Annotated in this window: 98 protein-coding genes (1 of these 98 running past the window's edge); 58 read left to right on the top strand and 40 right to left on the bottom strand. The window is 44.2% G+C overall.

The features are described from left to right. From PQG66_RS07120 to PQG66_RS07095, 6 genes are all read left to right on the top strand, one after another. Positions 1–222, top strand: the final stretch of a protein-coding gene (locus PQG66_RS07120) for a hypothetical protein (protein ID WP_272036753.1). It extends 1479 nt beyond the left edge of the window; 222 of the gene's 1701 nt are visible here — the last part of the coding sequence; the start codon falls outside the window, past its left edge; its stop codon occupies positions 220–222. A 178-nt stretch (positions 223–400) separates the two neighbouring features. Further along, positions 401–823: a cell wall hydrolase gene (locus tag PQG66_RS07115; RefSeq protein WP_272036751.1), complete on the top strand. Its 423-nt coding sequence runs from the start codon at positions 401–403 to the stop codon at positions 821–823. 35 nt (positions 824–858) lie between these two features. Then, a complete protein-coding gene (gene gerQ / locus PQG66_RS07110; protein ID WP_442955048.1) occupies positions 859–1374 on the top strand; it encodes a spore coat protein GerQ in 516 nt (171 codons plus the stop codon). A gap of 223 nt (positions 1375–1597) precedes the next feature. Next, the gene (locus PQG66_RS07105; protein ID WP_272036748.1) at positions 1598–3124 is read left to right on the top strand and encodes a sigma-70 family RNA polymerase sigma factor; all 1527 of its coding nucleotides are present in this window, start codon (positions 1598–1600) and stop codon (positions 3122–3124) included. A gap of 395 nt (positions 3125–3519) precedes the next feature. Further along, on the top strand, positions 3520–4812 hold the full coding sequence (locus PQG66_RS07100) for a hemolysin family protein (RefSeq protein WP_272036747.1): 1293 nt from the start codon (positions 3520–3522) through the stop codon (positions 4810–4812). Between the two features lie 212 nt (positions 4813–5024). Then, the gene (locus tag PQG66_RS07095) at positions 5025–5558 is read left to right on the top strand and encodes a hypothetical protein (RefSeq protein ID WP_272036745.1); all 534 of its coding nucleotides are present in this window, start codon (positions 5025–5027) and stop codon (positions 5556–5558) included. A 1-nt stretch (position 5559) separates the two neighbouring features. Here the strand turns inward: PQG66_RS07095 and PQG66_RS07090 are convergent, their stop codons facing one another. The 3 genes from PQG66_RS07090 to PQG66_RS07080 all read right to left on the bottom strand — a co-directional run bounded on the left by PQG66_RS07090 (position 5560) and on the right by PQG66_RS07080 (position 8542). Further along, complete coding sequence (locus tag PQG66_RS07090; RefSeq protein WP_272036743.1) at positions 5560–6501, bottom strand: hypothetical protein; 942 nt, start codon at positions 6499–6501, stop codon at positions 5560–5562. Further along, positions 6479–7069 (bottom strand): RNA polymerase sigma factor, encoded by a 591-nt coding sequence (locus PQG66_RS07085; RefSeq protein WP_272036741.1) that lies wholly within the window; start codon positions 7067–7069, stop codon positions 6479–6481. Before PQG66_RS07085 ends, PQG66_RS07090 begins: the two co-directional genes overlap by 23 nt. A gap of 240 nt (positions 7070–7309) precedes the next feature. Next, positions 7310–8542 carry an aminopeptidase gene (locus tag PQG66_RS07080; protein WP_272036739.1) on the bottom strand — a complete coding sequence of 411 codons (1233 nt, stop codon included), beginning with the start codon at positions 8540–8542 and terminating at the stop codon, positions 7310–7312. Positions 8543–8806: 264 nt separating this feature from the next. Between PQG66_RS07080 and PQG66_RS07075 the strand changes: the two genes are divergently transcribed. From PQG66_RS07075 to PQG66_RS07015, 13 genes are all read left to right on the top strand, one after another. Further along, positions 8807–9073: a hypothetical protein gene (locus PQG66_RS07075; RefSeq protein ID WP_442955047.1), complete on the top strand. Its 267-nt coding sequence runs from the start codon at positions 8807–8809 to the stop codon at positions 9071–9073. A 183-nt stretch (positions 9074–9256) separates the two neighbouring features. Further along, positions 9257–10066 (top strand): MBL fold metallo-hydrolase, encoded by an 810-nt coding sequence (locus PQG66_RS07070; protein WP_272036732.1) that lies wholly within the window; start codon positions 9257–9259, stop codon positions 10064–10066. A 207-nt stretch (positions 10067–10273) separates the two neighbouring features. Then, positions 10274–11284 (top strand): aldose 1-epimerase, encoded by a 1011-nt coding sequence (locus PQG66_RS07065; RefSeq protein WP_272036730.1) that lies wholly within the window; start codon positions 10274–10276, stop codon positions 11282–11284. A gap of 158 nt (positions 11285–11442) precedes the next feature. Next, positions 11443–12831 carry a class II fumarate hydratase gene (fumC, locus tag PQG66_RS07060; RefSeq protein WP_272036727.1) on the top strand — a complete coding sequence of 463 codons (1389 nt, stop codon included), beginning with the start codon at positions 11443–11445 and terminating at the stop codon, positions 12829–12831. A gap of 175 nt (positions 12832–13006) precedes the next feature. Further along, positions 13007–13519, top strand: coding sequence for a CHASE3 domain-containing protein (locus PQG66_RS07055; protein ID WP_272036725.1), 513 nt, complete (start codon positions 13007–13009; stop codon positions 13517–13519). Between the two features lie 12 nt (positions 13520–13531). Continuing rightward, the gene (locus PQG66_RS07050) at positions 13532–13909 is read left to right on the top strand and encodes a hypothetical protein (protein ID WP_272036723.1); all 378 of its coding nucleotides are present in this window, start codon (positions 13532–13534) and stop codon (positions 13907–13909) included. After that, on the top strand, positions 13867–15693 hold the full coding sequence (locus PQG66_RS07045) for an ATP-binding protein (protein WP_272036721.1): 1827 nt from the start codon (positions 13867–13869) through the stop codon (positions 15691–15693). The genes PQG66_RS07050 and PQG66_RS07045 overlap by 43 nt, the downstream gene beginning before the upstream one ends. Before the next feature lie 363 nt (positions 15694–16056). Further along, positions 16057–18381 (top strand): glycosyl hydrolase, encoded by a 2325-nt coding sequence (locus tag PQG66_RS07040; protein ID WP_442955046.1) that lies wholly within the window; start codon positions 16057–16059, stop codon positions 18379–18381. A 736-nt stretch (positions 18382–19117) separates the two neighbouring features. Continuing rightward, positions 19118–20200: a class II fructose-bisphosphatase gene (gene glpX / locus PQG66_RS07035; RefSeq protein ID WP_272036717.1), complete on the top strand. Its 1083-nt coding sequence runs from the start codon at positions 19118–19120 to the stop codon at positions 20198–20200. Positions 20201–20544: 344 nt separating this feature from the next. Continuing rightward, a complete protein-coding gene (locus tag PQG66_RS07030) occupies positions 20545–21621 on the top strand; it encodes a LacI family DNA-binding transcriptional regulator (protein ID WP_272036715.1) in 1077 nt (358 codons plus the stop codon). Between the two features lie 100 nt (positions 21622–21721). Continuing rightward, the gene (locus PQG66_RS07025; protein ID WP_272036714.1) at positions 21722–22894 is read left to right on the top strand and encodes a Gfo/Idh/MocA family protein; all 1173 of its coding nucleotides are present in this window, start codon (positions 21722–21724) and stop codon (positions 22892–22894) included. 111 nt (positions 22895–23005) lie between these two features. After that, on the top strand, positions 23006–23731 hold the full coding sequence (locus tag PQG66_RS07020) for a ThuA domain-containing protein (RefSeq protein ID WP_272036712.1): 726 nt from the start codon (positions 23006–23008) through the stop codon (positions 23729–23731). Positions 23732–23836: 105 nt separating this feature from the next. After that, complete coding sequence (locus PQG66_RS07015) at positions 23837–24943, top strand: Gfo/Idh/MocA family protein (protein ID WP_272036710.1); 1107 nt, start codon at positions 23837–23839, stop codon at positions 24941–24943. Between the two features lie 194 nt (positions 24944–25137). Here PQG66_RS07015 and PQG66_RS07010 read toward each other — a convergent pair whose 3' ends face one another. Both PQG66_RS07010 and PQG66_RS07005 read right to left on the bottom strand, forming a co-directional pair. Beyond that, positions 25138–25956: an SPL family radical SAM protein gene (locus PQG66_RS07010; protein WP_272036708.1), complete on the bottom strand. Its 819-nt coding sequence runs from the start codon at positions 25954–25956 to the stop codon at positions 25138–25140. Further along, on the bottom strand, positions 25953–26534 hold the full coding sequence (locus PQG66_RS07005) for a bifunctional transcriptional activator/DNA repair enzyme AdaA (protein WP_272036706.1): 582 nt from the start codon (positions 26532–26534) through the stop codon (positions 25953–25955). Before PQG66_RS07005 ends, PQG66_RS07010 begins: the two co-directional genes overlap by 4 nt. Before the next feature lie 204 nt (positions 26535–26738). Between PQG66_RS07005 and PQG66_RS07000 the strand changes: the two genes are divergently transcribed. From PQG66_RS07000 to PQG66_RS06985, 4 genes are all read left to right on the top strand, one after another. Beyond that, complete coding sequence (locus tag PQG66_RS07000) at positions 26739–27719, top strand: Gfo/Idh/MocA family protein (RefSeq protein WP_272036704.1); 981 nt, start codon at positions 26739–26741, stop codon at positions 27717–27719. Between the two features lie 35 nt (positions 27720–27754). After that, on the top strand, positions 27755–28495 hold the full coding sequence (locus tag PQG66_RS06995) for an SAM-dependent methyltransferase (protein ID WP_272036702.1): 741 nt from the start codon (positions 27755–27757) through the stop codon (positions 28493–28495). 24 nt (positions 28496–28519) lie between these two features. Then, positions 28520–29413, top strand: a complete 894-nt coding sequence (locus PQG66_RS06990; RefSeq protein WP_272036700.1) for an NAD-dependent epimerase/dehydratase family protein — start codon at positions 28520–28522, stop codon at positions 29411–29413. A 258-nt stretch (positions 29414–29671) separates the two neighbouring features. Then, positions 29672–30028: a hypothetical protein gene (locus tag PQG66_RS06985; RefSeq protein WP_272036698.1), complete on the top strand. Its 357-nt coding sequence runs from the start codon at positions 29672–29674 to the stop codon at positions 30026–30028. Between the two features lie 122 nt (positions 30029–30150). On the opposite strand, the gene PQG66_RS06980 is transcribed toward PQG66_RS06985, so the two are convergent. Beyond that, entirely contained in the window at positions 30151–30777 is a 627-nt protein-coding gene (locus PQG66_RS06980; RefSeq protein ID WP_272036696.1) for an FMN-dependent NADH-azoreductase, read from the bottom strand. A 376-nt stretch (positions 30778–31153) separates the two neighbouring features. Between PQG66_RS06980 and PQG66_RS06975 the strand changes: the two genes are divergently transcribed. The 6 genes from PQG66_RS06975 to PQG66_RS06950 all read left to right on the top strand — a co-directional run bounded on the left by PQG66_RS06975 (position 31154) and on the right by PQG66_RS06950 (position 37822). Next, the gene (locus PQG66_RS06975; RefSeq protein WP_272038097.1) at positions 31154–32092 is read left to right on the top strand and encodes a sugar-binding transcriptional regulator; all 939 of its coding nucleotides are present in this window, start codon (positions 31154–31156) and stop codon (positions 32090–32092) included. Between the two features lie 262 nt (positions 32093–32354). Further along, a complete protein-coding gene (deoC, locus tag PQG66_RS06970; protein WP_272038096.1) occupies positions 32355–33002 on the top strand; it encodes a deoxyribose-phosphate aldolase in 648 nt (215 codons plus the stop codon). Positions 33003–33220: 218 nt separating this feature from the next. Continuing rightward, positions 33221–34402 (top strand): NupC/NupG family nucleoside CNT transporter, encoded by a 1182-nt coding sequence (locus PQG66_RS06965; RefSeq protein ID WP_272036693.1) that lies wholly within the window; start codon positions 33221–33223, stop codon positions 34400–34402. A gap of 30 nt (positions 34403–34432) precedes the next feature. Continuing rightward, positions 34433–35611, top strand: coding sequence for a phosphopentomutase (gene deoB / locus PQG66_RS06960; protein ID WP_272036691.1), 1179 nt, complete (start codon positions 34433–34435; stop codon positions 35609–35611). A gap of 83 nt (positions 35612–35694) precedes the next feature. Next, positions 35695–36402, top strand: coding sequence for a purine-nucleoside phosphorylase (gene deoD, locus PQG66_RS06955; protein ID WP_272036689.1), 708 nt, complete (start codon positions 35695–35697; stop codon positions 36400–36402). 118 nt (positions 36403–36520) lie between these two features. Further along, positions 36521–37822: a pyrimidine-nucleoside phosphorylase gene (locus tag PQG66_RS06950; protein WP_272036686.1), complete on the top strand. Its 1302-nt coding sequence runs from the start codon at positions 36521–36523 to the stop codon at positions 37820–37822. Between the two features lie 130 nt (positions 37823–37952). Here PQG66_RS06950 and PQG66_RS06945 read toward each other — a convergent pair whose 3' ends face one another. Both PQG66_RS06945 and PQG66_RS06940 read right to left on the bottom strand, forming a co-directional pair. Beyond that, positions 37953–38954, bottom strand: coding sequence for a TIGR03943 family putative permease subunit (locus PQG66_RS06945; RefSeq protein ID WP_272036684.1), 1002 nt, complete (start codon positions 38952–38954; stop codon positions 37953–37955). Positions 38955–39064: 110 nt separating this feature from the next. Next, complete coding sequence (locus PQG66_RS06940) at positions 39065–40111, bottom strand: permease (protein ID WP_272036682.1); 1047 nt, start codon at positions 40109–40111, stop codon at positions 39065–39067. A 212-nt stretch (positions 40112–40323) separates the two neighbouring features. Here PQG66_RS06940 and PQG66_RS06935 point away from each other — a divergent pair, with 212 nt between their 5' ends. Continuing rightward, positions 40324–40830 carry a hypothetical protein gene (locus tag PQG66_RS06935; protein ID WP_272036681.1) on the top strand — a complete coding sequence of 169 codons (507 nt, stop codon included), beginning with the start codon at positions 40324–40326 and terminating at the stop codon, positions 40828–40830. A gap of 48 nt (positions 40831–40878) precedes the next feature. Beyond that, complete coding sequence (locus PQG66_RS06930) at positions 40879–41580, top strand: M50 family metallopeptidase (RefSeq protein ID WP_272036679.1); 702 nt, start codon at positions 40879–40881, stop codon at positions 41578–41580. A 122-nt stretch (positions 41581–41702) separates the two neighbouring features. Here the strand turns inward: PQG66_RS06930 and PQG66_RS06925 are convergent, their stop codons facing one another. The 5 genes from PQG66_RS06925 to PQG66_RS06905 form a co-directional block, all read right to left on the bottom strand. After that, positions 41703–42074, bottom strand: a complete 372-nt coding sequence (locus PQG66_RS06925) for a DUF4363 family protein (protein ID WP_272036677.1) — start codon at positions 42072–42074, stop codon at positions 41703–41705. A gap of 51 nt (positions 42075–42125) precedes the next feature. After that, a complete protein-coding gene (locus PQG66_RS06920) occupies positions 42126–42881 on the bottom strand; it encodes a DUF421 domain-containing protein (protein ID WP_272036675.1) in 756 nt (251 codons plus the stop codon). 92 nt (positions 42882–42973) lie between these two features. Then, positions 42974–43849, bottom strand: coding sequence for an SDR family oxidoreductase (locus tag PQG66_RS06915; protein ID WP_272036673.1), 876 nt, complete (start codon positions 43847–43849; stop codon positions 42974–42976). Beyond that, positions 43846–44913, bottom strand: coding sequence for a mannonate dehydratase (gene uxuA / locus PQG66_RS06910; RefSeq protein ID WP_272036671.1), 1068 nt, complete (start codon positions 44911–44913; stop codon positions 43846–43848). Before uxuA ends, PQG66_RS06915 begins: the two co-directional genes overlap by 4 nt. 66 nt (positions 44914–44979) lie before the next feature. Further along, positions 44980–45702 carry a GntR family transcriptional regulator gene (locus PQG66_RS06905; protein ID WP_442955084.1) on the bottom strand — a complete coding sequence of 241 codons (723 nt, stop codon included), beginning with the start codon at positions 45700–45702 and terminating at the stop codon, positions 44980–44982. Positions 45703–45928: 226 nt separating this feature from the next. On the opposite strand from PQG66_RS06905, the gene PQG66_RS06900 reads away from it, so the two are divergent. After that, the gene (locus PQG66_RS06900; RefSeq protein WP_272036668.1) at positions 45929–46234 is read left to right on the top strand and encodes an ArsR/SmtB family transcription factor; all 306 of its coding nucleotides are present in this window, start codon (positions 45929–45931) and stop codon (positions 46232–46234) included. Between the two features lie 109 nt (positions 46235–46343). Further along, a complete protein-coding gene (locus tag PQG66_RS06895) occupies positions 46344–47744 on the top strand; it encodes an aldehyde dehydrogenase (RefSeq protein ID WP_272036666.1) in 1401 nt (466 codons plus the stop codon). Between the two features lie 49 nt (positions 47745–47793). Here PQG66_RS06895 and PQG66_RS06890 read toward each other — a convergent pair whose 3' ends face one another. Further along, positions 47794–48705 carry an AraC family transcriptional regulator gene (locus PQG66_RS06890; protein ID WP_272036663.1) on the bottom strand — a complete coding sequence of 304 codons (912 nt, stop codon included), beginning with the start codon at positions 48703–48705 and terminating at the stop codon, positions 47794–47796. A gap of 211 nt (positions 48706–48916) precedes the next feature. Between PQG66_RS06890 and PQG66_RS06885 the strand changes: the two genes are divergently transcribed. From PQG66_RS06885 to PQG66_RS06850, 8 genes are all read left to right on the top strand, one after another. Further along, complete coding sequence (locus PQG66_RS06885) at positions 48917–51097, top strand: glycoside hydrolase family 52 protein (RefSeq protein ID WP_272036661.1); 2181 nt, start codon at positions 48917–48919, stop codon at positions 51095–51097. Then, on the top strand, positions 51094–53247 hold the full coding sequence (locus tag PQG66_RS06880; RefSeq protein WP_272036658.1) for an alpha-glucuronidase family glycosyl hydrolase: 2154 nt from the start codon (positions 51094–51096) through the stop codon (positions 53245–53247). Before PQG66_RS06885 ends, PQG66_RS06880 begins: the two co-directional genes overlap by 4 nt. An 88-nt stretch (positions 53248–53335) precedes the next feature. Continuing rightward, complete coding sequence (locus PQG66_RS06875) at positions 53336–54403, top strand: NAD(P)-dependent alcohol dehydrogenase (protein ID WP_272036656.1); 1068 nt, start codon at positions 53336–53338, stop codon at positions 54401–54403. A gap of 193 nt (positions 54404–54596) precedes the next feature. Continuing rightward, entirely contained in the window at positions 54597–54863 is a 267-nt protein-coding gene (locus PQG66_RS06870; protein ID WP_272036654.1) for an HPr family phosphocarrier protein, read from the top strand. 142 nt (positions 54864–55005) lie between these two features. Continuing rightward, positions 55006–55257 (top strand): type B 50S ribosomal protein L31, encoded by a 252-nt coding sequence (locus PQG66_RS06865; RefSeq protein WP_272036651.1) that lies wholly within the window; start codon positions 55006–55008, stop codon positions 55255–55257. Positions 55258–55429: 172 nt separating this feature from the next. Then, the gene (locus PQG66_RS06860) at positions 55430–55744 is read left to right on the top strand and encodes a Dabb family protein (RefSeq protein WP_272036649.1); all 315 of its coding nucleotides are present in this window, start codon (positions 55430–55432) and stop codon (positions 55742–55744) included. A gap of 116 nt (positions 55745–55860) precedes the next feature. After that, complete coding sequence (locus PQG66_RS06855) at positions 55861–56622, top strand: SDR family NAD(P)-dependent oxidoreductase (RefSeq protein WP_272036646.1); 762 nt, start codon at positions 55861–55863, stop codon at positions 56620–56622. Between the two features lie 311 nt (positions 56623–56933). Continuing rightward, entirely contained in the window at positions 56934–57689 is a 756-nt protein-coding gene (locus PQG66_RS06850; RefSeq protein WP_272036644.1) for an SDR family NAD(P)-dependent oxidoreductase, read from the top strand. A gap of 199 nt (positions 57690–57888) precedes the next feature. On the opposite strand, the gene PQG66_RS06845 is transcribed toward PQG66_RS06850, so the two are convergent. Next, positions 57889–59097, bottom strand: a complete 1209-nt coding sequence (locus PQG66_RS06845; protein ID WP_272036642.1) for a cytochrome P450 family protein — start codon at positions 59095–59097, stop codon at positions 57889–57891. Between the two features lie 186 nt (positions 59098–59283). On the opposite strand from PQG66_RS06845, the gene PQG66_RS06840 reads away from it, so the two are divergent. The 7 genes from PQG66_RS06840 (at position 59284) to PQG66_RS06810 (ending at position 71069) form a co-directional block, all read left to right on the top strand. Then, a complete protein-coding gene (locus tag PQG66_RS06840) occupies positions 59284–60261 on the top strand; it encodes an aldo/keto reductase (protein WP_272036641.1) in 978 nt (325 codons plus the stop codon). A 274-nt stretch (positions 60262–60535) separates the two neighbouring features. After that, a complete protein-coding gene (locus PQG66_RS06835) occupies positions 60536–61636 on the top strand; it encodes an ATP-binding protein (RefSeq protein WP_272036639.1) in 1101 nt (366 codons plus the stop codon). After that, positions 61624–64068 carry a DUF5682 family protein gene (locus PQG66_RS06830; RefSeq protein ID WP_272036633.1) on the top strand — a complete coding sequence of 815 codons (2445 nt, stop codon included), beginning with the start codon at positions 61624–61626 and terminating at the stop codon, positions 64066–64068. The genes PQG66_RS06835 and PQG66_RS06830 overlap by 13 nt, the downstream gene beginning before the upstream one ends. Then, positions 64053–65264 carry a VWA domain-containing protein gene (locus tag PQG66_RS06825; RefSeq protein ID WP_272036631.1) on the top strand — a complete coding sequence of 404 codons (1212 nt, stop codon included), beginning with the start codon at positions 64053–64055 and terminating at the stop codon, positions 65262–65264. The genes PQG66_RS06830 and PQG66_RS06825 overlap by 16 nt, the downstream gene beginning before the upstream one ends. 22 nt (positions 65265–65286) lie before the next feature. Continuing rightward, entirely contained in the window at positions 65287–68841 is a 3555-nt protein-coding gene (locus PQG66_RS06820) for a DUF4132 domain-containing protein (protein WP_272036628.1), read from the top strand. Between the two features lie 10 nt (positions 68842–68851). After that, a complete protein-coding gene (locus PQG66_RS06815; protein WP_272036626.1) occupies positions 68852–70798 on the top strand; it encodes an SWIM zinc finger family protein in 1947 nt (648 codons plus the stop codon). Next, positions 70785–71069: a hypothetical protein gene (locus PQG66_RS06810; RefSeq protein ID WP_272036624.1), complete on the top strand. Its 285-nt coding sequence runs from the start codon at positions 70785–70787 to the stop codon at positions 71067–71069. The genes PQG66_RS06815 and PQG66_RS06810 overlap by 14 nt, the downstream gene beginning before the upstream one ends. A 168-nt stretch (positions 71070–71237) precedes the next feature. Here PQG66_RS06810 and PQG66_RS06805 read toward each other — a convergent pair whose 3' ends face one another. Next, positions 71238–71597 (bottom strand): hypothetical protein, encoded by a 360-nt coding sequence (locus PQG66_RS06805; protein WP_272036622.1) that lies wholly within the window; start codon positions 71595–71597, stop codon positions 71238–71240. A 459-nt stretch (positions 71598–72056) separates the two neighbouring features. Here PQG66_RS06805 and PQG66_RS06800 point away from each other — a divergent pair, with 459 nt between their 5' ends. Beyond that, the gene (locus PQG66_RS06800; RefSeq protein WP_272036620.1) at positions 72057–74570 is read left to right on the top strand and encodes a WG repeat-containing protein; all 2514 of its coding nucleotides are present in this window, start codon (positions 72057–72059) and stop codon (positions 74568–74570) included. Positions 74571–75443: 873 nt separating this feature from the next. Here the strand turns inward: PQG66_RS06800 and PQG66_RS06795 are convergent. The 14 genes from PQG66_RS06795 to PQG66_RS06730 form a co-directional block, all read right to left on the bottom strand. Then, entirely contained in the window at positions 75444–76052 is a 609-nt protein-coding gene (locus PQG66_RS06795) for a hypothetical protein (RefSeq protein WP_272036618.1), read from the bottom strand. A 14-nt stretch (positions 76053–76066) separates the two neighbouring features. Then, complete coding sequence (locus PQG66_RS06790) at positions 76067–77029, bottom strand: nucleotidyltransferase domain-containing protein (protein WP_272036616.1); 963 nt, start codon at positions 77027–77029, stop codon at positions 76067–76069. Between the two features lie 425 nt (positions 77030–77454). Beyond that, positions 77455–78114, bottom strand: a complete 660-nt coding sequence (locus tag PQG66_RS06785) for a hypothetical protein (protein ID WP_272036614.1) — start codon at positions 78112–78114, stop codon at positions 77455–77457. 436 nt (positions 78115–78550) lie between these two features. After that, positions 78551–83020: a GH32 C-terminal domain-containing protein gene (locus tag PQG66_RS06780; protein ID WP_272036612.1), complete on the bottom strand. Its 4470-nt coding sequence runs from the start codon at positions 83018–83020 to the stop codon at positions 78551–78553. A 121-nt stretch (positions 83021–83141) separates the two neighbouring features. Further along, positions 83142–85421 (bottom strand): GH32 C-terminal domain-containing protein, encoded by a 2280-nt coding sequence (locus PQG66_RS06775; RefSeq protein WP_272036610.1) that lies wholly within the window; start codon positions 85419–85421, stop codon positions 83142–83144. Beyond that, on the bottom strand, positions 85418–87883 hold the full coding sequence (locus PQG66_RS06770; RefSeq protein WP_272036608.1) for a PfkB family carbohydrate kinase: 2466 nt from the start codon (positions 87881–87883) through the stop codon (positions 85418–85420). The genes PQG66_RS06775 and PQG66_RS06770 overlap by 4 nt, the downstream gene beginning before the upstream one ends. A gap of 27 nt (positions 87884–87910) precedes the next feature. Continuing rightward, the gene (locus tag PQG66_RS06765) at positions 87911–89524 is read right to left on the bottom strand and encodes an ABC transporter substrate-binding protein (RefSeq protein ID WP_272036606.1); all 1614 of its coding nucleotides are present in this window, start codon (positions 89522–89524) and stop codon (positions 87911–87913) included. Between the two features lie 105 nt (positions 89525–89629). Beyond that, complete coding sequence (locus PQG66_RS06760; RefSeq protein ID WP_272036604.1) at positions 89630–90526, bottom strand: carbohydrate ABC transporter permease; 897 nt, start codon at positions 90524–90526, stop codon at positions 89630–89632. 13 nt (positions 90527–90539) lie between these two features. Further along, positions 90540–91499, bottom strand: a complete 960-nt coding sequence (locus tag PQG66_RS06755) for an ABC transporter permease (RefSeq protein ID WP_272038094.1) — start codon at positions 91497–91499, stop codon at positions 90540–90542. A gap of 185 nt (positions 91500–91684) precedes the next feature. Beyond that, positions 91685–92653, bottom strand: a complete 969-nt coding sequence (locus PQG66_RS06750) for a LacI family DNA-binding transcriptional regulator (RefSeq protein WP_272036602.1) — start codon at positions 92651–92653, stop codon at positions 91685–91687. 259 nt (positions 92654–92912) lie between these two features. Beyond that, positions 92913–93338 (bottom strand): MarR family winged helix-turn-helix transcriptional regulator, encoded by a 426-nt coding sequence (locus PQG66_RS06745; RefSeq protein WP_272036599.1) that lies wholly within the window; start codon positions 93336–93338, stop codon positions 92913–92915. Between the two features lie 237 nt (positions 93339–93575). Continuing rightward, on the bottom strand, positions 93576–94307 hold the full coding sequence (locus tag PQG66_RS06740; protein WP_272036597.1) for an NADPH-dependent F420 reductase: 732 nt from the start codon (positions 94305–94307) through the stop codon (positions 93576–93578). Between the two features lie 161 nt (positions 94308–94468). Next, positions 94469–95209 carry an oxygen-insensitive NADPH nitroreductase gene (gene nfsA, locus PQG66_RS06735; protein WP_272036595.1) on the bottom strand — a complete coding sequence of 247 codons (741 nt, stop codon included), beginning with the start codon at positions 95207–95209 and terminating at the stop codon, positions 94469–94471. 21 nt (positions 95210–95230) lie between these two features. Further along, complete coding sequence (locus tag PQG66_RS06730) at positions 95231–96568, bottom strand: NtaA/DmoA family FMN-dependent monooxygenase (RefSeq protein ID WP_272036593.1); 1338 nt, start codon at positions 96566–96568, stop codon at positions 95231–95233. Positions 96569–96837: 269 nt separating this feature from the next. Here PQG66_RS06730 and PQG66_RS06725 point away from each other — a divergent pair, with 269 nt between their 5' ends. Continuing rightward, positions 96838–97197: a winged helix-turn-helix transcriptional regulator gene (locus PQG66_RS06725; protein ID WP_272036591.1), complete on the top strand. Its 360-nt coding sequence runs from the start codon at positions 96838–96840 to the stop codon at positions 97195–97197. Positions 97198–97286: 89 nt separating this feature from the next. On the opposite strand, the gene PQG66_RS06720 is transcribed toward PQG66_RS06725, so the two are convergent. From PQG66_RS06720 to PQG66_RS06690, 7 genes are all read right to left on the bottom strand, one after another. Then, on the bottom strand, positions 97287–97454 hold the full coding sequence (locus PQG66_RS06720; protein WP_272036589.1) for a hypothetical protein: 168 nt from the start codon (positions 97452–97454) through the stop codon (positions 97287–97289). Positions 97455–97708: 254 nt separating this feature from the next. After that, a complete protein-coding gene (locus PQG66_RS06715) occupies positions 97709–97921 on the bottom strand; it encodes a hypothetical protein (RefSeq protein WP_272036587.1) in 213 nt (70 codons plus the stop codon). 286 nt (positions 97922–98207) lie between these two features. After that, positions 98208–98714 (bottom strand): DUF1648 domain-containing protein, encoded by a 507-nt coding sequence (locus PQG66_RS06710; protein ID WP_272036585.1) that lies wholly within the window; start codon positions 98712–98714, stop codon positions 98208–98210. Between the two features lie 173 nt (positions 98715–98887). Further along, the gene (locus PQG66_RS06705) at positions 98888–99319 is read right to left on the bottom strand and encodes a DUF1801 domain-containing protein (RefSeq protein WP_272036583.1); all 432 of its coding nucleotides are present in this window, start codon (positions 99317–99319) and stop codon (positions 98888–98890) included. A 15-nt stretch (positions 99320–99334) separates the two neighbouring features. Next, a complete protein-coding gene (locus PQG66_RS06700) occupies positions 99335–99616 on the bottom strand; it encodes a phosphotransferase (protein ID WP_272036581.1) in 282 nt (93 codons plus the stop codon). A 304-nt stretch (positions 99617–99920) separates the two neighbouring features. Continuing rightward, a complete protein-coding gene (locus PQG66_RS06695; RefSeq protein ID WP_272036580.1) occupies positions 99921–101315 on the bottom strand; it encodes a sensor histidine kinase in 1395 nt (464 codons plus the stop codon). Beyond that, a complete protein-coding gene (locus PQG66_RS06690) occupies positions 101312–102028 on the bottom strand; it encodes a response regulator transcription factor (protein ID WP_272036579.1) in 717 nt (238 codons plus the stop codon). Before PQG66_RS06690 ends, PQG66_RS06695 begins: the two co-directional genes overlap by 4 nt. 192 nt (positions 102029–102220) lie before the next feature. Here PQG66_RS06690 and PQG66_RS06685 point away from each other — a divergent pair, with 192 nt between their 5' ends. Continuing rightward, entirely contained in the window at positions 102221–103702 is a 1482-nt protein-coding gene (locus PQG66_RS06685; protein WP_272036577.1) for an alpha/beta hydrolase family protein, read from the top strand. A gap of 805 nt (positions 103703–104507) precedes the next feature. Here the strand turns inward: PQG66_RS06685 and PQG66_RS06680 are convergent. Further along, positions 104508–105425: a sugar-binding transcriptional regulator gene (locus PQG66_RS06680; protein WP_272036574.1), complete on the bottom strand. Its 918-nt coding sequence runs from the start codon at positions 105423–105425 to the stop codon at positions 104508–104510. A 271-nt stretch (positions 105426–105696) separates the two neighbouring features. Between PQG66_RS06680 and PQG66_RS06675 the strand changes: the two genes are divergently transcribed. From PQG66_RS06675 to PQG66_RS06650, 6 genes are all read left to right on the top strand, one after another. Beyond that, on the top strand, positions 105697–106431 hold the full coding sequence (locus PQG66_RS06675; RefSeq protein ID WP_272036572.1) for an MBL fold metallo-hydrolase: 735 nt from the start codon (positions 105697–105699) through the stop codon (positions 106429–106431). An 18-nt stretch (positions 106432–106449) separates the two neighbouring features. Next, complete coding sequence (locus PQG66_RS06670; RefSeq protein ID WP_272036570.1) at positions 106450–107319, top strand: Cof-type HAD-IIB family hydrolase; 870 nt, start codon at positions 106450–106452, stop codon at positions 107317–107319. A gap of 83 nt (positions 107320–107402) precedes the next feature. Further along, positions 107403–108443 (top strand): ABC transporter substrate-binding protein, encoded by a 1041-nt coding sequence (locus PQG66_RS06665; RefSeq protein ID WP_272036568.1) that lies wholly within the window; start codon positions 107403–107405, stop codon positions 108441–108443. An 18-nt stretch (positions 108444–108461) separates the two neighbouring features. After that, entirely contained in the window at positions 108462–110237 is a 1776-nt protein-coding gene (locus tag PQG66_RS06660) for an ABC transporter permease (protein ID WP_272036566.1), read from the top strand. Next, positions 110234–111283: an ABC transporter ATP-binding protein gene (locus PQG66_RS06655; protein WP_272036564.1), complete on the top strand. Its 1050-nt coding sequence runs from the start codon at positions 110234–110236 to the stop codon at positions 111281–111283. Before PQG66_RS06660 ends, PQG66_RS06655 begins: the two co-directional genes overlap by 4 nt. A gap of 4 nt (positions 111284–111287) precedes the next feature. Further along, complete coding sequence (locus PQG66_RS06650) at positions 111288–112067, top strand: Cof-type HAD-IIB family hydrolase (protein ID WP_272036562.1); 780 nt, start codon at positions 111288–111290, stop codon at positions 112065–112067. Positions 112068–112721: 654 nt separating this feature from the next. On the opposite strand, the gene PQG66_RS06645 is transcribed toward PQG66_RS06650, so the two are convergent. Continuing rightward, positions 112722–113657, bottom strand: coding sequence for a copper amine oxidase N-terminal domain-containing protein (locus PQG66_RS06645; protein WP_272036559.1), 936 nt, complete (start codon positions 113655–113657; stop codon positions 112722–112724). Positions 113658–114054: 397 nt separating this feature from the next. Here PQG66_RS06645 and PQG66_RS06640 point away from each other — a divergent pair, with 397 nt between their 5' ends. Continuing rightward, complete coding sequence (locus tag PQG66_RS06640) at positions 114055–114234, top strand: H-type small acid-soluble spore protein (protein WP_272038093.1); 180 nt, start codon at positions 114055–114057, stop codon at positions 114232–114234. An 86-nt stretch (positions 114235–114320) separates the two neighbouring features. Here PQG66_RS06640 and PQG66_RS06635 read toward each other — a convergent pair whose 3' ends face one another. Beyond that, complete coding sequence (locus tag PQG66_RS06635) at positions 114321–114947, bottom strand: spore coat protein (RefSeq protein ID WP_272036557.1); 627 nt, start codon at positions 114945–114947, stop codon at positions 114321–114323. Positions 114948–115343 lie beyond the last annotated feature (396 nt).

Genomic DNA, 115343 nt, shown 5'->3' with positions numbered 1-115343 from the left:
GTGAGCCAGGAGATGGAGATTGCTGATCGTCTAGGTAAACCGCTACTCATTTCTGTGGAGATGAAGGAAAATTTCGAAGGTAAACATATTTCATTTCACGAATTAGGGGCACAGGAGATGGAGAGTCAGCTTAATAAACTGCCTGATTTGCTCTCTTCATACAAGGCATACAAAGGCAATCTGGTACATGCTTATGATTACTGGATTGAAGCCAAACCTTAACGTTATTTAGACGGTTAGACAAGTTCGACAGTTATCAGAAAAAGGTTCGGAAATCACCATGTGTGAGGTTCCGGGCTTTTTTTTTATGCAAAAAAATCTTGGAATTGTGTCACCGAATAGGCTCCTGCACAATACGATGTACGGTGATGAAGAGCAACAACAAGGGAGGGAGCAGGCGATGGGCGTAATTAGGGCCAACACGGAAGACGTCAGGCTGTTGGCTAGACTGATGAGGGCAGAAGCCGAGGGTGACGGACAGCAAGGGATGTTGCTGGTAGGCAATGTTGGTGTGAATCGTGTTCTTGCGGATTGTCTGGATTTTGGTGACATCCGGGATATCAATCGGATGGTCTTTCAGAATCCAGGGGGCTTTGAGGCCACGCAAAAGGGATACTTCTATCAGCGGGCGAGACAATCCGAGATTCGTTTGGCGCAACGTGTCATCAATGGGGAGCGTTTCTGGCCGGCGAGTAACTCGCTATGGTTTTTTAGACCTGCAGGAGATTGTCCAGCGACATGGTATAACCAGGCCAATACGGGACGTTTCAAAGCGCACTGTTTCTTTAGTCCGACAGGTGAAGACTGTCCAGAAGTCTATTAACCAATTTATCTTTTGATAACCAGGGAGGAATTAAAATGATTAATCAACCTTACCAACCAACTCAAACAATGGGTCAGCAAGCGAATACAGCATTGGGTCAACAAGCGAATTCTCAGGTCATGGGTACTTCTTATAAAATCGGAAATGGTATGCCTGCAATGTCACCAACCCCAGGAATGGTATCACCAAGCTCCACAAGTGTACCACCGCTCGTGTCCAGCGGTAGCCCAATGACACCAACGGGAACAGTGGTCTCCACAACAGCTCCACAATTTGAGCAGTCATACATCGAGAACATTCTGCGTTTGAATCTGGGTAAATTCGGTACATTTTACATGACATACGAAGGAAATAAAGAATGGAATGCTCGCATTTTCCAAGGAGTGATCGAAGCTGCTGGACGTGACCACATTATCATTAGTGACCCTAAAACCGGCAGAAGAATTATGCTGTTGATGGTGAATTTCGATTATGCAACATTTGATGAGCCATTGCTGTATCAATATCCGGGCGTTGTGGGCAACTTCCCACAAGCACCAAGCAGATTTTAATATATTCATTCATGAACTCCATTGACACCTAGGGTAAACATCGGCTGTCCTGATTGCAGTGATAATCTGCAACCAGGACGGCTTTTGCAATTTTATGTGGAAATAAAGTAACCTAATCAAGAGTTCACGGCACATACATATGAAAAGCAGAGTAGAGAGAGTTGTATCATTATAAAATAATAGATCGGTCAGTGAAGTAAGACGGATGAGAGGAGTCCCAGTATTGAAATCATGGATTGAAGGAGCATTGCATGGAGAGCCAGAAGCCTATGAGCAACTGGTGAACCAATTTTACGGAATGGCACTTGCTGTGGCTTATCAGCAGCTAAAGGATACCTATGGAGCAGAGGACGTTGTACAAGAGGCTTTTACCGAAGCTTTTGCCAATCTGGTCAAGTTGGACAAGCCGGAAGCTTTTCCAGGGTGGTTCAAAACGATTGTAGAGCGGCAATGTTACCGCTGGTTGAGACGCAAGAGGCATTCGGTGGTTCCCATAGAAGAAATAGAGACTGTATTCCGTGAAGAAGATCAGAGCCGTGATCCAGAAGCTCAGGCGATACAGAAAGAGCTGCAGCAGACGCTACGTAGTTCAATTGACCAATTACCATCATCAATGCAAATCGTGATTGATCTGTTTTATTTTCAAGGCTACTCGTTGAAAGAAATATCGGATTTCCTTGAGGTTAACGTGTCTGCGTTAAAGAAAAGACTGTTTGATGCTCGGGCAAAACTAAAACGTTCCTTGCCTGTTCGGAATCTGGCGACCATGTTCAAGGAACTTCACGAAGGAGGAGTAGGTATGTTGCATATTATGAATGGGGACCATGCGGCCAATCGTTTGCGTGAGAGCGGAATTCAAGGGGATATTCTAGTCTGGAGAGAATTGTATACGTATGGACCTGTTACCAGCGATATGGAAAAAAGCACAGCTCGTCAACATCGTGCAGCTGTACTGGAAGCCGAACTAGGCATACCGCAAAAGGAATATTTGCAGATTGAAGCATTAGAAAAGAAGCTTCGATCGTTGCAACAATACAAAGAGATTGTGCTTTGGTTTGAATATGACCTATATGACCAAACGATGTTATCTTACTTCCTGTACTATTTCAGTGGACAGGATCTGCAGAATATACGTCTGAATCTCCTTTGTATCGATTCGTATCCCGAAGTAGAGCATTTCAGAGGGCTAGGACAGCTCACTCCCAAGCAGATTGGAAGTTTGTCAGGAAGCTGGCATGTCATTGAAGAACAAGAACTACGCGCAGGTAAACAGTTCTGGGAAGCGTACACTTCATCTGATATTTGGCAGCATCAACAATACTTACAGTCCGGAACGAATGAGCTTCCATTTGCAAAAGCTGCATTTGAGGCTCATCTATCTCGATTGCCATCCGTAACCAATGGGCTAGGTAGCATTGAACAAGCTACATTGCAAGCAATCAGTGCTGGAGTGCAGCATCCACATGACCTGTTTCGTGAAGTAGGAGACAAATTGCATATTCTCGGGTTAGGTGATCTCGAATACTGGGCACATCTGAAGAGGATCGCAGAAGGGCCCTCTCCACTGATCCGAATGAGTGGAGCTTCAAGTTTTCCCAAGTATTCTCAGTATGATCAGGCTTTTCGGAATGCTGTTCTGTCCTTGACGGATCTGGGGGTTCGGGTGTTGAGGGATGAAGTGAACTGGAGAACGCTGAGAGAAGATGAATACTGGGTCGGTGGACTACATGTTAGAAAAGGTATCGTCTAAAATATGCATCTTATATAAATGAAAAATGAAATAGGTTATATAGATTGGGAACAAGGGTAAGGGAACTCGGTTAAGAATAGTCCTTTCTCTTGTTTTCTTTTATTTAGTAAATGTAATAAAAACAGCGTAATCGTTACTTTTGTAAACGATTTGTAGCGATTTGCTCGTTTAGGTGTCATAGGACACGGTTTGACTGTGTAGTTTAGAATTATATAATAAAAGAAGCATATCCTTGTTATTCGACTCAAACAGCAGGAGGTGGTAGCATTGGGAAGTTGAGATTACTTATGAACGGCAGAATAGCTAATATCCTACATTTTCGAAGGAGGTGGACCTATTTGCCGAACAATTCCGGCGAATAGGAAGAACAGTTGGGTGACCCCTTACCGAGCATTATGAGTTTGGTCTTAATTGGTTTACTGGTATTAATGAATGGTTTCTTTGTCTCAGCAGAATTTGCAATGGTGAAGGTTCGAAGCAGTCGAATTGAGGCTTTGGTAGAAGCAGGCAATCGAAATGCAAAATATGCATCTAACATTATACGTAATCTGGATGCTTACTTGTCCGCTTGTCAACTCGGCATTACTTTGGCTTCCCTGGGGCTTGGTTGGCTAGGAGAGCCTGTCATTGCACGACTGTTGGAGCCTGTATTTTCCGCTATTGGACTGGGTCCGGTATATGTACATGGCATTTCGATTGTCATTGCATTTGTTATTATTACAATTTTGCATATTGTTCTGGGAGAATTGGCGCCCAAAACGATGGCCATTCGCAAGTCGGAAACGATCACACTGTGGTCTGCGGCTCTGCTGACGTATTTTTACAAATTAATGTACCCGTTCATCTGGGTGCTGAACGGCATGGCTAATGGATTACTCAGACTATTTCGCATGGCGCCTGCCTCGGAGATCGACGATGCACACAGTGAAGATGAAATACGTATTCTTATGAAAGAAAGCAATAAGAGCGGTTTAATTGATAATACTGAATTAGCACTTGTTGATAATATATTTGATTTTACGGATACAACCGCCCGTGAAATTATGATTCCGCGGACGGAAATGATCTGTCTTAATGCCAATCAGTCCATGCTGGAAAATATGGAGATCGCAAGTGAAAGCATGCGAACCCGATATCCGGTATATAACGGAGATAAGGATCATATTATCGGCTTTATCCACATTAAGGACCTGATGCGATCTCAGCTAACGGATACCATATCTGTGATTCGTCCGATTTTGGCCGTGCCGGACACGACGCTGATTAGCGATCTACTGAAGCGCATGCAGCGCAGTAAAACACAGATTGCTATTCTTATCGACGAATACGGAGGAACTTCGGGTATGGTTACGCTTGAGGATATCATGGAAGAGATTGTTGGTGAAATTCAGGATGAATTCGACCAAGAGCGTCCAATGATTGAACAAGTGAATGAGATGGAATATTCGATTGATGGATTAATGTTAATCGAAGAAGTCAGTGAACGATTCGGCATCGAGATGGATCGAACGGATTACGATACGATCGGTGGATGGTTATATTCCAGAGTGGATGCGATTCCGCCTGAAGTGGGGCAAACCGTTGAACATAATGGATATCTGTTTGTGATTGAGGAGACGGAACAAAAGCGAATCTCGCGTGTACAAGTGGTGAAGCTTGAGATGCTGGTTGAAGAAGAAGGAGCGTAGTTCCTCTATTCCTCTACTAGCTTGGAATTCACTTAAGAGAACAGTGACCTATTCAGGGTCTAAGATTCGGGCAATTATACTGTTGGATTCATACGCAATTTTATTGGAAATATAAAGGACGCTTCCGATCGTGAATCGGAGCGTCCTGTTTTTTTGAAACCAGTCATCCGTTAAGTTCGTTTATTAGATGAATACAAAAAAATGGAGGAGGAATGATGATGACGAATGCCCGAAGATGGGACAAAAAAATAATTCGTACTCCACTCTTGAAAATAGCCGTTGTTCTTGTTTTGGCAACACCGATCCTTCTTGTCTTGCCTACAAGTTTGTCCGCAGCTGCAAGTCCAATTATGAACGTGACGTCTGGTGCCCGAACAGCTCCGCCGCCGCTCGAACCTCACAGGCACTCGCTTCAATCGAAGGCTGCCCAACCCGTACATATTTATCAGGCCACAAATTCGTTAACACGTGGAGAGGGTCTCCATGCGATTGTAAAAACAACAACAATGACTTATAAAGAGATGAAAAAGCTGTCTGTGAATTATCGTTTGGAGCGTTGGACAGGAACAGCCTGGGTAACCTTTATAGGCAGCTCCTCAACGGATACAAAAACAAATGTCCTTCGATCAAGTTCGGATTGGGAGGTCATTACTGGTTATTATTATCGTGTCGTTAGTATTCATACAGCTAATGATGGAACGACGTCCGGTCAGTCCATCCAAACTTCACCTAGCGTGTTGTTTTAATTTAATTTTGTTTTGCAGGAGAGTTCTGCTCCACAAAATCATTAGCAATAGCAATCATTTCTTCTTCAGTCACACTTCCAAACAGGCTCATACTTAGAGAACCCGTCACCCACTGAATGGAATTGAAAGGGGGACCAACATACACCAGCGCTTCACTATCATCGATGAGCTTCACAGTTTCACTTTTCTGTAGTGGCGTCTTCTCGATCGACTGTCCCGGCTTAACATATTCATAATCAAACTGTATAAGCTCTTCCGAATCGTTTTTGCCCTGGATGGAATATTTCACTCTCATCATATCGGACTCGTAAAAGTTGTCTGGATTTTCTGGATTATCCGTGTCCAGCATGAGTTCGTATTTTACCTTATTAAAACGAGCAGGGATGGCTTTGGATAAAATGAATTTCCCCAGAAATCCATCTCGAGCGATCTCTTCAGTGACAGCAACTGGACGATAAAAATGACTATCGAGTTCAAAAGCTGGAATGCCTGCCGCCTCATCAGTAATAACATGGCTAGACTCACGATCGGGTGGCGGAGGCGTTTTGGCGGTAGAAGGATCAGGACTAAGATCGACAGATCGCTCCTCAACCATGATGGATTTCATGCCATTGCCCCATTCTTTGATGGACTGAACAAGAGGGGATATCGCTTGTGTACCAGATGGCAGACTGAAAATAACAGCACCAATCGCTACGGAAGCAGCAACAACGGCCGAAAGCTTGAAAGTACGCATTCTTCGTTTATGGGCACCAAGTCTTTCAATCTCTTTCTGTACCTTTTGCCAGGATTGTTGCATAGATCTGGTAGGAGAGGCAGAAGGGGAGGAGGCAGCTTGCTCGAATGCTTCATCAAAAGCCTGCTCAAACGCCGCATCAAAATACTCATTGTATAGGCCTGAGTCCAAGTGTTCTTCAAGCTTATTTGGCTTGCCTCTGTTCAATACTTCCACCCCATTCTTTATGTAATTTCTTCTTGATACTGCCACGGGCTCGGAATAAACGCTGCTTCACAATGTCCTCTGTCGTATCTAAACATTCAGCGATTTCTCGATAGGATAAGCCTTCCTTCCAACGCATCTCAATCAACACGCGGTATTCGGGCTTCAACTGTGAAAGGTAGTGCTCAATAGACTCTTGCATCATCTGTGTCTCAACAATGCTTTCAACCGAGGCAGATGTTTGATTACGTGTCTCTATATCTGTAAAAACACTATCTGTATCCAGTTGGTTACGGTTATTTTTATTTTTTCGCAAATAATTAATTGCCGTATTGCGTGTGACAACTTTGAGCCAAGCTCTGAGTTTAACCTCATCTTCGAAGAGGGGTTTATTTTTAATGATTTTGATAAAAGCCTCTTGAATGATATCTTCAGCAGCTGCGCGTTCCTTGATAATATAGACGATCAGTCCATACACCATATTATAATATTCATAATATACCTCTTCCTGAAGTCCCGATCCTAATTGATGGAAATCTGAGGCGAGTAAAAGCTGGAGCCGATTGGCCATGGTGCTCTCCTTTCTGGTCAACAGTCCACAAACATTGGTATCATTACATTTTACAACAGAATATGGAAACCTTACAATGTCCGTTAGACCTGTTTAGCGTCCTGAAATGAGAGAGTTCAACTCCAGTCTAAAGTTTGCTGAAAAACAAAAAACAGGCGGTCTTGCAAACCATGGAATCCATAGCAGCAAAACCGTCTGTTCGTTGAGATATAGATAAAAAAACTTAATGTGTTGAATGATTTAGAACGCCCAGTTCCCATTCAGGAAGATTGGTTCTTCGGTACCATCCGAAGTTACACCATAGATGTTCATCTCGCCGGAACCAATCATGAAATCGACGTGGGTCAAACTGGAGTTCATCCCGTGTTCAATCAGTTCTTCCTTCGACATCGATTTGCCGCCTTCCAGACAGAAAGCATAGGCATTTCCGATCGCCAAGTGATTGGATGCATTTTCATCAAACAATGTATTGTAGAACAGAATGTTCGTGTCCGAAATCGGAGATTTGTGCGGCACAAGGGCAACCTCACCCAGATAATGTGAACCTTCATCCATTTCGATGAGATTTTTCAGCGCATCCAGTCCTTGTTCAGCTGTGTAATCAACAATGCGTCCGTTCTCGAAGGTGAGAGAGAAACCGTCAATCAGATTACCACCGTAACTGAGCGGTTTCGTGCTCCGAACTGTACCATTAACGCCTGTTTTAAGCGGTGCAGTAAATACTTCTTCAGTAGGCATATTCGCAATAAAGACATGTCCTTGCTCATTCACGCTGCCGCCAGATACCCAAATATGACCCTCTGGAAGCTCAATAGTCAAATCTGTATCTGGGGCGGTATAGTGAAGCTTTTTATATTTTTTGCTGTTCAGCAGGTCTGCACGTGAATCAAGGTTATGCAGGTGAGTTTTCCATTCTGCGACAGCGTCTTTTTCTCCAATCCGTACTGTTTTGAAAATAACATCCCATAGTCGATCTACTTGCTGTTCTTCAGGGAGATCAGGGAATACTTTTGCGGCCCACTCAGGGGAAGGAACGGCGACAATTGACCAACTGAATTTGTCTGCCATTTGATACGCGCGATATTTCTCCAGCGCTTTACCACGTACTTTCTGGCTAGTTACGATACGCTCCTGAGCAACACCGTTCAGCAAATCAGGATTTTCAGCGATGACATGCAGAACGGCCGCACCTTGCTCAACGAGTTCAGTCATCTCACCTGCAAACCATTTGGGCTCAATAGAGAACGCTTCATCTGGAGCCAAATCATAGTGAAGACGGGTAACCGTCTCGTCGCTCCAGTTGACTTTAACTAATTTCGCACCTGTATTGTATGCGGCTTTAACAATTAATCGTACAAAGTGAGCCGCCGTAATCGGCGCATTCACCACAAGGGTCTGACCAGGGTGTATATTGACCCCTACTTTGACAGCGAGTTCAGCATATTGCTGCAGGTTTGATTCAAAATTGTTCATGCTAAATTTACCTCCAATGTGATATAAATATCGTAGCTGGCTGTCTATATCGTCCTCTTTGAAGTATTATGAGGATTTGGCATAGGGCCTTCATATGAATAATGTATACGTTACTACGATATATATTGTACAATTAACCAATAATAATTACCAAACAGCTTTGCCAGAAATTTAGAGAAAAACCCCAATTTTTGATTTGGACCCTCTTAGGGAATGATTTTTGGAGAAAAGCTTTGAATGAAAGATTAAAAGGAGAGTATGAAAGTGAAAATCGAAATTATGCGAGCAGAGATGCATCGTGAGGATGAAAAAAGTTTCGTAGGAAGTACTGTATTCAAGGCAGACGGTAATAAGTCTGTATATGAAGTTACGTTCATGAGCAAGAACGGGAAGGATTGGGACTACAGTTTGCACTTCACCGAACAATCTGGTGACGAAGAAGAATTGCTCAAAATGGACGAGCTTTTGGAGAACGATGACGATCTTTACAATCAATTACTGGATGCGGCTCTGGATGCTTATCCGGCTTGATTATTGGCTAGATTTTTGTTCTATAGTATGAAATACGTGATTATACTAGACGGTGTATTCCCTGAAAAGGTAATGCGCCGTTTTATTTTATTTTTCTCATCCCGAATAGATGATTCAGAAAAGGGAAGTCTACGGAATGAACAAAACCAGAGAGACAATTCGCCTGATGGGAGGTAACCGTGAATGGCATTTGACAATCTGATTACATCAGGAATGACTAGCGTCGAGAATATTGCTCCTGATATTTTGAGCTTGCGTACCCTTTTTGTGAATGTTGTGTTCATTGGAGATCCGGGTAGCAGAAACTGGGTTCTTGTGGACACAGGTATGCCGAAATTCACCAATCATATTGTTGATGTGGCAACCGAGCGTTTTCAAGGTCCACCGTCTGCCATTATTTTAACTCATGGTCATTTTGATCATGTGGGGACGGTCATTGAACTGGAACAATTCTGGGGAGTACCCGTGTATGCACATCCATTTGAAATCCCATATCTGACGGGTTTGAAAAATTATCCCCCGGCAGACCCATCCGTAGGGGGAGGTCTCATGGCGCGTTTGTCATTTGCGTATCCTAACGAGGCGATTAATCTAGATGATCGGGTGTTCAGTCTACCCCAAGATCACTCTGTACCTGGTTTGACGGGATGGAGATGGTTACATACACCTGGTCATACGCCTGGGCATATCTCTCTATTTCGTGAATCAGATCGGCTGCTGGTTGCCGGTGATGCAATTGTCACAGTGAAGCAAGAGTCGCTCTGGAGTGTTCTGCTTCAGGACAAACAGCTACATGGCCCTCCTGCGTATTTTACAACGGACTGGCAAGCCGCTCATCGATCTGTGCACTATATCCGGACGCTCGACCCCAAGATGGCTGTAACGGGACATGGGCATGCGCTGAGCGGGGAGATGCTGCATGAATCGCTCAGAGCACTTGATCAGCATTTTGAAGAAGACGTAGTACCGGATCATGGGAAATACGTGGAATGAGATAAAGACGTTCACCTTCTCCTTATGAAGAAGTTGTTACTGAAGAGTTTTAAATTAAATCAAGACAGCCTTCATGCGAAGAGCTGTCTTTTTATTTTGTATTCTTGTTTAATTTGTTCTTGATCTCAGATTGTTATTTTATACGTAATCATGATATAGTCGAGCCGTATAATATATAACCTTAGTATGCAGGAGGTACATATAACGATGACACATCAGAATACAGCTTTTGAAGAACAATTTGGCGGCATTCCTGCGGTGTGGCTGCGCTATAGTTCATTCGAGGCAGCAGTGATTCCTAGCGTAGGTGCAAATTTGGTTGCTTTTCGGGATACAGAAAAAGGGTACAGCTACCTGAGAGAGCCAGATCAGGATCAGATGGATGAATTTCTGGCCGCTCCTGCTGTGTATGGTATTCCGATTCTATCACCGCCAAATCGCTATGAAGACGGTCGTTTCCCATGGAATGGCAAAGTCTATCAGCTTCCCATCAATGAACCTGCAACGGGAAACCACTTGCATGGATTTTTACATGATGTGGCGTGGACGGTAGAAGGATATGGATCGAATGAACTTGAGAGTTATGTCACACTCAGCCAAATTGTCGGAGAAGGCCATCCTTTTTACAAATACTTGCCGTTTAATTTTATTGTAACGCTTCGTTATTCGTTGAGTAGCCATGGTCTGCAACAACAGTTGATCGTAAATAATACGGGTTCAGAATATATGCCGAACCTGTTCGCTTTCCATACTGCGATCAAAGTTCCTTTTGCACCGGATAGCAAATCTTCGGATTATACGGCCAAAGTAACCATTGGTCAGCGCCGTGAATTAAACGAGCGTTCTCTGCCGACAGGACAATTTCAACCGCTTACACCGGAAGAAGAACAGCTCAAACAGCGCGGAGTTAATCCGTTTTTTGCAGCGATGGATAATCACTATACTGCTGAGCCACAGAATGGCCGTAATTTCATGGAACTGACCGATCATCGTACAGGAGACAAGCTGGTGTACGATGTAGGTACGTCTTATAAACATTGGATGATCTGGAACAATAATGCTTGCAATGAATTTTTCTGTCCAGAACCACAGATGAATCTGGTCAATGCTCCGAACGTGGAAGGGATATCTGCAGAGGAGAGTGGTCTTATTGGATTGCAGCCAGGGGAACTGTTTGAACAGACCAGCCGTCTCTATCCAATTGCAGCTCAAAAATAGAACGGAAGCAGTTTTAAATTCACGTACAATCAGTCTATTTTGCGTAACGCTTACAATTTTGTCGAAAAGGTGAAAACTTGCTCGTGAATCATGTATAATATGACGAGATACACAAGCTTTCTAGAGACCCAGATCACATTTTGGAGGAGGACAAGCAAGTGGAATACCGCATTGAGAGAGATACGTTAGGCGAGATGAAAGTACCAGCCGACAGGCTGTGGGGCGCTCAGACGCAGCGCAGTAAGGAGAATTTCCCGATTGGACGCGAGCATATGCCGATGGAAGTGGTTCGCGCTCTAGCCATTTTGAAGAAAAGTGCTGCGGCCAGTAACCATAAATTAGGAAAGTTATCAGCGGCGAAAGCAGATGCTATTGCTTATGCGGCAGATGAGATAATTGCAGGACGTATTGATGATCACTTCCCATTGGTTGTATGGCAGACGGGTAGTGGTACACAGTCCAACATGAACGTGAATGAAGTCATCGCAAATCTTGGTAATCAGCTGCTGGAGCAAAAAGGTAAGGAAGAGCGCCTTCATCCAAATGATGATGTAAATATGTCGCAAAGCTCTAACGACACATTCCCAACAGCGTTGCACGTCGCGGGTGTTCTTGCTGTGGAAGATCAGTTACTGCCTGCAATTGCGGTATTAAAAGCGACTTTCACTGAAAAAGCTGAAGCATTTAAGGATATCATCAAAATTGGACGTACTCACCTTCAGGATGCGACGCCGATTACGCTAGGTCAAGAGATCAGCGGATGGGAAGCCATGCTAGGGAAAAGTGAACGCATGATTCGTGAAAGTGTCCAGTACATGAAGGAGCTTGCCATTGGTGGTACGGCGGTAGGAACCGGAATCAACGCACATCCTGACTTTGGTGATCTCACAGCCAAGGAGATTGGTAAACATACAGGCAAAGATTTCGTATCTGCGCCGAATAAATTCCATGCACTGACCAGCCATGACGAAGTAGTTTATGCTCACGGTGCAGTAAAAGCGCTTGCAGCGGATTTGATGAAAATTGCCAACGACGTGCGCTGGCTTGCAAGTGGTCCACGCAGCGGTCTCGGTGAGATTCGTATCCCTGAGAACGAGCCAGGCAGCTCGATTATGCCAGGTAAAGTGAACCCAACACAGAGCGAAGCAATCACAATGGTTGTGACACAAGTCATGGGTAACGATGCAGCGATCGGGTTTGCGGCGAGTCAAGGTAACTTTGAGCTTAACGTATTCAAGCCAGTTATCATCTATAACTTCTTACAATCTGTACAGTTGCTTGCTGACTCAATCGTTGCGTTTAATGACAAGTGCGCAGTAGGCATTGAGCCGAATCTGGATCAGATCAAACATAATCTGGATAACTCGCTCATGTTGGTGACTGCTCTGAATCCTCATATCGGATATGAGAATGCAGCCAAAATTGCAAAGCTTGCACATAAAGAAGGTTTGTCTCTGAAGGAAGCCGCATTACAGACGGGACTTCTTACAGAGGAGCAATTCGATCAATATGTAGACCCAGCCAAAATGATTGCACCAAAGGCCTAACTTATTAATCATATCTTCTTAGGAAGAAAATACGAAGAAAGTCCCGAAAAAACGATCTGCGGAAGCAGGTCGTTTTTCTCATGGGACATAGATTTTGCTTGTCATAAGATACCTATGCGGATAAAATACATATGCAACTGATTTCATAGCTTGAATATATTTGGAGGGTTCCACGTTGTCTAAAACGAGAAGATTTACGATACGCTCCAAAATTGTTTTGGGCTATCTTGTAGTTGTACTCTTATTTGGCGTAGTGCTGGTGGTACTTTCAGCCCAAATTAATGTATTACAAAAAGAGAATGATTTTATCAGCCACCATGATCTAAACGTACATAATCTAACCAACGCCATTGAAAAAAACGTGCTAGATATGGAGACGGGACAGCGAGGATTCATGCTTACTGGGAAGGAGAGCTATCTTGAGCCTTATGATCAAGGACTATCCGAGTGGAAATCGAATTATGATCAGTTATACGCACTGATTAGTGATAATCCGGATCAGCAGCAGAGTTTACAAAATGTGAAATCCCATATCACCCGCTGGATTGACATTGCCGGCAAACGATCCATACAGATGAAACAAGAAGGGGATCAGGATAAGGCCATCTCATCTCTTGTTCGAACACGTATACGTTGCTTCAGATTGCCGCCTTTGGAGATATCGCTGATCGTTTGCTTCACCTCTTGAATAGTTCTCACGATGGTGCCGGACACAATCAATGCGGCAGCAATGGATAGCGCCGAGATTACACCCCATAGCGTATACATAATTGTGAGCAAAGTAGAGCTACGTTTCGCCAAAACCTGTACCCTTGCATCTGTTAGCATGGTCTCCGTGTTGCGGAAGGCGGCGAGCTGGGAACGAAGCAGATCCATTTCGATTTTCCCGGGATCTGTTGCAAAAAAAGCGAGCGACCTCGGACATGAGACAAATCAATTACTGGACGAAGTACAGGAACAAAACCGTGTGAAGGATCAACTCACGGGAATTGCCAAGGTTTTGCAGAACCCAATGAACCTTGATGAGTTGTCTCGTTGTTTCTTGAGCGAGTTAGCAGCTGGAGAGACAACCGTTTAGTGCGTGTTGCTGCTTATGCAGGGGAAGGAGAGAAGGAACGTTCTCTCGGGAAAATATCGATTGCACCCGGCGAAGGATTGGTCGGTCAGAGTGCAATGGAGCAGCGGGTCCTGCGTATGAATGATCTACCTCAGAATTACATCCGAATTTCTTCCGGGCTAGGGCATACTTCAGCGAGTTCACTGACGGTTGTGCCTATTCTCTTCGAGGGGAGAACAGTTGGTGTTATGGAACTCGCTTCAATGAAGCCTTTATCGGAGAAGGCACTGGAAGTCATCAAGGAATTAACTGTGATCTTTGGTGTGTCGCTTCATTCCACCGTTACCCGAATGGAGCTTCAGCATCTTTATGATGAATCACAGGCCATGAACGAAGAGTTACAAGCACAATCAGAGAAATTACAGCTGCAAGCGGAAGAGCTATATATCTTGAACGAACGTTTGGAGTCTCAGAAGGGCGCAGCGGAGAGCGCCGCGCAAGAGCTTGCGGTAGCCGCAGATCAGCTGCGAATCAGTTCGGGATACAAATCCGAATTTCTGGCGAACATGTCGCATGAACTGCGTACCCCTCTCAACAGCATGCTGATTCTGTCAGAAATTCTGGCTGAAAACAAGCATCATCATTTAAGTGCCGAAGAACAGAACTATGCAGCTGTCATCTATAGATCTGGTAAAGACTTGCTGAACCTGATTAACGATATTCTTGACCTGTCTAAGGTGGAGGCAGGGCAGATGGAAGTGGAATTTAGCGATGTTCATCTGAACACATTGCCCGAAATCATGAATCAGTACTTTTTGAAAACGGCGGAGCAGAAAAAAATAGACTTCCGTATTCAATTACAAAGCCCGCTTCCAGCTACGATTGAAACAGATGAGATGAGGTTGCATCAGATTCTTAGAAATCTGCTGTCGAACGCCTTCAAATTCACTAACGAGGGTGAAGTTGCGCTGACGATTTCTCAAATGCGCCTGGCAGACCCCGCTCATATGGGTCAGGAAACAGACGTCATTGCATTTTCCATTAGTGATACCGGGATTGGCATCGAAGAAGAAAAGTTGCTGCAGATTTTTGAGGCATTTAAACAGGCTGATGGTGCAACTGCGCGGAAATACGGCGGCACGGGACTGGGACTATCGATCTCTCAATCACTGGCTACATTGCTGGGCGGCTCAATCTCGGCAGCAAGTCGAGTAGGACAAGGTAGTGTGTTTACATTGTTTCTGCCCCTACGTCAAGAGGATGTTGCAATCCATCCTGAGCAAGGCTCCAGGTTATTCATTGATGAGGCACATAATACGGATTCAGTGAATGAGAATATTCCTTCAGCACCTCAAATGGAGATGGAAATGAAAGAGTTGGAACAGTGGCTAACACCTCTGGAGGAATCGCTACTTAAGGGACGACAGGTTCTTGTTGTGGATGATGATATTCGTAACGTTTATGCGCTAGCGAATGCACTGGAGCACTATGGGATGAATGTAATCTCTGCTCAGGATGGAACCGAATGTCTGCAGTTACTGGAGCAAGGAGGACTTAAGCCGGACATCATTCTGATGGATATCATGATGCCGGAGCTGGACGGGTATGAAACAACTCGCCACATTCGTAATCGTCTCGGCTTGAAGGAGATTCCGATCATTGCATTGACGGCAAAAGCGATGAAAGAAGATCGGGAGAAATGTATTGCCGCCGGAGCAACAGACTATCTCAGCAAACCGCTCAATATTAAAGATGTCATCTCCCGTATGAAATTATGGATGAATCACGAAAAGATGGGCATTTGATAATTTGATTTGGACCTATTTTCCGATGAGAGCATGATGATGTTGTCATAGGAGATAGGTTTTTTTATTTAAATTTTAGGTACAATTACAAGACTTAAAAAGTCATGATCTTCTTAAAAAAATCGTATTTCATACCATAAATTGAATCGTTTTCGAACATTTATGGAAAAATAGTACTCTTACTCGGATTAGATCATTACACCTTTTAGACGGGGATATTATTCACTCGGAATAACCATATATTTACAACATTTGAAACTCGTGATATGTTTGTTTTGAAAGCGTCATCATGATTAGAAATGTGCACATTTCGCTCTCATATTTCAGTTGGAAAGGGAGATGGAAATGAGGATCGGAATGAAAATGGATTGGAGAAGAAAGGTTCAACAAGTGTTTGTAGTCATGCTGATGAATACATTACTGATTGGAACGTTCGCAGTGCCCACATCTTTAACTGCTCATGCTGATGCACCACTGTTTACCATGGAGGGTGAGAATGCAGAATTAAGCTCGGAGTTGCAGGTCGTTACCCAAATTTACGGGCAGCCTAAGCCTGGTTATTCAGGCAGCGGTTTTGTCTGGATGCAAGGCTCAGGTACGATCACATTCGAAGTGACAGTCCCCGAAACGGGAATGTACAGCATCTCCACTCGTTATATGCAGGAGCTTAGCCCAGATGGCAGACTTCAATATTTAGCGGTTAACGGAGTGACCAAAGGTTCTTATATGCTTCCGTATACGACGACATGGTCCGACTATGATTTTGGTTTTCACAAACTAAATAAGGGAATCAACAAGATTCAGTTAAAAGCTGGCTGGGGGTATGCTTACTTTGATATGTTCACAGTTGATTATGCCGATCTTGACCCCCTTAATGTACAACCTGTGCTTACGGATTCTCAGGCCACACCAGAAACTCAAAAACTGATGAACTATTTAACGGAGGTATATGGAGAAAAAATTATTTCGGGTCAACAGGAGATTTATGGAGGAGGAAATGATGGAGATTCCGAGCTGGAGTTTGAGTGGATTCATGATTTGACAGGAAAATATCCGGCCATTCGCGGTTTTGATTTGATGAACTATAACCCGCTCTATGGCTGGGAGGATGGTACAACCGCTCGAATGATGGATTGGGTGAATAACCGCGGAGGCATTGCTACTGCATCTTGGCATATCAATGTGCCTCGTAACTTCAATACGTATCAGCTTGGTGACTTTGTGGATTGGAAAGAGGCGACCTACAAACCAACCGAAACGAATTTTGATACAGCGAAAGCCGTAATTCCGGGTACAAAAGAATATCAGTATGTGATGATGACGATTGCGGATCTTGCAGAGCAGCTCCAGATTTTACAGGACAACAACGTCCCAGTCATTTTCCGTCCTTACCATGAAGCCGAGGGGAACGGAGGATTGAATGGCGAGGGTGCATGGTTCTGGTGGGCTTCAGGTGGAGCAGATGTGTATAAAAAGTTGTGGGATATGCTCTATACCGAGCTGACCGAAACCTATGATCTGCATAATCTGATCTGGACGTACAATAGCTATGTGTATAGTACTTCGCCAGCCTGGTATCCGGGAGACGATCAGGTGGATCTGATAGGTTACGACAAATACAATACGATCTATAACCGTTACGATGGATTGTCGGGAGTGCCGAACGAGGATGCCATCACCTCCATTTTCTATCAGCTAGTGAACCTGACGAAGGGGAAAAAGATGGTCGCAATGACGGAGAACGATACGATTCCAAGTGTGAAGAATCTGACGGAGGAAAAGGCTGGCTGGCTCTACTTCTGTCCGTGGTACGGCGAACATCTGATGAGCGATGCATTTAATTATCCCGCCACGTTAAAAACACTCTATCAGAGCGATTATGTCATCACTCTGGATGAGTTACCGGATCTTAAGGTGAACCAGCCTAATCCCAATCCAAGTGCAGTCATCTCACCTGGAAGTGCAAATTTTGATAAGGAAGCAAATAGCGCACAGGATATCCCAATCTCACTCACCTTGAACGGACATCAACTTACAGGCATTTCGAATGGAGGAGTGAGTCTTGTATCAAATGAGCATTATACGGTGTCTGGAGCAACAGTAGTGCTAAAGAAAAACTACCTGACTACACTACCTTTGGGTCAAGTGAGTCTAACCTTTCATTTTAATGGTGGTAATGATGCCATACTTAAGTTGAATGTGGTGGATAGTTCAGTTGTTGTTGTACCACCTGACAGTAACTTAACGATCCAGGCTTATAACGGGAATACAAGTGCTTCGACTAATGGTATTGCCCCCAAGTTCAAGCTAATCAATTCCGGAAATACAGCTATTAACCTGAATGATGTGAAAGTGCGATATTATTATACGGTCAATGGAGAGGAAGCACAGACTTTCTGGTCAGACTGGGCGAGCATTGGAAGTGCTAACGTAACTAGTCAGTTCGTTAAGCTGACGACTCCTGTGAGTGGGGCTGACTATTATGTTGAGGTGGGATTCAAAAATAGTGCTGGCACATTGAATCCAGGTGAAAGTGCTGAGATTCAGGGACGCTTTTCCAAAAATAACTGGTCTAATTACAATCAGACGGATGATTATTCTTTTATGGCAACGGGCAATCAATATGCCAATCAGAACAAAGTTACTGGATATATAAACAATCAATTAGTATGGGGAATGGAACCTTAAACGGTACAAATAACAAGGCTGGGTTAAGTTCTTTTTGGACTGATTCAGCCTTTTTTTATATTTCAAGTTTAGAAACAGGTCTTAGGAAGAAAATTTTTTGAAAACGGGAAAGAGATTATATGTTAAAAGTTTTATATCAATGATTATTGAAAAGGAACTTAGTTACCATAAATAAAGTTATGTAAACTCATATTTTTCGATATCCTTTATAGACTGTATCTATGACTTTGTTAAAGTCTAAAGACCTGATTAATATTTAAAACTAACTCTTTTGAAATCATTGAGATACTGAATTTATACCTTAACCATGGATATTGAATTCCATTATATAGAAATTTAAGTTTGGAAGTTATACATCCGAAATCGTTATCGATTTTTAGAGAATAAAAGCTCTTTCCAGGGTCGGTTTTTGTTCAAAGCCAAGCTCAGGCCTAGGTTTATAATAACCAAACTGTGCAGCAAAATGGCACCATCCTCGGATCATGTAAACGAAGAGGACAGGATATTGATAATTGGAAAAAATATTAATGTTTGAACGAGAAAAAGGAAGTCATCCAAGCTCAAATGAAGAGTCTAAAACGATAGAAATCAGATTATTAATAAATAGTAAAATAAGTAAAAAAATCGAGTGAAGGCTGCTGCTAAGCCATTTTTAGATCAATTCGATATGGATTTGCGATAGATTTCAGCTGATCTTCACGTTATGCTGTGGAAAACCAGAAGGGAAGTGACAACCATGGAACGCGAACTGGCGTTGGAAATTGTCCGAGTAACAGAATTGGCAGCTTTGGCTTCAGCCCCTTGGATGGGAAGAGGCGACAAGAATAGTGCAGATGAAGCCGCTACACTGGCCATGCGTGCCATGTTCGATTCCGTGTCCATTCGAGGCACGGTCGTGATTGGGGAAGGTGAGATGGATGAAGCCCCAATGTTGTACATCGGCGAAGAAGTCGGAAATGCAGAAGGACCAGAGGTTGACGTTGCTGTTGATCCATTAGAAGGTACAGAGATTGTAGCCAAAGGACTGAACAATGCCTTGTCGGTCATAGCAGTGGCTGTAAAAGGAAATCTACTCCATGCTCCCGACATGTATATGGAGAAGCTGGCAGTCGGGCCAGCACTAGTAGGCAAAGTCAGCATCGAAGATCCGGTTGAGGTGACGCTGCAAAAGGCTGCTGCTGCTCTAAACAAAAATATATCTGATCTTACGGTGATGATTCTTGATCGCGTGCGGCATGAGAGTACCATCAAGGCTCTGCGTAACGTTGGCGTACGGATTAAATTCCTGAGTGATGGCGATGTTGCTGGAGCAATGGCTCCAGCCTTCCCGGAAGCAGGTATCGACCTGTATGTTGGCTCAGGCGGAGCACCGGAAGGTGTACTAGCGGCAGCAGCGCTGTCATGCCTCGGAGGCGAGATTCAAGGGCGTTTGATGCCTGCCAATGCAGATGAGTTCCAACGCTGCTTGCAGATGGGAATTGATAACCCTTACAAAGTGTTAACGATGGAGGACATGATCGGTACGGAGGATGTTATTTTCGCTGCAACGGGCGTTACGCCTGGTGAAATTCTGGGTGGTGTACGTTATCTTGCAGATGACCGGGCCGAGACCGATTCGATTGTCATGCGCGCCAAAACCAAAACCATTCGTTATATCCGTTCCCAGCATTTTCTACCAAACAAGGAAGTACTGCATAAGGTTCGCAAGCTCCAAGCGTCTTCTGAGCCATCGAATCCTGTTCGCAAATTGACTAAAGCGATGGAACAAGCCGAATTCATCCAGTCTGCCATAGAACCAATTGGAACAACGAATGCATGAGACACTTCTTTGTCAGCCAATCGGAAGACTACAACCAGAGCAAGACAACAATAGAATCAGAGCAAGGCAACAGCAGAATATTATAGTTCCGCAGTGGGACCTCGAATCGCAGTACTGCTGACGATAGAGCTTTAACTGGATACAACATATAATGAAAGAACATTCATAGGATGTTGTGTTATCAATCATCAGAATGAGGAAAAAAGGTGAATCCTGAATTCCTCATTCTTTTTGTTGTTTTAGGATTGACAACGGTTACATTGCGTGAGAAAATGTACGCGCGTACATAAAAGTGTTGGAAATGATTTTAACTTGTACAGTCCATCTGAAACGAGGTGAATCACATGGCTTCTCGCAGAGAAGTCGCTGAGCTTGCCGGCGTGTCCGAAGCGACAGTATCCAGAGTTCTGAATGGGGTTGGCCCGATCAGGGAAGAGACTCGCCGCAAGGTACTTGAAGCTTCCGAGCGGTTAGGCTATGTGCCCAGTGCGCTTGCCCGTAGCTTTGCCAGGAGCAAGAGTGGCAATCTTGGCGTTGTGCTGCCTTATGTTCCGAAAGCACATCTGTTCTCAGCCTACTTTTTCTCAGAAATGTTAAGCGGTATTGGAAGCAAAGCGAGAGACAACGGTCTTGATCTGTTAGTCATGTTCCAGACCGCAGGTGAGACCATGAATTATACCGATCTGTTTCGAAGACAGAAGATTGATGCCTGCATCATTCTTGGTGCAAGACATGACCAGGATGAGCTGGCAGCCATACAACAGCTGGATCGGGAAGGTCATCCGTTCTGTATCATGAATCAGCATTTTGCAGGCGAGTCATTCACAGAAGTGGATGCAGATCATGTGGAAGGAAGCAGACTTGCTATACGTCACCTTACGGATCAAGGATATCGCAACATCGCCTTTTTGAACGGACCAGACATCTATTCTAACAGTCAAGATCGGTTGGAGGGTGTACGAATGGGGCTACATGAGGCGGGAATGGAGCTGGAGCCAAGTCTGCTGTTTGAAGGGAATTATAGCAGGCGAAGCGGCATTGATGCGGCTAGCTCGATTGCGGAACGATTGCATGAGATTGATGCAGTCTTTGCAGCGAATGACCGGATGGCAATTGGGGTTATGCACGGTTTGAGAGAACGAGGTGTGCGGATCGAGGATTTCCCGGCTTTTGTCGGTTACGATGACTCCGATGCGGCCGAAATGGCGGTTCCAGCATTGAGCAGCGTCAGGGTTCCCTTTTTCGAAATGGGTGAGCTTGCTGTATCCAAACTGATTCAAGGTTCGCATGGTGCAGTGGATGCCAAAACTGCAGCTTCTGCAACCGACTATCATCCCAATGTAATCTTTGACTCACCAAGAACGCTTTTGCCGACGGAGTTGATTGTTCGAGCTTCTTCACAGCGTCAGGGTCGCATTTGAACTGATGTTGATGCTGAGATGTTAGATATATATCGAGTTAAACGTAACATAAAGGCCACAATAAAGGGTTAGCCACATTCTATTTAAGGAGGAAATGATCATGTCAAAACGTCTTCGTGTAGGAATGGTTGGATACAAATTTATGGGGAAGGCCCATAGCAACGCATACCGTAGTCTGCCAATGTTCTTCCCATCTGCTCCGCTTCAGCCCGAGATGTCCGTGATCTGCGGTCGTAATGAACAAGGTGTTCAGGCGGCGGCAAACCAGTTCGGATGGTCTGAGAGTGTGACAGATTGGCGAGAGCTGGTCAAACGGGATGACATCGATCTCATCGATATTAATGCTCCGAGTGATGCTCATAAAGAGATTGCGCTGGAGGCGGCTCGTCAAGGCAAGCATTTGTTCTGTGAAAAACCACTCGCCCTCTCGCTAGCTGATTCCCGTGAGATGCTTCAGGCTGCTGAAGAAGCTGGTATAACCCATATGGTTGGTTTCAACTATCGTTTCTCACCCGCAGTTCAACTTGCGAAGGATCTCATCGAGAGTGGGCGTCTAGGCAAAATCTATCATTTCCGTGCGTTTTTTCTTCAAGACTGGATTCTTGACCCGAACTTCCCGCTCGTATGGCGTCTGCAAAAAGAAGTCGCTGGCTCCGGCTCACATGGTGATCTCGGTGCACACTTAATTGACTTGGCTCGTTTCCTCGTTGGGGAGTTCCAGGAGGTAATCGGCATGAGCGAAACTTTTATCAAAGAACGCCCTCTTGCTTCCGAGATGACGGGTCTTAGTGCAAAAGGCAGTACGAGTGCAGATGCGCCGAAAGGCGAAGTGACCGTGGATGACGCTACGCTGTTCCTGGCACGCTTTGCCGGTGGGGCGCTGGGTAGTTTTGAAGCAACACGATTCGCAGCCGGACATCGCAGCACGAATTCTTTTGAGATTAACGGCAGCTTGGGTAGTGTGCGTTTTGATTTTGAGCGGATGAATGAACTGGAAGTGTATTTCACTACGGACGATGAAGATGTGCAGGGCTTCCGACGTGTGCTGGCTACCGATCCAGCGCATAAATATGCCGAAGCATGGTGGCCTGCTGGTCATACGATTGGCTTTGAACACACATTCACACATGAGATGTTGGAACTGGTTACCGCTATTTCTGAGGGGCGTCAACCATCGCCTAACTTCCATGACGGGGTAGCATGCCAAGCTGTATTGGAAGCCGTAGAACGCTCGGTATCCGAACGCCGCTGGGTATCCCTTGAAGAGATGTAATCGTGCAATATAGAGAACACAATAGTTTCTAAGTACAGTCAAAGATATCGTCAGCTATTCGGAGTCAAGGAAGGACCAAAATCAACGAATGGGAAAGTGAGTGAACTAGCGATGAGTAAAGCACTAATTGTATGGGGCGGCTGGGATGGACATGAACCGGAGCAGGTAGCAGCAATTTTTGAGCGTATTTTGAAGGAAGAGCAGTTCGAGGTCGAAGTCTCCAATACACTGGAGTCATACGCAGATGCAGAGAAGCTGTTGGGTCTGGATTTAATCGTGCCGCTATGGACGATGGGACAAATCGAACAGGAACTGGTGAATAACGTTTCGGCCGCTGTACAGAGCGGCGTAGGTCTTGCAGGTCTGCATGGCGGGATGTGTGACGCGTTCCGTAACAACGTAGACTGGCAGTTTATGACGGGCGGACAATGGGTGGCTCATCCAGGCAATGATGGTGTGGAATACATGGTAAATATCAAACGCGGCTCCAGTCCGCTCTTTGAACATATTGATGATTTTCAGGTGAAAAGTGAGCAGTACTACCTGCACGTTGACCCGGCTGTAGAAGTGCTGGCCACGACTCGTTTCCCCATTGTATCTGGTCCTCACGCTGCTAATGGGCCTGTCGATATGCCTGTAGCATGGACGAAACGCTGGGGGGCAGGACGTGTCTTTTACAACTCGCTGGGACACCATGCAGACATCGTGGATATGAAACCCGTGACTGAGATGATGCGCAGTGGTTTCCTCTGGACAGCTGCAGGTAAAGAACTGGCGAAGAGCCGCAAAACAGGAGTGACTGAGGTGTACACGGGGATGGCAGATAACCAAACCTAATTTTTACGGTGCATTTACGGTGAAGTAAGTTGTAAGTTCGTACTCATATATACGCATAAGAGAGCTTCAACCATATATTAGAGCCATGTCGAAGGGAGCAAGGGCATGAAAACAATGAAAGTTGGTATTATCGGCTGTGGAAAAATCAGCGGGATCTACATGGAGAACTGTCACCGTTTCGAGGTGCTTGAGCTTGTTGCTGTTGCCGACCTGGATCGGAAGCGTGCAGAGGAGCAGGCGGCGGCTTATAACGTACCTAACGTATACACCGTGGATGAAATGTTCGCCAATCCCGAGATTGAGCTGATCATTAACCTCACAATTCCTGCAGTACATGCAGAGGTATGTATCCGTGCGTTGGAGTCTGGCAAACACGTGTATGTCGAAAAACCACTTGCGGTTACACGAGAAGAAGGGCAGGCTGTTCTTGAGACGGCCAAGCGAAAAGGGCTCCTCGTAGGATGTGCACCTGAAACTTTCTTCGGCTCAGGCATCCAGACAGCATTGCAGCTCGTAGAGGATGGTATCATTGGTAAACCGGTTGCTGCAACCGCTTTTATGATGAGCCGAGGACATGAGTTCTGGCATCCCGATCCGGAGTTCTATTATGCGAGCGGCGGCGGACCAATGTTTGACATGGGACCTTATTATCTAACCGCACTTGTGCAGTTGCTAGGTCCAATTAAGTCCATTGCAGGAATGACGGGTAAAGCGATGAATGAACGAACAATTACGAGTGAGAAAAAGAGAGGCCAGATCATTCCCGTTGACATTCCAACCCATGTCACCGGTCTGCTGCAATTTGAACAGGGGGCCATCGGAACGCTGATTACAAGCTTTGATGTATTTGGCGGAAGTGCATTGCCACCGATTGAGATATACGGAACTCACGGCACGCTGCAAGTCCCTGATCCGAACACCTTCGGTGGGCCTGTGCGTTATCGTTTGATGGGTGAACGCGAGTGGACGGAAGCTCCGCTGCTTCCAGGATATCAGGAGAATACTCGTGGCATTGGCGTGGCAGATATAGCGTATGCGGTTCGCAGTGGTCGTGCACACCGAGCGAGTGGGGAATTGGCCTATCACGTACTTGAAGCGATGTGGGCATTCCATGACTCATCGGATGAGCAGACTTTTTACAAGATGAAGAGCTCATGTCAGCGTCCGGCAGCATTGCCAGTGAATCTGCCGCTCTACACGTTGGATCAGTAAAATCAAGTGCATGGAAGATCATTTTATAGTTATTAAGTTGAAAAATATTGAACAAACAGCCTCTCCTAACGAATTAGGATGAGGCTGTTTGTTGTAGACTGCAAGTTAGCTACAAAGGGTTGCTTGGCTGTTTGCTTGCTTGTTTGACGGGTCCATATCGATTGCCATTATGAATTCATGTTCTGTGTATAACATCAAGGTTCGAATCCGGCCTGACTAATATATATTTCATGCTCTTCAAAACAGTCCTGCATGCGTTTTACAATAGTTTTATACGCATCAGGCGCATACCAGTGCTCTAAACCAATCTCTTGATAACGTTGCTCCATCCCAAGTCTTCTCGTTCGCTTCCCTTGACTGCCATCGCCCATAAAATAATCATCAATGCATACCCGCTGAACAAGCGGTCTAAGCTTAGCAGCAAACTGTTCACTGCTAGGCAGCACGGGCGCAATGGCTACCTGTGTTGGAATACCGGCGTCTCGTAGCTGCTTAAGTGCATGCAAGCGACCTGCAATGGGCGGCGCAGAGGGGGTAAAGTGCTTCCTGATATCGTCTTGATCTGTCTCAACGGTCATGCTAACCCTTACACGTTCACCAAGCTTCTGTAGAACATCGATATCACGAGTAACAAGTGGGCTACGGGTCTGCAATAGTACAAAATCCGGCGGACACATCAGCATTGTTTCCAGCAACGAACGTGTTATTTGTTCCTGAGCTTCAACGGGTTGATAGGGATCAGTGCTGGATGACATGAAAATCGTTATCTTCCCTTTTTTACGGGCACGCTGCAATTCCTTGGCGAGAATGCCGGAGGCTTCTTTTTTCACATCAACCCAGCTTCCCCAGTCCTCCTTGCGAAACAAGGAAACAGGCATCTGCCTGACGTAGCAGTAAGAGCATCCGAAAGTACAACCCGTGTAAGGGTTGAGCGTGTGCGTATATCCATTAAGAAAACCTGTACCTTTGTTTAATAACGTTTTGGGGAGCTTATAAGCCACTTGTGTTGTCATGCGTTCTCATGCCTTTCCCTGTAATGTGCAGGAGTACACCGGGTGTGCTTACGAAAAACAGAAATGAAATAAGCCGGGTTCGATATGCCAACCTGACGCCCGATCTCGGCAACGGTCATCTGTGTATGGGTAAGAAGTGTTTGTGCTTTGTTGATCCGTTTGGTCTGGATATATTGAACCGGGGTTTGACCCGTAATACGTTTGAACACCCGATGCAGATGGTATGGGCTCCCGTGACTTGCAGTAGCAAGTACCTCCAGCGTCAATGGTTCGGTGTAATGCTTCTCAATATACTCGGTGACACTGTAAATCCACTCCTGATCCGGCACTCGTTCTCCTGTTGGCTTGCAACGCTTACACGGTCTGAAATGCTGTGCCAAGGCTTGATCCACATTCTGAAAAATGAGAACATTATCGTAGTTGGGTGGTCTGGATTTACACGAAGGCCGGCAAAAAATACCTGTGGTCTGTACCGCATAAAAAAACGTCCCATCGTACGTATTATCATTATGAATAATCGCATTCCAGTAATCAGCAGGAATAACGTTGTGCAAAAGATTTTGCTCAGCACGTTTCATAGATTCACCTCTCTTTCAATTATACTCTCGAAAGGTGAGAAATCACGAATTTTAGAATTGAATCGCAAGATATCAACATCTTAACTGCTCAAACTTCATTCCAGCCGAAATATACGATACAATGTATAGGGATAGACATGAACGGGCATTCGCCCAAATTAACAACATTACAACATCAGACATAGACGAAAGAGGTAGATAGACATGGTTCGATTCGGTGTAGTAGGTACGAACTGGATTACGGAAAGACTGCTGGAATCTGCGGTTCAAGTGCAAGGTTTTCAACTAACAGCGGTATATTCCCGGACAGAAGAAAAGGCTAATGCATTTGCAGACCGGTATGATGCAGCCTACCGTTTTACGGATTTGGAAGAGATGGCGGCAAGTGATGCGCTGGACGCGGTATACATTGCTACCCCCAATACGCTGCACGCACAGCAGGCAGAGCTTTTCCTGAGAAACGGCAAGCATGTATTGTGCGAAAAACCTCTCGCAGCTAACGCGGCAGAAGTACACAGCATGATTGAGACGGCGCGGAAGCATGATGTGCTACTGATGGAAGCGATGAAGTCAACGCTTGTACCCGTGTTCAAAAGTGTAGAGCAGCACCTATCCAAAATCGGTCCAATTCGCAAGTACATAGCGGGTTATTCGCAATATTCCTCGCGCTACGACAAATATAAGGAAGGCATTGTTCTGAACGCATTCAAGCCAGAACTAGCAAATGGAGCCTTGATGGATCTGGGGGTGTACTGTTTATATCCACTCATTACGCTATTTGGGGCACCTAAGCAAGTTCAGTCCCAAGCCCTGATGCTGGAATCCGGTGTGGATGGACAGGGATCTGTTTTACTGAATTATGACGGGATGGATGCCGTTGTCACGTATTCCAAAATTGCTAACTCTCATGTACCTAGTGAAATTATGGGGGAGCGAGGAAGTATTATCATTGATAAGATTGGTTCACCGGAACACGCAGAGATTCGATACAACGATGGGACGGTAGAACCTCTGACAGTGGAGCAACCGTATCCGGCGATGTATTATGAGGTTGAGGAGTTCGTGAGTCTGGTTCAACAAGGAAAAAGAGAATCTACGATGAACTCGCATGAACGCTCCTATCAAACCATGCTGGTGATGGATCAGATCAGGAAGCAAATTGGTCTTGTTTTTCCCAACGATTAAAAACAAGTTGTTCTACTAGGGAGGAAGCAAAAGAGATGAGCCGAGAAGAGAAGAGACAAGAAGAGCAGAGGATCGTGAGCGATCATCAGAATAGTCTGGAACTGGAACAAATCATTTTTGTCGGAAGAACGTTTGAGGAATACATTCGTATGTTTGATCTGACCACGGATGAGCTTGCTGGCAAGGCAATCCTGGATTGTCCTGGAGGTGCGTGTTCGTTCAGTAGTCAGGCTCGAAAGCATGGGGCTCATCCTATGGCAGCAGATATTGTATATCAGTATGGTATCCAAGAGCTTAAGACCAAGGGGCTACAGGATATTGAACATACGATGAAACAAATGCAGACAGTCCAAGATAAGTATGTCTGGGATCAATTTGGATCGATTCAAGGGTTAAAGGAAGAACGATTGCTAGCGATTACGGATTTTGTAGCGGATATGAAATCTCATCCTGAATGCTATGTGAATACCGTATTACCTGAATTATGTTTTAATGATGACCAATTTGATCTCACTTTGTCCGCACATTTCCTGTTCACCTATGCTGATCGGTTGAATTTTGAATTTCATGTTCAGACGGTCTCGGAGATGCTTCGTGTGACAAGACATGAAGTTCGTATTTTTCCGACAGTGGATCTTTCAGGCAAACGTTATAACGACATGGATGAACTGAAGATGTTTTTGGAAAAGATGGGATGTAAGGTCTCTGAAATTCAAACGTCTTATGAATTCCAGCGTAATGCCCATACGATGCTTCGGATAATCAAGCCGTCATAATAAATTCAGATTGGAGGGAACAGGATGAAAAAGGTGCTTATCCTTGGAGGTACACGTTTTTTCGGGAAACGACTTGTGGATCATTTGTTATGGGAAGGCAAATCGGAAATTACGATAGCAACACGAGGACAGACGGAAGTTGATTTCGGGACAGAAGTCAAACGAATTCGACTGGATCGTGAAGATCCGCAGTCCCTTTCAGAAGTTGCACATTCGGATCAGTGGGATATTGTATACGATAATATCTGTTACTCACCGAATGAGGCGAAGGCAGCCTGTGAAGCATTCGCGGGACAGACCCAGCGTTATGTATTAACATCTACGCTGTCCGTGTACGGGGAACCAAGACCTGGATTCAAGGAGACAGATTTTGATCCGTACACTTACCCGCTGCAGTATGGTAACAAGGAAGATTTCACATACGGTGAGGGTAAAAAGCTTGCAGAAGCTGTTTTTTTCCAAACGGCCTCCTTCCCGGTGGCAGCGATGCGGATTCCAATTGTACTAGGAATGGATGATTATACAAGAAGACTTCATTTTCATATCAAACATGTGCAGCAGGGGAAGCCGATCGGCATGCCAAATCCTGAAGCGGAGATTGGATTTATTCATTCCACTGAGGCTGCAAGATTCCTTGCTTGGCTTGGACACGTGTCTTTAACTGGACCCGTCAATGCTTCTTCTAAGGGTTCGATAACACTTAAGGCCATGATGAACTTGATCGAAACGGTGACGGGAATGCAGTCTCAGATTTTGAGACAGACGGTGGAAGAGAGTATGTCCCCCTTTGGTGTAGAACAATCATGGACCATGGATACATCCAAAGCGGAGCAGGCAGGATATACATTTGAAGCTCTTATGGATTGGTTCCCAGGCCTTGTGCGAGAGATTGCCCTCGCTTTACAGTCCGAGCGATAAACAGCTTAAATATTGAAAAACAGGATGAACCATAGAGATGTTCTTTGAGGTCATCCTGTTTTTTGCTGTGTACCCTTGATAGAATCAGCGTATTGATAGAGAGGCTCAGGCTGTGAAGACGAATTTCTAATATATGAAATTCGTCAAAATTTGACATAAAAAAGTGAGATATTTTCCTTTTCCTCGACAACTATTGCAATACATGAAATACCGAGTATAATACTCGGTAAATAGAGTGAAAAGGGGATGCAATAGACGATGAAAACATATGCTGAATTGAACTCTCTTCTTGTTGACGATTATCTGGATCTCCTGAATATTGCAAAACACCTTGGTGATGATGAATGGAAAGACGCTATTCTGCAAGCACTGAAAGAAGAAGTTGATGCCAACCATCACATGGATTCGACTGAAGTCCGGCAGGACCTCTGGAATCAATTCGAAGACATTAACGAGCAGATGCATGAGCTATTGCTGCAATTGAAACAAGTTGATGAACCTGAGGAAAAAGAACAGATTATTGAGATGATCTGGGGACTGAAAATTGACCGCCATGCGATTACTCGTAAACTTGAGACAATGAGCCGTGCAAGTACTGGAACACATCAGTGCTAGGTTAAATATAGGATGTACCCAATTTACAATACAGTAAGACCCGCATCTACCTTGAGAGATTAGTCTCCAGATCATGATGCGGGTTTTGTTATTTTCGCTATTTCTTCAATAGGATTTTATGCTTAGAACTGCTTAGCGAAACGCTGTGCATCTTCAATGCCTTTTTGTTTGATCTCTTCTGCACGATCCTTAAACTGGTTATGTCCTTCTACAAAGATGCCATCCAGCTTGGGTACACCCAAAAATGACATGATTATACTTAAATAGCGGTGTCCGGATTCCATCTCAGCTGCAGGGCCTTCGGAGTAGATTCCACCACGCGCTTGAATATGCAATGCTTTTTTGTTCGTCAGAAGTCCTACTGGTCCTTGTTCTGTGTAACGAAATGTTTTGCCAACTACACAGATTGAGTCGATATATGCTTTCAGTACAGGTGGAAATGAGAAATTCCAAAGGGGTGTAACGAATACATACTTGTCTGCTTGGGCGAACTGATCAGATAGTTCATTGAGACGTTGAACTTTGGACTGTTCTTCCGAGGTGAGGTCACCACCGCTTTGCAGCTTGCCCCAGCCACTGAATACATCTGCATCGATATGCGGTATGTTGGAGCGGTATAGATCAAGATGGATAATTTCGTCTGAACTATGACTTTCCTTGTATGCATCAATAAAAGCTTTGCCAGCAGCCATACTGTACGAGGTTTGGTGGTCATGTGGGTGGGCAGTAATGTAAAGTAACGTTGACATCTTTTGGTATCCTCACTTTCAAGTTTGGGTGATTTGGATCATCTTACCAATGTGAAATGTAATACTAACAATCGCCTTCGGGACAGCTCCAGTGACTGGGGTAGTATGAGAAATAAACGGTTATTTTATTCAGAAGTATGGCAAACAGGGTGAAGGTAACTCTAATCGGCCGAGAAGGTTGTGGCCGTATGTATTCGAATAATTGGCAAAATATATAATGGGGAACGTCACTATATATATGTATAATAAGAAGATAAGCCTTATTAAGGTGCGAACGACCTACGTATAAGTGATGAAGCGTTCAGCAAGCTGTTACGAGTACGTGAAGTTTCATTTACTAACGATAATATGATGAGTGAGATGAATGCACATGGGGATGGATCTGGAGAAACAACGATTAAGCATTGAAGCGGCAAAATTGTATTATCAATCCGATTACAGCCAGCAGGATATCGCCTCAAGATTGGGTGTATCTCGCCCGACTGTATCCAGGCTTCTTCAATATGCCAAAGATCGTGGATATGTACGTATTGAAATCATGGACCCGCTGGAGGATATTGATATCATTGCAGGGGACCTCAAAGCGAAATATAATCTTGAAACAGCATTAGTATGTTTTTCACCACTGAAAAGCGATGAGGAGATCCAGAAGCACATTAGCAAAAGAGCGGCAGATTATATACAGGACACCGTGCAAGACGCAGACATAATCGGAGTGACATGGGGAACGACCATGTATGCGGTTGCACGTCAGCTGAGGCCCAAACAGGTTAGGGGCGTAGAAGTAGTACAGCTTAAGGGAGGCGTAAGCCACTCTCATGTGAACACCTACGCTGCCGACATTGTACATCTGTTTGCGGAAGCGTTTCACACCGTTCCACGATATTTGCCGCTTCCCGTGATCTTCGATAATATTGAAGTGAAAAAAATGGTAGAGGCAGATCGCCACATTGGACGAATTGTCGAGCTGGGAAGACAGGCAAACATCGCCATTTTTACCGTTGGAACCGTGCAGGAAGATGCACTTTTGTTCAAGCTGGGGTATTTTAATGAGCAGGAACAGCAGTTGCTAATGGAGTCTGGTGCAGGTGATATTTGTTCACGCTTTTTTGATGCTGAAGGACATCTGATCAGTCAGGAGATTAACAACAGAACAGTCGGCATTGACTTGGCAGAATTGAGAAATAAGGAAAAATCTATTCTCGTCGCCGGCGGCAAACGTAAAATTAAAGCTATTCATGCTGCCCTGAAAGGCCAGTACGCCAACACTCTTGTAACAGATCAGTACACAGCTCAAGCTTTGCTTCGTATGTAAGGATATAATGCCCGTTATATTCATCTCTAAGAATAATAAGCATTTCGACATTGACAACATCTGCCAAGTTATTAGGTGGATGTTTTGTTATGTTAAGCAGAAAATAAACAGGTAGCACTTCACCCCGTGTGATTAGTTTATCATTTTACATATGAACAAAAGTTCAAGTTGATTTTTACATATGTTCATGATAGTGTAGGGGTATCAAGTTCATAGTTCAGAAAAGGGAGAGATTCAATTGACTACATCACAACTAGCAAAAATGATCGATCATACATTGCTTCGTGCAGACGCAACCCGTAATGAGATTACGAAACTGATTGAAGAAGCGAAACAGTATCAATTCGCATCAGTATGTGTTAATCCAGGCTGGGTGTCTTACGCTTCAGAGCAACTCCAAGGCACGGGCGTTGACATTTGCACAGTGATCGGTTTCCCGCTGGGAGCATCAACTTCCGAAGTAAAGGCATTTGAAACGAAAGATGCGATTGCTAAAGGCGCAACCGAAGTGGATATGGTAATTAACATCAGCGCATTGAAAGACGGCAATGATGACGTCGTTGAACAAGACATTCGTGCTGTTGTTGAAGCAGCAGCAGGTACACTGGTGAAAGTAATTATTGAGACTTGTCTGTTGACAGATGAGGAAAAAGTACGTGCCTGTCAAGCGGCTGTCAGAGCCGGTGCTGATTTTGTTAAAACATCGACAGGGTTCTCTACAGGTGGGGCGACACCGGAAGATATCGCATTAATGCGCCGTACAGTTGGTCCAGATGTCGGTGTCAAAGCTTCCGGCGGCGTTCGCAGCCTCGAAGATATGCAGAAAATGATCGAAGCAGGTGCTACTCGAATTGGAGCGAGCTCCGGTGTGAAAATTATGCAAGGCGGTCAGTCTACGTCTTCTTACTAAGACACCAAGAGTCGTTTGTCCTGAACCTTGTTTTAAAAAAAAATGACAAGGTTCAGGAAATTTTTATCAAAATAATAGACGAAAAGATGTTTTCTATGGTTTGTAAGCGCTTAATAAAATTTCTGAAATTATAATTGTCGAAATTGTCTAAAATAACATTTAGTAACCCTTTGAGTGTTTACACAACGGGATTAACTATCTTTCAAAGGAGAAATCACATGAAATATCTTATTGCCATTTTGGGCTTAATCGTTGTTTTTGGACTGGCGTACATTGCCAGTAACGGGAAGAAACAGATTCGATATCGACCGCTTGCGGTAATGATTGTTTTACAAATTGTTCTTGCCTATTTCTTGCTGAATACGGTGGCTGGAACGTACCTTGTTTCTAAATTCTCGAGTGCGTTTAACGCATTGCTGGCTTATGCCAATGAAGGTATTGGTTTTGTTTTCGGGGGATTATTGAACATAGAAGGCGGCGCGCCGTTTTTCCTGAGTGTACTGATGCCGATCGTGGTCATTTCTGCCTTGATTGGGATATTGCAGTATATCCGAATTTTGCCTTTTGTTATAAGATATATTGGTCTGGTACTAAGTAAAATCAATGGAATGGGCAAGTTGGAGTCTTATAACGCGGTTGCTTCGGCTATTCTGGGCCAATCCGAAGTGTTTATCTCGGTGAAAAAGCAAATTGGATTACTGCCAAAGCATCGACTTTACACCCTTTGTGCCTCAGCTATGTCCACAGTATCCATGTCCATCGTGGGTGCATATATGACAATGATTGATCCGAAATATGTCGTTACAGCGTTGGTGCTTAACCTTTTCGGCGGTTTTATCATTGCTTCCATTGTGAACCCGTATCGGGTGACGGCGGAAGAAGATATATTGGAAGTGCAGGAAGATGAGAAACAATCGTTTTTCGAAATGCTGGGTGAATACATTATGGACGGTTTCAAGGTCGCTATTATCGTGGCAGCGATGTTGATTGGTTTTGTTGCCTTGATTGCCTTGGTTAACGGCATTTTCAGTTCATTGATTGGTATTTCATTTCAGCAACTGCTTGGGTATGTGTTTGCACCTTTTGCTTTTATTATGGGTGTCCCTTGGCAAGAAGCGATTCAAGCGGGAAGTATTATGGCTACCAAAATGGTATCCAACGAATTCGTAGCGATGCTGGATCTGAGCCAACAAACCGAGTTGACTGCCAGAACAACAGGGATCGTATCGGTCTTCCTCGTATCCTTCGCCAACTTCTCTTCCATCGGTATTATTGCCGGTGCGGTAAAAGGACTTCATGAGAAACAAGGGAACGTAGTTGCCCGCTTCGGTCTGAAGTTGCTTTACGGTGCATCGCTTGTCAGCGTACTGTCAGCGATCATTACTGGACTGTTCTTGTAAGCTGGATTATTGGAAGGAGTGCTGTGAGTTATGTCAACATTCAAAAGAGTACATCTAATCGTAATGGATTCTGTGGGAATTGGTGAAGCGCCAGATGCAGCAGAATTCGATGATTTTGACGTGGATACGTTAGGTCATATTGCACGTGAACGAGGAGGTCTGAAGATGCCGAATATGGCGAGTCTTGGACTATCCAATATTAAAGAAATTCAAGGGATTCCCGTTGCGGATAAACCTAAGGCATATTACACCAAAATGCAGGAGGCCTCCCGGGGCAAAGACACGATGACAGGTCACTGGGAGATCATGGGTCTGTACATCGATACACCTTTCCGTGTATTCGAGAACGGCTTTCCAGATGAGCTGATTCATCGCATCGAGGAGAAGACAGGCCGTAAGGTGATCGGGAATAAACCAGCCAGCGGCACGGAGATTTTGGATGAGCTGGGTGCGGAACATGTGGAAACAGGCGCGCTGATCGTATACACTTCAGCCGACTCGGTGCTGCAAATTGCAGCGCATGAAGATGTTGTTCCTTTGAAAGAACTATATGAGATCTGTGAATTCTGCCGTGAAATTACACTTGAAGATCCATACATGCTGGGTCGCATTATTGCCCGTCCTTTCGTAGGTGAAGCGGGGAACTGGAAACGTACAGCGAATCGTCATGACTATGCACTCAAACCATTTGGTCGTACAGTGATGAATGAACTAAAAGATGGCGGACTGGATGTTATTGCCTTGGGAAAAATCTCCGACATTTATGACGGTGAGGGTGTAACGAAAGCGGTACGTACCGTTTCTAATATGGATGGTATGGACAAGTTGTCTGAAACATTGGATGAAGAGTTCACTGGACTCAGCTTCCTGAACCTGGTTGATTTTGATGCACTGTACGGACACCGCCGTGATCCGCAAGGATATGCGCAAGCTCTTGAAGATTATGATGCACGTCTACCCGAGATTTTTGCGAAAATGACAAACGATGACCTGCTGCTGATTACAGCTGACCATGGTAACGATCCAACATACCGTGGTACAGATCACACACGTGAATATGTACCACTGCTTGCGTACTCTCCTCGTTTTGAAGAGGGTAAACAGTTGGATCTTCGCAGTACTTTTGCTGACATTGGTGCAACGGTAGCCGATAATTTTGGTGTGAAATTGCCAGAGTATGGGAAAAGCTTCTTGAGTGAACTGAAATAGAGAAACGGTTGCGTCACATCAGGAATACACCACGGTATTCTCAACATCGATAAATAAGATCACATATATTCGGAGGAGATTAAATGAGCACACATATCGGAGCAAAACCAGGAGATATTGCAGAAACAATCCTTTTACCAGGAGATCCACTGCGTGCGAAGTATATCGCTGATACGTATCTGGATGACGTTGTATGTTATAACGAGGTTCGTGGCATGCTTGGATTCACAGGCACATATCAAGGTCACCGGATTTCGGTCCAAGGTTCAGGTATGGGGATTCCTTCCTTTGCTATCTATGCGAATGAGCTTATTAGTGAATACGGCGTGAAAAACCTGATCCGTGTAGGTACGTGCGGCGGAATGCAGGAGCATGTTCATGTGCGTGATATCATTCTTGCTCAAGCGGCTTGTACGGATTCCAGTATGAACAAACATGTTTTTGGCGGATACGATTTTTCACCAATTGCTACATTCTCGCTATTGAAGGAAGCTTATGACCGTGCAACAGCAAAAGGCATGAAAATCCATGTAGGTAACGTGTTCAGTTCGGATACATTCTATCGCGACGATCGCTCCATTACTGAAAAATTGATGAAACATGGTGTTCTTGGCGTGGAGATGGAGACGACTGCACTGTATACTATTGCTGCCAAGTTCGGTGTGAATGCATTGACGATCTTGACTGTAAGTGATCACCTGCTCACAGGCGAAGAAACTTCTGCTGAAGAGCGCCAGAAGACATTCAACGACATGATGGTTGTGGCGTTGGATACAGCAATTACTTTGTAAACATCGAATTTGATACTGAAGCACGGAGTGGAGGAACCGGATAAGAAGATCCGGAACCGGAACGTTAATGCGAAACGCGTGTTCTATATAATCGATTTTACACAAGGGAGAGATCATCATGAGAATGGTAGATATTATTGAGAAAAAGCGTGACAGAAAAGAACTGACAACAGAGGAAATCGATTTTGTCGTCCAAGGCTATACAAAAGGAGATATTCCAGATTATCAGGTTAGCGCATGGGCAATGGCTGTATTTTTTAACGATATGACAGATAAAGAGCGTGCAGACTTGACCATGTCGATGGTAAACTCGGGTGAAACCATTGATCTGTCTGCGATTGAAGGCGTCAAAGTAGATAAACACTCCACTGGTGGCGTAGGTGACACGACAACTCTAGTGCTGGCACCGCTCGTGGCTGCGCTTGATGTACCTGTAGCGAAGATGTCTGGTCGTGGTTTGGGTCACACAGGGGGCACAACGGACAAGCTGGAATCCGTTGCGGGATTCCACGTGGAGCTTGAAAAAGAAGAATTTATTCGTCTCGTGAACGAACACAAAGTAGCGGTTATTGGTCAAAGTGGGAATCTCACGCCTGCTGACAAAAAGCTGTATGCTCTGCGTGACGTAACGGCAACCGTGAACTCGATTCCACTGATTGCAAGTTCCATCATGAGTAAGAAAATTGCAGCCGGTGCAGATGCCATTGTACTGGATGTAAAAACAGGCGCAGGCGCGTTCATGAAAACAACCGAAGATGCTAAAGAATTGGCACATGCTATGGTTAGCATAGGTAACAATGTGGGCCGTAAGACGATGGCGGTCATCTCCGACATGTCCCAGCCACTAGGTTTTGCTATCGGTAATGCTCTGGAAGTCAAAGAAGCGATTCTGACGCTACAAGGTAAAGGTCCGAAAGATCTGGAAGAGCTGTGTCTGGCACTCGGACGTCAGATGGTATTCCTTGCAGGCAAAGCAGATTCACTGGAGCAGGCTGAACAAAAGCTCAGAGAAGTCATTCAGAATGGTAAAGCTCTGGAGAAGTTCAAACATTTCTTGGCGAACCAAGGCGGGGACGCTTCCGTAGTGGATCATCCAGAACGTTTGCCACAGGCTCAATACCTGATTGAAGTGCCTGCAGATCGCGACGGGTATGTTGCAGGAATCGTTGCAGACGAGATCGGAACAGCTGCTATGCTTCTCGGTGCTGGACGCGCAACCAAAGAATCTGAGATTGATCTGGCCGTGGGACTCATGCTGAACAAAAAAGTGGGCGATCCTGTAAAAGCGGGCGAATCTTTGGTAACAATTCACGCTAATCGTGAAGATGTGGCTGATGTTATTGCGAAAATCAAGGAAAACATTACGATTGCAGATCAAGCTAATGCACCTGTATTGGTTCATGATATCGTAACAGAATAAAATAATCATATCATCACGTTTAGGACGGAGCAGAACTTTTCTGCCCGTCCTTTTTTGTGTATTCATTATCGTATCCATAAGGTAGCAGGAGGGGGATGATATCTCCTAGGATTCTAAAACTTTCTAAGGATTATCTCTGCTTACTCATAATCGCATCATATGCCTTAACCGAGTCTGCGTTGGTGTAGATGTAAGGGGTGGCTGGTTGATCAATCGCTGTCACTTGCGCTGCCTGAATCTCCATCGTATCTCGACCATCAACTTGAGCGGAGCCAATCGTTCCGGTAACCTGAACCCAGCTATCTTTCTTTAAATTGTTAGCATCGGGGATGTGTATCATCACACCAAAGGGAGCTGCGTCTGCTGGACAACACATGACGAGAAAACGCCCGAGTGCAAAATGAGAATCATGTTTCATACCTTCATCTCGGTATACAAAGCCGGTTAGTGTAATCTTTTTACCAGAGAACTGGCGCTGAAACATATCCAGGGTACCGAGTGTCTCAGAAAATATCTCTTGATGTACTTCAATGACAGGCTGTTCATATAATTTTTCTGCCAGTTCCGCGAATTCGCGGCTGTATTCATCTGGCGGAACAAACTTCACGCTAGCAGGTGTATCTGAAAGGTTCACATCTTGTGGTACTGTAATGTCTTGTACATCTAAGCGAGGGGTGGAATTTGGCAAAGGCTCTTTACGCCTTATTTCAGGTGGAGCATACGTTAAAGACATGCCTTTCTGACTCGCCATAGAACTGCCTAAGGCTTGATCGGGCAGAAGAAATCCCAGAATTAAAGGCAAAGCAATGAGGCCATAAATCAGCGTGCTTCGTATGATTCCCGAAGGAGGGGGATGTTCACAACCACAATCGAATTCATTTCGACCAAATAAAGCATGACAGGCCATAACGATCGCAATAAATATGAAAGGGATAACACAACCGAGTAATAGCTTCTGCATCGTGGGAGCTAAATAATAATGCAATGAGTTCGTTGATTGGAGGTGCATAATATAGACAGCCATACTGCCAATCCAAGTTGCTCGGATCAGGGTATGGAAACGAATCGAAGCTGAATTTGAGAAGAAATTTTTAGTCGCCGTGCGATATGTTGGACTTGTTGTGTGACTCATGATCCTCACTTCACTCCTTTCTCTTAAGCAATTTAATGAGTGGATGAAATTACGGGTATAAAGTAGTTAATGATATGAATGATTCATGGGATTAATATATTTTGGATCTATTATCCTAAAAAGTTCACAAGCCATGACCCCGCAAATACGAAGAATACGATGGCCAGGCATACTCCGATGACGAAGCGGGTGCGGAAGGTAGAGAGCAGCATCAATGTGCTCTTGAGATCCAACATCGGTCCGAGTACAAGGAAGGAAATCAGTGGACCTAAAGCAAACGTATGGGAGAAAGCGGAAGCAACAAAAGCATCTGAGGTGGAACATAAAGACAATACATAAGCAAAGCCCATCATAAAAACATAAGACGCTACAGGACCGTTACCCAGTGAAATCAAGTCACTTCGGCTGACAAAGGTCTGGATACAAGCTGTAATCAAGGCACCAATCACCAGATATTTACTCATATCCACAAACTCGTCTCCAGCATGAATGAAAAAGCTACGCCAGCTCTTGGGATGTGTGTGATGATGCTGATGAGCATCTGTAGTTTGTTGGGACGGAGAAGAAGCCATCCTGAAACCAGGGTGTGTCTTTACTTCGACTGCCGCAACGTTGGGTATGCGCAGAGGATTATGTTTAACGAACAAATACACTAGCCCTCCAACAGCAGCTGCTACAGCAAAAGCCAATCCCATGCGAGCAACAGTGATCTCTGGATGATTAGGAAAAGCCAGCAACGTTGCAGTAAACACAATCGGGTTCACGACAGGTCCGCTTAATATGAATGTCACTGCAATGTACGCGGGCATGCCTTTATGCATAAGACGCCGCACAACGGGGATCATTCCGCATTCACAGATCGGAAAGATCAATCCGAGCAATCCGGCCACGAGTACACCGCCAACAGGATGTTTAGGAGTGAGTCTACGTACCATCTCTTCGGATACGAACCACTGCATAAGAGAGGACAACAGAACACCCATTAACAAAAAGGGGGCCGCTTCCAGAAAAATGCTGACAAATACCGTTTTTATATTCTGTAGCGCTTCGCTATTCCAGATCTTGTTCAGATCAGGGGCCAATGCAATGGTTACCGGAACCAGAAACGCAAACGGAACGATGAAGGTTAGGAGCTTCAGACTAGCTGCCATTCTCATGAATAAAGACCTCCGTTATTACAACATTGCTAAAATATATGCTTGTACTTGTCACAACATACATCGATCTGCTTCCTTCATCTTATTTGATGCTTGGTACTGAAAAAGGTACAATATAACAACGTGCCAATGAACGAACACGAAGATCCGTTTGTCTCTTGCAATGCAGAGAGTACAGGACTGTGTTCTTTTGTTGAAGGAGAATATCGGATATGCAGATCTGGAGGAACATGATGAACGTACATGAAGAATTTGAGGAGCAGGAACTGTTGTTGAGTGAACAGCCTGCTCATCTGTGGAGAAGGCGAAAACAGGAACTCCTGCACTGGACAGAACGGGATAAACGAACTGTGTTGCCCAAACGGACTGCGATATGGAATGGGATAGAGGTCGATGTAGAACTGGTTCGCACACTGAGCCTGCTGGAGGAAGCAGGGGTGGAGACCGAGTTTTCCTGTGCTGGTGTTAGTCCGCTGGATGAACCTGTCGATCATTCACTATATGCATATGTAACACTGATCCAGAGCCGAGCAGCCGAGCAGTTTGTACGCTATGCACTTCTGCGAATGCGAAATCGATTACTGGTTACATTGGAGACAGGGCGTGGACGATATGATCTGTCTTCATTTTTCATTGGACATAATCGGAGTTTCTGTTGGTGGATCGAGCAGTGTGCTTCAGACTTTAAAAGCGGAACGAAGCAGGGAAACCTGACGTAGTACATGGGATAGGCTCTTATATTGAAGGTAAGGAGGTCTGACCGTAGTATGAATAAGTGGCTCAAAACGATACTTTTTCTCATGGCCTCTGTATTCCTGACCCGATTTATCCCGTTCTCGTCTTTGTTTCGTAATCTGGATACAATGATTCATGAATTCGCTCATGCTCTAATGACGCTAGTTTTATCGGGGAAGGTGTTGCGAATCGAATTGTATGCAGACCATAGCGGTGTAACATATTCGTCTATGCTGACATCGGGGAGAGCGATATTTGTTTCACTGGCAGGTTACATTGGTGCATCACTTTTTGCATGGTTGTTATTTTATCTGTACCGTAAAGGCCAGCACATGTGGGGATTGGGAATAATGACAGCTGTGGCCCTCGTGTCTCTGTTATTGTATGTCAGAGGGGAATTCGGCATGTTGTGGTTGACCGGATTTATCGCCTTGAATGTCGTTATTATGATTTTTGGAGTCAAAATCGCAAAGTATTACTATCTGCTACTGGCCTTTATTACACTCGAAGAGTCGGTCCTCAGTGCGTTATATGTCGGCTGGATGTCTTGGACTCGTCCATCTCAGGCTGGAGACGCTGCCAATCTGGCACAACAGACATTTCTGCCTTCTCTATTCTGGGGCACGTTGTTTGCTTTGTTTGCCTTATGGTGTGCAAAGGGAGCTCTCACTCTTTTCTTCCGCAAAGAGGGTACGGCAAGAGCGCCGAAATCTCGTAGTTTAAACAGAGCATAGAATGATGGAAATAGTTTGTCGGACGAATAAAAAGCACTTTCTTTCTCCAAAAGAAGGTGCTTTTTTATATGTTATATTTATCCCTTTGCAGCAGTGTGAACTACATCAACTACTACATCAAACTAATTTCCAAGATTGTCCCATAACGCATAAAAGTAATATATTTCCTCCAAGATCGCCTGATCATCTTTGGCTGCAATGCCACCTTTCATCCGTGCAAGTGCGCCCAAAATGTCATAGATACTTTCTCGCTCCACGCTGAATTGTATACGATTGACGATCCGATCCCAAGCGTGCATCGCATAATCCACCTGAGCTTTGGCTTGAGTCCACTGTTTTTCTTGTACCTGCTTCTCCAGCAAGTGTACTGATTCAAGTAATCGATCGTGTTTGCCAAGAGGTTTTTTGAGCATCGGGCCGCTAACCATGATCGAAATGAACAGTAGCAGCATGAGGATCGGGATCGCATAGAGCAGCCATGTCTTCTTTTTCATTTGCTAACCTCCCGGCACAGGTCTGGAGAATGTTCTGATCAACGAAGAGCATTATTTATGAACCTTATTTTGATCTGTTACGGACTTATCAGTTACATGATCTTTGTACAAATCAATATATAACTTGTCGTTTGGTAAAATAGCAGCAAATGCAATGTCCTGAATCGACAGGTTTTGTTTCTTCAATTGCTCTGTTAACCATCGATTGTCCTTATTCCGCTCTGCTAGTTTTTCTTTCATCAGGACACCGTCAATAATAAGCTCGGTCATGAGCTTCTGAGTGGGCGGGTGCATATGCATATCACTTGCGGTTACAGGCTGATTCTCTGGTTTTAGCGCAATGGAGAGGGTACCATCGGGTTCCAGAATGCCGTAGTCGACCGTTGTTATATCGAATACATCTTTTTGCCGCAGCATCATCGTGAGTTCGTCGAATTTCACTCTCATTTTATTCAGATTTTGCTCCAGAATTTTGCCGTTCTGAATAACCAGCGTGGGATTGGAATCCATAATGAGGGAGAAGGCTGGGCTTTTCAGCGTAATGTATTGAAATAGGATCGTGATTAAGGTGAAGATGGTAAGTGCCACAAAATGAATCCATGCTTTGGACGACAAATTCGTTGCAAACGTACCGGCTATGGAACCGATGGTAATACCGTTAATATAATCGAAATAGGTCAGGTTGCCCATTTGTTGCTTTCCTAAGACCCGTGTATAGATAATCAAAGTAAGAAAAGCGATTATTGCTCGAACAGCAACGACCGTAGTTTCCTCCATCATGTACAGATCACCATCCTCTACATCCACAATCCTTGCCCATTAAATACGAACTTATTCTTCATTGGTTGAATGTAAAAAACCGAACCCCGTGATCAGATCACAAGGTTCGGTTGGTGAGTCTACACGCCGGAATAAGCCATGAATCCGCCATCAACAGGCACAACGATACCCGTCACGAAGCTCGACTGTTTTTCATCTGCAAGCCACATTAACGTACCGAGTAGATCCTCCGGTTTACCAAAACGACGCATGGGTGTATGCGCAATAATTTTGCTGGAACGCTCTGTAGGTGAGCCGTCTGAATTCAGGAGCAAGTTGCGGTTCTGTTCGGTCAAGAAGAAGCCTGGCGCAATTGCATTGACCCGAATTCCGGATTCCGCAAGATGAACGGCGAGCCACTGTGTAAAATTGTTTATTGCTGCCTTGGCAGCACTATACGCAGGCACTTTTGTCATAGGAGATGGGGCACTCATAGACGATATATTGATAACGGTAGCAGGTGCATCACGCTCAATCATATGTTTGGCAAATATTTGAGTAGGGATGAGGGACCCGATAAAATTCAGATCCATCACCTGCCGAAATCCCTCGACGCTAACATCAAAAAAAGTGGTCACTTCGGGATTGTCGAGATCTTCCAATCTGAAAATTTCATTCGTTGTATTGGCACTAGCATGATTACCGCCTGCACCATTAATTAATAAGTCACATGGACCAAGCTCTTCACGGACGATATCGGCCGCAGTTTGTACACTTTCTGCTTGGGTGACGTCACAGGCAACGGCAATGGCTCGGCCGCCTGCTTGTTCAATTGCAGACGCAACCTCCTGACCTTTAGATGCCGTCCGGTTCAAAATAGCTACCTTAGCGCCATGTCTTGCGAGTTCTACGGCCATCGAGCGGCATAAGACACCTGCACCTCCGGTGATAACAGCCGTTTTGCCTTCAAGGCGAGTAGTTCGCTCCAGATTAAGGTTCACGTTGTGATCGCTCATGCTTTAGCCCTCCTTTGCAATGAATCCCACACACCCCAGAGATACATAATTCCAAGAGCTCGATCATACAGCCCATATCCTGGTCTGCATTGTTCACCCCATAGATGTCGGCCATGGTCGGGTCTTGCGTAACCTTCAAAACCAATATCATGATAGGCTTCGACAACACCCGCGATATCCACACTACCGTCTTGACTACGGTGAGAGGTCTCAATAAAGTCACCATTATCATAGACCTTCACATTACGAATGTGCGCAAATGGAATTCGATCTTTGAACTCGTGAATCATACCAATGATATCATTGTCGGGATTCGCTCCTAGAGACCCACTGCACAAGGTTACACTGTTCGCCGGACTATCATACAGATTCAGGTATCTGCGAAGATTATCTTGACTGATAATGATCTTAGGTAAACCAAATATCGGCCATGGTGGATCATCGGGATGGATCGCCATTCGAATGCCAAGACGCTCCGCAGCAGGGATGATTTCTTGTAAGAAGTAACGTGCATTCTCCCACATGTCTTCTTCGGTCACATCTTTATAGGCTTCGAATAAGCCTGACAGATATTGCAACCGCTCTGGTTCCCAACCTGGCATTGTGAGGTCCGTATTTTCGGTGATTTTGCGAACCAACTCGAGCGGTTCAATGTTATGCAATCTGCTACTCTCATAGAAGAGGGCTGTTGATCCATCTTCCATTTCTTTGTGCATATCGGTACGTAACCAGTCAAAGATCGGCATGAAGTTATAACAGATTACTTTCACGCCTACCTGAGCGAGCTTTTCCATTGTTCGAATGTAATTGGTAATGTATTTGTCCCGTGAAGGTAATCCGAGCTTGATGTCTTCATGGATGTTTACGCTCTCTACGACATCCAGGTGAAGCCCTGCTTTGTCCGCAGCTGCCTTTACAGCAAGTATTTTTTCCATAGGCCACTCTTCACCTGCAGGAACATCGTGCAGCGCCCATACAATACCTTCAACTCCAGGGATTTGCCGGATATGATCCAGTGACACTGTATCGTTGCCTTCACCAAACCAGCGAAAAACCATCTTCATTCCATTCACCTCATCATGATTAGTGGAAGCAGCATAGCTTGTGATGTAGAAGCATTAGAACGTAACTTATTGAAAATAAGAAGGATATGTACTCCGCAGAACAGCCAAGTCCGTTACGGTTTGGCGAAGATGCTCCTGCATCAGATGTTCTGCTTTCTCTGCATTTTGCTGCTGAATCGCCTGGACCATTGATCTGTGCTGCTCAATCAGGTGATCCCAATGATGATTCGAAGAGAGGCGAAGCATCCGGCTTCGATTCAAATGCACACTCATCTGTTCAATCACAGTCCAGGTTTTGCTCTTATTACAGCCTGCAAATAGAGTGCTATGGAACTCCTCATCCAATTGAAACATACGCCCATCATCCGGTTCGTGCTGACATTGCTGTTGTTGCGTTAAATTTTGTTCGAGAGTGGTGAACTGTTCAGCTGGAAAGTGTGAGCATGCCAAACGAATGACGGCCCGTTCAAGTTGCTCACGCATAAATCGAGCTTCTTCAACCAGATCAACTTGAATGAGGGAGACATACGTCCCACGCTGCGGATACACTTCCAGCAGACCTTCCTGAGCCAATCTGACAAAACTCTCACGCACAGGAGTCCGGCTAACCTGAAAATCCAGAGCGATTTCTTTCTCCGATATGGCTGTGCCTGGAGGTAGCTTGAGACTCAAAATCTGTTGCTTCAGCGTGTCATAGACCAAATCACGTACCGAGTAGGATTGCTTAATTAGCGCAGAGTGAGGACTTGACGGTGGTGATAAGCCGGCTTTGGATGATAATTTAGGAATATGATCCACAACTTCAACCCCTTCATTGCCATACTACCATACAAGTATGTCAGTGTGGAAGCGTTTTATTTTTATAATTATCTTAAGATGAAAGAGTTGGGTTAGGTGAATATGACTTGCGGAGGAATTCAAAAAGATGTAAAATCCACTTATTAGGTTCGTATGTTTAAACGAATTGAAATTATTGAGAACAATGGACTAAACGAAAGACAATTGAGGTGTAGTTATGAGTCATAAGGCACTAAGCATTTTTCAGGATTGTATTCCACTCTTTCAGGTGCTGAGCGACAACCATCGTCAATCTATTTTGCTGATGCTCAGTGAAAAAGGCAAAATGACAGTGAATGAAATTACGGAGCAATCCACGCTGTCTCGTCCCGCAATATCCCACCATCTGAAGCTGCTACTTGAAAAAGGTCTGATTTCAGTGGAACAGAAGGGCACACAGCGTTACTATTCTGCTTCACTCCGCGCTTCAGTCGATTTGTTGAAAGAACTTGTCGCTGCGTTGGAAGAAGAATGTCTGAAATAATTGGTGTGAATATCCATCTACTAAAAACAACAACATGCCCAGGCATGTGTTTTATTGGTTCGTCAGTTTAAACGTTTCATCAATAACGAGAAAAGGGAGCACGGCCTCTATGACCACGTTTCAGGAACTTACCACAGAAGATGTGCATGTTATTCTTGAGAAACAACGGACATTTTATCGAACAGGGATTACCCGTTCAGCAGATACGAGAATCGAACGTCTAACCCGTTTAAAGGAAGCCATACAGAGATATGAACCTAAGCTGACCCAAGCACTGTATCAAGATTTAGGGAAAAGTGAATTCGAATCCTACACGACAGAGATCGGATTTATGATGGACAGCATCAAACACACTATTCGCAAAATTAAAAAATGGGTAAAACCTGTCAAAGTCAAGACACAAGCAGCACTTCTGGGCTCCAAAAGTTATATCCTCCCTGAGCCTTATGGAACGGTGTTAATTATTGGCCCATTTAATTATCCATTTCAACTCCTCATTGAACCTCTTGTCGGCGCAATTGCGGCAGGTAATACGGCGGTGCTCAAAGCTTCAGAAAACACTCCAGCCGTATCGGCTGTTGTCCGGGAGCTGATTGGTGAAGTATTCGAGCCAGAATACGTACAAGTGGTTGAAGGGGCAAAAGACACAACGACAGCACTTATTCATGCACCCTTCGACTATATCTTTTTTACAGGTAGTGTACCCGTAGGTAAGATCGTGATGGAGGCCGCGGCCAAAAATCTCGTTCCTGTTACGTTAGAACTTGGAGGGAAAAGTCCTGTCATCGTCGATGAGCAGGCTGATATCCAAGTCGCTGCTGAACGTATTATGTGGGGCAAATTGCTTAACACAGGGCAGACTTGTATTGCACCTGATTACTTGCTCGTACATGAGCGTGTGAAACAGCCTTTGATTGAAGCTATGAAAACAGCTATTGTGGCCTTCTTCGGAACAGACATTCAAAATAATAAGGATTATGGGCGTATCGTGAACAAATCACACTTTAAACGTTTGACTACACTCATCGAGCGAGATCAGGATAAGTTGATCTTTGGAGGAGCCTCCGATGAGAAGGATCGTTATATTGAGCCTACATTAATCGATGCTGAGTCGTGGAATGCAGCTACGATGGAAGATGAGATTTTTGGGCCCATTTTACCGATTATCAGCTATAGTGACTTGGATGAAGCAATTGGAGAAATCATTAAACGTCCTAAGCCGCTTGCTCTGTATTTATTCACCTCCGATTCAACCGTTCAGGACAAAGTGTTAAATGAAGTTTCTTTTGGCGGAGGATGCATTAACGATACGATTACTCATGTGGCTAATTCGCGATTGCCATTTGGAGGCGTAGGCCATTCTGGAATTGGTTCGTACCACGGACGGTATAGCTTCGAGACCTTTTCCCATATGAAAAGTATTTTGAAAAAGAGCACTAAAGTTAATCCGCCCATCTTATATCCTCCTTATAATAATAAGCTGAAGCTGATCAAACGTTTGCTGAAATGATGAACATACATTCAACATTCAATAACTAAAAACAGCCTGTCACTGGAGTTTAATCCAGGGCAGGCTGTTCCTGTCTGTATTGCGAAGGGGACTTGCCGGACCATCGCTTGAATTGACGGCTGAAATGAGCGATATCTTTATACCCGAGCATTACCGCTATATTTTGCACAGAAAGCTGCGGATTGCCCAGTAGAACTTTGGCCTCATGCAGCACCATTTGGGATAGGAATGTACGAGGCGACTGGCCAAACACCTGCTTGAATACCCGATTGCAATGGGAAGGACTGATACCCAGCTCTGCGGCGATGTCATCAATACCATAGTGACTGCCCGTTTCATCTCCTTGTTTGAATTGCTGGCTCATTAGCCCTTGCAGACGGTTCCGAATCTGATGCGCCAGTTCCATTCGCTCGTAACCATTGGTGAACGTCTGTGCTGCTTCCTGAGAGACAGTCTCCCACAGATGACCAAATAGCTCAAATACAGCCGATTGCAGCTGCATACGTTGGACCATCGCATTGGGTGATTGATCTGGTGCAGAGGACATCAGCTTATGTAGCACCGGTTCAATCTGCTGAGTAACCAGACTGTCCGCACTGAATAACACTTGTTTGATTCGAGCCAGAAGGGAGAGAAACAGCTGATCATCAATATCAAAATGCATACAGAAATAGGTGAAGTCTTTTCCGTTCCGGCTTTGACTGGAATGCACGCTTCCCGGAGGGATCAACAGCAGTTCACCGGCGTTCTGAACATATAAAGTACCGTTGATCGTCATATACTGCACACCCTCTGTGACGTAATTAAGCTCATACTGAGGATGCTCATGCGCCGGATAGTCCCAATCGGTTCCGACACTGCGCAGATGGATGGCGAACAGATTGACAGTCGTTTGCACATCGGGGTAAAAAATTTCATGCACACTTTCTCCTAGATTGGGAGGTAAGTAGGTGGAAGACATATGATTTCCTCCTTACGTTAGTTCATGTTATGTGTATGTAGAGAAGAGATCCTTTACAATTTAAGATTGTAACCGCTTTATATTTTATCATGTTTCAGCTTGATTTGGGTAAATATCCGATTGATTTGTTCATGGTCTGGACGGGCAGTGCATGATAGGATGAGGCTAATGAAAACGCATGCATATCTTATTCCGAGAGGGGCTATGAAGATTGAGCACATCCAGATCTATTTTTTATAACGCGCATCACGCGCCAATTGGTGCATTTGCCAGTTTCACGCTAGGTTATAAAGGGGCTAAAGGCGGACTGGGTCTCGAACTTGGCAAGCCAGCTGACCAGAACGTATATATTGGATTACAGGCTCGTGATGAAGAGCATTATCAGGCGTTGCCTTTTTATGAGGCAAGTGAGGATGAGAGCAGCCGTTATGATGTGGAGAAGCTGGGCAACGAAAATCAGGCGGACGGTGCAGGGGCCCAGCCGCTAATCTCGGCTTTTCGGGATGAAGACATTACTCGGGAGTTCACCTCAAGTACAGATACGTGGACAGCAGGGGATCTTGAATTCCGCATCTATTCACCTGTACGTCCAGTTCCGCACCCGAAGAGTTCTGACCGTGAAGCGCTTATGGATGCCCTCGTGCCTGCTGTATTGGTTGAAATGACGATAGACAACAGTCAAGGTGAGAAAACACGCAATGCTTACTTTGGTTATCAAGGTAGCGATCCGTATTCTGCAATGCGTTTGATCGGCGGACCAGAGGGTGGAACGTTGACAGGGGTTGGACAAGGCCGGTTGACAGCTATCGTGTCCAAAAACGAGGGACTGTGGCCTGCGCGTGGATTTACGCTTGAGAAGATTCTGGAGGAAAAACATCGGGATAATCTGGCCTTTGGCTTGGGGGCTACCTCTGTATTGCTGATGGAAGTGCCGGCTGGTGAGAAACGCACATTCCAATTCGCTGTATGTTTCTACCGCGGTGGGATTGTAACCACTGGAATGGATACGACGTATTGGTACACACGCTACTTTGCTGATATTTTAGAGGCGGGTGAGTATGCGTTGAATCGCTTTGATGCCCTGACTGCTTCATGTGCTGAAGTTGATCAACGTCTTGGAACGGCAGCATTGAGTGAGGATCAGTCCTTTATGCTTGCCCATTCTATTCATAGCTACTATGCGAGTACTCAGTTGCTGGATGCAGATGGAGAACCGCTCTGGATTGTGAATGAAGGGGAATACCGGATGATGAATACGCTGGACCTGACTGCAGACCAGTTGTACTTTGAGCTTGCCCTCAATCCTTGGACGGTACGTAACGAGCTGGAGTGGTTCGTGAAGCGTTACAGCTATACAGATCAGGTTCGTTTCCCGGGAGAAGAGAAGTTATATCCTGGCGGAATTACGTTTACGCATGATATCGGCATTGCCAATGTATTCTCTCGTCCGGGTCACTCTGCATATGAACTGGTCGGTATCGACGATTGCTTCTCCCAGATGAGTCATGAAGAGCTGGTGAACTGGCTCTGCTGCGCAACAGTATACATTGAGCAGACGCAGGATCGGGAGTTTGTCCAAGCGATGCTGCCGGTTATTCAGGAATGCTTCCAAAGTATGCTTAACCGCGACCATCCTGAAGAGGATCAACGTAACGGTTTGATGGGCCTGGATAGCAGCCGTACACAGGGCGGGGCAGAGATTACTACGTATGATAGTCTGGACGTATCCCTCGGGCAGTCGCGTAATAATATTTACCCTGCTGGTAAATGCTGGGCCGTGTATGTTGCACTGGAGAAACTGTTTGCTGCCGAGAAGCTGTTAGAACTGTCTCATCAGGCAGGAAAACAAGCCGATCGCTGTGCAGCAAGTGTTGCCGCTCAGTTGACCGATGGAGGATACATTCCAGCAGTTATTGCGGAAAATAATGATTCACGTATCATTCCAGCGATTGAAGGTCTGGTATTCCCTTATTTTACAGGTTGCGTAGCGGCACTTGATCTGAATGGTCGATTCGGATCTTATATCAAGGCGCTGTACACGCATCTTCAAACTGTACTTGTTCCTGGAACATGCCTGTTTGAAGATGGAGGCTGGAAGCTGTCTTCCACAAGCAACAATTCCTGGTTGAGTAAGATTTACTTGTCCCAATTTATTACCCGTGAGATTCTGGGTGTGGAGTGGGATGAGACTGGAAAAGCAGCAGACGCAGCTCACGTGAAGTGGCTGCTTCATCCGGAGGAATCCTATTGGTGCTGGAGTGACCAGATTTTATCCGGTGTTGCAGTGGGCAGCAAGTATTATCCACGCGGCGTAACGTCAATCCTGTGGCTGCTTGAAGGTAAAGGTAATGCTCTTACAGAGATCTATGCCAAAAAGGAGGTTGTGCAATGAGTCAGACGACCATTCACTCCAGTCTGTCCGGTCCCCAGTATGATGCTTGGTTAGGTTATCATGCTGCATTACCAGGAACGAACGGGGCTACAAGAACGGCAGCTCCTCTCTGGAGCAGGCTGATTGATGTACAGGAACATCATCCAATCATTGACACTGCACTTACTGAGCTCAAGCTGGGGCTTCGCAAGTTATACGGGGAAGAGCCTGTACTCTGCAATGCAGAGGAACAGAATGCTGAGCAGAAGGAACGTAATCCTGCCATTCGACTCGGCACTTGGGCCGGGAGCGAATCTGTGGTCAATGCGTTCACAGACGCGGAACGTTCTGCTGTGCACGGTGAGGGTTACCTTATTCGTGAAGATGAGTCTCTCCATGAGCTGGTGATTGGTTCTGAAACACCGCAAGGTATTCTGTATGCTGTGTTTCACTTACTTCGTGAACTGACGTTAAATCCAGGGGTTACGAGTGGTAAGGCCGATTCCACATTAAATGTGGAGAAAAGGCCAATTGCATTTCAAGAGCAGCCTGTAAACCAGCTGCGCATGATTAATCAGTGGGATAATGTGGATGGCAGTATCGAGCGGGGATATGCCGGGCGTTCTATTTTTTATGAAAATGGCGAGTTCTCACAAGATTTAGGACGGATTCGAGATTATGCCCGATTACTAGCTTCAACCGGTATTAATGCGATATCTATAAACAACGTTAATGTGCACAAGCAAGAGAGTCTGTTTCTGACAGAACGTTACCTGGGAGACGTTGCGAAGGTAGCCGCTGAGTTCAGAGCTTACGGTATTCGCTTGTTTCTTAGTGCCAATTATGCGAGTCCAATCGAAGTTGGTGGTCTGCCAACCGCTGATCCACTGGATCAACAGGTGCGAGAGTGGTGGAACATTCAAACGGCGAAGGTATACGCTGCGATTCCGGATTTTGGTGGATACCTGATTAAGGCTGATTCTGAAAATCGTCCTGGGCCGTTCACATATAACCGAGATCATGCAGATGGCGCGAACATGTTAGCTGAAGCACTCCGTCCGTTTGGCGGGCTGGTAATCTGGCGCTGTTTCGTTTACAACTGTAAACAAGACTGGCGAGATCGATCTACAGACAGGGCTCGTGCGGCGTATGATCACTTTAAACCGCTGGATGGACGATTTGCGGACAATGTTATTTTGCAGATCAAAAATGGGCCGATGGATTTTCAGGTCAGAGAAGCGGTATCACCTCTATTTGGAGCGATGGAGAAGACGAATCAAGTCATTGAGTTCCAGATTACACAGGAATACACGGGGCAGCAGCGACATCTGGCTTATCTTGTGCCCCAGTGGAAAGACGTTTTGGATTTCGAGACCTACGCTAAGGGTAAGGGTTCAGAGATCAAACGTATTGCAGATGGTTCGCTCTATCAGCGTCCTTATAGCGGGTTCGCTGCTGTATCCAACATTGGTGCGGATGCGAGTTGGACGGGACATCCTTTGGCTCAAGCGAATCTGTACGGATATGGCAGACTGGGGTGGAATCCCGAACTTTCAGCGGAAGACATTGCGGAAGAGTGGGTAAGATTAACGTTTGGACATGATGAACAAGTTGTTCAGCGGATTACGGGTATGCTGCTATCTTCCTTGGATATCTACGAAAACTATACTGCACCTCTGGGTGTGGGTTGGATGGTGAACCCGGATCATCACTACGGACCTAATGTAGATGGGTATGAGTATTCCAAATGGGGAACGTATCACTTTGCCGACTGTCATGGAATTGGGGTTGATCGGACGGTGAAGAGTGGTACAGGGTATACTTCCCAATATCATCCTGAAAATGAGGCTAAATACGAATCATTGGAGACTTGTCCCGATGAATTAATTCTCTTTTTCCATCATGTTCCGTATACGCATGTGTTGCACTCTGGTAAAACGGTCATTCAGCACATTTACGATACTCACTTCGAAGGTGCCGCACAAGCCGAAGCTCTAGCCGAGACATGGAGAGAGCTGGAGGGAAAAGTAGATCCAGTTATCTTTGATAAGGTTGCTGCTCTGCAAGAAGGACAGGCCGAACATGCGAAGGAATGGCGGGATATGATTAATACGTATTTTTATCGCAAGAGCGGAATTGCGGATGAACAGGCACGAAAGATCTATTCATAATGTATAAGCATACGGCTAACGCACAGTGTACTAAACGTTTTCTTTAAACCAGGATACAGCAGTGACATGCATAAGGGGGAGAATACGTATGAGTCAACATCGATTACCTGAGATGATGAAGGCTGCTGTTATGACAGAGCCAGGACATATTGTAATTGAGGAACAACCTGTTCCTCGACCTTCAGCCAATGAAGTACTGATCAAGGTGATGGCTGTGGGCGTCTGCGGATCGGATGTACACTATTTCGAACATGGGCGGATTGGTAGATTTGTTGTAGAGAAGCCGATCATTCTTGGTCATGAATGTGCAGGTGTTGTTGTAGCGGTCGGAGAAGACGTCACACGTTTGAAATCTGGAGATCGGGTAGCCATTGAACCTGGAGTAACATGCGGTCATTGTGCAGCTTGTAAGACAGGGCGCTACAATCTGTGCCCGGATGTGCAGTTTCTAGCAACACCTCCGGTGGACGGCGCTTTTGTGCAGTACATGGTTATGCGTGAAGATATGGTATTTCCGATTCCGGATCATCTGACGTATGAAGAAGCAGCCATGAATGAACCTTTCTCTGTTGGCATTCATGCAGCGAGGCGCAGTAAACTGGCCCCAGGCTCTACACTGGCTATTATGGGCATGGGACCTGTTGGACTGATGGCTGTTGCGGCTGCGAAATCTTTCGGTGTTCAGACGATTATCGTTACGGACCTGGAAGAGGTTCGTCTTGAAGCCGCGAGACGGATGGGGGCAACACATACTATAAATGTACGTCATGAAGATGCACTTGCTCTCATTCGAGAGATTACGGGTGGGACCGGTGTGGATACAGCATGGGAGACAGCAGGTAATCCCCAAGCACTGCAATCAGCCCTTTACTCTCTACGTAGGGGTGGTACACTTGCCATTGTGGGATTGCCTGCACAGGACGAGATTGCCATTAACATCCCGTTTATTGCGGACAATGAAGTGGATATCTATGGCATCTTCCGTTATGCCAACACGTATCCTGCGGGGATTACCTTCTTAAGCTCAGGTCAACATGACGTGATGTCTCTGATTACAGATCGATATCCACTCGAAGAGACACAGCAAGCAATGGAGCGAGCGCTGCATAACAAGAGTGGAAGTCTGAAAGTGATGGTTTACCCGAACGGTATGTAAAATAAATCGAAAGGAGTCCTGTACACGAATGTGTATAGGGCTCTTTTTCGATAGTAAGATTCCCTTTTTTTCTTTTTCCGCATGAAAACATGGACAACTTGCCGGCACATGGTATAATTCATGTTGATTTTAATATATAAATGTAAACACGTGGTTACAGGTGTTCATAATTTAGCGAAAGGAACTGAAGGTTGTGAGAACACATGAATTTATGATTCACGCGGATTTCCATCGGGATGAGCTGTTGTCGGTATCCTCTCAAGCGTCACGTTTTGCCTCGGAGATTTCCTTGTCTTATACGGAGTCTGATCACGAGCATCGTGTAGATGTGAAGAGCTTACTTGGTATGGCGCTGCTGCCGCTTCGAAATGGTAGTATTGTCCGATTACAGACCAAAGGAAGGGACGAATTAGAGGCGTTGGAGTACATGCTACATGTACTGGAGAAAGGCCCAGCCTAAAAACCGATTACATGCCGAATCGCATGGATTATAAATTTTCTGTCTTTTCATCAATTCTTGCTGGTACTTCGTGCAAAAAAAGAGTATAATAAAATTTAGTGTTATTCTGGGAGTACCCAAATTAAAGGAGTGTAAATAGATTATGGCAAAAGTTGACATCCATCCAAAGACACAGCTCGTTATTTTCTACGATGCAAGTGCTGACTTCAAATTCCTGGCTTCTTCCACGAAGTCCTCGAACGAAACTATGGAATGGGAAGACGGTAACACATATCCTGTGATCCGTGTAGATACTAGCTCTGCATCCCACCCGTTCTTCACTGGTAAACAAAGAAACGTGGATATCGGTGGACGTGTTGACAAGTTCAACCGCAAATACAACCTCAAAAACTAGTTCTTCTATAGTTGAGACTAAACCCCTGGAATATGATTCCGGGGTTTTTTTGTTTTTCTAATATAAGTAGCGTATGTTGTATTCGAGAAGATTAAAACCAAATATTGCGCTTTCAATGCATTCGGTTGTAAACTAGAGAGCAGAGTCTAAACGTAGTGGGGAGGAAACCAAGATGAACAGAATTACACATATGGTAACATTTACACTTTATGCGGGTAAGGATAATACAGAAGCCGAAGCTTTTTTGCAAGAAAGCAAGGAAGCGCTCGCGACCATTCCAGGCGTAGAGAATTTTCAGGTGTTACGTCAGGTGAGTATCAAGAATGAGTTCGATTATTGCTTCTCAATGGAGTTTGCTGATCAGGCTGCATACGATGCTTACAATGATCATCCGGTGCACCGTCAATATGTAACGGAACGTTGGGAGAAAGAAGTCAGCCGTTTCCAGGAGATTGATCTTATGCAATACAGCAGTGATGAAAGATAAAAGATGAATGCAGGAATACACATCATTATATTTATAAATAGATGAATCAAATGACTTGTTATCTCGAAATCGTTTTCTCATAGGAGCAATACTATTTGGAGGAGGTCATTTCGTTCATGCAACTGGATCTATCGGGAAAAACTGCACTCGTTACGGGGGCAACTGGACAATTGGGAAGAGTCATGGCTCGTACACTTGCCGCGTGCGGTGCTAATCTTGCGTTGCATTACATAAACAATGAAAAGAAGGCCGAAGAACTAAAGGATGAAATTGAAACGCTAGGTCGTCAGGCGGTTATTGTACAAGGTGATATTACAAAACAGGATACAGCATTTCAGATTCGCGATGAGATTCAGCATAAGCTGGGCGGCGTTGATATTGTTGTGGCTAATGCGGTCATTCAATACGAATGGACAACTGTGCTGGATCAGGATCCAGCAGATTACCTAAGTCAATTTGAATCTTGTGTGATGCAGAGTGTGTTTCTTGCTAAAGCTTTTATCCCTTACATGCAACACATGAGATCAGGTCGTTTCATTGGAATCAATACGGAATGTGCGATGCAAAATTTTGCTCACCAGTCGGCTTATACTGCGGGTAAACGCGGCATGGACGGTCTATACCGTGTACTAGCCAAAGAAGTTGGCGAATATCAGATTACGGTCAATCAGGTAGCGCCTGGTTGGACGATCAGTGAAAGAGATCGCGGCAATGAACCTGCACAGGATGAAGCCTATACCCGTACTGTACCGTTGAAACGTAGAGGAGAAGATCAGGAGATTGCGAATGCTGTTGCTTTCTTGGCTTCAGATCTGTCCTCATTTATTACCGGGGCGTATATACCTGTAAGCGGTGGCAATGTCATGCCTGCAATCTAAAGCAGACTTTAGGTCAGGGAGCCATACAATTTGTGCAAACAAGAGGAGCAAACAAAATACGTTTTTCAATATAAATCCGTTTACCTCTCATAAGAGGTGGGCGGATTTATATATTTTGGTTTTTTACAGATTACATGTTGAGATGTGTGACTGAGTTTAATAGATTATAATTTGTTTTTAAATCGAATGTTCATTAGAATAGATAAGGTCAGGAAGGATAAGTGTCCTTGCTGACATACATAGTTCATGCTCTTGAAGTTAAGCGGAATGAATTGTTACCATCACAAATGACACTTTTGGAGGAGATCATCATGAGTCACACAGGAAAAGTAGCCATCATTACAGGAGCAGGAAGTGGATTAGGTCAGGCCGCAGCGCTAAAGCTGGCTGAGCAGGGCGCTTCTATCGTTGTAGTTGATCTTGTGGAAGAGACAGGACTAGAAACAGTCAAGAAGATTGAGCAACTTGGAAGCAAGGCTATTTTTGTGCAAGCGGATGTAAGTAAAGCTGACCAAGTAGAGAACTATGTGAAGAAAACGGTCGAAGAATTCGGACGTATTGATATGTTTTTCAACAACGCGGGGATTGCTGGACCAGGAATCAAACTAATTGAACATACGATTGAGCAATTTGATCAAATCATTGACATTAATCTCAGAAGTGTGTTTTACGGACTGAAATATGTTATTACAGAAATGCTCAAAACAGGTGGCGGCTCCATTCTCAACACGGCTTCAACTGCAGGTATTGTTGGTGTTTCCGCGGTTGCTCCTTATGCGGCGACCAAACACGGTGTTGTGGGCCTAACACGTACAGCGGCAATTGAATATGGTAAGGATAACATTCGCGTTAATGCCATTGCTCCAGGAACGATTGAGACGCCAATGGTCGTTCAATTCGGGAAAGACAATCCAGAGGTTTTCAAGGCTACGGTGGACAGCATACCATCTGGACGTCTGGGCAAACCCGAAGAGATCGCCAATCTGGTATCCTTCCTGCTCGGAGATGATGCGCCTTACATTAACGGAGCGGTATATCCAATTGATGGTGCTGTTACTGCTCAATAAGACATAGATCTACGTATTTTAAAAAAGTAAAGCATGACCAAAGAGGAACTGTCAGAGAAATTTCGCTGCAGTTCCTTTTTGATTTGTCTACATGTTTGCCGGGCAGGGTACAAACGAGAGAAAACGATCCACTAGAATGGTTTGTTTGTAAGGCTCGTTGAGCAGCGCTTCAATAAAAACTCAACGATGACGAAGCCGTTTATTTCAGTTGAACCGGGATTTCTTTAACACCACGAACGATAAGGCCTGGTCTCCATTCCAGTGTATCGATATCCTTTTGCAGCCTCAGGTTTGGAAACCGCTTCAACAGTGTACTCACAGCAATCTCACCTTCGAGACGGGCCAGCGGGGCACCCAAGCAGAGATGAATGCCTTTACCAAAAGCCAAGTGTGAACTTTTTTCGCGTCTGATGTCGAACACATCCGGGTCGCTGAATTGCTCTTCATCTCGATTCGCTGAGTCCAGCGCAACAATCACGAGTTCACCCTTAGCAATCTGATGTCCGCGAAATTCAATATCCTCTGAAGCCCAGCGTGATGTGCTGAATTCAACGGGACCGTTGTAACGCAGCATTTCTTCAATCGCTTGATGGATCAGCTCAGGCTGCTGAATTAACAAATCTCGTTGTTCCGGATGCTCTAGCAGCGCCAGAATCCCGTTACCGATCAGATTTACAGTCGTTTCATGTCCAGCAATAATAAGAAGTGCAACAACACTGAGTAATTCTTTTTCGGTCAACTGCTCTCCGGATTCTTCGGCAATGACGAGTTGGCTGATTAGATCCTGTCCTGGCTCTTTGCGTACTTTGGCGAACCAGTCTGTCAGATACTCGGTGAACTCCCGTTGATGCTGATGGAACAATTCTGGACTCTCTGCAGTCGATGCATCAATAACTGTGTTCGACCACATGCGGAATTTGTCACGATCCTCCCCTGGTACACCCAGAATTTCACTGATAACAATAATAGGTAGCGGGAAGGCAAAATCATCAATGAGATTCATCGTCTCCTGCGAAGGCAGGTTGTCCAGAAGATCATCTGCAATCCTCTGTACATGATCTCTCATATCAGCGACAAGTTTCGGCGTAAAAGCCTTTTGTACCAAACCTCGCAAACGGCGATGATCTGGCGGATCGGAGAACAGCATGTTATTGGTAAAAATACTTGTGTTTTCTGGTCCATATCGTTTAATAATGTCTTTGCTAAAGCGGGAATCTTTTAAAATCTGAACAGCATCTTCATATCTTGAAATGATCCAGCCAAACTCTCCTTGAGGGAACATGACTTTGAAGACAGGGTCACTTTTTCTTAATTTTTCATATACCGGATAAGGATTTTGAGTAAAGGATGCTGTGAAAAAATTAGAGCTTGAGATATGGTTAGACTCATTAGGTTCATTCTGATTCAAATGTGTAATCTCCTCTCTTATGGCTGAAGGACTCCTCACCTTATATTTATTCCATACATTAGGAGGTAAAACCTTGTTTCATCAAATAAAAATACAATTATTGCAGGGATTTCATGGCAGAATCCAGAAAACAAGGTAATGACTCAAGAATGCGTTTACAAAAATGTTAAAGAGGTGAGTAGAGACATGTCTTATAGGCAGCTGCCCTTGCACCACCATCAGATTCCAGCAAGTCCTATTGTGCTCGGTTGTATGCGTTTTGGAGGAGCGTGGGATGGACAACCCATTACCGAAGATTTGGTGGTTGAAGGACGTCAAGCAGTGGAGGCTGCATTGGAGATCGGAATTAATCACTTTGATCTTGCGGACATCTATACACGTGGTAAGGCGGAACATGTATTTGGGCGAATATTATCTGAAAACCAATGTCTGCGAGAGCAGATTATTATTCAATCGAAATGTGGCATTCGGCTGGTAGGAGATGATGACGGCCCACAGCGCTACGATACATCAGGAGCACATATTATGGAGAGCGTTGACGGAATTTTATCCCGGCTCGGTACGGATTACTTGGATATCCTGCTGTTGCATCGTCCTGACCCTCTTGCCCACCCTCAGGAGATCGGAGAAGCACTGGCTAAACTTCATCAGTCGGGTAAAGTAAGACATTTTGGCGTATCCAATATGGGCTCTGAACAGATCCGCTTGTTACAGATGTATAGTCGTGTGCCATTCATCGTGAATCAACTTGAGATGAGTTTGGATAAAATCGGGTTTGTGGAAGCGGGTGTAACCGTGAACCGCGCTCAGGCAAAAGAGAATGTTTTTCCATATGGTACGATGGAGTACTGCCAGGCAGAGCATATCCAGCTACAAGCTTGGGGGCCTCTCGCTCAGGGAAGGTTTACAGGTAGAGTCGTGGACGGACAACGGCCGGAAATTGAACCCACAGCAGAACTCGTAGCCCGCATTGCTAGAGAACGAGGTGTCACGTCGGAAGCCGTAGTACTTGCTTGGCTCATGAAACACCCAGCAGGCATTCAACCAGTGATTGGATCGATTCGTCCCGAACGTATTCTGGCTTGTCGTGATGCATCGCAGGTGGAACTGACACGATATGAATGGTACGAACTGTATTCCTCTTCGTGCGGACGAAGAATGTAGTATTCTAAACCAAGTAACGGATGAAGCACGGGTGGCTACGGACTTGTGCTTTTTTTCATTTGCTTCAGCTGTGATGAAACGGGACGCTGGTGATCGTAAACATTGTTCATATTTATACCATGTAATGAGCCCTTAGACATAGACTAAAGTGCGGATAAGAAGGACGTTTCAACCATTTTTGCTCGTTTTCAGGCTTGACGGCTCATTGCTATGATAAAATACAAAAAAATAAGAACATACGATCTGTTTGATATGAGAGGAGACATCTTGAATCATGGAGATGCTTAAACCCCCAGCCGAGACATTATACGAGAGAGAGTTACGGGCATTACAACAGGAAGATCAAGGCCATCGTCCGCCTAACTGGTTATTATCCCCAGCTTATGTGCGGGATTTTATTATTGGCCGAGACCAGCCGGCTACGCTGGATGGAGAGAAGATCACCATCACACGTAAATTCTATGGAAATGATGTGTTAATTGAGCGTGCAGTCGTTACCCTCGCAGGAAATCGTGGCCTGATGCTTGTTGGTGAGCCTGGTACAGCCAAAACAATGCTAAGTGAGCTCCTCACGGCTGCCATCTCCGGTACGAGTCTAAATACGATTCAGGGTACTGCTGGTACAACGGAGGATATGATTAAGTATTCGTGGAATTACGCGATGCTGCTGGACAAAGGACCCTCGGAAGCAGCACTTGTGCCTTCACCGCTATACAATGGCATGAAAAAGGGCATTCTTACGCGATTTGAGGAGATTACACGTTGTCCAGCCGAAGCGCAGGACAGCTTGATCAGTATTTTGAGCGATAAAGTGATGAGCATCCCAGAACTTGATGGAGGTGTGCTTTTTGCCAAACCGGGCTTCAATGTCATTGCTACCGCCAACATTCGGGATAAAGGTGTAAACGAGATGAGTGGAGCACTCAAACGGCGTTTTAATTTTGAAACGATCAAACCGATCCAGAATGTGAAGATGGAAGCCAAAATTATTGAATCGCAGGCGAAAAACCTGTTATTACATAGTGGAATTGATACCGAAATTCAAACGGATGTGGTGGAGCTGCTGGCGACTACGTTCATGGAACTGCGTACGGGGATGTCGCGTGAAGGTTATAAACTGGATACGCCGCAAGCGTCCATGAGTACTGCAGAAGCAGTGTCCGTATACGTTCAAAGTGCGATGACATCGTATTATTACGAAGGAAAATCCATTGCAATGGATCGACTGGTTCAAAATATGCTGGGAACAATTGCGAAGGAAAATGACAAGGATCTGAGTATCCTCAAAAGCTACTTTTCCAAAATTGTGAAGGCCCGCTCCGCGGAAGAGGAAATCTGGAAAAATTATTATGAGGCAAGAAAATGGATCGGTTAGACCACATACAGCCAGCAGACGCTGTCAGTCTATTGGATGTAACGGATATGAGTCAACTTCGAGCGATCTTTGAATCACGTGTATACAATCTGGATCAACGAACGGTTTATTTCCCGATACGACATCATAGCCCGGCCTGTTCTCATCATCTGCTGCGTGTCATTAGGGAGTACAAGCCTGATCTCATTCTGATTGAAGGTCCTGAGAGCGGCAATTCGCTTATACCTGTACTCACGGATGAAAAGACCCTACCGCCAGTCAGCCTCTATTATACCTATGAAGATGAATATGGCAGAGAGGCTTGTTATTATCCAATGCTTCGGTATTCACCCGAATATGTAGCATTAAAAGAAGCTCATCGGCTGGGTATCCCGGCACAGTTCATCGACTTGGATTATCGCCATGTATCTAGACGTGCCGGAAGCTCTGCGGAACAGGAACAGAAAGAAATCTCCATTCAGGATGAAACGTTACTTGCCGGCTCGGCGTTTATTAGCCGATTATGTCAGAAAACAAACTGCCGGAGTTTCGATGAATTGTGGGAAAAGGTATTTGAAATTGGTGGTCTGGAGAAGACGACCTCCGAATTTGTGCAGGATGTTTTCATGTATTGTACATTATCCAGAATGTGTTACACCCAAGAACGCCTTATTGCAAGTGGTGACTTGTTAAGGGAAGCACATATGGCTAGGCGGATTAAAGAAGCTGAAGAGCAGTATCAACGTGTACTTGTAATTACGGGGGGCTTCCATACTTATGGTTTAGTGACTTCAACAGGCCAAGAAGTGGAACAAGAGAAAGAAAAGTCAACTCCGCAGGTTAAAGCAGATTCAGGAGAAGCTCAACAACAGATGTATCCGATGGTATATACGTTTGCGGAAGCTGATCGCCTGAACGGTTATGCTAGCGGTATGCCTTATGTGAATTTTTACGATCAAATCTGGGATCAACTTGTTCATTCTGCAAAATCTCCTTACCGAGTAACTACACTGAACGTGATCTCCAGACTCATGCGTAAACTGCGGGACCGAGAAGAACATGTATCTACAAGTGACGCAATTGAAGCGTACAGGTTGATCCAGGGTCTGGCCGAGCTTCGCGGCAAGCAAGAAGGTGGAGTCTACGAGCTAATGGACGCCGCACTTTCTTCATTGGTGAAAGGTGAGCTTACAATTGCCACCGACAAGCCGCTGCAAGAACTGCAGCTTCTGTTGACGGGGGATGCCATTGGGAGCGTCGCACCCCATGCTTTTCATATTCCGATCGTAGAAGATTTTAAATCTCGCTGTACAGCATTCAAGCTCCAGATCCGCACAACGGGTCAGCATAAAAAGGTGCTTGACCTGTATGCGAAACCAGAACACCGCTTGATTAGTCAGCTCTTTCAATGTATCTCCTACCTGGTTCCCGAGTTCGCCAAACGTCAGGCAGGCCCGGATTGGATTGCACAGCGGGATATGAATCTGGTTCGTGAAACGTGGGAGTATATGTATTCCTCAAGGATTGAAGCGAGGCTCATCGAAAATTCTCTCTATGGCGGTACGCTTGCAACAGCAGCTACTCGCAAAATGGAAGAGCAGATGCAAGATATCCCTGATCATCATAGCGGTGATCTTGCTCAGCTAATGCTTCAGGCCCTGTTAATGGGTCTCCAGGAGACCGCTTTGCATTTGTATGCCAAGGTACGGGCTGCCCTGCGGACAGATGGTCATTTTTTGTCTTTATGCAACAGCCTAACGATTCTGAACCGGATTCATCAGCACCGTCGATTGCTAGGATTATCAGACGATCCATACCTCCCTGAACTTGTGTCGGAAGCGTACAGTAATGCGGTGGACAAACTGCAGCAGCTTTCGAGGACCCATGCGGATGAACATGAAGGGATTGTTCAGGGGTTAAAATTGCTTGCGATGTTGGCCGAATCATCTGAGGAACGATTCCAGAATACATCGTTTCGAACGCATCTGAATGAGCTCTTATCTGATCCAAAGCTTCCTGCGCAGCTTGAAGGGGTCTGTATTGCTATTGCTTCAGGCCTTGGAGATCGACGACGCGAGGAGATTGTGGAGCGCGCTCGTGGATACATTCGAGGGGGGCCTGTGCAGATGCGGCAAACGGCTCTATTTCTCCAGGGTGTATTTACGGTAGCACGAGATGCTTTCTTATATGAAGATCAACTGTTGTTTGAGCTAAACGGGTTAATTGAGCAATTATCCTATGACGATTTTATTGCAATGGTCCCAGAATTACGTCTGGCGTTCACGTATTTTACACCGATGGAAACGAATCTGATTGCTGAGCGTGTGGCGAAGCTGCATCACGTAAATTCGAATGAAATGTTGATCCCTGCGTTAGATGAGCAGCTACTTGTGCAGTACAAAACGCAGGATGAGGCGCTTCGAAAGGAGTTTGCTGCATGGAAGTTAATATGAATGAAGCCCGTCGTGATCAGCGTGATCAGAACGAAAGGTTGACAGGCGTTACCACTACGGAAGAACGAAGTGCTATTGAAACGTTGAACCGATGGCGTCTGATTCTTGGCGAATCTGCCGAGGCAGGTCTATATGAGTCAGGCCGATATTCATCGGACGAATTTCAATATAGGGAACTAGACGAGATTCTCGGTTATCTGTATAACCGTGAGTACGGTGAAGAGCAAGGTTATCGTAAAAAAGGCGGACGTGGTTCATCGGATCTAACCGTTCCGAATTGGTTACACAAGGTCAGAGATCTTTTTCCCAAATCAACGGTTGAAATTTTAGAGAAACAAGCACTGGATCGCTATGGCCTGACGGAACTGTTAACCGACAAAAAGCTGCTAGAGTCGCTTGAACCCAATATGAATCTTCTGAAAAATATTATGCAATTCAAAGGGCGCATGAAAGGGGACGTACTGCGAAGTGCCAAGGATATCGTACGAACCATCGTCGAGGATCTGCGCAAAAAGCTGGAGTCTCATGCTCGGGCGAGCATCATGGGAAAACGGAGTCGATATGCAACCAGTTCGGTGCGCTCCCTGCGCAACTTGAATTTTAAACGGACGATTACCCGGAATTTGAAAAATTACGATAAACAAAAACGAAGGTTTGTCATCGATCGTCTTTATTTTGACGGGAATGTACAGCAGTACAACAAGTGGAACATCATTATCGGTGTGGATGAGAGCGGCAGTATGATGGATTCGGTAATTTACAGTTCTGTCATGGCGAGTATTTTTTATCGTTTGAATGCGCTCCGCACAAAATTGTTTATTTTCGATACCCAGGTTGTGGATCTGAGTGATCGTTTGGAAGATCCTGTAGATGTGCTGATGAATGTGCAGCTCGGTGGGGGGACCCATATTGCTAAAGCACTCCGTTATGGCGAGACACTGATTGAGAATCCCGGAAAAACGATCTACATCTTGGTGAGTGATCTTGAGGAAGGATATCCGATCAATCAAATGTATCAAGCCTGTAAGGATATTATCGATGCTGGATGTAAGCTGCTTGTGCTCACAGCCCTCGATTTCAATGGAGATTCCGTATACAACAAACATGCCGCACAGACGCTGGCCAATATGGGGGCACATGTAGCCGCTATTACACCAAACGAGCTTGCTGAATGGATTGGCGATATTATTACTTGAGTTCATAGAGGAGGAATAAATTATGCTTACCGCAGACCGTGCAGTAGAGAGTTTGGTTGAAAAGTTCGCTACGATCTGTTCAGATGATTACTCACTCACGACGGATCGCAGTTCCGAGATTATTGATTATGTCATGGGTACAACGGATAAGTTCCCTGAAATGATGGGAAAAACAAGTCATTATGTATATCGGACAGTAGATGCACTAGAGAAGCTGCGCAAGAAGGACGATGGAGATATTTTCTTTCGAGCTGGAGCTGTTGCAATGCATCTGGAATCCAGTTACTTCCGTAGAAGCCCTTGGGGTGTGAGTGCGTTTGTAACATGTCTTGGCGAGGATTCGGAGGCTTACGGATTAAACGGAAAAAGTAAGGAAGCTGACCGAATGGGAAGCTTGTTAACTCGATTGAAGAAAATGAAACAATATTCGGGTGAAGAAGAGATTCTTAATGAGCTAAGACGCCGCGTGAAACGCGCACAATGGCTCTTTGATACCAAAAAGGCAGACGGTCACGGGGATTATAGAGACGTGCTCAATGCGCTGATGCTTGTTCATTTGTGTATGCAGCCTGATGGTGAGTTTGAGAATAAGGACGAGATTAAGGAAATCAGCCTCAAGCTCCCTGAACTGTTCCAGCATGTAATGGCTAATGATGCGGCGAAGCTCCAGAAAGAACTATATGCCTTGATTGAACCTTTGATTACAGGCAATGTACAAGGTAAACAAAATAGTTCAACGCAACTGCTGGAAGAAGAGTTCCTGAAGGAAAAACGCAATGAACTGATTGCTAAACACTATCCTGAGATTACCTATTCTCCGAAACATTATATTTCAAACGCCGTATTCCATCAGTCCTTAGTGCTGATCTGCAGTGCTACATTGTATCTGACGAATATTAGCGGAGGCAAGCAACGTTTCCTTGAGAATCTTAACGAAGTTGGCAACATACTTCTCGAAGTCGTTCAACATCTGCATGAATTGTATCCGTTGGAAGTTCGTAAGTCTCTGTTGAGTATGAATTCACGCTCAAGAAATGAAGATGATCTGCTAGCCGGGCTAGTGTCACTGGATGAGCCATATCAGTTAATCGAAACGATGCAGCTTGAACTAAACTCCTACCGGGTATCGTGGAACACGATCAAAGCAGCCATTGCCAGTCAGCCTGAGCAGTCTAAGCGAGCGTATGAGATTGTCAAAGCACCTTTTCTGAAGTTATGTCTTCACAAGATCATGCTCGATCAAGGGATCACTACATTTGAACCCGAAAACACGTTAGAAGAGGCCGTATTCCGTGTGTTGCGTCACCCGTTAGAAGGTGGAAGACAGGGACTTGTCATTGCGAGATATTTGAATGGGGAGTACACACTTGAAGAGTATTGGGAAGATAAGGACAGCAGAGGCTTGTTTAATCAAATCAATCGGGATCGAAAGCGGATTAACAATCTAATTAGTATCAGTTTCCTGCCTCTTGATTCAGAGCCGATGCGTCGCTTCGCGATTCTGCTTACTTATCCGGAATGGACGATCGATATTGTGTCAGACATGTATCATTCTTATGCATTTAGTGGTGAGCAGATCTTGAATGCATACGGTGATGATCCTGAGGTCAAACGGGAACAATTGCTAACCAGTCTGATCTCGCTGAATGGCATGATGGACTATATGTATCTATCGATGCCACAAGATGAGTATCGGCGTATTTTGCAGCAGAACCTGGAATATGCATTGAAGCAGTACAAAAAACTGCCAACGGATACTCGTATTTTAACGCTGGAGTTGGCATTTGAGCAGCGAGAGACACTGCCTAAGAAGCAATTGTTGGTAGCGATCCAGGCAGGTTTACAGGATACTTCCAAAAGAGCTAACAGTGTTGCCTTAGCGGAGTTCAACCGGCTTCCAGATGAAGAATTGTATATGATGATCTACCGTGCCGAGAAAAAGGCAGCGATTAAAGAAATGGCACTGACTGCGATTCGCAGTCTCGATAATAGTAAGGAATTATATACTGAACTCTTGCAGAATGAGAAATCCGAGGATTGGAAAAACCTGATTCAGATTTTGCTCGATACAGCTGACCTAAGTCCTGAGCACGCACACGCAGCCCTTGCTGAACTGGCCGATGCCAAGAAGAAGTCTCGTATCAGCTGGTTACCTCTCAAGGAACTCCCTGCCTTGATTCGATCAGCGGACGGTCAGCCTTTGGATGATCGGATCAAACAATATGTATTACTGCAATCCATTGATCATGGGTCTGGCCCGAATGAACGTTTAAACGAATTAAGAGAATATGTGAGCGAAGATTCGCTGATCCGTTTCGCGAAAGAACTGCTGCAACTATGGCTTCAGGATGGTGCACCTGCGAAGGAGAAGTGGGTGATGTATGTTGCCGCACTCTTCGGGGACCTTCAGGTTGTTCATATTCTGACTCCACAGATCAAAGAATGGACCGAGAACAGTCGAGGTGCCATCGCAGCAGAAGCCGTGAAGGTACTGGCATACTTGAAGGAACCTGCTGCACTTATGGCCATCGACAAAATTAAACGCAGCGTGAAGAATCGTCAGGTGAAAGGTGCTGCAGAAGAAGCTTTGCAGCTTGCTGCAGAGAACATGGGGCTGACGTCAGAACAGCTTGAGGATCGACTCGTCACATCCCTTGGTTTTGATGAAAAAGGCACACTACAGCTTAGTTATGGTGAACGCTCCTTCCAGGTTAAAGTGAATGCAGATTTGCAGGTTGTTGTCGTGAATGAAGAAACAGGTAAAACGGTCAAAAGTCTGCCTGCTCCGGCACAAAAGGATGATCCTGAGCTTGCTGCAGAATCCAAAGCACGTTTCACTCAGTTGAAGAAAGATCTCAAAACGATGGTTACGATTCAGAAACAACGTCTGGAAGAATCGCTGTCCAAACAGCGTCTATGGACTGCTGAGGAATGGACATCCCTATTTGTGGATAATGTGATCATGCAGAAATTCGCTGTTGGATTAATCTGGGGAATATATGAGCGTGGTGAGTTGATCAGCACATTCCGATATATGGAAGATGGTACGTTTAATACGGTGGACGAGGATGAAATGGAGTTGCCATCCGGAGCTAAGATTGGTTTGGTGCATCCGCTTGAACTTGATCAGGCGACTCTTGAGGGCTGGACTACTCAGCTTGAAGATTATGAGGTTAACCAGCCGTTTGAGCAATTGAAGCGCCAAATCCACTTGATCGAAGATGAAGATCAGACCAAAACAGAATATGACCGTCTTCCAGAAGATGAGTTCTCACCAACTTCTCTTCCGAAAGCGCTAGAGAAATACGGATGGATCAAAGGTCCTGCGCAGGACGCTGGGTGGTTCCATGAGTTTTACAAAGAGTATGGTGAACTGGTTGCCGAGCTTCGATTCAGCGGTACAAGTATTACGTATTACGAAGGGATGGAAGATGTGACGCTGGAATCCTTACATTTCTTCAAACCAAACGGCAAGCAATATTATTACTCGGATAACAAATCCATCCCACTTGGCAAGATTCAGGGCCGAGTATTCAGTGAAACGATCTATGATATTTTGAGAGCAACGGGGCGCTGATGCCGTGGGTATGAACGAGGTTAATGAATTTAAGCAGAAATTCAGGCATTTTTCCAAGCGATGTACAGAGGATTATCTCATTCGTTATGCCAATAAGGGATTATATAAAAGAGCGCTCAAAGAGCTCGATCAAGGTGTGATTGTTCAGTATATCTGGGATGAAGCATCTGTGAGTTGCCAACTAAGTGAGGGTACGGAATGTACCCTCTATACCACGCTGGATGAATGGCAGTGTTCTTGCCCATCGGACAACATCTGCAAGCATGTACTGATTGCCATTCTCTATGACCAGCGACAGCAATCCATTGAAAGTGATGTTAATCCTGCTCTTCATGATATCACTGATCCTGAACATGCTAATGATGTAGCTATCTCTCTAGATATTCCTGCGTCTTCGTTACCGCCTAAGAATGAAGATGCATCGGCTGTTGTCTATGTAACGTCTGAGGATTGCGAAGGGGATAAAGTTGACGAGGAGAAACATCTTCCTCAGGATAGAGAGTCCATTCATGAGGCTACAGAGTCAACTCATACTCGCTATACTCATTCTGGCTATGGACGGAACCATCGTCCGCTTGAAGAAGATGTACGTTTTCGCTGGATGCTGGAAGCGGATCTTACGCCAATCATTAAATCTTATACTTCAACGATGATTGAAGAAGTTGTTTTCCGGTTGCGCTATCCGGAAAAGATTCATATTACGGAGGACACGCTTCTAACTGTTCATCTGAAAAGTCAGGATACTGAGGTATCCTTCACGGAAGAACCTAATCTAAGCAAAGCTTTATGCAAGTTAAAGCAGACTGCCGGAAAAATGGCCAAGCTTGAAACGTTGCTGCGGTATCGAATGTTGCATGGTTTGGACGACATGGAAGCTTTAGGTGTACGTGCGTACGAGCCGAAATTCTCGCTACAAACCGTGCGCGAATGTCGTGCACTCTTGGCAGGAATGCTCAAGACAGGGCTTGCCAGACTGCCACAATCCTATAGCGCGCAGCTGGAAACGCTGGCGATTGCTGCACATGGCGGTAACCTTCCAGATATTGAACGTAGTTTGCGCGGGATACAGGGAGAGCTGGAGCTTTTTTTCAAGCGGCATGTGCGTTTCTCTATGCAGACAATGCTGGATCGGATCAGTAAGCTCTATCTTGCATTAGAGGTGCTTGTTCAAGGCGAAGTAACTGGTAGACAGCAGAGTCAGTTGATTGGTAGTTTTCGAAGCAAGTATTTTACCGTTCCATCTCTTCATCTCTACGGGCTGGGTGCCGATTCGTGGGAAACCCGATCAGGCTACCGCGGTATCACGTATTATTTCTATTGCTTCGATGATGGAGAAATCTATACGTACAGTGATGTGCGTGCGATCTACTATGAAGATCAAGAGTTCTCGTTTGCAGAGCATTATGCCGCGTTTACGCCATGGCTGCCAAGTCTGACGTTTAATCAATTTACGGGAGAAGAGGTTTTGTTTCGGTCGGTCAAAGTGAATGAAGAGCGACGTATATCATCTAGCGATGGAGCGAAACTGACCATTCTGCCGCGGACGAATGTGACTGAGATTAATTTTGGAACGTATCAGATGGATATATCGTCCGCACTTCAGCAGCAGCTCGATGTCTTAGGCTTATTCGCAGAACCGAAAGAACGGTTGGCTTTAATTGAAGTAGCCCGAATTGTAGAACATTCCTATAATAAGCAAACGCAGGATCTGATTCTTACAGTTGAAAATACAGAGGGGCAGCAGTTGCCCCTTACACTTCCTTACTCATCCGATTGGCAGTCTATGATCAACAGACTGGAGTCGGGATGGGGTACTCAGAAGCTTGAGCAGTTCTATGCGTTTGTCCGAGTAGAAGCGAAACGCTTCAGTCCGATCAGCTTCTTGAAAGGTGAAGCACTGCTCAGTTTGAAGCTGGATTCCGGTAGTGGAAGGATGGGACGACTTGGAAGAAAATAATGCATTAATCCAACAGTTATCAGCATGGTCAGAGGAAATGATGCTTCGGGGCGTCTCTCAGTTCACCATTCGTGATGTTCAACTGCTGGAGCAGCTCATCCGTGATGCACAACGATTGCAGATGCATTTCCTGCACGAATTAATCAGTAGTGTGCTGGAGGCGGGACGACGCGTTGCGCTTGGGGAAGGACAAGATCATGAGGAACGACTACTGGATCAGTATTGCCGCCTGGCTCAATATGTACAGATCAGTGTGAAAACACAGGGTTAAACAAGCGGGGTATTACTCCTAACTGTAGTCTTAAAATGAAGTTTAGCCCTGATTATCAGAATGAGATGAAGCAATAAGTATACTTTTCATACTAAAAAGCTGAAGTCAGAATGTGCTTTCTTTCTATTTCAAGAAATGTAAATGTATAATGAAATGAATGTAGCGGCCCTAGTTGGCCGCTGTTTTCATTCCATCCATCTTGACTGCTTGATAGTACGTGTCATTATCTTGTACTGAAATATACTCGGTTGTGTCGATATTTTTTACTTTAAATAATCTGGTCCCTTTTTTGTACTTGTTGGAGAAGAGATTCGGTAATTCATCACTTTCATCTGTAGAATGTTTTTTAATTATTCCTATTTCGATCTCCACTTCAGTTTCACTAACCTTTTCATTGGTCACTTTGTAAACGCCATGATCCCACGTTACAACATCGAATGCCCAACTTTGAAGTTCATTATGACCCGAGTTTGAGCAGGCCACAAGGAATAACATGAAAGTCAGTATAAGAGTAAATCCTCTTTTCACAAAAAATTCCTCCATTATAACATTTATAACATTGGATATTGAGATTTCTCACTCGTACAAGATAAGACAAAACTGAACTAGCTGGTGAACTTGTCAGATGGGCAAGTAGGCGATACATATGGCGATACATATGGTTATAGATTTGTGTATATCATTTACTGACGAGAATCTATACAAATTTCAATTGATTATACCCACTTTTACAAAAGGGACGGGACAGTCTTATGTAAAAATCGTTTGATAACATATCCATAATATTACAGAAAGTGTGATTAAGTGTCCATTAAAATGGATGCGTTCATTAGAGATAATTGAGTTCTCTCATACTCTATATAGGATTCCTCAGAGGTTAACCATCTAAGTGACTCTTGTAGAGCAGTATAGGAAGCATTTTCGTGTCATATCTCTAGTTATGAAGCATACCATTAGGCGAATGCGGTCATAAGGGAGGAAGCGGAGATGTCGATGAGTGAACCGCTATTACTACAAATTGTGAATCAACATATTCCGGTGGGTGCAACGGTTATTACCATTGATAAGCCGGTTCAACATCCGGCTGTGTATGCGGCTGATCTTACAGGCGATGGCATGCCTGAGATTGCAGCAGTTTACCAGTTAAATAGTGAGCTGTATCTGCTTATTTTAAAATTTGTACAAGGGTATTGGATCAAGATGGCTCTGACAAAAGGGATGGGTTATGGTGTTACTCTGTTAACAGCATCGCCAGTAACTTCAACGGCAAGAAATAATCTTATTGTGGGCTGGCAGATTGGAGCGATTTGGTCCAAACTTGCAGTGTATGAATGGACAGAATCCGGGCTCACGGATATTGCTCCAGATGATTTGTATTACAGTTATGCCGACATTATTGATATACCTGGTACACAAGGACGAGATGGCAAAGTCGAGATTGCACTATGGATACATGATACCGGGGAAGCCTATCGGGTGGAGATTATTCGGTGGCAGCAAGGACAGTGGGTTCCAGCCACGGATGTATACCATGCTTACTATCCTAAGGTGGTAAAATACTACGAACAATTAACTAAGCATTATCCCGACTATGTATTTTACTGGTATTACCTTGCGGATGCTCAATATCATGCCGGGTTTTACCCAGCAGCGCTCACTTCGGTTCAGAAAGCGCTGAGCTTTCCAGAAGCGTATCCTTCGAGAGAGAAGTTGCTTGAACTGGAGAAAAAGATAAAGCAGGCACTGCCTGCAACTACCAGGGGTCATGTCAGAGTCACGACATGGTTATATCCAATCTCCGTTCGAACAACAAGCGGGATTCGCTGGGGTTATATGGATGCACAAGGACATATCCGTCTAGAGCCGGTCCTGGAGGAGGCACAGGCGTTTCAGCCGAATGGATTGGCGGTCGTTGTGAAGAACGGCCGGGCTGGTGTCATTAATCTTCAAGGACAGTACGTGGTTCAACCTGTGTACGATTCCATTAATTCTTTTTCCGAAGAGCGGGCGATGGCCATTAATTCTCAAGGGTTTAACATGATTAACGAGCAAGGCACAGTTCTGACCAAACGAGCTTACCCATTTATTGCAGATATGCATGAGGGTAGAGCATTATTTTACGATGATAACCCCAATCCAACCAATGGTTCATCAAGTCTCTATGGTTATCTGGATGCCTCGGGAAATGAAGTGATCCGAGCACAATTCGTGTCGGCTTATGATTTTCAGCATGGTAAAGCCGTTGTACAGATTAAAGATCAGGAATATGCTCTCATTGACCGGAACGGAAATCGACTTGCAACGTATCCATTTGCCTATGTAGGGCCGCTAGGGGATGGTTTGCTGGCTTTTCAAAAAGAATCCTCAGGCAAATATGGATACATTGATGAACGGGGCAATATTCGTATTCAGCCGAAGTTTACTTATGCACTCCCTTTTAACGGTGGGCAGGCTATTGTTAATACGTCAGATGATTATAGATCAAACTACGGTGTCATCGATATGCAGGGATCGTTTGTAATTCAACCCATCTATAACGACATTCGCGAGCTTGGCGAGCATAGGTATGCACTTGGAAAAGAAATTGATCCCCAGCAGCCATATATTGGATCGATGTATGCAATTGCTGAAATGAATGGCAGGATATTAACGGACTTTATGTATCGGAATGTAGAAAATTACAAACACGGTCTTGCTTCTGCTTCAGATGGTATTCAGACCTATCTGCTGGATTTGAGCGGTAGACCTGCTCCAGGATATCCACGTGTGACAGGGGCAGGATCCATGGAAGTAGTGGCTCCTGATCTGATTAGAGTATTTGTAGATCAACGTTTATCCTATGTGAACCGGGCTGGACAGATCATCTGGCAGCAAAATACAATCGTACCTCTGCATCCGCCTTACCTGGTACGTGAGGAGAAATACAAGCCTAACCGAGACTATCTGGTCTATTATCCCCAAGTTGGAGGATTAGCCAATCCGGCAGAGCAGGATACGTTGAATGCTAGGCTCAAGGAACTTTCCCAGGTTAAACCGATCCCCCCGGATCAGCAGCTGGATTATACGTATACGGGGGATTTTGATATTACGTTCTATCAGCAACAACTGCTTCAACTGCAATTGACTGGTTATAACTATCCAGCTGGTGCAGCGCACGGTATGCCAACGATGATCTATGCCATTATTAATCTGTCGAATGGCCAGTTGTATGAGCTGAAGGATTTGTTCAAGCCCAACAGTAACTATGTGAGGGTGTTAAGCCAGATTGTAGGGGAGCAGATCAAAAATGATCCGCAGTATTCTTATGTTTTCCCAGATACGTACACGGGCATAAGTGCGAACCAGCCCTTTTTTGTGACAGCTGATGCACTGCATCTTTATTTCAATCCTTACGATATTGCACCCTATGCTGCAGGATTTCCGACATTTACAATTCCGTTTAGCCAGATTATAGATATCATTAATACAGAAGGGTCTTTCTGGAGAGCATTTCATATGTAAATGTAACTAGGGAAAGACGAAACACATATAGAGGCCATATGTGCAGTATGGCTTCTATATTTGGGATTTGGAGGGGGAAGAGCACCATAAAAATGTAAAGTAAAACAATTGTCGTTGAATTAGAATGGATCAATGAGTAGTAGATATTAAGAGATATGAATTTGTTTTAGGAAGAGGATTGTTAAAAAAATCACAAAGTGTTGTTGGAGAAAGTCAGTCAGAAGAAACGATTTGAGTTAAATATAGATCGAAGATATGATTTATTAATGTAAATATTAATTGCACCAATATGACAAAATGGGTTCACAGATAAGATATCGTTTCTAAAAGTCGTGATATTATTGAATGAGATCTGATATGTTCAAATTTTAAAGTTTGAGTTTAAGTCACAAATCGTCTGGGAATGATGACATTAAATAAGAAATGCAATGAATTAGAGTGTATTAGCGATTTAATAAACAAACTGCATAGAGAAAAAGATAAAAAGAGATAAACGAGAAAACATGAAATCAAAGAACGAACATGTGTAAATAGGTTTAGAACCTCAGTTAAGCTTCGTAATCTTTACGACTGTTTCACAAAACTCGTATTTTGTACATATGTATATGTCTCCAAAAAGTTCCTATTCATTACTACATATTATTTGAATGGAAAAATGTTCTTATCCCTCGACATTTGTTTGCTTCAATAATAAAAAATACGACCAGCACAGTGGTCGCATATAACTCGGTTATAGTGTCTAACGATTGGGGTGCAGTTTTATTTGTCGGCTGCTACCTTGGTTTTATTGAATTATCGTTCCCCTTCAATAGAAGCACATAGTATATCTCACTAGTTTTCATACATATAATCAAAGTATGATCACCGTAACTTTTATATTTTCGAATTTTTTTTATCTACTCTTCTAAACTCCATTTTTCCTGTTGTCTTTCTACCAGTAAAATAATGCCCCTTCAAAAGGGGTTGTTCATCATCGTTTAAACTAATCCTTAACTTTGCTGTTCCATCATGATTTGGGTTAGTATCTCTATTCTCATCTGCGTCATTATAATATGTGTAACACAGATACTTACGGCCAGCCTCATCAATCCATATATCGCTTGTATAACTACTACTGAAGCTTTTATCTGTCTCAAGCGTTACCTTGATTCTGTCAAATTCATGTCTTATTTCCATACTCGTACGTATGGGCTCTACCTTTTCTCCTGTTTCTTTATCAATGTAGTCTGATTGAATTGTCCCTTCCCACCTTCCTCCGATGTAAGGTACTGTGCACAACCAGGGATGGAATAAATGTGGGAATTTCATCCATATTATTCGTTTAAACAACAGAGCCTCTATTAATAACGAAAAGCCCGCAGCACTTGCAGCCGAAGCAATTATAAAGAAGTTGTAAGGTGGACCTTTAAACAAAACAATTGTTAAGAATATCAATATACCCAAAATAATCCATATCCTCCAATATACCCTCGAGTTATACATATATCAAGATCCCCCTACTCATACTCATAAAAAATTGTGAGAGCATTGATGAATGATCTCATTTTTTCTTCAATATCGGAATTGGGACACAATAGTTTTATGCCATTTGCTTCTTTAAATGTATTTAGTGTACACCAACGGCTATTCAAGTAATCTATTAACTTAGAGAACATAAACACTTTACGATAATCTTTGTACTCCAAATAATACTCGTTTGGTACATTCCATAATAAGGATTCTAAAGCAAATGAACTAACTCCGTTCGCAGAAGAAATCCCATTTTCTTTCATCAGATAACGCATTTTTTTCATGATACGGACCATTTTTTTATAATAATGATTTGTCGAAACGTTCTTTTCTTTACCATTCTTGATGTGTTGCTCTGGATAATTTATGACTTGTTCTCCAGAATCTGCAGATATAACAATACCACCGATATAATTAGTGGGATCATCGCGATAATCTAAGCTGAAATCTTTATATCTACGACATGGTACTGCATCTGCATCTTTCCTATAAGAATTGCCATTGATTTTTATTGATTTATTCTCTCTACTTACATCGGTTCCGAATGTGTTTGTTAGCGCAATCTCAATCTCATCTTTAAAAGATTGAGGGCGAGGTTGAGCAGTTACAAATCTATAGTTCGCGTCATTGACACCCTGCCGATAATTAGTAATAAATATGTCCTCTTCCACAACTGCTATATCTACATCACTTTGAGTACGGACATTTGTGTTATTTGCATAGGAACCTTGCAAAAATATTTTTATCCTTCTATTGCTTGAAGTGGATTCTAATACTTGGTAATACGAATATGTATCAGCATACATCGGTTCTAAGCTTAAACTCTTTTCTTGAAATCCTAATGGCTTTATTGAATTAACTACCATGTTAATTGCATTCTTACATTGTTGATCCTCTGTATTACTGAGTGGTTGAGAAAAATTATTGAGCATGGTCTCGGTAAACTTCATGTGATAGCCTCCATAAATCCTCTTTTTAGGAACAAACGTTTGCTTAGATTATACATCTTATATTTCATTTAGACAATTGAGGCTTCAATTATTAGTAATGTTTATACGCCTAAAAAAACTGTATTCTCTGAATACGGTATAGAGTGGTAAATGCGCCAACCGTTGCTACGGTTTAAGCTGCCAAAGCTCGCTGGTCGTATATTCGAGAAGCTGCGCCAGAAATATTATATTGTGCATAGACATTAGTAAGAAAAAAGCATTCCCCCGACTGTTATTCTGGATAATAAATGCATCACCCTGTATCAAATGAAAAGCTCGTTTTATTCATGTATTATGACTAACCTGCATAAAACGAGCTACTTTTTTCAAAATGTACAATCGGCTGAACAGCCGTAGCCCGATTGCAAGTACGACAATACAGATAATTATTCCAAATTAATATATCCCGTACCTTTTAAGTCAGTATGATTAGTAGCCTTGCCTTTGTGCATTAAAGTACAACCACTGTTAATCGTACCCGAAATCAATTCTACATCTCCAGTGATAACTGCATTCGATTGACCAGAGAGACTTAAATAAACTCTCTTCGCATCTCCAATTACCGATAGAGAGGATTGCCCCGAGATATTAGCTTCTATAAATTGAGTATGGACAGCTGTAATCCATGATTGTCCCGAAATATTTCCTACTATGGCTGTTCCATTTGCTACCATCAGCGTGGATTGCCCACTTAAAGCGCTTTGAATATGGTTTACTTTTTTCACAAATACAACTGATCCTTGACCGGAAGAAGAAATATTTACGTAATCACAAGGTAGCTCAAGTAGGACTTTAGCTTGACCACTCAACCTTATTGTATCAACATTTAACCCTTGAGGTAGATTGAGATGGACCATGCCGTGAGGCTCATTACCATAGTTAATATTTATACCATTATCATCTTTGCGATGGACATTAAAACTGTGTTCAGACAAGTCGTATACACATTCTTCTTTAAAGGGTGCTACTTCACGATACGACAGTCCCCCAGCAGTTTGAGCTTGGCGAACAATAATTGTTCCAGAAACACTACTGTTAATGATCAATTTATTCACACTCCTGTTCTTAAACATTTTTAATTGTAGTACGACGCTAGCCTTTCAATTCTTTATCGTTTATTCCTGATCTTATTTGTCCCTACGATGATTAGGCACGATTACCGATACGAAGTAAAGACCAACTACTGGATATATTATACTTTAAAACATTTCATCATAGTTCTGAATTTTCAATAAAGTTAAATTGGAAGATATATTCCTCGCAATCATCGGTAAAAAGGAGGCGAACTAAATGGAGATGGAGACGGTAAAAAAACCACTTTTTTAACGATATGAGCGTTTACTTGGACGACCTCAGCAGTTAGTTCCGCTCTCTACATCCCTGACCTAAAGTCTAGTGATAAAACCAAAATTGAGCAGCTGCCTGATGGCAAGCTGCTCATGATAAACTACTCTTAATAACTACACCCTTTTATTAAAAAAATCATTGTGTGATCTTAACAGGCACATTAAAATCATCAACATTTATATGTCCAAAACCACCTGTCGATTCATCTACGACCTTAATATATAGCTCTTCCCCTATATATTCTGAAGCATCCCAGATTTTCCTTTGATATTCTTCATAGTTAGTTGCTGTTTCTTTAAATAACATTTTGCCGTCAGATACTCGAACAAGCGCTACATAAAGCTTGTCAATATCACGACCTCCACTGACTAGAAAGTTGATTTTACCATTCCCACCAAGAACAAAGTTCTCCGTTTTCAGCATACCCGTCAAGATATCACCACCGGCTGCCTCATTAAATCCCCATAAGTGATACCTGCCTGGGGTTTTTTGTGATGGATTGAAATAGATTGTATCCCAGAAAAACTTAGTATCGGTTACATGGGCATCCTGGAAAGCATCTCCTTCTGTGATCCAGCCTGTCAAATCACCTGTAGCAAAGTCATGGTTAGGCAGATCTGTAATATCGGTATACACGGAGTTGTCCCAGTTGTCTGGTACATCCACCGGAGCAGCCGGCTCCCCAGTTAAGGCGTTCATATTCCATACTTCCATGGATTTGATCGTGATATTCTTATCAGCCCATAACTGCAACCCCAACGAGTCATATCGTCCAACATAAACACGAGTTGTAAGCTTTTTCTTGTAATTGGCAAATGCTTCTACAACCGAACGGTCAAGGAAAATATGAAGTTTCAAATTCTCTCCGTCCAGATCGACATATCCACCTTGAATGCCATCCACACGTACATCCGGATCTATGCTGCTCTTTGTCCGATCTACATTAAAAGTCCCATTAGATTTGTTGTAGTAAATCAGTGTTTCTTCCTGGCCATTTTCAGATCTTCGTACCTTAAGCCCGAATTTTTGAGCATCTTCAGGCTCAATTTCCATGATAATTTCTAGCATGTCGCCTTTTACATTCTCAATCAATTGATTAGCGGCATCCATATTTTTGTCTGAAAAGTTAACGACCTTTTCTCCCCGAAGACTTTGCAATTCCTGAATTGGCTCAATAAGCAAGTCATCGTGCTCATCCAGGCTTAGCGAAACCGGCAATGCCAGATTATGTGCCCATCCAGCCTGATATTCTGCTTGCGGTGTTCTCACATTTTGAACCATGGAGTAAATCACGGTTCTTCCATCAGGTGTAACCATACCACTTTCGGCTGTTAAATAGCCATCGCCGACATCCATTTTAGAGGGAGACTCCTGATCAGGGATAAACTTGAAGTTTTCTCGATCCCAAGTGCCAATCCAGTAGAATACCTCTACATCTCTTTGAACATCGTTTGCAGGTGCAACGTGCTCAGGTTTTTCATGAGGATTAATCATGAATATATGTTTTTGCTTGCCCGTACTATCCTTACCTACCGGCAGTAATACCGGTAATTCCCATACCGTGCCCAGCTCCGGATAGAGGCTTCTGTCACTAACGTATAAAGGTCCCTTATACTCCCAGTTGTACATATCGTCGGACACATACACTAAAGCAGTACCGCTGCTGAAGTCTTCTAGACCGGAGGTCACTAACTGATACCACTTATCTACCTCTTCGTCGTACCATACAAATGGATCCCGAAACTCATTGTGGATGCCATTTCCATTCTGCTCTGTAACTGGTACGGGATGCTTTGCCCATTGTTCCAGATTGGGGTCGGACAAATCAACAGGCGTTGCCAGGCCTGTTCTTTGGTTCGGTGACAAGGAGTCATTGCCAGCGGTATAAAAAAGAACTGGATTGCCGTCTCGATCATACGATGCACTACCTGACCATGCGCCATCCGGATCAAGTGTACCCGCTTCGGGAGCAAGAGCTGGCCTTACATTTTCCCAATGTACCATATCGTCACTCACCCAATGCCCCCAGTGAATCTGATGCCAGTATGGACCTTGCGGGTTGTGTTGATAAAATAAATGGTATTTTCCGTTATAGTAAATTGGTGCATGCGCTTCATTCATCCAGTTTTGCGGAGGCATCGCATGATACTGTGGGCGATGCTGATCACCGTCAAACACACTTGGGTCCTCGTCAATATCACCATTTGGAATTTCCGGGATCAAATTGCTATGAAGAGTCTTAACACTCTCATATTCAGCAAGAATCTCTTGTTGGGAAAGAGCTTTATTTTGCAGTTTCACCTCATCAATAAGTCCGGAAAACATGTTATAAGAAAACAGTCCTGCCAGCTCTACGGGTTTATTATTCTTACCGATGATCAAACTTTCTGACGATGGTGTAATCGGAAGGTTGACAGGGGTAGTTTGGGAAGCAACCTCCTCACCGTTCAGGTACAGCTTTATCTTTCCATCCTTTTTGTCGAACGTGGTTGCTACATAATTCCACTTGAATTTCTCGAGTGGATGATCTTTGACCCATACCTGAATCCACTGGCCACCTATTCCGAGCTGCATGGACCATGAACCATGTCGGTACATGCCTAGGGCAAAACCTTCCGCTTTGTCTTGGTTGGACTGGTTTACAATGGCGGACAGCTTGTTTCCGTCTCCCCATTCGTAACTGCGTGGTGCTACCCAAGCTTCAATTGTTAATGCATCGCCTACTGAAACGACATCCTTTGCGTCAACCTCGATTTCATTTGAATAACCATCAAACAATAGAGCACTGCCCTTAACTCCACGCGGAGTCCATCTCGGATCCTTGGAGGACAAATATCTGGCATCGTTAAATACATAGCGCACCTCATGCTCAAGGTTGGTCACTTCCTCACGCGCCTTGATTCCTGAGCCCTCATCAAAGTTCATGTAGAAAATGACGCCCTTAGCACGAGCTTGGAAAGCATCGACGGCTATACTCGCTTCACTAGATTGATCTACAACCTTGATATAGAGCTTTTTATTATAATACTCATGCGCTTTCCAAGAAACTTTCTCGTTATTGTTCAAATTACCTGTTTTCATGAGTAATGCATCATTGCTTGCATCATAGAGTCCGACGTAAGCGTCTTCAGAGCTGCCTTCGATATTCAAAATAGTGAATGTAATGGTTCCCGTGCCCTGCAGCGTAAATGGATTGGAGGTAATGTTACCCTGTTCTTCCACAGATGACTTGGCATAGAAATCCCCTTCCTTGCCAGTGAGCGCTTCGTCAGTCACTTGAAAAGCATCGCCTTCCACACTCCAACCTTCCAAATTTCCAGTTTCAAAACTGGGATTCTCAATTTCGGTCGGCATAATGTTCTCTGCCATGACACCTTCTGTAGGTACAATTTCGTGAAAGGTGTGAAAGGCATCCGCGAATATGACTCCCCAATCGGATTGCCCATTATCGACGATCTCCACATACAGATCTTTGCCTATATACTTAGAGAGATCGGCTTTATATTGTTCCATATTCGCAAGCCTCAGTCCCTGGGCCGGATCAGGAAACCCGGATTCGTTGAATTCGGTGTTTCCGTACCTGGCTATTAAATCCCCTGTGTCCGCATCGATCACGCTCACGTATACTTGATCCGGATGCTTACCTCCGCCCATTCTGAAGGTAATCCAGCCTGTTCCACCCAGCTCAAATGTGCTGGAACGAAGCTTACCTGTCGCAGTCTCGTTATACTTCAAACCATTTAAATGATACGTGTCTTCCTGATTATACGGGATTTGTTCCGTCCAATAGGTTGTTTCGTCGGATATGCTATCCGGACCAAATGCTTCGCCTTCTACAATCGTCCAACCTGTTAAGTTCCCGGTTTCAAAACCGGGATTTTGAATCTGATAGCGCTCGAAGTCAGGCTTGATATCTTGGGCTGGAATACCTTCTGCCGGCTCTGCTTCATGGTACATAAAGAAAGCATCCGCAAATACCACTCCCCAGTCTGCGGTTGCCTGATCGACAATCTCCACATACAAATTCTTGCCCAAATGTTCGGATAGATCCGCCTTATACTGCTCCATATTAGCAAGTCTCATGCCCTGGTCAGGATCTGGGAAGCCCATATCGGCGAAAGCACTGTTACCGTATCTGGCAATAACTTGCCCTGTGTCAGCTTCCACGATATTCACATATATCTTGTTGGAATTTTCACCTCCGCCAAGCTTGAAGCTGATCCAGCCACTTCCGCTTAGTTCAAAGGTACTGGAACGAAGTACACCGGTCTCCGCTTCGTCCACTCTCCAACCATTTAAATGGTACTCACCTTCCTGGTTATACGGTATTTGTTCTGCCCACCATGTGGTTTCATTGGATACGCTGTTTGCACCGAAAGCATTTCCTTTGACTATGGTCCACCCTGCCATATCTCCAGTCTCAAAACCAGGATTTTCAATTTGGTAAACCGAATCCGTAACTGATATGTTCACGTCTTTTTTTGTGGAGAGTGCTTGTTCTGCTTCTTCTGCTGCAAAAGATATTTCAGGAGCAATAAGCTGGAGAAGAAGTGTCCATATAACGAATCGAATGGTCCACTTTGTCCTTGTATTGTTATTTCTCATATAAGAGCCTCCTATATCATTTGGAATCTCTATAACATTCGACAGCTCCTCTTATAACAAGGATGAATAGCCATAATGTAAGAAAGGAGTACAAAGGAAATACTTCACAAAAGCACTCGTTTTACCAAATCGAATTCATCTCCCATATGTCCAGCGATTTAACGAACAGTTCTCCATCTCCCCAGATTTCAAGGCCCACAGCATCCTTACGACTCGGATACACCCGGGTCGTCAGACTCTTTAAGCCGTTGGCATAAGCTTCAACCATCGAGCGGTCCAAATAAATGTGTAGTTTCAAATTCTCCTCCAGAAGGTCCAGCTTACCACCCTGAACTCCGTTACATTTTTCCCCTGGATGAATTGTGGTTTTTGTACGATCTACAGCAAATATAAACTCATTTTTATCATAAAATAGCAGCGTTTCTTCTTCTCCATCCGGTGTACGGCGGATCTTAATTCCGAATTTTTTGGCACTCCTCGGTTCCATTTCCAATTGAATTTCAAGCATGTCGCCTTGAACACCTTGAAGGAAATCATTTGCTTCAGTCAGTGATTTATCATTAAACGAAATTAACTTCGCACCCCGCAATAGTCGAAGCTCCTCAATCGGCTCGATTCCAAGCCGTCCGTCATCCCGCAAATATACGCTTAAAGGTAAGCCGCCATTATGAGCCCATCCCGATTTAAATTCCAAGTCGGACGTTCGATCACCCTGAGCTATTGTGAATATGATCTTCCTTCCTGTCTTCGGATCAACCATTCCGCTCGGACCCGTGAAATGGAAGTCACCCACATCAATCAACTGAGGCTCCTCTTGGTCGGGAGTGAACGATAAATTTTGCTTGTTAAACTGACCGATCCAATAGAACACCTCGACATCGGCTCCTTGTCCTACAGGACTCACGAGCAGGAGGTGTTTGTTCTCCCCTTGCTTGTTACTACCGAGTGGAAGAAGCACAGGAAGCTCCCAGATCGGACCAAGATAAGGAAACTTCTGAATGTCTGCTTTAAATAATGGCCCTTTGTACGTCCAATTCAACATATCATGTGAGACAAAGGCCAGGGCTGCTCCACCTTCGCCTTCCATTCCCGACCCCACCAAAGCAAACCAGTGGTTGTCTTCCTGCCATACGTACGGATCCCGGAAATCACCGAATGCACCCATGCCTTCTTTTTGCACAATTAACGGCTCCGGATGTTTAACCCAATGAACCAGATCCGGTTCCCTATCCTGAAGATAAGTGCTTCGTGCAAGTGCTACACTCTGATTCGGCGAAGCGCTATCATTTCCCGCCGTAAAAAATAAGACAGGCAGACCGTCTGCATCATATGCTGCACTCCCCGACCAAATCCCGTCCGGGGCGAGTGGATCTTTTTCAGGGGCAAGGGCCACAGGAAGATCCCGCCAATGAACGAGATCCTTACTAACCCAATGTCCCCAGTGAATCTGATGAAAATATGGCCCAAGGGGGTTATGCTGATAGAATAAGTGATATTGCCCGGCAAAATAGATCGGTGCATGAGGCTCATTCATCCAATGAGCTGGTGGACTGACATGGTACTGCGGTCTATGTCGATCCGATAGCAGCGGTGTCCGATCTAGTTTGATTTCTTCATACGATAATTCAGGGTGTTCTCCTCCATGGCTGGTATTCAACACATCTCGATAAGATTTCGCCACTTCTTCCTCGCTTAATGCCCGGTTATAGATGTTGAGTTCGTCAAGGATACCGCTAAACATGTGAAGGCTGAATCTCTCAGCCAACAGGCTGCTGTGATTATTCTTACCAATGAGCAGTTCCGTGTCCATCGCTTGGGCTATACGGGAACCACAAGGAATTTCTGTAGAAGCGATTTCACTGCCGTTTAAATATAGCTTCATCTTTCCTTGGTTCCCATCAAATACAGCATTCACGTAAGACCACTCGTTCTTGGGCAACTCATAACCGTCCGGTGACCAAACTTCCTTCCAACATCCTCCTTCAAGACCGACTTGAAAGGACCAGGAGCCGTGACGATACATCCCGAGTAGAAAACCTTGGTTACGATCTTTATTGTGGTGATTCACAATGGCAGCCAGCTTACCATCAGAGCCCCATTCATAAGAGCGTGGCGCTACCCAAACTCCTAAACTGAGAGCCCCTCCACTTTCTAAATTTCCATATGAAGATTCACCTTTGAAGGAATGGGAAATATAAGTCGAGTATCCATCGAAAAGGAGCCCTTTTCCCCTCACTCCTTGTCTCCATTGGGGATCACGGGATTCAGAAAACTCCGCTTGTCGAAGAACATACTCGATCTCATCGTTTGCTTGCGAAACGCTCTCTAGAGTATTAATCCCTGAACCTTCATCGAAGGCCCAGGACATCAATAAACCTTGATTATCAGATGTTTTGCTCATACGTCCCTCCTCCCTGATACCTGCTCTTTAAGCTGCTCTCGAAGGTGAATGGATTGGAGAGTAACTATATGAAGAGAGTCTAGTATCACTTGTCCTGATTTTACATGAATTGAAATCGTATCCATCGAAGCATCCGGGAAAATCTGGTCGGTTAATACAACCAGGCCTTCGTTCCCGTATACTTCAATCGCGTTTCGATCCAGCCAAAAATGCAGCTTAATCTTTCCATTCTCCGGTTTCATGCTGGCACCATGCTTGATTGGAAATGCGGAGTGGAAGTCAGTCAGGCCCGACTTCGAGCGGTCGATAAATAACCATTGGCGTACAGGATCATATCCAATAATCGTTTCATTTCCCCCGGCGGATTTCATAACGATATGAACCTCGCCACTAGACCCCATACCCATGTCCGCTATTATCTCCATTAAATCATGGCTAGTCTTTTGGCTGAACGGCGTCTCCGGTGTAATTTTAAGATCAGACCAGTTCAAGGAATCATTTCGTAACTGCTCTATTTCCCGGACAGGCATTTGGATTAAAACCACGCCTTCATCCCTGCTGGTCAAAGACAACGCTCGAGGAAGAGTCATGGACCCTCGCCAGGAATCGGTCGGTGTGTCGTTGGCATATTTCCAATTACTCATCCAGCCGATCATTACTCGTCGTCCGTCTTGTTCCGGTATATCTGACCAGGTAACCCCTGCATAATTGTCCCGACCATAATCTAACCACAGAATATGATCAGCTGAATTGTCATTGATGAATGTATACCCATCAAATTCTCCAATAAAGTATTGGGTGCGTGAACCTTCCGGACATGCAGGATTGTCTCCAATGCTTATGATAAGCACCCATTTGGTGTGCCCGGTGTCATCGATTTGTAATTCAAATAGATCTGGGCACTCCCATACCCCATCGTGCGAGCCTTCTTCATGTCCGAATTCCCCTGTCAGTGACCATTCAAGCAAATTCTCCGAGCAGTAGAAGCGAACATGGTCTCCCGCAACAATAGCCATAACCCACCGCTCACTTTCGGCATGCCAGAACACTTTAGGGTCGCGAAAATCAATCAGATCAGGTTCAGCGAGAACCGGATTCTCTGCATACTTATGCCAAGTACGGCCTTTATCGCTACTGTATGCCAAGCTTTGCCTCTGCCTGGGCTGCCCACTTTCTGGATTTGTGTCTGCATGCGTAAAAATGGCTACTAATCCGTGAGAACCGTTGAAGAGACCGCTACTATTATTCCAATCCACGACACAGCAACCAGAAAAAATAGCTCCATGTTCATCTGGGAATAATGCGATAGGTTCATGTTGCCAGTGAATCAGATCTTGGCTTATGGCATGCCCCCAATGCATCGGTCCCCAATGATTACTGTAGGGGTGGTATTGATAAAATAGATGATACTCTCCTTCGTAATAAACTAATCCGTTCGGGTCATTTAACCAGTGGGAAGGAGGCGAAAAATGAAATCCGGGTCTCCAACTATCATGATTGAGCTGTTTAGATTCCACCATTTTATTTATCTCATTTGTCGTCGGCATTGATTGAAGAGCTCCCTTCCGTGTGGTTACTAATGCCCCACCGGCATTAGCAAATATCAAAGTGCTGTAGATTTGGTCCTGTGTTATCTGACTTAATGGCATTTCACTTTCGAGTAACTTAAATAGCAAACAACCCATAAAAGCATCACCAGCACCTGTTGTGTCGACGGCTTGCACTGAGAAACCTGGTATATATCCTTCGTGTGCAGGCAGTCTGTAGTAGCAACCTTTTTCGGCTAAGGTGACGACAATGACGGTGATACCAAATTGCTGCTGCAGTTCTAAAGCTCCTTTTTCAATGTTAGTTGTACCCGTAATAAAAGAAAGTTCTTCTTCCGATATCTTCAGGATGTCCGTATATTTCATTCCCCAAAGGATATTTTGTTTTGCTTCCTCTTTAGTCTCCCATAGCGAGAACCGAATGTTCGGATCGTAAGAAAGCAATGCGCCAGCCTCTTTGGCCTTCACCACAGCAGTTCTTGTTGCAGTACGTGCAGGCTCATGGGTCATCGACAAGGATCCAAAATGCAATAATCTACAATGTTCAACTTGCTTTAGAGGGACATCTTGCAAGCTCAAAAACGTATCCGCTCCTGGCTTCCGGTAGAAACTGAACGATCGGTCTCCTTTTTCATCTAAATGAACAAATGCAAGCGTTGTATTGGCTTGGCTAGTAAAGGACAGTCCTGATACGTCCACTCCCTTGTTCAGTAAAGTTTCATGCAGTAGCGAGCCGAAACGATCCTCTCCCACCTTGCTAATGAATGCCGTTTTAACTCCCAATTCAGATAACGCCACGGCTACGTTAGCGGGGGCTCCTCCAGGATTGCATTCAAACTGTTCGTTGCCTCCTGCTGAAGGTTCAGCAGGAGTAAAGTCTATCAATACTTCTCCAATGGCAATGACATCAAGCACAGTTCTCTCCACCCATCGTATGATAATCTACTTATTTAAATTTGCATTATAACGATCGAGCCCATTTTGATAGATTTCCATCAGTTCGTTCAGGCCCATTTTCTCCAGCGTTTTCACATATCTGTCCCACTGTTCTTCCACGCCGCCATCAACAATGAATTTACCGCGTTGAGTGTTCACATATTTTATGAGTTCCGATTCAATCCGATTGATTTTGTCTAGCTCGTCAGGTTCAAAGAAGATGCTAGGGTAGTTTTCCTTTTCCATGTAAGGATCGTAATAGGTTTCTAAATCTTTAGCACGCTGCTGGGCACGAGGTTCCATATCCACCACTTTTCCGAAGTCATCAATGGTTATGATACCGGGTCCTCCTGTGCCTGGAGCCACTTTTTGACGATATTCTCCTGCAGAGATTCCTTCAGGTAGCGGCAAGTTTACCAATTTTCCATTCTCGTCCTTTTTAAACACTACATCCAGTGGTCCCCAGTGAATTTGTGCTGCCATATAGGGTTCATACTGCTGATCGATCCATCGCATCGTAATCTCAGGATTTTGGTTTTCTTTTGTAATTACGAATGCACCACGACCGGGACCACCGCCATTGCTCCGCCCGATCGTTTGTGCACCATCAGGTCCTTTTAATGGTGACAGCAACGCATAATCCTGACCTCGTTCTGTTCCCACAACCTCTTCCTTCTCCCACCAGATGTAGGAACCGAGCGTTTCCTCCGTTGTTTTCCCCTTGGCCAGATACTGCGCCGCGTCCTGAGTGAAGGACTCAGGGTCAATCAGGCCCTGCTTATACCATTTTTCATTGAAGTATTTAAGCGCTTCCTTGTATTCTGGCTGAGTTGCTGTAAAAATGACTTTACCATCCCGTACAACACGGTGCTCCAGGTTATCCGGAAGTCCAAACGCTCCGAAAATTCCCGCTATATCCATGCACCACTGCATATGCATAAAACTTAAAGGAATCTCATCGGCTTTACCGTTTCCGTTTGGATCCTGGCTCTTAAAAGCAACCAGTGCTTCCGTGTATTCATCCAAAGTCTGTGGCATATCCAATCCTAATTTATCGAGCCATTTTTTATTGATTACGTGGAAGAAGGGATTGGTCCCCAGATTATTCTCTTCCCAAGAAGGTAACCCGTAAATATGTCCATCCGGTGCTGTGATTGCAGACCTGATATCAGGCCGATTTTCTAAAAGCGCTTTCAGATTAGGTGCATATTGATTTATTAAATCTTCCAACGGAATGATGGTTCCATCTTTACCGTAATTAATTAGTTCATAATCCGTAAATCCCGCCCCGTAAAATGCATCCGGTAAATTTCCACTGGCCAGTAACAAATTCTTTTTCTCTGTAAAGTCGGTATCAGGGATATTCTCCCATTCGATCTTCACGTTGGTTTGCTCTTCGAGCCGTTTGAAGATCTCCATTTGCGAATACTCCGGTGCCAGTGCGGCTTTTGGAGATATCATTTTCAAAGAAATTTCTTCTTCAACAATCGGAAGTCCCGTTTTGTTAAAAGAGATAGCCTGATTGGAATGATTGGTGCTGCCATTGTTTCCTGAGCATCCGCTTATGACAATGGCACCAGATATGATTAAAATCCCCGCACCTTTAAATACTAATTTCATCGTATGAACCTCCCTAAGAACTTTTCTCTCATCAAGTACATCTAGAACATGACTTTATCTGAACTTTGCCGTACATCCCTCCTCTCAAGTATTGTTAATTTCAACCTAACCTTTGATTGAACCGATCATTACACCTTTGACAAAGTACTTTTGTAAGAAAGGATATAAAATGAGCAGCGGCAAGCTCGATACAATGATGGCACCATATTTAATAAGCTCCGTCACACGCATCTTGGCTGCGTAAGATTCAACATCCATCATCATGCCGGAATTCACTTGATTCTGTACAAGGATATTGCGCAGCACCAATTGAAGTGGATACTTGCTCTCGTCGTTCATGTAGATCAATGCATCGAAGAAACCGTTCCAGAATCCAACCACATGATATAGCACCATGACGGCAATGATGGATTTTGACAAGGGCAATACGATACTCCAGAAAAATCGGGTGTTGGAACAACCATCAATTGACGCAGCTTCCCAAAGTTCATCAGGGATAGACGATTGGAAAAATGTTCTTACGATGATGACGTTAAACACACTGCCGGCACCAGGAATAACCAGAGCCCAGATGGTGTTCAACATATGGAGATCTTTAATCAATAGATACGTAGGAATAAGTCCACCGCTAAAGAACATGGTAATCATTAAAAACCACATGATTGCGGATTTCCCAGCCAGGTTTTTTCGAGCTAAAGGGTAGGCAGCAAATACAGTTACAGCTACGCCGATTAATGTTCCTAGCCCGGCATACAAAATGGAATTAGCATACCCAATCCAGATTGTTGAGTCACTAAAAATTCGCTCATATCCATCCAATGTAAAACCTTTTGAAAAAAGCCACACATCTCCAGAGTAAATATGATTCGGATCACTGAAAGAGGCAATCAACACAAAGTACAACGGAAATAAAACGAGTAGCATAACCACACTCAACATGAAGAGGTTGATCACATCAAACCAAACATCTCCACGACTTTTTCTTTTTAATAAATGATTCATTGCATACTCTCCTTTACCAAAGGCTGGTTTCCGTCAATCTTTTGGCAATTCGGTTGACGGTGACAATCAGGATAATATTGATGACGGAATTAAACAGCCCGACTGCCGTTGAGAAACTGTATTGTGCCTTCTGAATCCCCATCTCATAAACATAGGTTGGGAGGATATTAGAAGTAGCGTAGTTTAAATCATTTTGCATGAGGAATGCTTTCTCAAAACCGATACTCATTATGTTACCTAAGGCTAATATCAGTAAGATAACAATCGTCGGTAGAATACTTGGAATATCTACATACCAAACTCGTTTCCATTTACTTGCTCCATCCATTATGGCTGCCTCATGCAGTTCTGGATTCACTCCCGCTAGTGCTGCGAGATAAATAATCGTTGAGAACCCAGTCTCCTGCCATATTCCAGACAGAATGTACAATGGACGAAACCAGCCTTCGTCAGCCATGAACAGAACAGGGTCACCTCCAAACCAAGTGATAAGATGGTTAACGATCCCACTGTTTGGCGACAAGAAAACATGAAGCATCCCAACAAGCACGACGGTAGAAATAAAGTGCGGGGCATAAATAACAGTCTGGATAAATTTCTTGTAGCGTTTGCCTAACATCTGATTCAGCATTATTGCGATGATGATCGGGACTGGGAAACCGAATAGGAGCGACAGAAAACTGAGTGTTAACGTATTAGTCATAATTGACCAGAAGTTATAGGAATCAAAGGAATCAAAGAAATCAATGAAATGCTTGAGTCCTACCCATTCACTTCCCCAGATTCCCTGGCTTGGCGAGAAATCTTTAAATGCAATTTGTACACCGTACATTGGGTAGTACTTGAAAACGAGATATATGAGTATAATGGGTAGCAAAAATAGATACAGCTCATAGTCGCGTTTAACCCGAGTCCATAATGGATGTGTAGATTTAAATGTGGGTTTATAGCTTGTAGAGTCTTTTGGATTCACCCGTGTATTCCCCTCTTCGTTGTAGAATTGTAGTCCATTGAAACGTTTCCAAATTAATTGAAACGTTTCCACTTTTGTCTGAAAAAAGCCCCCTTTCAGTTCTTCCGTCCACTCATAGAGAACAGATAGTGTTTATATTTCTTAGATCGTTAGCAAAAATAAAAGCTAACGATCAGTATTCTGCGTTAAGTCGTTTCACCTTGTCTAAATTGTACAGGTAGATGATATACATCCTTTTCGAGCGCCGCACCTTCGAATTTTTGATATAAGAGCCTAATCGTTGTACGTGCCATCTCTTCTACAGGTTGCCTGATGGTCGACAATATGGGATGGAAATAAGGGTGGTCCTGAATTCCATCATATCCAATGACTTTAACATCCTCTGGCACACGAATACCCTGTCTGCTTGCCCTATCGATATAATTAGCAGCTAAAAGATCCGTTATGGCAAAGATACCGTCCACATTATGATGTGTATTGAAAAACTCGTTAAAAAAGCTGTTATCGTCAATAATGGGATCTGGCTTTTCGTATACCACATAGTCAACGTTCATTTTTTTAGCTTCATCAACAAACCCTTTTCTTCGATTCATCGTTTCACTAAAGACAGAAGTAACGCTTCCAATAAAAGCGGGCCTTGTTGCACCTGCTTCAACCAGTTTTCTTAAAGCCATTCGCCCTCCTTCATAATTGTCTGATGTTACACACGTGATCTTCTTATTGAAATGTCTGTCGATACTTACAATTGGAATGGTATTGCTTATACTGCTTTCGATATCGTTATACGTTATACCGACAATACCAGCAACCTTATTTTGTCGTAGCATATCCAGGTAATACAACTCTTTTTCGGGCTTACCGCCGCTATTGCACAGCATAAGTTTAAAGCCTTCTTGATCCAGCTCATCTTCTATGTAATAAGCCATCTCAGAAAAAAAGGGATTCCAGATACTTGGGAGTAATAATGCTACGGTCTTTGATTTCTGCATCTTGAAATTGCGAGCGACTTCATTAGGAAAATAGTTCAGCTCTTGAATAGCTTTCTCAACTTTTCTACGTGTTTCAGGTTTTACTGCTCCCGAATTGTTAATTACACGGGACACGGTACCCACAGCTACGCCAGCTAAACTGGCCACATCTTTAATACTAGACATTTAACCTCCCGCTTAAGCTTTGTTATGAAATATATAATAGCATCATGTTGGAAACGTTTCAATACTTTTTTGAAACGTTTCCAACCGGTCTTATTATAGTTTAAAAAGCCGCGAAATTGCGGCTCAAAAATGGTATTTCCAATTCACAAAGATTGATAACTGGACAAATAATTGTTGAGATGAATTTTTTGGAATCTTATCTGTCCTGTGAATGAACAGAAACAGATAATAATAAATATACTTCTCTTCCTACAGAGAGTTATATTATATTCCTCTCCATTTGTTGCATTAGCTTTCTTAATGTCAGACGTTCTTCCTCAGAAATGGATCGAAGCAATTTCTCTTGTTGCTCCCTCCACTTTTTATCAACTGGTTTTTCTAATTCTTTTCCTTTTTCGGTCAGATAAATACGCATGACTCGCGCATCTTGTACATCACGTTTACGATATATAAATCCGTTATGCTCCAGTGATTTAACCATATTTGTTACTGTTGGAGGCTCACATTTTAAGTGTTCACATAGCTGCATCTGTGTAACCCCGTCACCCATCCACAGACGATACAGCAAATTATCTTGCCCTACATAAAGATTAAGTTCCCTCAGTGATTCACTATAATTACGACGCATTTGGGAGGAAATCCGATCTAAAGACTGGCGAATGTCACAGTCTACTTTATCTGTCATGTAGTATCCCTCTTTTATGCTGATTAATATTTAGTAAACTAAATGTATCACGACGTTATTTTAGTAGTCAATGTACTTTCAAGTCTAAACCACCCTGGTGCTTAAGCCATCATTTTTAGCAAATTTCTCTACTGAGAATTGTACTGTATGTGACCCAAATTTTAAAAAAACGCCAGATAGACATTATTACGTGTCCTCATCTGCCGTTTCTTCTAAATTAGTATCAGAGTCGTTGATTTAGGAATTATATATTTCTCTATTTAGGTTGACGATTTCGTTATGCGAATATTCACCAGAAGCCGTGATCAGCTTTTCCATAACTTTGTCCCGCAGAAATGGGGCTTGTTCTTTATTTGCCTTTTGAAGTGCTTCAGTTAATTCCTCTTTGGTTAGTTCTGTGCAATATGCTGGTGTTCCTGGCTGCTGTCTCCATGAATCATTTAAATTACCACTATCGACCGTATCGAAACCTAATTCGCTGACTATGCTCATAATTGTTTGCTTTTGCTGAAGATCTTCACCGGCAATAGCTGCGGCAATGCGACGACTGCTACCTTCCGGTGTACCCTCATGTTCTAAAGTATAGGCTAACAAATTGTTAAAAGCTTTGATAATTGATCTGCCTAATTGTTTTGTAACCCAGACACTTTCAACCATCCCATTCTCGATCTCATCGATTTTCACTCCCATTTGAGGATAATAATTGGAAGTGTCGACGATAATAACTTCATCCGCCGTTTTTCCAACTATACTACGAATATTAGGTAGTGCATGAAGAGGAATAGATATGATGAGAACATCAATATTTAAAACTACATCTTCTACCTTGACAGGCGTTGCGATAAGTGGTTTCCCTTCCAATCGCTCCATACCACGAGCATCTGCAATTTTCACATCATGGTTATTATTTACTAACTTTTTTGAAATTGATAACGCAATAGGTCCTGCGCCAATTATTCCGAATCTCATTATTTCTTCACTCCTATTCGATATTCTATTCTGTGATTCATGTTTAACTTAAACATGTAAATTTAATGCACAGCTCTTAATGTATGAACTCATGATTTAAGAACCAAAATAGTATCATAATATTCTGAAAAGAACGAAGTGCAGCTATGAGGTTTTCAAAGTTACTTTTTAGCAAATCCTTGCTTGTTCAAATAGTCCAACATTTGAGGTAAGATACTTCTTTGTAGATGATCCTGAATGTGATCACTCCATCCTGTTACTTTTTTCACTGTGAAAGGAGCTCTTATCGGACGATTTTCATAGTACTTCAACATGGTTTTGTCATACATAGCCAATTTATCTTGATCGAGTTCCTGGTACTGATTTTCAAGTAATACCATAGATTGAGGCAAACGAGGTTTCAGTTCAGGTTTATTCCCCGTGGGACTACCTATACATAATCCAACCAAAGGAATCACATACTTCGGTAAGTCCAACAAGTCTGATAATTCTTCAATGTTAGCTCTAACCCCACCAATGAAAACACCGCCTAGTCCCATAGATTCAGCCGCAGTTAATGCATTTTGTGCCATGAGCCCGGCATCAAATGAACCAATCAGGAGGAATTCAATATATTCGATATCTACATCCGGAGCAATTTGATGGTTTCGGTTAAAATCGGCACAGAAAATCCAAAATTCTGCCGCTTCTTCAATATAAGGTTGGTCAACACAAAGCTTTCTCACCTTTTTTCTCAGAGTCGGATCAGTGATACGAATAATGGATACGGCCTGTAGAAGACTGAACGATGAAGTTTGACTGGCGGCCTTAAAGATCGCATCGACTTGTTCCTCAGCCAGAGGTTGCGAGGTGTACGAACGAAATGATGTGTGATTATGAAGCAACTCCAGTGTATGATTCACTAAAATCTCTCCTTTATTGGTTTATTCTAATTCCCTCATCCCATATTCGTATGGAACATCCATATTCTCTCGAAGGGTTTTTCCTTCGTATTCGGTATGAAACAAACCGCGTTCCTGTAAGATTGGTACAACCTGCTCTACAAAATCCGCAACGCCATCAAAAGCTATATCGGGGACGACAGAGAAACCGTCACACGCTTCAGCCAAAAACCATTCTTCCAAAAAATCAGCAACTTGCATGGGTGTTCCTGCAACGACGGGATGATAATTAATGACCCCATGGGCAAGAACATCGCGAACGGATAGCCCTTGTAGCAATAAATTCAAGGCTTTTGGTGAACGTGGATCCATTGGCTGGGCATATGCATTTTTCAACAAGTCAGCAGGTAAAGGCTTATCAATATCTATCGAGTTTACCGACAAGGGTAAACCGATCATTGAACCCAGATAACTAACCCGACTCGGAATTTCTTGAGGATTAAAGCTCATAAGCTGTTTTCGACGGTTCAAGGCTTCTTCTTCGGTTGATGCCAGCGAAAACATAAAACCAGCAAACATTTTGATATCATCAGGTTTTCGGCCGAAACGAACGGCACTTTGTCGAATCGCTTGTCTTTGTTCACGCGCAGATTCAATATCATATGGATTCGCGTACACGCCAGAAGCATATCTCCCAGCTAATTCTAATCCCTCACCCCCTCCTCCCGCTTGGAAAATAACAGGTTGGCCTTGTTCAGAAGGGGGAATTGGCAAAGGACCACGAGATGCATAATATTGACCTTGAAGGTTTATTGGCTTGATTTTGTCCATATCAGCGAATTTTCCTCCTTCTACATCAAGTGTCCAAGCATCGGATTCCCAACTTCCCCACAAAGCCTGAACAATTTGTATGCTTTCGTGTGCTTTGTCATACCGTTCTTCACGGTTGGCAACTTTTGCACCAAAATTTGCAGCTGCTGAAGGGTCAGATGTAGTAACCGCATTCCAGCCTACACGTCCTTGACTAATTACATCCAGTGCTTTGAACTGACGCGCAATGTTGTATGGATAGTTGAATGTCGTGGAGAGTGTAGCAACAAGTCCAATGTGTTTCGTTTCTCGGGCTACTGCCATTAGTGCCAACATCGGATCCATTGGGAACATAGGCGTTTGAGGGCCTAAGTTCACAGTTAATGAAGGAGTATCGGCAATGAAAATCATTTGAAACTTCCCTTGTTCGGCTATTTTCGCCCGTTCGACATAACTATCTATATTTGTATAAGCTGCTGGGTCAGTGCCAGGCACTCTCCAAGCGCTGAATTCACCTCCGTATCCTGAAACCATCTGTAGAGCCAATTGCATCTTCTTCTTTGTTTGCATATCTTTCTTTCCCTTCATTTCATATAAACAATTAGTAGATTTGCAATACAATTAGTTAGTAGTTTAGCTTGCTAACCATGACATTAAAAAATATAATGATTACTTAGCATGCTAAATATATAACTAATAAATTCTTTTAAATTAATATCTACTGGGTTTGTTTTGGTGGTTGTTGATCCAATCATAAGTGCAGTCGTTAGGTTTGCAAAGAGGGCAATTTAAATGAACATAGTACATTTTTCTGTACCTATAAAATAGGAGTGATATCAATGAGGGTTTGTAATGAGGGATTTGAACAAGAGTTCATAGATGAAAATAGTGATATGTATGCGATAGCCTTTACACAGAATGTTCTTTCTGGACGCTGGAAGTATTTTATATTATGGTATCTAAAATATGAAACACGTCGTTATTCGGACATTAAAAAATTTCTTGGAGATCTCTCTCAAGGCTCGCTTACCAAGCAACTTAAGGAATTAGAGAATGATGGCGTTATTCAACGTGATGTTTATCCGGAAGTACCTCCGCGAGTCGAGTACTCGTTGACAGAAAAGGGAATGAAGTTACTCCCAATCCTTGAAAAGATGGAGAACTTCGGTAAAGAATTCGGTGGACAAAGGATTACATAAAGTAATAAAAATGGAGCAACTACTACTAAGGTCACTGCTTCGTGAATTATGTGATCAATGTTTAGATGTACATCTAATCGGCAAACGGACTATGTTCTTGTCCATTTCGGTAATCGGTACAAGTTCTTGTCCTTGGCTCGGTACAAGTTCTTGTCCTTGGCTCGGGACAAGAACTTGTACCGATAAAATAAAAAAGCCGCTAATATAGCGACTTTAATGGGAACATGTTCTTGTCCCTCGACAATTTTGGATTCCATTTCCGCTTAAACCGAATGCAGCTTGGGCAGTTTCCGCTGTTAGAGAATTAAAAGTGTTTAAAGGCACTAAAAAAAAATTAACAATATAACATTTTCACTTACTTCTCTTAGGCTTGGCATTTATTTACCTGCATTTTTTTATTTCGGACATTATTATGTTCATTTGAATCTGTTATATGCAGTCCACATAAAATCAAATTTTGTCATGAGGTCCGTCAGCAATCCGTCTCCAATAGTCACTCCCGCCCGACGTTTCAGCATCTTGAAACACCTTGCTCCAGTTCCGCAAACTCAACCCGATACCGTCCGTTCTGCTTCTCCTGATACAGTTCCTTGTCTACTGCTGCAAACAGTTGGGTCAAGTACCCTTCCGGATTATACGGTACATCATCACATTCGAAATCCTCAATAGACAGGACCCCAATACTGATGGTAATGGACACCTGTCCAACCTCATGATTTACCACCTAATGGTGCGGCTTTATCATTCCATGTGATGACTTATACACAAATTGATCGACCCTCCATCATTCTCGCAGAAGAAAATTCATTCATTCCCTGGATACACCTGTGTACACACAGGCGCTTAGGGCAATCATCGATGCCACCAATGGCAGCAGGTACGCGGAGTTGATCGAGATTCGGGCGTATGCGGAGGCACACTGACACACAAGAGCTGAACGCAAAAAGCATCGGAATAACCCCCTGGGATTTCTCATGAATTCTAGGGGGCACACCAGAGATTTTAAAAGGTTATTTCAGCTTAAATGATCTGTATATAAAAAATCCAATTGATCCAAACAAAACTATAATAAATAGTACAATGGGTAACCAAGCCTGATGAGTATCAGCCCCTTTTTGACTGGAAAAATCAAGGATCATCCAAGTGGTATACATGAGAAATATGGTTATTTCAGCTTTCATTATATTAACCATGAACCGAGCATTTTTATATTGTCTTTCTGCATTGTCTACATTTAAATTGAGGTAATTATAGGTATGTGGATATTTTTCAAGAATCGATAATCCAATCCATAAGATAAGGGCGATTAGTAAAGGGATCCACACGATCCATTTTCCTCCCCATCCATCGGGTTCTCCTTTCATATTAAAATGTATCGGTATCTCATACGGTAAAGTCATCCATTGATGCGTGAAGAATAACGTAAAGATAATAAACAACATACAGGTTGTGACGTCTAAAACTCTTTCTACTCCAGTTTTCTTGATTACCAACTTTGGGCGATCTTTGATTAACATTTATGTTCACTTCTCCTTTCCTAATCTTTTGCGAACCGAGAGAATGAACCGCGTGTCATGTTCTAAAGGGACTCCGTTCATGAACGCGATCTGCAAGCAAAAAACAGGTTGTCTTTTTTAACTAAAAGGTAGCCTGTTTGAACGTTATACCGACGGAGTCATAACATGTGGAGTTATTGCTCAGGATGATCAGGATAGGTTTCTTGAAGAAACCGGATGGACTGCACGATTAGCGCTTTCAAAACATCGACATGAATATCCGCTACCTTGTTGATGTATACGCAGGCTTTCCCTGTCGTATGTTTTCCAAAGTCTTTTAGCAGATCCTCTCGCTCGCTATCACCTGTGGCAAAATATAAACTGATCTTAGCCTTCCGAGGCGAGAAGCCCACTAGTGGTGCAACCCCTTCGTGACCTGATTCATATTTGTAATGGTATGCACCGAATCCGATAATACTCGGTCCCCACATCTTCGCTTCATAACCTGATGTCTCTGTGAAGATATCCAATAATTGATACGCGTCTTCACGTTTCTTGGGCTGCTCGATCTGTTCAATAAATTCAATGACGCTTTGGTCTGTTACGGTTGTTTTTAGTTTATACACTGAAGAAATCACTCCTTAGTTATGTCCAGTCATCAAAATGGTTTTCAAGAAATATAAGCTCTCTTTCTCATAATGCGCCAGATGACCTTCTTCTACCATTAAGGCAATCCGGTGTTTTCGAACAGATCCATGTGCCTGGCTAGCGTATGGCATAACACCCTTCTCGTCCATCTTTGGTGAGAAATCTGCGAGAGGAACGGATGTATACAAGGCATAGGCGATATCCCATAGACGTGAACCCGGACCCGCCATATCGAAATCAATAATTCCTTGCGGCCGACCACCCTTGTACACCATATTATAACGTGCAGAATCGTTGTGATATACAACTTCATCTTCTTTACACTATCCTGCTGCCCGAAAGCTTAATGAAACAAATAAAGATTTTTAACGACATTGGCACTAAGTTCTTAATCGTTTCAACGATGATGTTCTTGTCCATTAGGGCAATGGAACCAAGTTCTTGTCCTTGGACAATAAGTTTTTTTATGTTTAGGTGAAATTCGCCAAGAGAATAAACCAAGATAATCAAGCCAAATGATAAGCCCGTAAGCTATAAAACTGTTTTAGCTTTAGGGCTTATTTCAATGTGCTAGCATTCTTAGAAAGGAAAGTAAATGGAAATCAGTGTACCCTTAGCCTTACGATTCACCCAGACGACTCCGTTGTGCCTTTCAACCGAGCCTTTCACGATGGAAAGTCCCAATCCGGCCCCCCCGTCATTGCGGCGCGCTCGGTCTCCGCGTACAAACGGATCGAAAACCGTTTCCAGTAAGTCTGCCGATATCCCTGGACCATCATCCCCTACGGTCAGAAGCAAACCTTCCGTTCTTTCTTCCAAGGTAAGCGAGGCATGAGCTCCATGAGTATTGTACTTCAACGCATTCGCGAGCAAATTATGAATAATTCTTCTTATTAAGCCTTCATGAAAATGAAATATGACCGGCTTATCAGGTATCGTAACATCCAAATGAATGCCTTTCCGCTCAAAGGAGTCATACAGATCGGCCGCTTCCGTACGGCAGATCTCCGCGAGATCACCTCTCACACGTTCAAAAGAGAACGAGGCATTTTCGAGCTTGGGCAGCTCCAACAGGTCATTAACGAGAGAACCAATAAAAAGGGCTTTCCGGTGAATGTGCTCCGCATATTTTTTGCGCTGAAGATCGTCCTGTTCCAGTCCTAAACGTAAGACCTCCGCATATCCCTGAATGGTGGTAACGGGTGTCTTCAAGTCGTGCGAAATGTCCATAAACATACGTGTACGGTCACTTTCCAGCCGCCGCTTGTCCTCGTGCGCTTTCTTCAGCCTGGTTGTCATCCGGTTGAAATTCAGCTGAATTTCCATCAGTTCCCTATTGGCCTTGATTTGAAGGTGCTCCCCTTGTTCCTCATCTGAAAATTCCGCCAGTCTATTCGAGACCGCTTGGAGTGGGAAGGTTATCTTTCTGGCGGTAATCCAGCTGTATAACCAGAGAATGAGAGAAAACGCTGCAGCAAACACTACCAATCCAGTCACAATAAGTTTGACAAAATACGCGGTCTGTTCCTGATCTGTTCTGACCATTTTGCTTTGCTTTATGATCATTCCCCCGGGTATGGCCACTAGCAAATGATACTTTGCTCCCGTTTTCGTTAATTGAGGTGCAATGGAGTAATAACCTGAATCGGGAGATTCATAGAACAGACTTAGCAGTTCTTTTTCCGTATAACTTTTTGGATATTCTGCATCTGTGCGTCCCCGATAAAAAACAACACGGTTATTTTCATCCAGAACCTGCACATAACCACCAAAAGACGCTACAGTTTCATAGGGAATGTCCTCCCATTGCTCTCGAACCAAATTGTCCGCCTCCACCAAAGGCAAAGTTCGGTTCATGTATTCATCCCGGACACCGTACATAGCGCCATACACCAGATAACAGATAAAAGCAAAAATGATGGTAAACCAGACATAATTGATCATTAGGCTCGAATGCATGCTGCGTGTTTTCATTCGCCGCTCTCCTGGCGGACCAATTTGTATCCCAATCCCTTAATGGTCCGAAGATAGCGTGGATGCTTGGGATCATCCTCAAGCTTGTCCCTAAGTCTGCTGATCTGTACCATAACGGTATTGCTATCCTCAAGGTAAGGCTCGTTCCATACCGCTTCATAGATTTGTTTCTTGGTATAGATTCGTCCCGGAGCATTCATGAACAGGTTTAACAGCTTATATTCCAGCGGCCCGAGCACAATGCTCTGATTCTCTCGGTACAGCATGCAGGACTCATGATCCAACTGTAATGAACCGCATATACTTCGCGCAGGCTTTATTTCAACAACCGGTTGAGCGCCAAGGAGGTCATAATATCTCCGCAGCTGTGCTTGGATACGCGCCATGACTTCAATCGGACTGAAAGGCTTCGCTATAAAATCATCCGCGCCAAGTCCAAGTCCTGTAACTTTGTCTACATCCCCGGTTTTGGCCGAAACGATGATGACTGGCAGCCTCAGCTTCTCGCGAATACGGCTAATTAACTGATAGCCATCCATTCCAGGCATCATAATATCGATTAGTGCAAGGTCTATATGTTCCCGCTGAAGGAGGACCCAGGCGTCTTCCCCATTGCCGGCTTCCCTCACAGCATAATTCTCCTTTTCAAGGAAAATCCTCAGCAGTTCCACAATCTCTTCTTCGTCGTCTACGATCAAGATCGTGCGTGTCATGTTTAGGTTTGGGTTATGATTCATTTCTGTCTTACCTCCAAGCTAGCAATTTCTCCTATCAATACTGTACATGCTTATAATTGGTTGCGATTTTCTACAATTCATTTGTAAGGATTATGTAAGATTGGCTACAGGATCTATACAGTTACATGTAGTAATCTTTAAATTATACTACATGCTTTAGGAGGCTTTATGCGAAATATTGAAATGCTACTTCTCATTGTGAATACGATTCTGCTCTTCGTTTGTGCATTCCTTCGTCTCCCCAAAAGAGCCCTGCTGCAAACGACTGGTGCCGGAATTTTATTGTTATGTTCAGGAATTCAGATCCTTCTTGAAGGCTACCGCTGGCAAAATATTCTCCTGTACGGATCGGCTCTCATTATCGGTTTAATGGCTTTACAGTCGTATAGAGCTGGAAGATCAGATCAATCGATCCTAAAAACCTCTGTCTCTAAGACTAAAACGCGGTTGAAACAAGCTGTGGTCATTCTGCTCCTGGCAGTCTATACCGGCATTGCAGCCCTCTTGCCAATCATCTTGCCGGTATTTTCCTTCTCAGAACCAACTGGCTCCTTTCCAGTAGGAACGACAACGCTCTTCATGGAAGACGTAACGAGAAGCGAACCAGCAACAGACAACCCCGGTGATCACCGGAAGCTCATGGTTCAGATATGGTACCCTGCTGAAAGTGCTTCGGAGGCACCAAATGCAAATTATATTGAGAATGTGCCTGTTCTATTATCTGGTCTTCGGGAAGCCGTGTCTATGCCGCCTTTTTTACTTTCTCAACTTCGCTATGTAAAAACACATGCTTATACAGATGCCAAAATATCATCTGCGCAGGAACGCTTTCCGCTGCTGTTATTTTCTCCAGGACTAACCGGTTTTCGTAACCAAAACACATTTCAGGTGGAGGAACTGGCCAGCCAGGGATACATCGTGGTCGGCATTGATCATCCTTACGATGCGACAGCCGTTATATATCCTGATCAATCAACGGCTCTGCTCAAATTGGAAGATTTATCGGGCTTTGAAGATTATAAAGCGAAGATCCGCTATTGGGTTGATGACACCAAATTTGTTCTCGATCATATCGAGGCCATGTCCTCGTCAGCACAGTCTGGGACTCTCTCGGGAAAAGTGGATATGAAGCGAATCGGGGTGTTCGGCCATTCATTCGGTGGTGCAACAGCAGCCCAGATGCTGATGAAGGATTCTCGAATCCAAGCGGCTCTGAATATGGACGGAGTCCTTTACGGCGAGCCCGTTCCCGAGCATGGCTTCGATAAACCGTATTTGCAGATGAATGCAGCTCAAAGCATCGACAACGAATGGTTTGCGCAATCTCTGGATCAAGCCGTTGAAGATTCCGATCATGACCGGGACCATTATGAGCGATTTTGGGCCGAGTCCCAGGAAAGACGGAAAAAAGCAGGTATAGGAAAAGATTCTTACCTTGGCGTTTTTGACCATGCCAACCATATGAGTTTCACGGACTTTTATCTATTCTCCCCATTACTGTCGCCGAGAGGTGCCGAGCCAAAGCTTGTACAGAAAAGTATTAACGAATTGTCGACGGCCTTCTTTGATAAATACCTGAAAGGAAAACAGGAAATCAACATGGAAACTATCGTACGGGATCTGAGCAATGTTACTTTGCAAAATCCTTAATTTGAAGGAGAGTTCTGGAATTACGAAACAACGATCTGTTAATCCGTATGGCGCCTTTTGTTTATACAACAGGCCCACAATTCTGCCCGAGGGATTAATTGAAGGGCGGCTGTCTTCTTCAGTCCTCCACCATGGAGCATGAGGATAGTCGCTGGCATTTTTAAAAACGAATGGCATACCTCCACCTGCTAAAGTAATGCTTTGTATATATTTTGCGACCCTTTGACAGCATGCGGATCGAAATAATCGATTTCTTCCATGATAGTCAAAGCCATTTCCGTGGATACAGGTTGACTTTGGGGGCAACGAATGTCAGGTTCAAGTGCATTCCGAAACCACCGTCTAGATTTTGGTAAGCACGAAGAATGTTGACAATCTCAGTATTTGATCCCTTCGAAGTGATACTTGAAGCGTTTGCGATCCAACAACCGCGCATTTTTGTACAAAAAATCTTTTGCGCGACTAAGAAGCTTCGCCTTTTCCACCATATTACCTCCCACTTATTGATCAATCAGTTGGTATTAAATGAAATAGAGAAGTGATCTATAGGGATTAGAAAACAGAAAATAACGATACTAATAATCTAGCTTTCGTTGTTTACTGTTTTCAACTCATTACTAAAGGAACTCCAAATCCTCGTTGAAAAGCAATCGATTATTAATGTATGGTCAATTTTGATTACTCTAATAAGAAAAATAGGTAGCGATAATCGTTCAGCTACCTATTTTTTTGCTTTGAGATTGTTTAGACAACTCAAAATAAATGATTATTTATTCTACTTTCTGCTTCTTTTGTCATTATTCTATTAGCTATTTGGAACAAGTTGACCGTCCAGGATACGTCTCGCCGTCGACTCATCCGTTATAAGCATATTAATGTACTTGCCGTGTAAGGAAGCCAGTATACACTCAATTTTGTGCAGGCCAAAGGCCATCCCGACGACCGTCTTTGCCTTTTTCAACTGCTCGAGTCCAAGTCCAATGACTTTGCGGTTAATAGAATGATTCGCGATGGATCCGTCTCGTGTGATAAACACGGAGTTAATATCTGCAACCGCATTCATCGCTTTAAGTTCAGATAACGATTGCTCATTGAGGTATCCTGAACGTTCCATGGTGGACATCGAAAATGGATTGCCGATGCCGACCAGTGCTAAATCGATTTGTTCCGCCTCTTGCAGAACCGCTGCAATGTTAGCCATGCCCACAATCTGTTTACGTAGTTCTTCGGTCTCTACCACAGCAGGGGCATATAAACTCTCGCATGAGACTCCCATTTTCTTGGATAGCTCATATGCAATCTGATTGGAGTGCATTTCGTTGCGATAATTCCCCGTTCCACCGACCAGCGGAATGATTTTGACGTTTTCCTTTTTCTCTAACGGAAATTCTCTAACCATCTGATACAACGTGTTACCCCAGGAAACACCTACACGATCCCCGTTTTTGATCAAGCGTTGCACAAATTGAGCAGCCGCTCTTCCAACTGCACTTGACACTAATTCCTTGTTTAAATCTTTGGTCGGAACCACCAGAACTTGCTTCAAATGAAAAGCTTGCTCAAGCTCTTTTTCCAGATTTGAAATTTCACGATCATCATCATGAATCACAATTTCAATGATGCCTTCGTCCTTAGCCCGCTGCAGCATTTTGGAGATGACCGGCCTGGATACGCCCAGTTTCTCCGCAATCTTCTCTTGAGTCCACGATTCGTAATAATACATCTTACATACCCTGACTAAATTTTTTCGCTCTTCTATATTCACATACAAGTCCGCCTTTTTCTTTATAGTGCGTACACATGACCCAATATAAAATGGCGCCACGCTCGAGTCAAGCGAGGAATATCTTTCCAAATCGTTTTTACATAAGTTTGACATTCATTTGACATCCGAGTAATAAAGCATCCTTACAATGAGAACTGTTCAGAACATTTGTAACAACACAGAACATTTGTAATTGACTGCAGATCAAGACCAGACCGAGGTGCAAACGATGAATGTAAAGATTCTAGGTTATTGGGGAGGCTACCCCGCAGCAGGCGGGGCAACAGCTGGATATCTGGTAACCACCGACGAGGGACAAATTTTACTGGATTGTGGCAGCGGCGTGATGAGTAAGCTCCCTTCCGAAACCAGGGTAGAAGCTTTATCCGGCGTGATTCTGTCTCACTTGCATTATGATCACATGGCAGACCTAGGCGTTCTTCAATATGCGGCAGCAGGCGCCATTCGCAATGGTCGTATGAAAGAGAAACTAAAACTCTACGCCCCAGATGAACCTGCCGACATGTTGCACGCCTTATACAGTGAACATACCAACGTGATTCCGATTGACCCTTCCACTAAAGTTCGGCTTGCAGGAGCGGACATCGAATTCGTGCATGTGGAACATACAATTACTTGTTATGCAATCAAGATTTCTTACAAAGGTAAGGTGCTGGTGTATTCAGGGGATACCTCCTATTGTGATGCCTTGATCGAGCTTGCACGTGATGCAGACATTTTCCTTTGCGAAGCAACAATCTGCGAGGGAAGCGTGCACACCACTGGCAAAGGTCACATGAATGCGATGCAAGCAGGTATGATTGCTGGACAAGCCAATGTGAAACAGCTGGTACTCGTGCATCTGCCCGGAGACGGTAATTTGGAGTTCATGCGAGATCAAGCAAGTCGGACCTTCCACGGACCGGTGGACATCCCTGAGCCACTGCGCATGTATACCCTATGATACATAGAACAGGAAGGAATGGTTGAGTTGCATAGATTGCTTGCTCTTGATTTGGATGGAACCATGTTAAATCCGAATAAAGTCATTACGTCAGAAACGCGAAGCTCCATCCAGCAATTAATGGCAAATGAAGTAGCTGTCACCATCGCATCCGGGCGGTTTCCCGCTTCGGTGTGGCTTCATGCGAAGGAAATCCCATTGAATTCTACCCTGATCGCGCTGAATGGTGCCGTGACCGTTGATGCAAAAACAGGACAAATGATTGAAGGTTTCCCGCTGGAGACAACATCGCTTTTATACATGCTTGATGCGATTGAGGAAGAAGGCGCCTATGTTCATTTCTATGGCTACAACGTTCTATATGTACGGCACATCAATGATACGAATCGGAACTGGGCATTGAATAATGTTGTTGTGCGACCAGAACTGCCATGGACGGAAGATCATTATAAAGAACAAACCGAGCTGATCCAGTTGGTTGAAGTCGGTCACGATTTCAGAACGTTCGTAAACAGCATCCCTAGCATGATCTACAAAGCAGCCGTCATTTGCACAGACCTTGTCGCCCGCGAACGGATCTATAAGCGGCTTGAAGCATCGGGGTTGTTCCAATGCACTAAAACAGGCAACTTGCGATTTGACGTAAACGCGGTCGGAATCAGCAAGCGCGATGCACTTGAGCGTCTGTGCCGCGAGCAAGGTATCGATCGACAAGAGGTCGCTGTAGCAGGTGATTATGACAATGATCTGGACATGCTGCAATGGGCTGGATTGGGTATTGCAATGGGCAATGCTGAGCCCCATGTCAAAGCGATCGCAAACGTCATTACAGGTACGAACGAACAGGATGGCGTCGCTATGGCGATTCGCAATTACCTGCTTAAATAGTCATTTCAATCGCCTTGGTTGCACTTCATAAAATCAACTTAAATATAAGAGGCCATAAGTGGCTTATAAAGGAGAGATCTTTCGTGATTCCATTCAAAAAGTCGTTACTACTGCCCGTTCTTGCAGGCATGATCATTTTTAGCGGTTGCTCTACACAAGGACAGGGCGCTTCAGAAACGAACAATGTCAACGCCGGATCAAATACGGTATCAGGGAAGTTGTCCTTCTATACCTCTCAGCCAGAAGAGGACGCCACAAAGCTGATCTCCGCTTTTAACGATCAATATCCGGATGTCGATGTCAGCGTCTTCCGCTCCGGGACAGAAGAAGTCACCGCTAAAATTCAAGCCGAACGCCAGGCTGGTAAAACACAAGCTGACGTCTTGCTACTTGCCGACGCGGTAACCTTTGAAAATCTGAAGCAAGAAGACCTTCTGCTCTCATATAAATCTCAAGAATTAAGCAAAATCCCCGCCGATCTTGTCGATCCTGACGGCATGTATGCGGGAACCAAGGTCATGGCTACTGTACTCGCGACCAACACGCAAAAAGTGGCCTCCCCGCCGACGTCGTGGAATGTACTGACTGCAGCAGATAGTAAAGACGCATCGATTATGCCAAGCCCACTCTATTCCGGTGCAGCGGCGTACAACATTGGCGTATTCAGCCGCACAGATGGATTTGGTTGGGATTTTCTGCAGCAAACCAAGGATAATGGTATTTCCGTTATCAAGGGAAACGGCGCTGTTATGAAAGCTGTAGCCAGTGGTGAAAAATCATACGGTGTTGTTGTGGATTACCTCGTAGCACGAGAAAAGGCCAAAGGCTCCCCGGTTGAGTTGACCTATCCAGAAGAAGGCGTGCCGATCATCACTGAGCCGGTTGGAATCATGAAAGATGCCGCTAATGTACCCGCTGCCAAAGCCTTTGTGGACTTCCTCTTATCGGAAGAAGGACAACAATTGTCGGCTGAGATTGGTTATTCCCCGATCCGGGAAGGTATCTCTCCTCCTGAAGGACTCAAAAGCGTCTCCGAAATGAAGATTTTATCTGGTGACCCCGTTAAACTTTCTGCTGATCGTGAAGCGGACAAGCAACAATTCATTCAAGTATTCGGCGAGTAATGATTGGAGCTGTTAGATATGGAAAAGCTGTTAGATATGGAAAAATCGAAGACGAACACGATCTCGTGGAAAGCAGCACGAAAAGGGCGTAAGCCCTTTTCCGCCTGGCTTGGACAGCTTCGCTGGAGTCGCTTGGGTGCTCTGCTGGGCGGGGCTGCTGTACTTGTCTTTTTTGTCTATCCCATCTTGAAATTGATTTTGCTTAGTTTTCAGGGAGAACACGGTTGGACGCTGGCTCATTACGGCGAGATGCTGCAGCAAGAGCGCTTTTGGTCGACTATCCGCAATACCTTTTATATTGTAGCGGGATCTACCCTGTTCGCACTTGTTCTTGGCATAGTGCTGGCTTGGGTCGTTGCCTATACGGATATTCGGAATAAATCGGCATTACATATGGGCATCATGCTTTGTTTCATTCTGCCTTCTTATGTACTGACTTTGTCCTGGTCTTCTTTTACTGGATCCCAAGGCTGGCTTGCCGGTTTACTTCAATGGATCCACCCAGATCTGGCCCCGTGGAGCATGTACAGCTTAGGCGGCATTATTTTCGTCATGGGCATTCACCATTTTCCACTCGTTTACATGTTCACGCTGGATGTACTGCGGAAGATTCCGCGCGACTTGGAGTGGGCCGCCAGAGCGAGTGGGGCTAGTAGAGTCGAAGTGTTTCGTAAAATTACGCTGCCGCTTGCCCTTCCGGGTTTGACCGCTGGGGGTTTATTGGTTTTTCTGGCTTCGCTCGACAACTTCGGCATTCCGGCGTTTCTGGGCACACCTGTCAATATATCGGTGCTCAGCACGCTGATTTACGAGGAAATTATCGGATTCGGACCATCCGCCTTTGCCCGTGGTGCCTCTCTCTCCGTTCTACTTGGAGCAATCGCCATAGTGGGCAGTTTGCTGCAATGGGTTTCTTTGCGCAAAAGCCACGCTTCGGATACGATGCAACCCGACCTTACACCGAGATACGCTTTGGGACGCATACGCAAACCGCTGACGTGGGTCATTTGGACAGGCTTGCTATTAATCACCGTCGTTCCTCTTTCATCGATGATTTCAATGTCTTTGAAAAGAGCTTATGGATTAGGCCTAACCCGTGCCAATTTGACGTTGGATAATTATCGGTACATCCTTTTTGAGAACGAGCGTGTATGGCAATCCATCCAAAACAGCTTAGTGCTGTCCCTGGTTACGATGCTGGTTTGCCTGGTCATCGGCTCAGGATTCGCTTATGTGAGGGTTCGCAGGCCAAATTCATTCAACAAAATGGCTGAACTTGCTACTGCCGTTCCCTATACGTTGCCAGGTATTGTCTTTGCTCTCTCCATCATCTTAGTTTGGATGGAACCGATCCCCGGTTGGAATCCAGGTATCTACGGCTCCATGTCAATCTTGTTTATTGCGTACATTTGCCGGTTCTTGATTTTGCAGATTCGCTCTAGTGTTACGTCGTTCATGCAGCTCGATTCCTCCATGGAAGAGGCTGCTCGGATTTCTGGTGCTGGGTTTTGGCGCAAATGGAGCGCTGTCTTACTACCATTGCTGTTGCCGAGCATGTTGACTGGAGGCATGCTGGTATTTTTGACCGCGCTGACCGAACTTACCGTGTCCGCCCTACTGTATTCCTCCGGCTCTCAAACCATTGGAGTAACAATCTTCAGTTTTGAACAGGCAGGGGACACCCTGTATTCTACCGCATTGTCCAGTCTGATCGTTGCACTCATGGCAGTAGGAGGCGTCCTTCTTTTGCTCGTTCAGCGCTGGGCCTCGCGCAAGGGAGTGAAAAAATCATGAGCATTCACATTAAACAGGTAAGCAAATCCTTCGGCAGCTTTCAAGCGCTGCATACCATTGATTTAACGATTGAGGATGGTGAATTCGTGGCGATCCTCGGACCATCAGGCTGCGGAAAAACAACTCTACTACGAATCCTCGCCGGATTCGAACAGCCCACTAGCGGCGAAGTATCGATGGACGGAAGGGTTGTAGCCGGGGCAGGTACACTGCTTCCTCCAGAAAAACGTCGGATCGGCATGGTCTTTCAATCTTTCGCACTCTGGCCCCACATGAATGTAGCTGAACACGTGCGCTTCCCGATTCGAACGCATAAGTCCACCCCGCCACATATCAAAAAAAATGAGCAGTCCCGTATCCAGGAAGTTCTGAACATGTCCGGCTTGTCGCATTTGGCGGATCGGATGCCCCATGAATTATCTGGAGGACAAAAACAAAGGGTCGCGATTGCGCGGGCTATTGCACCTGAACCGTCACTACTTCTAATGGATGAACCACTTAGTAGCTTGGATGCCATGCTGCGCATGGATATGAGACGGGAAATTCAGCAAGTCCATCGCAATACAAGATCCGCTATCGTTTATGTAACGCATGATCAAGCTGAGGCCCTTGCTATGGCTGACCGCATCATTGTCATGAAAGATGGTCGGATTGAGCAGGCTGGTACACCGCAAGATATCTACTTAAAGCCTCAGACCGAGTTTGTAGCGAAATTTGTATCGAAATCCAACTTAGTCTCTGGTCACTGGGAAGCGAACCGATTTAAGCCGAAAGGTAGCGAAAATGTGTCTTGGTCCGGGGTCAACGTTGCCGACTTTTTCAAGCTGAACGGTATCTATCCCGTCAGACCTGATCAGTTTCAATTGCAACCAGATCTACAACCAGGCCTCGGGGGTAAAATCGTGAATGTACAGTTCCAAGGGAAAGAGTTCCATTATGACATTCAAGGCGATGCCGGTCGGTGGGAGGTCATCTCCCCGCTGCCCTTCTCTATCAACGAGCAAGTCAGCCTGAACATATCATCCTTGGGCAGCGAAGGAGCGTGAGCCGTTGACTTCTACAAACAAACTCGTACTCTTTGATGTTGATGGCACATTACTAGATCGCTACAATCGGATTCCAGCTTCTGCAAAAGAAGCCGTTATGGCTCTAAAAACTGCCGGGCATACAGTTGCCTTGGCCTCCGGGCGTTCTCCTTTTATGCTCAAGCAGGTAAGGCAGGAACTGCAGCTCGATTCGTATGTCAGCTTTAACGGTCAATACGTCGTTGATCAAGGAACTGTGATTCATAGCAATCCGATTCACTCAGACGCCGTGGACCAACTATCCGCCTTTGCAGCCACACAAGAACATGCTCTAGTGTTCCTGGATCATGCACAGATGAGCTGCAGCCAATATTATCACCCTTATGTAGAGCTTTGTCTGAATTCACTTGGTGTGACACACCCTAACCACCATGCTTCATTTTGTGAAGGCCGGGCGATCTATCAAACTATGTTATTTTGTACTCCTGAGGAGGAAACATCATATCGTGAACAATTTGATGGGCTGCATTTTGTACGGTGGCACCCTCTCTCGATGGATGTTCTGCCAGCTGGTGGTTCCAAAGCAGAAGGTGTGACTCGACTAGCTGCTCGGTTGGGATTTGAACCGGAAGACATTTATGCATTCGGCGACAACTATAACGATATGGAGATGTTTCAATACGCAGGTTGTAGTATTGCTATGGGTAATGCTCCCGAAGCTTTACGACGGTTGGCCTCCCACGTAACATTAAGTGCAGATCAGGATGGCATTTGGCATGGCTTAAAATGGACAGGGCTTATTTAAGAATTAATAAAGCGAGAGACAAAAAACCTTCTGGATCAACTATCCAGAAGGTTTTGGTTTTAGGGTTTGATTCTCAGCTTGGAAAAGTATTTAACTGATAGAAGTAAATCCACCATCTCCGCCACCAATTCCTCCCTCATCTCCCTCGTTATTGCCGCCGTATCCAATTACACTTAATATCTTTTACTTTCAAATCATTTCTTAACCGAGTTAGGTGCACCTAACTTTCAAAAATGAAAAATCTGTTTTTCAATATTTTATTGAACAATGATTTGCAGTAAAGAATAATTATCCATAATTTATAATCCCTTGTTCAACTAAACTGCCCGTTAGCTTAATGAATTGAAGGGTACGATGCCGATTAGATACACGCCTAATCGGCAAAAGGAACAAGTTCTTGTCCTAGGCTTTGGACAAGAACTTGTACCGATAAAATAAAAAAGCCGCTATAATAGCGACTTCAATGGGACCATGTTCTGTCCCTAGACAAATTTCCTTTCTTAGCCATGAAAAAACCCAACTTCGTTTGGCAAGATTAAGTCCATCCTAACAGATGTCTTTTTTCTCTTGTCTACATAAAGGGAATAATACCAATTTGGCGGCTTTTTAACCGTATATGATTCTTTGGTTGAATTTTAATACAATCATCCAATATTATTCTTCTTCATAAACAACGACGGTTTTACTTTCTTCTTCCCATTGCACGGTTGCATCCAATGCCTCACTTATGAAACGTACGGGTACATAAGTACTGCCTTTTGTAATAGTGGCTGGCGCATCCAAAGAGACGTTTTTGCCATTAACTGTTGCAGTCTTACTGTCAACCACAAGTTTAATCCTTACCCCATCCTTCGTGACAATGATGGAGCGTTCTTCGGGATTCCATGCCACTTCGGCTTTCAAAGACTCAGCTATGGCGCGAAAAGGAACAAACGTATTACCTTTTTTGACAAAAGGTTCGGAGTTAGAAGCTTCCCCGTTCACATATAGCTTCACCCCATTCTTTTTACCCGCCTTTTCATTGAGTTTTCCCATGGTTTTGTACAGGTCCAGGTTTTTAAAATTGGCTTTAATGGCCTCTTCCTGCAAATACACCGCGTCAGTCACACTTCCGTTTTTTTCGAGCATTTCTGCTGCAGTTTCCAACGCCCTGTCCTTTTCAAGGATGGCTTCAAGTTCTTTGATTTGTTCATCCGTCAGCTCAGTCGCATATTTTGTAAGCAAAATATCTGCTAGTACAGCACCTGCCGGTTTATCTTTCACATTTTGAATAGCATTTAGCAAACCTTTGTATCCTTTGGAGCCTTTTTTCTTGGGTTCGGTTGGATCCGTTGTATTGTTGGTTGTATTCTCTGTCTCCGATGTTGAGGGATCCTTAACTTTGTCTTCTCCAGTGCTGACCGTGTTAGCAGACTCGACTTTCTCGGTCTGTTTCTCCTCAATTTGAGTTTCTTTGTCTTTGGGTGCTTTTGACGATACCTTTTTACCTGATTGTCCGGCTGGCGTGTTTCCCGGTTTGGCTGAGGTTGTGCCTGCGGCGGTACCAAGCATTAGCGCCAAACTGGTTAGCAAGATGACTGTTTTTTTCATTGACGATTCCTCCTGAAGTAAAAAAATATATGCTCCTTCATTATCGGCAGAGTAAATACTTTCTGATAGGAATTTTACGAATTTGGGATATGTTCTTGTTCCTCAACATTGCTACTATGTTTTTTCAAAGCCTAGCTGAGGATAATATCCATAGCAGTCGGTGCAGAGAGTAACAATGAAGCTACTTCTTCTCCTAAATGTTTCCGCAAACATTCAACAAGCTCTTCTTCAATGCTGTTCTCTGATATTATGTTCTGCTCATTGGTTTAGCAAAGACAGCTGATCCATTGATCGACAAATATTTTGCATAAGATGGGAGATCATAAAAGTGGAAGACAGCGATGAAGGAATCGTTATCAGCTAAAAGTAAAGTAATCAAAAATGAGGAGGAATTATGTTGAACAAACAAAGAGCGATTGAAATTTCGGAATCGACCATTATGAAAAATGTAACTTATCAGGATGCACCGATCTTTATCCAGCATGTTAATGAGGATGAAACTGCTCGAATCTATCCGATCGGAAACTCGGAGCAGGAAATGACAGTACCTTTGTCCAGTTTAACTGAGCATCCCTAGTTTGTAAGCTCGCTTCATTACAGACCTGTTTCAAAGTGGCAACAAATCAAACGCCGTATCTCATGTCGAGATACGGCGTTTGATTTTTAGTGTGGAAGATTACCAGGGTTTTGTGGCTGAACCGGTGCAGGAGCGTAACCATTTTGCATTTGCTGCATGTCTTGCTGGGTAAGCTGCGGCACTTGGTAAAAGCCATTTTTATTTTGATAAATCGAGATCTCATAAGCCATCTCAATACAGTTTGGTAAGGAGTCTGCAAGTACGCGGCGTACAACCGGATTCGTTGTTTCCAATGCTGCTGTTGTTTTCATTACAGCCCCTGATTTTACTGAATTTAGCATACTAAGGGAGATGGATTGATCACATATCTCACTTGCAGCTTGAATTGGCTTTGTCGGTTGACTTGGTCTCATCCCATAAGTAAAATCATTACCCTGTTTCATTTTATAGCTCTGGGTCCGTTTTGAGGGATCTTGTCCGGTTTTGAAACTTTCCAATGTAATGTTATATTCATCAGCCATAAATTGCTTCTGACGCTGTAAGATATCCCGAAGTTCTGGATCTTGTACGTGCTCACTCAGCATGGTGTACGTGTTCATTGTATTGATACTTCCTGCCAATACTTCATGGACATCAAACATCTCATGCCCGCCATGGTTCAATTGGGGTGGAACAATGCCTGTCTCAATGTTTTGATGGTTTTGCTGCTGCATTTCGTATGTCCTCCTATGTGTTGTTTCCTGCAAATAATGATTCCCTACATTCGCAGTCAGTGGTTATTATTCATATCATGGACTCAATATATTCAGAATAATTTTTATAGATCACCTGTGCAGATTCTTCGTCCGACTCTTGTATTCGAATGGTGGCAAAATCATTTGAAGGGCAAGATGAAGATTAGATACACGCCTAATCGGCAAAAGGAGTCCAATACGGTTATCGGTACAAGTTCTTGTCCTTAGCTCGGGACAAGAACTTGTACCGATAAAATCAGGACCACCCGTCCAACGGGTGGTTTGCTCTTGGGGTATAACCCCCTGTTGCCAAACTGCGCCTAAAGACGCTAGCCTGACAGCAGGGCTGTTCAGGCTCAGTGTTATTTGTCTCTT

The sequence above is a fragment of the Paenibacillus sp. JJ-100 genome (genome assembly GCF_948329825.1).
Taxonomy (GTDB): domain Bacteria; phylum Bacillota; class Bacilli; order Paenibacillales; family Paenibacillaceae; genus Paenibacillus.
The sequence above is the reverse complement of the archived record's forward strand: the minus strand, read 5'-3'. Positions and strand labels throughout refer to the sequence as shown.

Bases quoted from the DNA above. Each gene is read 5' to 3' on its own strand.
- PQG66_RS07115 (WP_272036751.1), top strand. From the start codon at position 401: ATGGGCGTAATTAGGGCCAACACGGAAGACGTCAGGCTGTTGGCTAGA.
- gerQ (WP_442955048.1), top strand. From the start codon at position 859: ATGATTAATCAACCTTACCAACCAACTCAAACAATGGGTCAGCAAGCG.
- PQG66_RS07100 (WP_272036747.1), top strand. From the start codon at position 3,520: ATGAGTTTGGTCTTAATTGGTTTACTGGTATTAATGAATGGTTTCTTT.
- PQG66_RS07095 (WP_272036745.1), top strand. From the start codon at position 5,025: ATGATGATGACGAATGCCCGAAGATGGGACAAAAAAATAATTCGTACT.
- PQG66_RS07085 (WP_272036741.1), bottom strand. From the start codon at position 7,069: ATGGCCAATCGGCTCCAGCTTTTACTCGCCTCAGATTTCCATCAATTA.
- PQG66_RS07080 (WP_272036739.1), bottom strand. From the start codon at position 8,542: ATGAACAATTTTGAATCAAACCTGCAGCAATATGCTGAACTCGCTGTC.
- PQG66_RS07070 (WP_272036732.1), top strand. From the start codon at position 9,257: ATGGCATTTGACAATCTGATTACATCAGGAATGACTAGCGTCGAGAAT.
- PQG66_RS07065 (WP_272036730.1), top strand. From the start codon at position 10,274: ATGACACATCAGAATACAGCTTTTGAAGAACAATTTGGCGGCATTCCT.
- PQG66_RS07050 (WP_272036723.1), top strand. From the start codon at position 13,532: ATGGTGCCGGACACAATCAATGCGGCAGCAATGGATAGCGCCGAGATT.
- PQG66_RS07040 (WP_442955046.1), top strand. From the start codon at position 16,057: ATGGATTGGAGAAGAAAGGTTCAACAAGTGTTTGTAGTCATGCTGATG.
- glpX (WP_272036717.1), top strand. From the start codon at position 19,118: ATGGAACGCGAACTGGCGTTGGAAATTGTCCGAGTAACAGAATTGGCA.
- PQG66_RS07030 (WP_272036715.1), top strand. From the start codon at position 20,545: ATGGCTTCTCGCAGAGAAGTCGCTGAGCTTGCCGGCGTGTCCGAAGCG.
- PQG66_RS07025 (WP_272036714.1), top strand. From the start codon at position 21,722: ATGTCAAAACGTCTTCGTGTAGGAATGGTTGGATACAAATTTATGGGG.
- PQG66_RS07020 (WP_272036712.1), top strand. From the start codon at position 23,006: ATGAGTAAAGCACTAATTGTATGGGGCGGCTGGGATGGACATGAACCG.
- PQG66_RS07015 (WP_272036710.1), top strand. From the start codon at position 23,837: ATGAAAACAATGAAAGTTGGTATTATCGGCTGTGGAAAAATCAGCGGG.
- PQG66_RS07010 (WP_272036708.1), bottom strand. From the start codon at position 25,956: ATGACAACACAAGTGGCTTATAAGCTCCCCAAAACGTTATTAAACAAA.
- PQG66_RS07005 (WP_272036706.1), bottom strand. From the start codon at position 26,534: ATGAAACGTGCTGAGCAAAATCTTTTGCACAACGTTATTCCTGCTGAT.
- PQG66_RS07000 (WP_272036704.1), top strand. From the start codon at position 26,739: ATGGTTCGATTCGGTGTAGTAGGTACGAACTGGATTACGGAAAGACTG.
- PQG66_RS06995 (WP_272036702.1), top strand. From the start codon at position 27,755: ATGAGCCGAGAAGAGAAGAGACAAGAAGAGCAGAGGATCGTGAGCGAT.
- PQG66_RS06990 (WP_272036700.1), top strand. From the start codon at position 28,520: ATGAAAAAGGTGCTTATCCTTGGAGGTACACGTTTTTTCGGGAAACGA.
- PQG66_RS06985 (WP_272036698.1), top strand. From the start codon at position 29,672: ATGAAAACATATGCTGAATTGAACTCTCTTCTTGTTGACGATTATCTG.
- PQG66_RS06980 (WP_272036696.1), bottom strand. From the start codon at position 30,777: ATGTCAACGTTACTTTACATTACTGCCCACCCACATGACCACCAAACC.
- PQG66_RS06975 (WP_272038097.1), top strand. From the start codon at position 31,154: ATGGATCTGGAGAAACAACGATTAAGCATTGAAGCGGCAAAATTGTAT.
- deoC (WP_272038096.1), top strand. From the start codon at position 32,355: ATGATCGATCATACATTGCTTCGTGCAGACGCAACCCGTAATGAGATT.
- PQG66_RS06965 (WP_272036693.1), top strand. From the start codon at position 33,221: ATGAAATATCTTATTGCCATTTTGGGCTTAATCGTTGTTTTTGGACTG.
- deoB (WP_272036691.1), top strand. From the start codon at position 34,433: ATGTCAACATTCAAAAGAGTACATCTAATCGTAATGGATTCTGTGGGA.
- deoD (WP_272036689.1), top strand. From the start codon at position 35,695: ATGAGCACACATATCGGAGCAAAACCAGGAGATATTGCAGAAACAATC.
- PQG66_RS06950 (WP_272036686.1), top strand. From the start codon at position 36,521: ATGAGAATGGTAGATATTATTGAGAAAAAGCGTGACAGAAAAGAACTG.
- PQG66_RS06945 (WP_272036684.1), bottom strand. From the start codon at position 38,954: ATGAGTCACACAACAAGTCCAACATATCGCACGGCGACTAAAAATTTC.
- PQG66_RS06940 (WP_272036682.1), bottom strand. From the start codon at position 40,111: ATGAGAATGGCAGCTAGTCTGAAGCTCCTAACCTTCATCGTTCCGTTT.
- PQG66_RS06935 (WP_272036681.1), top strand. From the start codon at position 40,324: ATGCAGATCTGGAGGAACATGATGAACGTACATGAAGAATTTGAGGAG.
- PQG66_RS06930 (WP_272036679.1), top strand. From the start codon at position 40,879: ATGAATAAGTGGCTCAAAACGATACTTTTTCTCATGGCCTCTGTATTC.
- PQG66_RS06925 (WP_272036677.1), bottom strand. From the start codon at position 42,074: ATGAAAAAGAAGACATGGCTGCTCTATGCGATCCCGATCCTCATGCTG.
- PQG66_RS06915 (WP_272036673.1), bottom strand. From the start codon at position 43,849: ATGAGCGATCACAACGTGAACCTTAATCTGGAGCGAACTACTCGCCTT.
- uxuA (WP_272036671.1), bottom strand. From the start codon at position 44,913: ATGAAGATGGTTTTTCGCTGGTTTGGTGAAGGCAACGATACAGTGTCA.
- PQG66_RS06900 (WP_272036668.1), top strand. From the start codon at position 45,929: ATGAGTCATAAGGCACTAAGCATTTTTCAGGATTGTATTCCACTCTTT.
- PQG66_RS06895 (WP_272036666.1), top strand. From the start codon at position 46,344: ATGACCACGTTTCAGGAACTTACCACAGAAGATGTGCATGTTATTCTT.
- PQG66_RS06890 (WP_272036663.1), bottom strand. From the start codon at position 48,705: ATGTCTTCCACCTACTTACCTCCCAATCTAGGAGAAAGTGTGCATGAA.
- PQG66_RS06880 (WP_272036658.1), top strand. From the start codon at position 51,094: ATGAGTCAGACGACCATTCACTCCAGTCTGTCCGGTCCCCAGTATGAT.
- PQG66_RS06875 (WP_272036656.1), top strand. From the start codon at position 53,336: ATGAGTCAACATCGATTACCTGAGATGATGAAGGCTGCTGTTATGACA.
- PQG66_RS06865 (WP_272036651.1), top strand. From the start codon at position 55,006: ATGGCAAAAGTTGACATCCATCCAAAGACACAGCTCGTTATTTTCTAC.
- PQG66_RS06860 (WP_272036649.1), top strand. From the start codon at position 55,430: ATGAACAGAATTACACATATGGTAACATTTACACTTTATGCGGGTAAG.
- PQG66_RS06855 (WP_272036646.1), top strand. From the start codon at position 55,861: ATGCAACTGGATCTATCGGGAAAAACTGCACTCGTTACGGGGGCAACT.
- PQG66_RS06850 (WP_272036644.1), top strand. From the start codon at position 56,934: ATGAGTCACACAGGAAAAGTAGCCATCATTACAGGAGCAGGAAGTGGA.
- PQG66_RS06840 (WP_272036641.1), top strand. From the start codon at position 59,284: ATGTCTTATAGGCAGCTGCCCTTGCACCACCATCAGATTCCAGCAAGT.
- PQG66_RS06835 (WP_272036639.1), top strand. From the start codon at position 60,536: ATGGAGATGCTTAAACCCCCAGCCGAGACATTATACGAGAGAGAGTTA.
- PQG66_RS06830 (WP_272036633.1), top strand. From the start codon at position 61,624: ATGGATCGGTTAGACCACATACAGCCAGCAGACGCTGTCAGTCTATTG.
- PQG66_RS06825 (WP_272036631.1), top strand. From the start codon at position 64,053: ATGGAAGTTAATATGAATGAAGCCCGTCGTGATCAGCGTGATCAGAAC.
- PQG66_RS06820 (WP_272036628.1), top strand. From the start codon at position 65,287: ATGCTTACCGCAGACCGTGCAGTAGAGAGTTTGGTTGAAAAGTTCGCT.
- PQG66_RS06815 (WP_272036626.1), top strand. From the start codon at position 68,852: ATGAACGAGGTTAATGAATTTAAGCAGAAATTCAGGCATTTTTCCAAG.
- PQG66_RS06800 (WP_272036620.1), top strand. From the start codon at position 72,057: ATGTCGATGAGTGAACCGCTATTACTACAAATTGTGAATCAACATATT.
- PQG66_RS06795 (WP_272036618.1), bottom strand. From the start codon at position 76,052: ATGTATAACTCGAGGGTATATTGGAGGATATGGATTATTTTGGGTATA.
- PQG66_RS06790 (WP_272036616.1), bottom strand. From the start codon at position 77,029: ATGAAGTTTACCGAGACCATGCTCAATAATTTTTCTCAACCACTCAGT.
- PQG66_RS06780 (WP_272036612.1), bottom strand. From the start codon at position 83,020: ATGAGAAATAACAATACAAGGACAAAGTGGACCATTCGATTCGTTATA.
- PQG66_RS06775 (WP_272036610.1), bottom strand. From the start codon at position 85,421: ATGAGCAAAACATCTGATAATCAAGGTTTATTGATGTCCTGGGCCTTC.
- PQG66_RS06765 (WP_272036606.1), bottom strand. From the start codon at position 89,524: ATGAAATTAGTATTTAAAGGTGCGGGGATTTTAATCATATCTGGTGCC.
- PQG66_RS06760 (WP_272036604.1), bottom strand. From the start codon at position 90,526: ATGAATCATTTATTAAAAAGAAAAAGTCGTGGAGATGTTTGGTTTGAT.
- PQG66_RS06750 (WP_272036602.1), bottom strand. From the start codon at position 92,653: ATGTCTAGTATTAAAGATGTGGCCAGTTTAGCTGGCGTAGCTGTGGGT.
- PQG66_RS06745 (WP_272036599.1), bottom strand. From the start codon at position 93,338: ATGACAGATAAAGTAGACTGTGACATTCGCCAGTCTTTAGATCGGATT.
- PQG66_RS06740 (WP_272036597.1), bottom strand. From the start codon at position 94,307: ATGAGATTCGGAATAATTGGCGCAGGACCTATTGCGTTATCAATTTCA.
- PQG66_RS06730 (WP_272036593.1), bottom strand. From the start codon at position 96,568: ATGCAAACAAAGAAGAAGATGCAATTGGCTCTACAGATGGTTTCAGGA.
- PQG66_RS06725 (WP_272036591.1), top strand. From the start codon at position 96,838: ATGAGGGTTTGTAATGAGGGATTTGAACAAGAGTTCATAGATGAAAAT.
- PQG66_RS06720 (WP_272036589.1), bottom strand. From the start codon at position 97,454: ATGGAATCCAAAATTGTCGAGGGACAAGAACATGTTCCCATTAAAGTC.
- PQG66_RS06710 (WP_272036585.1), bottom strand. From the start codon at position 98,714: ATGTTAATCAAAGATCGCCCAAAGTTGGTAATCAAGAAAACTGGAGTA.
- PQG66_RS06700 (WP_272036581.1), bottom strand. From the start codon at position 99,616: ATGGTGTACAAGGGTGGTCGGCCGCAAGGAATTATTGATTTCGATATG.
- PQG66_RS06695 (WP_272036580.1), bottom strand. From the start codon at position 101,315: ATGAAAACACGCAGCATGCATTCGAGCCTAATGATCAATTATGTCTGG.
- PQG66_RS06690 (WP_272036579.1), bottom strand. From the start codon at position 102,028: ATGACACGCACGATCTTGATCGTAGACGACGAAGAAGAGATTGTGGAA.
- PQG66_RS06685 (WP_272036577.1), top strand. From the start codon at position 102,221: ATGCGAAATATTGAAATGCTACTTCTCATTGTGAATACGATTCTGCTC.
- PQG66_RS06680 (WP_272036574.1), bottom strand. From the start codon at position 105,425: ATGTATTATTACGAATCGTGGACTCAAGAGAAGATTGCGGAGAAACTG.
- PQG66_RS06675 (WP_272036572.1), top strand. From the start codon at position 105,697: ATGAATGTAAAGATTCTAGGTTATTGGGGAGGCTACCCCGCAGCAGGC.
- PQG66_RS06670 (WP_272036570.1), top strand. From the start codon at position 106,450: ATGGTTGAGTTGCATAGATTGCTTGCTCTTGATTTGGATGGAACCATG.
- PQG66_RS06660 (WP_272036566.1), top strand. From the start codon at position 108,462: ATGGAAAAGCTGTTAGATATGGAAAAATCGAAGACGAACACGATCTCG.
- PQG66_RS06655 (WP_272036564.1), top strand. From the start codon at position 110,234: ATGAGCATTCACATTAAACAGGTAAGCAAATCCTTCGGCAGCTTTCAA.
- PQG66_RS06645 (WP_272036559.1), bottom strand. From the start codon at position 113,657: ATGAAAAAAACAGTCATCTTGCTAACCAGTTTGGCGCTAATGCTTGGT.
- PQG66_RS06635 (WP_272036557.1), bottom strand. From the start codon at position 114,947: ATGCAGCAGCAAAACCATCAAAACATTGAGACAGGCATTGTTCCACCC.